Source organism: Halomonas salipaludis, assembly GCF_002286975.1.
Taxonomy (GTDB): Bacteria; Pseudomonadota; Gammaproteobacteria; order Pseudomonadales; family Halomonadaceae; genus Franzmannia; species Franzmannia salipaludis.
In genome coordinates, this window is sequence record NZ_NSKB01000004.1 from 456,525 (window position 1) to 571,867 (window position 115,343).

Sequence of the window (115,343 nt, forward strand, 5' to 3'; positions counted from 1 at the left end):
GTTACGGGGGCGACCAGCGGCATCGGTCTCGAGATCGCACGGTCTCTCGCCGAGCTCGGTGCCGAGCTGGTGCTATTCGGTCGCAACCGGGACAAGCTCGCCGAACTCGAGCAAGAGCTGGAGGCGCGCACCCAGGCCGTCGACATCACCGATGAGGCCGCGGTTGTCGCGGCCTTCGTCGAGATGCCCGTCCTCGATGGCCTGGTCAATTGTGCCGGCATCTCGATCCTCGACGATGTCTTGGACATCCAGGCGAATGACCTCGAGAACATCATGGCCACCAACGTCACCGCCAGTGCCGTAGTGGCACGAGAAGCGGCCCGACACATGATCGCGCACGGCCGCCAGGGCAGCATCGTCAACGTCTCCAGCCAAGCAGCCATGGCCGCTCTACCCGGCCACCTCGGTTATTGCGCGTCCAAGGCGGCCATGGATGCCATGACTCGCGTGCTATGCCTCGAGCTGGGCCCCAAGGGCATCCGCGTCAATAGCGTCAACCCGACGGTGACCCTGACTCCCATGGCTGAACGCGCCTGGGCGGATCCCGCCAAACGCGACCCGATGCTGGCTGCCATTCCCCTGGGACGCTTCGCCACCCCCCGGGAAGTCGCCCTGCCGGTGGCCTTCCTGCTGAGCCCAGCCGCGTCGATGATCAGCGGCGCCTGCCTGCCGATCGATGGTGGCTTCACGTCTCACTAACCGCTGTCTTCCAAAGGAACCTGACATGTACCTTGCCGACCACTCATGCGAGGGAGATACGCCATGACCCAACGACTCGACGCCCTTCGGCAGCACTCCCTGGTGGTCGCCGATACTGGCGACCTTGAGGCCATCCAACGCTATCAACCCCATGATGCCACCACCAACCCCTCGCTAATCCTCAAGGCTTTCGAGCTGCCGGGCTACCAGGCACTGATCGACCAGGAACTCGCCGCGGTCAAGTCCAAGAGCGGCGAGCGGCGGGAAGAGCATGCCGTGGAGCGTCTCGCCGTGGCCATGGGCAGCGAGATCGCCAAGCTAGTGCCCGGCCGTGTGTCCACTGAGGTATCCGCCAAGCTGTCCTTTGACACCCAGGCCAGTATTCGCAAGGCTTACGAACTGATCGAGCTCTACGAGCAACGCGGCGTGGCCAAGGAACGAGTACTGATCAAGCTGGCGTCGACCTGGGAAGGCATCTGCGCCGCCGAGGTTCTGGAGAAAGGAGGCATCAACTGCAACTTGACTCTACTGTTCAGCGATGCCCAGGCTCAGGCTTGTTTCGATGCCGGCGCTTTCCTCGTCTCGCCGTTCGTCGGCCGTGTCACCGACTGGTACAAGAAGGAGACTGGCCAGGATTTTACCCCCGAGAACGACCCCGGCGTACAGTTCGTGCGCGGCGTCTGCGAACGGGTCAGCCAGGGTGGCTACGACACCGTGGTGATGGGGGCGAGCTTCCGCACCGCGAACCAGGTGCTGGCACTCGCCGGCTGCCCCCGACTGACCATCTCGCCAGCGCTGCTGGAGGAACTGGCCACCACACCGGGCGCGGTGGAACCCAAGGTGCTGATGACACGCAACGGCGGCCCGCGCCCTGCCCCACTCTCCGAGTCCGCCTTCCGCTGGGGCCACAACCAGGATGCCATGGCCAACGACAAGCTGGCCGAGGGCATTCGTCGATTCGCCGATGATCAGGACCGCCTGGAAGAACTGATCGCCGACCGATTGGCGACGCTCTGATCTCGTAGACGGGAACCGCCAACGAGCCTCCGGCCACCCCAAGCCGGTAGTTACCCTGCGGATCGAGATCACAGTCGGCTCCAAGGCTCGATATGTGGTCACCGAGTTCGAGGTATCGATGCATGCTCCATGCTGGTGTCTATCAGTCGCCGCTAGAGGATATCAGCGTGGCGGAGATCACGACCTCACGGCCAGTGGCCGTGGGGTCCTCGATCTGTTCAAAGAGCATGCGGAACGCCTCGTGCCCTAAGCGGTAGGTGTCATGGGCAGCACAAGGCACTGATACCTCGAAGATATCGGCATAAGGCAAACGGTCAACGCCCACTACCATCACCTCATCCCGGGACACACGGGCATCATGCAGGGCGCGCATGGCGCCCAAGGTAATCAACTGATTGAAGCCAAAAACGGCGTCGGGGAGCTTGCCCTGGCGTAGATAATCAGCCATGTCACGATAGGCTGGCTGCAGGGTGTAGTCCCCGGGGCGCTGTTCCACAGTCAGAGAGACTCCCGCCGCGTCAAAGGCTGTCTTTAGGCCGCTCAGCCGGTCTTGGGTGATACGCGATCCACGCGGGCCCGTCAAAGCCAGCACCCGGCGAATATCCTTCTTCACCAGCAACTCACCAAGCAGACTCCCGGCAAGGCGGTTGTCCAGCACCGCACGGCTGAAATCCGGCACGTTCAAGGTGCGATCCAGCATTACCACTGGCAAGCGGGTAGCACGCAGGCGGTCGAGATACGCTGGGCGATAGTCGGCAGCGTCGGAGACGGGCGAGAGGATGATTCCAGCTACCTGATAGCTGAGCAGGGTTTCGATCGCCACTTCCTCCCGCTCCGGCGAGCCATCGGTATCGATCAGCATGATGGTATAGTCACGCTCCTCGGCCGCACGGGAAACCGCCTTGATCACCTCACTGTAGAAGGGATTATCCACGCTAGCCGTGACCAGGCCGATCAGTTGGTTCTTGCGACTCCGGAGATGGCTGGCAAAGGCATTCGGTACGTAGCCCAGTTCCCTTGCAGCAGCCAGTATCTTCTCACGTGTCTCTGGCTTGACCTTATCGGGTTTGTTCAAAGCACGCGACACCGTCATGTTGGTCAGGCCTACGTGCCTGGCAATATCGGTAATCGTTGCCTGGCTGCGTTTAGTCATATACTACCTGTATGTCAAGACGCTAGATTGATATGGTAACTGAAAAGCTTTATTCGCGTGCTCAGTTCCGTCAGTCATCTGGTAGGTAGTGAACCTCATGGCAGTGCCGAGCAAACAACGAGGGAGACACGTAAAAGTCATAGAGCTCTTGCTCGCTCTGGCCTTATCCCAGGTGAATGAAATCAGGCGAACCAGGTATCGACGATATGCCGTGCCGCCAGCTGATCGGTGACCAGCCCCCTGAGCCAGCCACCGCGCAGCGCGGCGAGAATCGCCGGCGCCTTTTCGCGACCACCGGCCAGCGCGACGATCGGCTGGCTGCGGAACATCTCCAACGGCAGGCTGGTGACGCGGCGGGTGATCGAACACTCGACCACCTCGCCGTCGGCGGTCATCGGCCAGCCCAGCAACTCGCCTACCGCCTGCATGCCAAGCAGTTCGTCGAGCTCGGCCTCGGAGATGAAGTGATCCTGGAACAGCGTGGCCTGTCGGTCGATCCGCCCTACCCCGATAAACGCCGCCTCGGCCTCCAGAGCGACCTGGGTGATGGCCTGGAACAGTGGCTGCTGCTGCAGCGAGGCCTTCTCCTCGACGCTGCTGGCCACCACCGGCGAGGGTAGCAGGAAACGCTGGCCGCCAGTCTTGTCGGCCAGCACCATCACCCCGTCGTAGCGGTTGGACGAGCCGTCGCGAGCGACGTTGCCAACCAGCGATACGAAGCGGTGCTGGGGGCGCTCGATGCGGCTCAGCGCTTCCACGGTGGCGCGTACCGAGCGGCCGGTGCCCAGCGACAGGGTCAGCGGCTCGCTACGCTCGACCAGCCGTGCCACCCGCTCGGCGCCGGCCACCGCCAGGTAGTAGGCAGCACCTTCCGGAGCACTGGCCTCGGCCGGCACCACGTCGCAGTAGTCGAGCCCAAAACGCTCGCGAATGGCACTGGCCAGTGTCATGCAGGCAGCGATAGGGTGGTCGATATGTACCTTGATCAGCCCCTCCTGGCGCGCCAGCGCCAGCAGCCGCTGCACTCCTGGGCGCGACACCCCCAGCTGGCTGGCGATCTCGTCCTGGGTGATGCCGCCTACATACGACATCCAGGCGGCGCGCGCCGCCTGATCCAGTTTCACCTCGAACTTGTCCACGGATCGATTACCCTCTAGGCCGGTGGCTGCTTTGTCGTCATGATACAAAGATGCCCGATATCCACAACGCGCCAATGGTGCCAAGCACCGGCGCTCAGTAAACCAGGAGACCTGTATGCCTATCGCCCTGATCACCGGCGCCACCTCCGGTTTCGGCCGCGCTACCGCCTATCGCTTCGCCGAGGCCGGCTGGTCGCTGATTCTCACTGGCCGGCGCAGCGAGCGCCTCGCAACGCTCGAGGCCGAGCTCGGCGCCAAGGTCGATGTCCTTACCCTAACCCTCGACGTGCGCGATGCAGAAGCGGTAAAAGCCGCCATCGACGGCCTCGATGCCCAGTGGCGCGAGATCACCTGCCTGGTCAACAACGCCGGCCTGGCCCTGGCGCTGGAGCCGGCCCAGCGCGTCGATCTCAATGACTGGCACACCATGATCGACACCAATATCACCGGCCTGGTCAACGTCACCCACGCCGTGCTGCCGCTGCTGATCGCCACCGGCAAGGGCGCCAGCATCGTCAATATCGGCTCGGTGGCAGCCAGCAATCCCTATCCCGGCAGCCACGTATATGGCGCCACCAAGGCCTTCGTCCAGCAGTTCAGCTACAACCTGCGCTGCGACCTCAAGGGCAGCGGCGTACGCGTTACCGACGTTGCCCCGGGCATGGCCGAAACCGAATTCATGCTGGTGCGCTCAAAGGGCGACGAACAGGCATCGAAGCGGCTCTACGACGGTGCCAACCCGCTACAGCCCGAAGATATCGCCGCCCAGGTTTTCTACGTCGCCACCCTGCCCGAGCATATCAATATCAACCGCCTCGAGATCATGCCCACCAGCCAGAGCTGGTCGCCGTTCAGCATCGAGCGGGAGTGACTCAGGCCTCGGCAGAAGCCTCATCGGCCAGGTGCGAGTGCTGCCACAGCCGCGCGACCAGCTCCTGGATGAAGTTGCGCACGATCAGCGAGGGCCGCCGCCCAGTGCGGGTCACCACGCAGAACGGCGAGGCGATCTCGACCTCACCGGGCAAAAGCGCCTTGAGCTCGCCGCGTGCCACCCAGTGCGCGGCATAGTAGTGGGGCAGGTTGCCGATGAAGTGGCCGCTCAGTATCAACAGCGCCTGAGCCTCCATATTGGAGGCGTGGGCGCCCACCCGGGCCTCGGGAAAGCTGCGCAACTCCTGGAGATTGGCGTAGGGACGTACCACGAAAGGGTGTGTGACGATCTCCGCCACCGTCAACTGCTCGGCCTGACGTGTGAATAGCGGGTGGCTGCGCGCGCAGTAAACGCCATGCATCTCGGTGTAGACCTGGCGATGCTGGAGCCCTTCCATCTGCGCGGTCTCCGGCAGGATACCCAGCTGCACCTCGCCGTTGGCGATCTCACCGATCAAGCGGTCGGGGCTGCCCACGGTGATGTTCAATCTGGCACGGGGATTCTTGCGCAGAAATTCGCCGATCACTCCTTGCAGGTCGAGATCCTCGTCCATGATGGTGTTGTCCACCACCCCCAGGCGTAGCGTGCCGTAGACCGAGCTGCGCAGCTCGCTCATCTCGCTGTCGAAGTCGTCCACCGAAGCCAATAATGCCTTGGCTCTTTCGAGCACGATGGCGCCACGCTCGGTGAGTTCGAAGCCCTGACGTCCGCGCCGGCAGACCGTGAAACCGACCCGCTCTTCCAGCGCGCGGATATGGAAACTCACCGCCGACTGGCTCATGTGCAGCGCTGTCTGAGCCCCGGCGAAGCCGCGATGCTCGGCTACCGCCAGAAACACCGAGAGGCTCTTGAGATCCGCTGCTGACAGCTTCATCGACATGACCTTCTTTAGTGCGCAATACATCAAAAATATGGGTTCATACATTGAAAGATAGCAATTTTACTGCTGTGAATCCTCTGCTTAACTCAAGTCGTACTCCCCGACTCGCTGCCCCGGCAGCGCTGACGACCATCAACACCAAGAGGGTCACTCCATGAGCCGCATATTCTCCCTGACCGCCGGCCTGCTGCTCGGCGCCGGCCTGGCAGCCACCAGCGCCCACGCCGATCTGCTCGAGAGCATTCGCGCCGACGGCACCTTCACGGTGGGTACCGAGGCCCGCTTCGCTCCCTTCGAGTACATCGAGGACGGCGAAATCGTCGGCTACTCCGCCGATATCATGGAGTACATCATGGCCGAGCTCGACGGCGTCGAGCTGATCCGCATGGATCTGCCTTGGCAAGGCATCCTGCCGGGCCTCGAGCGCGAGCGCTTCGACTACGTGATCACCTCGGTCACCGCCACCCCCGAGCGCATACAGCGCTACCACCTCAGCGCGCCCATTGCCGATGCCACCATGGCGATCCTCAAGCGCGCCGGCGAAGACGAGATCGGCTCACCGGAGGACATCGGTGGCAAGGTCGCCGGCGCCCAGGCCGGTTCGGCCCAGCTCGAGGCACTGGAGGCCTTGGCCGCCGAGCTCGAGGAGGCCGGTATGCCGCTCTCCGACATTCGCACCTATACCGGCGTCGACGAGGCCTACGCCGACCTCGGCACCGGCCGCGTCGACGTGGTGATCAACAGCCTGCCCAACCTACTCGAGGCCGAGCGCACCCGCCCCGACGTGTTCGAGGTCGTCGGCACCTTCGGCGATCCGGTCTACTTCAGCTGGGCCGGTCGCCGCGACGACCAGAGCGCCGCGCTCAACGCCTTCATGGATGAGCAGATCCAGCGTCTCAACGAGGACGGCACCCTCGCCGAGCTGCAGGAAAAATGGTTCGGCGCGCCCATGGACCTGCCCCTGGAACTGCCCGCTGCGGAGTAACCAAGTAACCAAGATCCGAGGAGCGGCCGCATGCCGCTCTTCGCGACCTCCCCGCGAACAGGTGCCCCATGTTCGAGATCCTGCTCAACCACTACCCGGTGCTGATCAAGGGCCTGACCACCACCCTGGTGGTCTCGCTCTCGGCCATCGCCCTGGGGTTGGTATTCGGTGTGCTGCTGGCCTTCGGCCTGACCAGCCGCCACCGCTGGGTACGCTGGCCGTGCGGGCTCTACCGCAGCTTCTGGCGCGGCACGCCGATCCTGCTGCAGCTGCTGCTGGTCTTCTACCTGCTGCCGGAAGTGGGTATCGAAGTGGCGCCGATCACCGCCGCCATCCTGACCCTGACGCTGAACACCACCGCCTTCCAGTCGGAGATATTTCGCAGCGGTATTGCGCATATCCCCGCCGGCCAGATCGAGGCCGCGCGCATGGCCGGCATCTCGGCCTGGCAGACGCGGCGGCGCATCGTCATGCCACAGGTGTTGCGCCTCACCCTGCCGCCGCTGACCAACGAGATCATCACCATTCTCAAGAACTCGTCGCTGATCTCGGTGATCGCCGTGACTGAGCTGATGCGCGTCAGCGAGCAGATCGCCTCGCGCACCTTTCAGCCCCTCGAGACCTATCTCGCCGCGGCGCTGCTCTATCTGGCGGTCAACCTGCTGTTGGCCCGCATCAGCGCCCATCTGGAACGCCGCATGGCCGGCGGCCTGGCCACCGAATAGGCACACCCCGAGGAGCTATCGTCATGTTCGATCTTGCCCTGCTCTGGGAGACCCGTGAGCTGATCCTGCAAGGGCTGTGGAACACCGTCTGGATCTGTTTCCTGGGCTGCCTGGTGGCACTCTCGCTGGGCCTGGTGCTGGCCGCACTGCGGCTCTCGAGCCCACGCCTGTTCGGCTACCCGGTGGCCTGCTACGTCGAGCTATGCCGCGGCACGCCGCTGCTGGTGCTGCTGTTTTTGCTCTACTACGGCGGCCCCGGCATCGGCCTGCGCCTCGACGCCGAGATCGCCGGCGTCACCGGCATCGGCCTATATGGTGCCGGCTACTTCGCCGAAATCTACCGCGGCGGCTTCAAGTCGATCCCCAAAGGCCAGCTCGAGGCGGCACGCATGCTCGGCATCTCGCCCTGGCACGCGCTGATCCGCATCCAGATCCCGCAGATGCTGCGCCTGATCGTGCCACCGGGCACCAACCAGCTGATCATCCTGGTCAAGGAGTCGGCGCTGATCTCGATCATCTCGGTGGACGACCTGACCAAGAACGCCACCACCATCGTCAACCAGACCTTCAACGTGATCGAGCCCTACCTGGCCGTCGCCCTGCTCTACTGGATGATCATCGAATTGATCGCCCGCGGCGGCTATGCCCTGGAGAAACGCCTGGCCAATCGCCAGCCGCGCCACGTCGCCCAACCAGGAGACACCGCCCATGCCCACGGCTGACACCACCACCACGCCCACCGCTGCCACGCGCCGGACCCGCGGCGAGGCGATCGTCGAGGCGCGCGGTATCGGCAAGTCCTTCGGCGAGCTCGAAGTGCTGAGCGATATCGACTTCCGCCTCGCGCCGTCGGAGGTGGTCTGCGTGATCGGCCCCTCCGGCTCAGGCAAGTCGACCCTGCTGCGCTGCCTGGCGTTCCTCGAGCCCTACGACCACGGCAGCGTGCATATCGACGGCCAGCTGCTCGGCTACGAGGAGCGCGGCGGCATGCGCGTGCGCGCCCGGGAGTCGCGCATCGACGCGGTGCGCGCGCCGGTGGGCATGGTCTTCCAGCACTTCCACCTGTGGCCTCACCGCACGGCGCTGGAGAACGTCAGCGAGGCGTTGCGACTGGTCAACGGCCTGTCGCGCCGCGACGCCGAGGCCGAGGGCATGGCGATGCTCGAGCGGGTCGGCCTGGCCGAGCGCGCCGGCCACTTCCCCGAAAGCCTCTCCGGCGGCCAGAAGCAGCGCGTGGCCATCGCCCGGGCGCTGGCCATGCAGCCGCGGGTGATGTTCTTCGACGAGCCCACCTCGGCCCTCGACCCCGAACTGGTCGGCGAGGTGCTCGACGTCATGAAGCAGCTCGCCCACGACGGCATGACCATGGCCATCGTCACCCACGAAATGGGCTTCGCCGCCAAGGTCGCCGACCGCGTGGTGTTCATGGACCAGGGCCGGATCGTCGAGAGCGGGCCTCCCGAGACGCTTTTCCGCACGCCCCGCAGCGAGCGGCTGCAGCAGTTCCTCAATACCTGGCGCGAGCGCCATATCGATTGATGCCTCAGCTCAGCAGCTGACCGATCACCACAAGGAGAACACCATGAGCAGCAAGCCAACCTTCGACCACGCCCGCATCGAGCAGCTGCCGCGCAGCAACAGCGAACCCTGCGGCCACAACCACACCCTCGAGACGCCGATCTCCGCCGACGGCACCCCGGTGCTCGGCGAACGCTACGAGGTCGCCGCGCGCGGCGGCCGTGCGGTGCGCCTCAAGCAGGGCCAGACCATCCGCATCATCAACACCCACGGCACTCAGGTCTGTGACACCTGGGCCTTCAGCAGCGACAACCTCAACGAATTCATGTCCTGGGAGCACGGCCGCGCCTGGCTCAGCGGGCTGATCCCCCAGGTCGGCGACCCGCTGATGAGCAACCGCCGCCGTCCGATCATGACCCTCACCGCCGACACCTCACCGGGCATCCACGACACCCTGATGGCGGCCTGCGACCTGTTTCGCTACATGACCCTCGGCGTCGAGGGCTATCATGACAACTGCGCCGACAACCTGCGCCTGGCGCTCAAGGCGATCGGCATCGATGCCCCGGAGGTGCCGCAGCCGCTCAACCTGTGGATGAACATCCCGGTCAACACGCAGATGAAGGTCGACTGGTGTCCGCCGGTCTCCAAGCCCGGCGACTACGTCGAGCTGCGCGCAGAGATGGACTGCATCGTCGCCATGTCGTCCTGCCCCCAGGACATCATTCCGATCAACGGCGAGGACTGTGTCCCCGTCGAGGTGCACTTCGACGTCCACGCGTGAGGAGACGCTGATGGCCGCCAGCCTGGCCCGCCTCTGCGCCCGCCTCGGCCCGCGCGAGATCCGCAACCAGTCGAGTCTGATGCGCAGCATCCACCACGTGACCCGCCAGGATCCCTTCGCTCAGGCGCGTATCGCCGATATCGGTGACGTGCGCTTCTCGTCACTCTACGACCTCGAACGGGTCTCCGACGACATTGCCGCCCACTATCGCGCCATCCACCAGGCCGGGCTGCTCCCGCTCAGCGCCGGCGGCGACCACTCGGTGACCTACCCGATCCTGCGCGGCCTGGCCGCCGAGGCCCCGGTGGGGCTGATCCAGATCGACGCCCACACCGACACCTGGGACGAGTTCCAGGGCTCGAAATTCCACCACGGCGGACCCTTCCGGCTGGCCTGCGAGGCCGGCCTCATCGATCCCACCCGCACCGTGCAGATCGGTATCCGTGGCGCCCAGAACACCGCCCAGGGTTGGGACTACTCGGATGCCACGGGAATGCGGGTGATGTTCATGGAGGAGGTCGAAGCGCTGGGTATCGAGTCGGTGGTCGCCGAGGCCCGGCGAGTGGTGGGTGATGGCCCGGTGTATCTGTCGTTCGATATCGACAGCGTCGACCCAGCCTTCGCGCCAGGCACCGGCACGCCGGAAGTCGGCGGGCTGACCAGCCTTCAGGCGCTGCAGTTGGTGCGCGGCTTTCGCGGCCAGCCGCTGATCGGTGCCGACGTGGTGGAGGTAGCACCGCCGTTCGATCCCACCGGCAATACCGCCCTGCTCGGCGCCACCCTGATGTATGAGCTGTTGTGTCTGCTCGCCGAACAGCGGGCAACGGCCTGAGCGCGTCGGCCTGTCAGGCCGAGCCGAAGTAGCGCTCGCGGTCCTCGGCGGTGACGTCGCTGATATGCAGCGGGTAGAGGCCGTCGCGGCGGTCGCGGTAGAAGTGGCGCAGGGTGCGTTCGATGGTCGGGAAGGCCAGCTCGTCCCAGGGGATCTCGTGCTCCTCGAACAGCGCCACTTCGAGGCTCTCGGGGCCGGCGTCGAAGCCGCCCTCGAGGTCGGCGCGGAACATCATGTAGACCTGGTTGATATGCGGCAGGTTGATCAGCGTATAGAGGCCATGGATGATCACCTCGGCGCAGGCCTCCTCGCGGGTCTCGCGGGCGGCCGCCTCGACAGTGGTCTCGGCGTTCTCCATGTAGCCCGCCGGCAGTGTCCAGAACCCCTTGCGCGGCGAGATCGCGCGGCGGCACAGCAGCACCCGGCTACCACTCACCGGCAGGGTGCCGGCGACGATGCGTGGATTCTGATAATGGATGGTGCCGCAGGCGTCACACATGAAGCGCGGGCGGTCGTCGCCCTCGGGAATCGCAAAACGGACGGTCTGGCCACAGTGGCTGCAGAAGTTCATGGCTCTCCTTCGTGGCGCGGGGTCAGGCCAGCCGCGGTGTGGCGCAAAAAGGCAAGCCGTCGCCTGGGACGCAGCGCCTTGACGCCTGTGCGGGAGCTGGGTACAACACATGAAACCCAGCGGATGCCCCATGTTAGAGAAACTGCGCGAGCGCCTGCAAGCACACCGTCCTCAACGCCTAACACTCGCCATGCCCGAGGCGGCGGTGCTGATCCCGATCGTGAACCGGCGAGAGCCGACGCTGCTGTTCACCCGCCGCGCTGACCACCTCAATACCCATCGCGGCCAGGTAGCCTTCCCCGGCGGCAAGCGCGAGCCCCACGACCGCGACCTGCTCGACACCGCACTGCGCGAGTCCGAGGAGGAGATCGCACTGCCACGGGGGCAGGTCGAGCTGCTTGGCCAGCTCAGCGAAGTGGTCTCGTTGCACGGCCTCAAGGTCACCCCCTACGTGGGGCTGATCCCGCCAGACCTGCCGCTGACCCCGGATCCCAACGAGCTGGACGCGATCTTCGAGGTGCCGCTGGCGCTGTTTCTCGACGACTGCCGCAGCCACACCGACGTGATCACCGTCGATGGCCGCCCCTACTACGTGCCCAGCTATCAGGCCCAGGGGCAGGTGATCTGGGGGCTCTCGGCGATGATGCTGGTGGAGCTGCTCAGCGAGGGCTTCGGCTGCCCGGTGAGCCTCGACCGCGCCCCCGAGGGCGGCCCGCTGCGCCACCGCGCGCCGCGACGCGGGCCGCGTCACACACCACCTTCCACCCACCATCGACAAGATTGAGCCGTATGACCCAAGCCGTCCTGATCAGCCTCGCCGTTGCCGCCCTGCTGGTGTGGTTCTTCATGCGTACCAAGGCCAAGGGCTTTCAGCTGATGCGCTGCGCCCTCTATCTACACAACCTTGAGGAGATCATCGACGACCACCCCGGCGACGACGACCTGGTGATCACCCAGGAGCAGGCCGAACAGGCCTACCAGGCCGCCCGCGAGGAGTTCGCCGGCATGGCTACCCGCCAGGGGCAGGCCTACTGCGTGCATGTCACCCAGGCCCAGCTGCGCGCCTATGGCAACAAGAAGAACGTGATGCTGGCTCGCGCCCGCGCCCACGGTTTCCCGGAGTGAAGGCGCCATGAACCGCCTCGCCTTCGACCCGCAGCGCCTCGCGCCGCTGGTCGATGCCCTGGTCGCCCAGGGCTGGTTCGTGGGCGAGGCGTTCATCGACGCCGAGCTGTGCCAGGCGCTGTTCGCCGAGGTCAGCCAGCTTGCCGAGCTCGACGCCCTGGCTGCCGCCGGTATCGGCCGCGGCAGCGAGCACCACCTGCGCCGCGACATCCGCGGCGACGCCATCCACTGGCTCGACCGCGATAGCCTGGCCCAGCGCCGCTACCTGGCGGCCATGTCCGAGCTGCAGCAGAGCCTGAACCAGGCGCTCTATCTGGGGCTGTTCGAGTTCGAGGCGCACTTCGCCCACTACCCGCCGGGCAGCTTCTACAAGACCCACGTCGACAGCTTTCAGGGGCGTGCCAACCGGGTGGTCTCCACGGTGCTCTACCTCAACCCCGGGTGGCCCGCCGACGGCGGCGGCGAGATGGCGATCTACGCCAGCCAGGACTCCCAGCGAGAGGTCGCCCGGGTACGCCCGGAGGCCGGCACCTTCGCCTGCTTTCTCTCCGAGACGGTGCCCCACGAGGTACTGCCGACCCGCCTGCCACGGGCCAGCATCGCCGGCTGGTTCCGACGCAACGCCTCGCTGGGCGGGCGGATCGACCCGGCAAGGTAGGTCTTGGCCTCAGGCCTTGAGCACGTAGCGCAGGATCTCGACCACTTGGTCGGTGCTGGTGGCCCAGGCCATCGCCTGGGCGTCGACCTCCTTGAGCGGGTGCACGATGTCTTCGCCGTGCAGGGTCACGTAGGGCTTGCCCAGCGCCGCGCAGTAGCCGGCATCGAAGGCCGCGTTCCACTGCTTGTACTTGTCGCCGAAGCGCACCACTACCAGGTCGCTCTGTTCGATCAGGGTCTTGGTACGGATCAGATTGACCTTGGAGGACTTGTGGTCGCGCCAGAACGGCTGGCTCTCCTCACCCAGGTGGTCGCCGGCGGCATCGCTGGCGGCGTGGTCGGTCACCGCCGAGGTGAATACCACGTCGAGGCCCAGCGCCTCGGCGCCGCGCTGGATCTCATCGCGCCAATCGGTGTGGATCTCGCCGGACAGGTAGACGTAAAAGCTCATCGGGGCTCCATGGCATGACAAAAAGGTCGGCCATCATAGCCCAGCGAGGCAGGCGATCAAAAATCCCGCGACAGGGTCACGGCACCGAACACGTCGTGGCTGGTCTGGCCCTCGAACTCGTGGCTACGCCGCACCGCGGTGTAGCTCAGCTGCCAGGCCTCCCAGGCAAGCGCCGCGCCCCCTACCAAATCGCCGACCCATTCGCGCCGCTCCACCGAGTGGCTGCTCTTTACGGTGTTGCCGTCGAGGGTCAGGTTGTGAGCCATGTAGTAGCCCTCGATGCTAGCGAACAGGTACCAGCGCAACCCCGAGCGCTGGGTGAACGCCTGGCGACCGCCCGGATTGGGCGTGACCGTGGGAATGCCCGCAGCATCATCGCCGAAGCGCACCCCGTACCCGCCGCTGGCGTAGGTATAGAGGTTGCCCAGCGCCAGCCCCGCGCTGGGGCCATGGGCCAGGGTCTTACCGGCCAGCGGCGACTCGTACCACCACTGGCGGCGCAGCGTGGCGTTGACGATCGGCTCATCGGCGAGCTGGTTGTCCCAGCCGCGCGGGCGATTGGTGCGCGAGAAGCGGTGCGCCTCGCGCTGGATGCGCTCAGCCTGGGAGGAGCGCCCCACCATGCCCACGTCGAGATGCAGATCCGTGGCCTGGCGCCAGTCACCGCGCGCCACGTCCTCGTAGAACGACACCCCGCCCAACATCAGCCCGGCATAGGGTCGGTCGTCCTCGATCAGTCCACGCTGATCGATGTCGTCAGGCGTATAGATCTGGTGGATCAGCCGGTAGGCCACCCTGTCGGCCTGGCCGATCAGCGTATCGGGCAAGCGCGCGGCTACCCGCTGGCTCCAGTGCTCGGCCTCGGGGGCAAAGGTCCAGTTGAGTTCGACGCCGCTGGTAAAGTGGCCGTCGTCACTGCTGGCCAGGAAGTCGTTCTCGACCTTGAGGGTGAAGGTGCCGTCGGCGGCGGCCGTCACGGGCTGCGCCGCCAGGGCTGCCGCTGCCAGCCAGCAGCAGAGTCTGCGATAGGTCATGTCTCGATCCTTGAGCATGCGAGTTAGAAACGGTAGCTGAGGAAGGTCCCGGCTACCGGCTGCAGCGCATCGCCGAGGTCGTCGACGATAGGGCTACCGGTGGCCAAGACGCCGAACATCGAGCGCATCCAACTCACGCTGGAGCCAAGGGTAACGAAGGTGCGCACGTCACCATGTGGTTTTCTTGCCGTTATCGTCACAACTCAGCAAACATTTCTGATTGTATGTAATTGTACAATGACAGCGCAAGTGTGGCAGCGGTTATTTCTCTTCAGAGCGGGCGTAAGAAGCTATGCTGCTGCCATAATCGCCAGGGAAATGGAGTCCTGATCGCCATGTCGCGCACGACGCGCCTGTTCGACCTAATGCAATTACTGCGCCACCATCGATGCCCGGTGAGCGGCCAAGTGCTAGCAGAGACGCTGGGCGTGTCGCTACGCACCCTGTACCGCGACATAGCCGATCTCAAGGCGATCGGTGCCCAGATCGACGGTGAGCCCGGTTTAGGCTATGTGCTCCAGCCGGATTTCATGCTGCCCCCCCTGATGTTTTCCAGCGAAGAGGTGGAGGCCCTGGCGCTAGGGCTGATGTGGGTAGAGCGTAGAGCAGACCGTGAGTTGGCCGCTGCCGCCACTGAGGTGCTGGCAAAAGTCTCGGCGGTGCTGCCACGCCAGCTGCATCCCCGCCTGGAAGATCAAGCCCTGCTGGTTGGTCCTGGCTGGGATAAACCCCAGGCGGTCCCATTGCGGGACCTCCGTCAGGCCATTCGCGAGGAGCGTAAGCTGCAGATCAGCTACCACGACGAAGCCGGCAGAGCGTCGACACGGGTCATTTGGCCGGTGAGCCTGACCTTTTTCGAGTCGAGCCGCATCCTCGCGGCCTGGTGTGAGCTGCGCCATGACTATCGACATTTCCGCGCCGACCGAATCGCAGCGGCCACGCCCTTGCCGGAGCACTACCCACGCCGGCGCTATCTGCTCCGACGCGAATGGCTGGCGACGCTCCCCTCTCCCGCACACTCCTGACAAAATCTGTCAGCAGCCTCGATTATGCTGGTAGCTCACCTCAACGGCACTCAGGAGTGCAGCATGCAATCGGCTATTACCTTCTACACCAACCCTTACTCACGCGGCGGTATCGTGCACTGGATGCTCGAAGAGCTCGGGGTGCCCTACCGAGTGGAATATCTTGAATACGGCACGTCGATGAAAGCACCGGACTATCTGGCCATCAACCCAATGGGCAAAGTCCCGGCGATTCGACATGGCGACGTGGTGGTAACCGAGGCAGCGGCGATCTGCGCCTATCTCGCCGACGCCTTTCCCGAGGCCGGCCTGGCTCCGCCTCCCGCGGAGCGAGGCGACTACTACCGCTGGCTATTCTTCGCCTCCGGGCCACTCGAGGCCGCCATCGGCCTCAAGAGCTGCAACCTGGAGATGACCTCCGACCAGGAGATGCAGCTAGGCTGCGGGCGACTCGAAACGGTCGTGGACGTGCTGGCCGACGCGGTTCGGGGACGGCGCTATATCGCCGCCGACCGCTTCTCGGCAGCGGACGTCTACGTTGGCAGCCATATCGGCTGGGGCATGCAGTTCGGCACCATCGACCGGCGCCCGGAATTCGAGAAGTACTGGCAAGTACTGGAACAGCGTCCTGCGCATCGCAACAGCATGGAGCAAATCGAGGCGGCGATGGCCAAATATCCACTACCGGACGCCGGGACCTGATCACCTGATCAATAGCAGCAAATAAACCAAAGCCGAGTCGCAGAGTTGCATAACGCTCTGCGCTCGGCCATTTCTGCTTATCCGCAGCCCTCTTCTACGGCTTTCAACCCGTCTGGATCGCCACCTTGAGCACGCCGTCGCGCTGGTGGGAGAACAGCTCGTAGGCGTCGACGATATTCTCCAGGGCGTAGCGGTGGGTGACCATGGGACCGAGATCGAGGCGGCCGGCGGCGATGATGCTCATCAGCCGGCGCATGCGCTCCTTGCCGCCGGGGCACAGCGAGGTGACGATCTTGTGGTCGCCGAGGCCGGCGCAGAAGGCCCCCAGCGGGATGGTCAGATCCTCGGAGTAAACGCCGAGGCTCGACAGGGTGCCACCGGGCTTGAGCACGCGCAGCGCTGACGCGAAGGTCTGCTGCAGGCCGAGCGCCTCGATGGCGGCATCCACGCCGCGCCCGCCGGTGAGCCTGAGGATCTCCTCGACCACGTCGACCTTGCGGAAATCCAGGATCACGTCGGCGCCCATCTGCTTGGCCATGGCCAGGCGTTCATCGACGCCGTCCACGGCGATGATCAGGCCCGCACCGCGCAGCCGCGCACCGGCAGTGGCACACAGGCCGATCGGGCCCTGGGCAAACACCGCCACCGTGTCACCGATCTTGATAGCGGCGGACTCGGCGCCGGCGAAGCCGGTGGACATGATGTCCGGGCACATCAGCACCTGCTCGTCGCTCAGGCCGTCGGGCACCGGCGAGAGGTTGGCCTCGGCGTCGGGTACCAGCAGATACTCGGCCTGGCAACCGTCGATGGTATTGCCGAAGCGCCAGCCGCCCATCGGCTTGTAGCCGTGGCCGTGGTGGCCTCCGTCCTGGGCGCTGCAGCCGTCCTGGCAGGCGTAGGAGGTAAAGCTAGGACAGATCGCGCCGGCGATCACCCGCTGCCCTTCACGGTAGCCCTTGACGTTGGCGCCGAGCTTCTCGATCACCCCCACCGGCTCGTGGCCGATGGTCAGGCCGCGCTCCACCGGATACTCGCCCTTGAGGATATGCACGTCGGTGCCGCAGATGGTAGTGGTCGTCACGCGCATCAGGGCATCGTTGGGCCCGATCTCGGGGATCGGCTTGTCGTCGATCTCGATGCGGCCGGGCTCGACGAAAATGGCGGCTTTCATCATGGCGGGCATGGGGCAACTCCTCGGTGAGGTAAACACCATCATCAAGCCATACATCGACGCCACACGTATTGCCCTGGATCAAACCCAGGGTTGGATATCGGGGATGGACGAGCCTGCGATAGACAGCTGCTGTGCGTAGTCAGCTTTTTGACGATGCTGCTATATTGGCCACTCCTCCCACCGACGAGACCCGGCCATGACCACACCACCACATACCCCCCCGGGCCAGCACTGGAATGCCGCCGATTACGCCCGCCACGCCGACTTCGTACCCACCCTGGGGAGTGAGGTGGTCAAGCTGCTGGCGCCCCAGGCCGGCGAACGCATCCTCGACCTGGGCTGCGGCGACGGCGCCCTCACCGAGCGCCTGGCCAAGCTCGGCGTCGACGTTCTCGGCGTCGACGCCTCCGAGGCGATGGTCGAGGCGGCCCGTGAGCGGCGTATCACCGCCCAGGTGATCGATGCTCACCAGCTGCCATTCGACCACGAGTTCGATGCCGTCTTCAGCAACGCTGCGCTGCACTGGATGCTCGAGCCCCAAGCGGTGATCGCCGGGGTCAAGCGCGCGCTCAAGCCCGGCGGACGCTTCGTCGCCGAGTTCGGTGGCCACGGCAACGTCGCCGCCATCTGCACCGCGCTGCTGGCCTCGTTGCAGTTCCGCGGCATCAGCGCCCGCGGCCGCCACCCCTGGTACTTCCCCACCGCCGAGGAGTACCGCCTGCTGCTGGAGAACGCCGGCTTCCGGGTCGAGGAGATCGCACTGGTCCCGCGCCCCACGCCGCTGACCACCGGCATGGCCGGCTGGCTCGAAACCTTCGCCAACCCCTTCCTGCACGGTCTCGACGAGGACGTGCGCGAGGCGGTTCTGGAAAACACCATGACGCTGCTCGCCCATAGCCTGCGCGATGATACCGGCCACTGGAGTGCCGACTACGTGCGCCTGAGAGTACGCGCCCGGGTGTGACAAGACGCCGCGAAATCCGCACAATACCGGCTCGAGTTATCGATTCGTTCTCAGCGAGGCATCACACGGCATGGCATTCAAGGTCTACGTAGACGGGCAGGAGGGCACCACCGGCCTGCGGCTGTTCGAGTATCTCAACGCACGCACCGACATCGAGCTGCTGCGCATCGACAGCGACAAGCGCAAGGACCCTACAGAACGCGCGCGCCTGCTGAATGCCGCCGACGTGGCCTTCCTGTGCCTGCCGGACGACGCCTCCCGCGAGGCCGCGGCGATGGTCGACAACCCTAACACCTGCCTGATCGATGCCAGCACGGCCTTCCGTACCGACCCCACCTGGGTCTACGGCCTGCCCGAGCTGGCCCCTGGCCAGCGCGAGGCGATCCGCGCCAGCAAGCGCATCGCCAACATCGGCTGCCACGCCAGCGCCTTCATCCTGCTGGTGCGCCCGCTGGTCGATGCCGGCCTGCTGCCGCCCGACTACCCGCTCTCGGCCTTCTCGCTGACCGGCTACAGCGGCGGCGGTAAACAGCTGATCGCCACCTACGAGGCCGACCACGACGGCCGGCTGCAAGCACCACGCCCCTATGCCATGGGCCTGGCCCACAAGCACCTGCCGGAGATGCAGCAGCACGGCCGGCTGGCCCAACCGCCGGTGTTCTCACCGGTGGTCGGCCCCTTCCTCAAGGGGCTGGCGGTGACGGTGCCGCTGCAGTGCTCGCACCTGAAAGACGGAACCAGTGCCGAGCAGCTGCTCGATACCTACCGCGAGCGCTATGCCGGCGAGCCCTTCGTCCGCGTGCACGGCGTCGACGACATGGCCAACCTCGACGGCGGCTTCTTCGACGTCCAGGGCAGCAACGACACCAACCGCGTCGAGCTATTCGTGTTCGGCAGCGCCGAGCGGCTGTGCCTGGTCTCGCGCCTCGACAACCTGGGCAAGGGCGCGGCCGGCTCCGCGGTACAGAACATGAATGTCCACCTCGGCCTCGACGAGCATATCGGGCTCACGACGTAGGTAGGCATCGCTTACCCTCTACTCGTCCAGCTTAGGACCATGCCGCTGTCTCCCGCCCCGTGGGCCAAACAGCGGCGTAGTCAACCGCCCGGCGAGTCCCTCATCAATCGAACGCGGTCTCGGCGTAATCGCCATGCCGGCGGGGGTATTCGTCGAGTGCCTCCGCATAGCAGTGGATCATCGCCCCCCAACCATGTCGTGCCATCGGCTGGCTGGTGGCCGGCGACGTTTCACCTTCGACAGACTCGCCTTCCGGCATGCGGATGCCATAGGTATCACGCGTCCGCTGTTCCACGTCGCGCACCAGGTCTTCACCCAATGCCAGTGCGGCCAGCAGCTGCTCTTCTGTCCGCGCGGTGAGATATTCCCGAGCCGCGGCTTCGTCGCCTGATTCGAATAGCTCCAGTGCCTGCGTTTCAGCCCCGGCACGGTCATCGATCAACTGACGTTCGAAGCGTTCGATCTCACCGGTCACCGGATGCAGAAAGTCTTCAGGATGCTCGCACGTGTGGTAGAGCAGACGCTTGAAGGTGCGCGTAGCGTAGCGTGTCGCCTCCAGCGGGCCATAGTCGGGGTCGAGGAAATGCGAGTCGGCATTCTTGGTCATGTAACGATGCTGCTTGAACTCAGGCGGCACCTCCTCGGCACCGATAGGTATCCCCACAAAAGGCGTAGTAATCGCACTGGTCACTGCTACCCACAGGGTTTGTAATTCAGGGTGAGTCTGCGGGCGTAGTTCGGCGACCTGGCCATAACCACTGAAGTCGGTAGACCAGCGCGGATCGCGCACGTAAGCCAGCATGTCGTCGAGCGTCAGCGGTGCCATCTCCTCTAGCTCGACTTCACGTGCTGGCGGGTTACGCGCGTCAGTATAGAAAGCGGGATAAAAATCGCCCGGGTCATCAGCCGGGAAGGGTTGGCCGTAGACCTCTTGGACATTGAAAGTGTCGCCCTCGCCATCCCACCAACCTTTCTCGATGGCAAAATCCACGAAATTGTCCGAGGCCATAAAGCCGTCATGCTGGCTTGGATCGGCGGGGAAGTCATGAATATAGCCCGGGTACAGCACACGGACTTGATCAGCTCCCAGACGCTCGGCCGCCCATAGCCCCTGACCACCGGCAAAGTTGATGAATACCCAGCCTTCCTCGGCATCCGCGATCAGGTGGGAGTTGCCGCCGTAGGTCGAGAAACCATGCTCGTCGATCAGGCCACCGATGATCTCTACCGCCTCGCGTGCGCTGGAAGCGCGCTCCATGGCCGCTTTGGCGAGATCACTGTACTGCGGTCCTGTCTGTGGCGTCTGTGTCGCGGCATCCTCCGACATGCTTACCAACTCAGGCCGTGACGGTGACCAGATATCGCGAGCGGCCACGCCCTTCTCATTCAGGCCACCATTGGTCAACGGCGGTGGGAAACCGGCAAACTCTGAGTAGTTCGAGGTAATATATTTATAGGTCGTCGGTACTTGCGGGATATCAATCAGTTCGCCGGGGATTCGCGCCTGGTCCGTTACACCCACCTGCCAAGTCGCCCCCTCGGGATGCTGCTGCCGTGGAATGATCTCGAGCCAGTGGCTTGAAGGTTCATGGCCGAAACCTGCCAGGAAGGTAGTACCATCTTCGGTCAGCTCGCTGCCTACGTACATGCCAATACTTTTTTGATTGGGGTGCCCCATCTCACTCGGCAACTGAACATCCGCCTGAGCGTAAATAGGTATCATGGCACTCAGCACTGTTGTTCGCACGATCAGCCTGCGTCGACTTACGCTCATTGCTTTGACTCCTTTTACCGATGTCATTGAGCAAAGAAACAGTCTTTTACCGTCGGCAATCAAACTCAGCTTGTCAAATGCCCCCTTGCCCCCCCGAGGCAGTCACTCGTTAGCGCGCTTTCTTTCTTACCGCACCGGTCGTAAGCTGAGTCGTCTCCGGTTCACAAGGACACTACATGTCTCCCGCCGATACCCTGCGCCTGCTGCTGCTCTCTTCGTTGTGGGGTCTGTCGTTTATCTTCATGCGCGTGGCGGTGCCCGAGTTCGGCCCGGTACCGCTGGTACTGGTGCGCATGGGCATCGGCGCCCTGCTGCTGATACCACTGCTGCTCGGGGCGCGCTACCTGGGCCTGGTGTGGCAGCATAGGCGCCAGCTATTTCTGCTCGGCTTCGTCAACCACGTGTTGCCGTTCTGCCTGCTGGCACTGGCCACCACCCGGCTGGAGGCCGGCTTCACCTCGCTGATCAACGCCACCACACCGATCTTCACCGCACTGATCGGCGCGCTGTTCTTCACCACACCGGTGCGCCGCCAGCAGTACCTGGGGCTGGCGCTGGCCTTCGTCGGGGTCTATGTACTGTCGGCCAATCGGCTCGATTTCGCGCTGGGCGGCGATGGCTGGTTCATTCTCGCGGTGCTGGGTGCCACTTTCTGCTACGGCATCGCCGGCAACTACTCCAAGACCCACCTCTCGCACCTGCCGGTGCGGGTGCTGGCCGCCGGCAGCTCGGCGATGTCGGCGCTGATCCTGCTGATACCCGGCCTGTGGCTGTGGCCCAGCGAGCCAATCAGCGGTCTGGCCTGGGCCAACGGCCTGGCGCTGGCGGTGCTCAGCACCACCGTGGCCTTCCTGCTCTACTTCGGGCTGCTCTCCAGCGCCGGCGCCACCGCTGCCTCCACGGTGACCTTCCTGGTCCCGGTCAGCGCCCTGCTGTGGGGCTATCTGCTGCTCGGCGAAGTGCTCAGCGTGCAGATCCTGATCGGCATGGCGATCACCCTTACCGGCACCGCCGTGGCCACTCGAATGGTGCGCTTCAGACGGCGCGCAGTGCCGACGCCGCCGCCCTGAAGAGTCCACCAGCTTAGAGGGTGTTTACAAAAGTCACGAGCGAAGGCCAGACAAGGCGAAATCGACTGAAAACGCGGAGTTTACGAGCTGTTAAATGAGCATTTTGAAGTCGATTTCAACGCAGTATGGCCAAGCGTAGTAATTTGTAGACATCCTCTTAGAAAGTGCCGGGATAATTACCTCCATCGATAAGCAGGTTCTGCCCAGTGATATAGCTCGCCTGGGCACTACACAGGAAAGCGCAGTAGCTGCCGAACTCCTCGGCAGTGCCGAAGCGCTGAGCGGGAATCGCCTGGGCTCGCTGGGCGCGCACCGCTTCGCGACTCTCGCCGGAGGCGGCAGCGATCTTGTCGAGGGTGCCGGCCAGGCGCTGGGTATCGAAGGCGCCGGGCAGCAGGTTATTGATGGTGACATTGCTGCCGGCCAGTTGGGGTTGGCGGGCCAGACCGGCGACGAAGCCCGTGAGGCCGCAGCGGGCGCCGTTGGAGAGCCCGAGGATATCGATGGGCGCCTTGACCGTCGAGGAGGTGATGTTGACCACCCGCCCGAAGCCGCGCTCAGCCATGCCATCCACCGTGGCCTTGATCAGCTCGATGGGCGTGATCATGTTGGCGTCCACCGCACCGACCCAGTCGTCACGCTGCCAGTCGCGGAAATCTCCCGGCGGTGGGCCGCCATTGTTGTTGACCAGGATGTCCACCTGCGGGCAGGCATCGAGCAGCGCCGCACGCACCTCAGAGGTGCCGATATCGCCAGCGACGCTGTGCACCTCGATGCCGGCGTTGAGCTGCCGCAGCTGCTCGGCTGCCGCCTCGAGCTTGTGCGAATCGCGCGAATTGATGGCCAGATTGACGCCCTCCCTCGCCAGCGCCGCGGCACAGCCAAACCCGAGCCCCTGACTGGCGGCACAGACAATCGCCCAGCGGCCGTTGATACCTAGCTCCATGATGCTCTCCTGTCGTCGTAATGTGTGTCGCACCGAGCCTGCACCTCAACACCGTCTAGCGACAATCATCCTTTGCACTAACCGCCTGCTCGATCAGCTCGGCCAGCGCCCAGGCCGGCTCGCTGATCTGGCCGGTGGCGCGCTGCACCAGGCCGATGTCGCGATGGAAGGTATCGCTGCCCAGGTCGATGGCGCGGACCCCGGCGGGCCAGTGGCGTAGCGCCGCGGTCTCCGGCACCAGTGCCACGCCAACACGGTTGGCGACCAGCTCAACGATGGCCTCGAGCTCGTCGACTTCGCATACCTCACGCACGCCGAGGCGCCGTTCGCGCAGGAAGCGCTCGACCTGGCGGCCGCCGAAGGAGGCGCGGTCGTAGCGCACGAAGGGCCGCTCGCTCAAGCACTCGCGCCAGTCGCCGCCGGCCTGGCCGGCGGGCACCAGCAGGCGGAAGGGTTCCCGCGCCAGCGTCGTCCAGCGCAGGTCGCTCTGCAGCGAGAACGGTGGCCGGATGCTGACCGCCATATCGAGCTCGCCGGCATCGACCAGATCCACCAGCTGCATCGAGAGCCCCGGCATCACCCGTGTGCGGCAGCCGGGGTAGTGGCGATGAAAGCGTGCCAGCACGCTGGGCAGCAGGCCGCGCTGCACCGAGGCAATCGCGCCGATGGAGACCAGCGCCGCGGTGGCCGGGCCAGCGTCGTCGGCGCCCAGGCTGGCATAGAGCTTGACCAGCTCCTGGGCCTGCAGCAGGGTGTGGCGCCCGCGGGCAGTGAGCCGCGCGCTGCGTCCGTGGCGCTCGAACAGGGCAACGCCCAGCGCCGCTTCCAGGCGCTTCATCTGGGCGCTCACCGCGGCCTGGGTCAGGCCGATGCGCTCGCCGGCAGCGGCAAAGGTGCCGGCCTCGGCCACGGCGATAAAGGTCTGCAGCTCACGAAGCATTCATCAATACTCTTTGTGTTTCTAACAAATATATATTGATTTTATTATGACTTCGCCTCTCCTAGGCTGTGAGCTGATCCATGTCACCCAACAGGAGCCGACCATGAGCCTCTCGCCCTTCCATCTGGCCATCCCCGTTCACGACCTGCCCGCCGCCCGCGCCTTCTACGGTGAGGTCTTCGGCCTGGCCGAGGGCCGCTCCAGCGAGCAGTGGGTCGACTTCGATTTCTACGGCCACCAGCTGGTGATCCACGAGCACCCCAAGACCTCCACCCAGGAGAGCGCCCACACCAATCCCGTCGACGGCCACGACGTACCGGTGCCGCACTTCGGCATCATCCTCGAGTGGGAGCAGTGGGAGGCACTCGCCGAGCGCCTGCGCGGCCGCGGCACCCCGTTCGTGATCGAACCCTATGTGCGCTTCAAGGGCGAGGTCGGCGAGCAGGCCACCATGTTCCTGCTCGACCCCTGCGGCAACGCCCTGGAGTTCAAGGCATTCAAGGACATGAACCAGCTGTTCGCCAAATAAGCCGCGCCGTCACGACACCTGCAGCGCACGCTCCTCGCGGCGGTGCTGCAGCGGCGAGGCGCCGAAGTAGCGTTTGTAGTCGCGGCTGAACTGCGACACGCTGCGATAGCCCACCGCTGCCGCGGCCCGATTGACGTTGCAGGCCTCCTGCATCAGCAGCTGCTGCGCCTTGATCAGGCGCAGCCGTTTGACGTACTGCAGCGGCGATGAGTGGACGATCTGCTTGAAGTGCTGGTGAAACGTCGACAGGCTCATGTTGGCCTGTCGGGCCATCTCCTCCACCGAGATGTCCTCGGCGTAGTGCACCTGCAGCCGCGTCAGCACCTGCACGATCCGCGCATAGTGGCCCTGATGCAGCACCAGGGCGCGCAGCGCCGGCCCCTGCTCGCCCTTGAGCGCCTCGAACACCACTTCGCGCACCCGCGCCTCACCCATCGCCGCCGCCGCCCCCGGGTCGTGCAAGCTCTCCAGCAGACGCACCACGGCGCCGTGCATGCCCGCCGCCATCGGCACCGAGGCCATCGGCACCGGATCCGCCGCGGTAGCATCGACCAGTGACTCGCCCATCGCCGTTACCAGCTCGCCAAGCAGCCCAGGCTCCAGACGCACCGACACCCCCAGCAGCGGCGCCTCGGCGCTGGCCAGCGTCAGGCACTCGAAGGGCAGCGGCAGGGTCTGGACCAGATAGTGGCCGGGGCCGTAGTGGATCTCCCGCGCGCCGAGATAGCCGACCTTGTGGCCCTGGGCGACGATGATCAGGCTCGGGTCGTAGATCAATGGCGCCGGCCCGTGGGCGCGATGCATGGCCATCAGCGACACGCCGGGCAGCGGCGTCGCGGTGTAGCCGTCGCTCTCGATCAGTGGCGCCAGCAGGTCGACCAGTGGGTCGGGCAGCGTCGATGATGGCGGCATGACAAGCTCCTCGTAGCAGCAGTACCAGCGAATTATGCCGATTTTTGACGCCTGGTGGGCCCCCAAAGCCAGGCTTCTGGAGAAACAAGCAAAAATCCCGGAGAAACGGCGGTCGTAACAGCGCCCTCGTCGACCAATAATGCCTGCATGGCCTCGCCACGAGGCTAACCGAACGAGAGGAGATGTCTCATGACTCAGACCCACGCCTATGCCGCTTACGCCGGCGACCAGCCGCTCGCCCCCTTCACCTTCGAGCGCCGCGCCCCGCGTCCCGACGACGTGGCCATCGAGATCCTCTACTGCGGCGTCTGTCACAGCGACCTGCACTTCGCCCGCAACGACTGGGGCATGACCACCTTCCCCCTCGTGCCCGGCCACGAGATCGTCGGCCGCGTCACCGCGGTGGGCAACGCGGTGACGCAATTCAAGGCCGGCGACCTGGTCGGAGTGGGCTGCATGGTCGACTCCTGCCACCACTGCCAGGCCTGCGAGGACGGTGTCGAACAGTTCTGCCTCAACGGCTTCACCATGACCTACGGCAGCGAAGACCGCCAGGACGGCACCCTCACCCAGGGCGGCTACTCCGACAGCATCGTGGTCAGCGAGCACTTCGTGCTGCGCATGCCCGAGGGGCTCGACCCAGCCGCCGCGGCCCCCATCCTGTGCGCCGGCATCACCACCTATTCGCCGCTGCGCAAGCACGGCGTCGGCGCCGGCCACAAGATCGGCGTGATCGGCATGGGTGGCCTCGGCCATATGGGCGTCAAGCTGGCCAAGGCGCTGGGCGCCGAGGTCACGGTATTCACCCGCTCCGAGGCCAAGGTCGCGGAAGCCAAGCGCAACGGCGCCGACCACGTGGTGGTCTCCGGCGACCCGGCGCAGATGGAGGCCGTGGCCGAAACCTTCGACTTCATGCTCGACACCGTACCGGTGCAGCACGACCTCAACCCTTACCTGGCGGCGCTCAAGTACGACGGCACGCACATCCTGGTGGGGCTGCTCGATCCCATCGAGCCCGCCATCGAGGGCTTCAACCTGGTGTTCAAGCGCCGCGTGCTGGCCGGCTCGCTGATCGGCGGCATCGCCGAAACCCAGGAGCTGCTCGACTTCTGCGCCGAGCACGACATCACCTGCGATATCGAGATGCTCGATATCCACAATATCAATGCGGCCTACGAGCGCATGGAGAAGGGTGACGTGCGCTACCGCTTCGTCATCGACATGGCTACCCTGAAGGCTGACCAAGCCGCCTGAACGGGCCAAGCGATGCCCGGCAATGAGCGCGGGCATCGACTACCCTTGCCAGGACATGCGCATTAGCGCAGACCCACACAATAACGACGCTGTAAGGAGATAGCGCATGATCACCCTGACGATCAACGGTCAGCAGCACGAGCTCGACGTGCCCGACCAGATGCCCCTGCTGTGGGCGCTGCGCGATGTGGCGCGGCTCACCGGCACCAAGTTCGGTTGCGGTATCGCCCAGTGCGGCGCCTGCACCGTGCATCTCGATGGCGAAGCGGTGCGCTCCTGCGTCACGCCGGTATCCCAGGCCCAGGATCGCGACGTCACCACCATCGAAGGCATCGCCGATGACGCCGTCGGCAGTCGCGTACAGCAGGCCTGGCTCGAGCTCGGCGTCGCCCAGTGCGGCTACTGCCAGAGCGGTCAGATCATGGGTGCCTCGGCTCTGCTCAAGCAGACGCCGTCACCCAGCGACGCACAGATCGTCGAGGCCATGGACGGCAATCTGTGCCGCTGCGGCACCTACTCACGCATCCGCCAGGCGATTCATCGCGCCGCCGAGCACGGGGAGGAGTCAGCATGACCACTCATCGTGACACCCTGCTACTGGCCAACGTCAGCCGTCGCCACTTCCTCAAGGGCCTGGCCGCCGGCGGTGCCCTGGTCATCGCCGCCCGCTGGGCGCCGCTAAGCGCCGACGAGCAGACAAGCTACGGCGCCGAGGCCATGCCCCACGGCTGGGTCGACGACCCCAACGTCTTTATCCGTATCGACGAGGATGGCACGGTGACCGTGGTCAATCACCGCGCCGAGATGGGACAAGGCATCCGCACCAGCCTGGTGATGGTCGCCGCCGATGAGCTGGGCGCCGACTGGCAGCGCGTGCGGGTCGAACAGGCGCCGGGCGACGAGCAGACCTACGGCAACCAGAACACCGACGGTTCGCGCAGCATGCGCCACTGGTTCGACCCCATGCGCCGCGCCGCTGCCGCAGCCCGCAGCATGCTCGAACAGGCCGCCGCCGAGCAGTGGCAGGTGCCTATCGAGGAGTGCCAGGCTGGCGTGCATGTGGTCGCTCATGTACCCAGCGGCCGCGAGCTCGGCTTCGGCGAGTTGGCCGCCGCGGCCAGCCAGCTGCCGGTGCCCGAGCGCGACACCCTGCCCCTCAAGTCGCGGGACGCGTGGCGCTATATCGGCCGCGACAACGTCCGCGACGACGCGCCGCTGGCCATCGACGGCGAGGATATCGTCACCGGCCGCGCCCACTACGGCGCCGACGTTCACCTCGACGGCATGCGCTATGCGGTAATCGCCCGGCCGCCGGTGTACGGCGCACGGCTTGCCGGCGTCGACGACTCGGCGGCACTGGACGTTCCAGGTGTGGTGCGCGTGATCGAGGTGCCGGGAACCGGGCAACCGGGCGGCTTCGCCCCGCTGGGCGGGGTGGCGGTGATCGCCGAGAACACCTGGGCGGCGATCCAGGGGCGCGATGCGCTCGAGATCGAGTGGGACCTGGACGCCGCCGGCGACAACGCCGACTACAGCAGCCCTGCCTACCGCGAGGCGTTGGAGCAGGCCGCCACCTCTGCCGGCCGCGTGATTCGCGAACGCGGCGATGTCGACGCCGCCCTGGACGACGCCGAGCAGCGCCTCGAGGCGACCTACTATATGCCGCACATGGCTCATGCCCCCATCGAGCCGCCAGTGGCGCTGGCCCGGCTGGTCGACGGCAAGGCCGAGGTGTGGGCGCCGGTGCAGCATCCCCAGGCCGCCCGGGAGGGCGTCGCCGAGCAGCTCGGCATCCCACTCGAGGACGTCACCATCAACGTGACCCTGCTGGGCGGCGGCTTCGGTCGCAAGTCCAAGCCCGACTTCGTGCTCGAGGCCAGCTACCTGAGCCAGGCACTGGACGGCCGCCCAGTCCGCGTGCAGTGGACCCGCGAAGACGACCTTCACCACGCCTATTTCCACGCCGTCTCGGTGGATCGCCTCGAGGCCGGCCTCGACGGCGGGGGCAAGGCGCTGGGCTGGCGCCACCGCACCCTCTCGCCGAGCATCGCCTCGCTGTTCGCCCCCGACCCGGAGCACAAGCAGGACTTCGAGCTCGGCATGGGTTTCACCACCGTGCCCTTCGATATTCCCGCCATGCGCCTCGAGAACCCCGACGCCTCGGCGCATGTGCGCATCGGCTGGTTCCGCGCCGTCTACAACCTCCCCCACGCCTTCGCCATCCAGAGCTTCGCCGCCGAGATGGCCGATGCCGCGGGTCGCGATCATCGTGACTATCTGCTCGAGCTGCTGGGGCCGGCGCGCCAGATCGACCCGCGCGACGTCAACGACACCTGGAACTACGGCGAAGACCCGCAGCGCTACCCCATCGATATCGGCCGCCTGCGCGGGGTGATCGAGCGCGCCACCGAGGCGGCCGAGTGGCAGCGCGAGCGCCCCGCGGGTCGTGGCCTGGGGCTGGCGGTGCACCATAGCTTCGCCTCCTATGCCGCAGTAGTATTCGACGTGGAGGTCAACGATGACGGTGACGTGACGATTCACAGCGCCGATATCGCCTTCGACTGCGGTCCGCAGATCAATCCGGACCGCATTCGCGCACAGATGGAAGGCTCCTGTGTGATGGGCATCGGCATCGCTCTGCACAGCGAGATCAGCGCCGACCAGGGGCGCATCAAACAGGACAACTTCCACCAGTTCCAGATTCCGCGCCTCTCGCACACTCCCCAGGAGATTCGCGTGCACCTGATCAACGACGACCCCGAGATACCGCTGGGCGGCGTAGGTGAACCGGGCCTGCCACCGGTGGCACCGGCGCTGTGCAATGCGATCTTCGCCGCCACCGGCAAGCGCATCCGCCGTCTGCCGGTCGGCGATCAGCTGGCGGGGTGAGCATGCAGCACCTCGACCTGCAGGTGATCGAATGGGCCCTGAGTTGGGCCCGCGACGGCGAAAGCGTCTGGCTGTGCACGGTGCTGGCCACCTATGGCTCGTCGCCCCGCGCGCCGGGGGCGCTGTTGGCGGTGTGCGGCGACGGCCGCCATATCGGCTCGCTGTCCGGGGGTTGCGTCGAGGAGGACTTCCTCGAACGCCTGCAGCGCGGCGAGTTCGACGCCCCGGTGACCACCCTGCGCTACGGCGGGGGCAGCGGCAGCGTCGATGCCCCCGGCGTCAGCCTGCCGTGCGGCGGCACCCTCGACGTGCTGGTCGAGCGCCTAGCTGCGGACGCTGAGACCCTGGTCCATCTGGAGGTATTCCACGCCACGCTGCTCGGCCAGCGCGGGCTACTGCGCTGCATTGATCTCGACACCGGGCGCAGGCACTTCCTCAGCGATGACGGCACCGGGCCGCGGGTGGTACGCGACCCGCAGCGGCGCACGGTCCAACTGCGCATCGGCCCAGCGGCACGCCTGATCATCGCCGGCCTGTCGCCGGTCTCCGAGGCCTGTGCGCGCTTCGCCCAGAGCCTCGGCTTCGAGGTCATACTGTGCGATCCCCGCGACGAGCAGCATCGCGATATCGAGCTCGACGGCATCGAACTGCAGCGGGTGCTGCCGTCGCAGTTCATCGCCTCCGGCGCCTGCCATGCGGCCACCGCCGTCGTCGCCCTGACCCATGACCCGCGCATCGACGACCTGGCGATGATCGAAGCAGTGCGCACGCCAGCGTTCTATATTGGCGTGATGGGTTCGCGGCGCACGTCCGAAGCGCGCGCCGAGCGTCTGCGCCGTTCCGGCGGCCTGAGCGACGCCGATATTGCCCGCCTGCATATGCCCATCGGCCTCGACCTGGGCAGCAAAGCACCCGCCGAGATCGCCCTGGCGGTGATGGCCGATATCCTGCGCGTGCAGCGCGGCAAGGCCCGCGATGAGCTATGAGATGAACTGTGAGCCGCCCCGCGCCAACGCCTGCGTGGCGATCATCATGGCCGCCGGCTATTCGCGGCGCTTCGGCGCCCAGGACAAGCGCAGCGCGCCGTTGACCGGTGAGCAAACCCTGCTGGCCGCGACGCTAGCGCGTGCCCAACAGGCCTTTGCCCTGCTGCGGGTGGTGCTGCGCGAGGACGACGACCCGCACGCCCTGGGGCTAGCCGCGACCACGCCGATCATCCGCGCCCCCCGCGCCGGGTGCGGCCTGGGCGCGAGTCTCGGCGATGCCGTGGCGGCGCTGAACGGTGATCGCGAGCTAGATGGCGTTGTTGCCGCTGCGGTTCTGCTCGGCGATATGCCGGCGATCTCCCCCGCCACGCTGAGGCAGCTACAAGGCCAAGCCGACGCCTCAACCATCCTGCGCCCCAGCCATGCAGGCCGGCCCGGTCATCCGGTGCTGTTCGGGCGGGAGGTGTGGCCCGAGCTGGAGGCACTGTACGGCGACCAGGGCGCCCGCGAGATCATCCACCGGCACCCCGGGCGCTATCGAAAGATAGCGGTCAGCGATGCCGGCGTTGGCCGCGATATCGATACCCCCACCGAACTGCAGGGCTGGATAGAAGAGGACCGCCGCTAAGCGATGTACTCCGATTAGAAGTTAGGCTTGCGCTTGTCGACGAAGGCGCTCATGCCCTCGCGCTGCTCGTCGCCGGCGAAGGCCAGCGCGAACAGGCCCGCTTCCAGCGCCAGGGCGCTGTCGAGGTCCTGATCGAGGCCATCGTGGACCGCCTGCTTGGCGCTGCGCACCGCCTGGGGGCCGTTGCCGGCGAGCTGCTTGGCGAGCCGCTCGGCGTAGGCGTCGAGCTCCGCCAGCGGCATCACCTGGTTGACCAGGCCGATGCGTAGCGCCTCCTGGGCGTCGATCTTGCGCCCGGTGGTGACCAGGTCCAGCGCCATGGCCGGGCCGACCCGGCGCGGCAGGCGCTGGGTACCGCCGAAGCCGGGGATCACCCCCAGCGCCACCTCAGGCTGGCCGAAGATGGCGTTGTCGCTGGCCACCGCCCAGTCGCAGGCCAGTGCCAGCTCGCAGCCACCGCCCAGGCAGAAGCCGTTGACCAGCGCCACCACCGGGACCGGCAGTGCTTCCAGCCGCTTCAACGTGGCCAGGCCGCGCTGGGCGAAATCCCGCGCCTGGGCGGCGCTCAGCTCGCGCATCTCGGTAATATCGGCGCCGGCCACGAAGGCCTTGTCGCCGGCGCCGGTGATCACTACCCCGCGCAGGCCGGGCTCGGCCTCGAGGGCATCCAGTTCGGCGGCCAGGGCGTCGAGCAGCGCGCTATTGAGCGCGTTCAGCGCCTTGGGTCGATTGACGGTCAGGCAGACGAGACCGTGGCGCTCGCTGCGTTCGATCAGGTTATCGCTCATCACTCGCTCCGCTCAGTCGTAGACGTGGAAACCGCGGCCGCTCTTGCGTCCCAGGTAGCCGGCGGCGACCATGCGCCGGAGCAGCGGGCAGGGGCGGTACTTGGGATCGCCGAAGCCCTGCTGCAGCACCTCCATGATCGCCAGGCAGACGTCGAGGCCGATCAGGTCGGCAAGCTGCAGCGGTCCCATGGGATGGGCGGCGCCGAGTTTCATGCTGGCATCGATATCGTCGGCGCTGGCCACACCCTCCTGGAGCAGGAAGGCGGCCTCGTTGATCATCGGCACCAGCAGGCGATTGACGGCAAACCCGGGGGCGTCGGCGATCAGTACCGCGGTTTTGCCGAGGCGCTCGGCGAGGTCCTGCACCGCCTCGACGGTGGCATCCGAGGTCTGTTCGGCGCGGATTACCTCGACCAGCTCGAGGACCGGCACCGGATTGAAGAAGTGCATGCCGACCACCCGCTCGGGGCGTTCGCAAACTGCCGCCAGCCGGGTCAGCGACAGCGACGAGGTGTTGGAGGCGAGGATGGCATGCGGCGCCAGGGCGTCGAGGTCACGGAACAGGCGCTCCTTGAGCTCAGGGTCCTCCGGCGCCGCCTCGATGATCACCTGGCAGCCAGCCAGGCCATCCAGTTGGGTGGTGCTGGTCAGTCGCGCCAGGGCCGCCTGGCGCCCGGGGTCATCGAGCTTCTCCTTGTCGACCAGCTTGGCCAGACGTTTGTCGATGGCCGCCTGGCCGCGTTCGAGGGACGCCTCGGCAACATCACACAGCACCACCTGGAAACCGCTGGTAATGGCCACCTGGGCAATGCCTTGGCCCATGGTGCCGGCGCCGACCACGCCGATCGTCAATTCGCTCATCGCTCGCTCCTGTTGCGCTGCACACAAGGCCCTAACATAAGCCCTTTACAACGTCTTGCCCAGGCAGCGAGCAGAGAGTCCCCGGCGTTCTTCGCTCAGAGGCAACTGGTTGGCGACTAGCGCGCTTCAACCGCGCGAGCCTGGTTCCCCCTGGTCGTCATCGCCATGCGGGCCAGCCTCGGCATCGACGTCGAAGTACTCGATGTGCGCAGCGTCTTCACGCGGCGGACCGACCAACGGTTCGGCCACCTCGACATCGGGCACCACCGCCGAAAGATCCTCGGCGTACTCGTGCTCGATGGCACCCTGCATCAGTTCCTCGGTCACCCCCAGCTCGGCACCCACCGAGGTCATCGGCGTGCTCGGTGCGAACGGCGCCACCGGCAGCGGCGCCGGGCGCACGCTGCGCCGCCAGATGAAGAACGCCACCAGCATCAGCCCCAGTGCGCCCAGCGACCAGAACAGGCCACCGTCGCCCACAGCGCTCATCACCGGCGTGATCAGCGGCGGGCTTAGCGTCGAGCCGATGGCGTTGATCAGCAGCAGGCCCTGGCTCATGCGCACCAGGGCGCCGGCCGGGGCGCGGTCGGCGGCATGGCTCACTGCCACTGGGTAGAGCGCGAACACCCCACCGCCGAGCAGGAACAGCAGACCGGCCAGCAGCCAGGTATTGAGCGGCAGCCACAGCATGCCGGCCGAAATCACCACGCAGAAGGCACCGATCAGGATCAGCACCTGCTGGCGATCGTGACGATCCGACCAGCGGCCGATGGGGTACTGCAGCAGCATCGCACCCACTACCACCACTGCCATCATCTGGCCTATCTGGTTGACCGACAGGCCCACCCGCTGCAGATAGAGCGGCAGCAGGCTGTAGATCGCCGCCACCAGCAGGCCCGAGCCGAAGCTGCCCACGACACCGGTAGGAGTAACGGTGATCAGCCGCCACGGCGACAACGGCTCGGCGTGCTCGATCAGCGGCGAGACCCGCGGGATCATCGCCATCGGCAGCACCGAGAGTGCCGCCAGCATGCCGATCACCATGAACGGCTGGGTGACCCCGGCGGCGTCGGTGACCCCGAGCAGCAGCTGGCCAATGGCGCCGGCGGCATAAAGCGAGATCATGTACATCGCCAGCAGCCGGCCGCGCACTTTCTGGTCGCCGGAGGTCAGCAGCCAGCTCTCGATGACCAGATAGACCCCCACCGTGGCCCAGCCACCGATCAGGCGCAGCACGAACCAGGCGTAGGCATCCAGCCACAGCCCCTGCAGCAGCACGGTGACGGCAACGATGGAAGCGAAGCAGCCGTAGGCGCGGATATGCCCGATACGCAGCAGCAGGCGGTCGTTGAACACCGCGCCCAGCGCCAGGCCGATGAAGTAGGCCGAGGAGACCCAGCCGATGACCACCGGAGAGTAGCCGGCATCGTCCAGGCGCAGGGTGATCAGGGTGGCGAGGAAGCCGTTACCGATACCGAGAATGAACAACCCCAGCAGCGGCGCCAGCGCCATAGAGAGTAGTTGCCGCGACATGAAATCAGCCTCACAGGCATGTGAATCGACAGGAAAAAGCGTGGCAGAAATTGCCAATGAATGCCTGCCGGGTCAGCCGTATGCAGGGAGACGCGGGGAATATACACCCGGCCATAGAGAAGTCAATGGCTGTTTAGAAGCCGCTCATCGAGCGGCCCCCTGGGCGTGGCTTACCGCTCAATGGTGAAGATGGCGCTCATCCGGCGACACCGGCGTCGCCTGGATCCCCGCATCATCGAGATCCACCCACGGCTCGCGTGGCGCTTCGGTGCGCGCGCCGGTACGTGCGGCAAAACGCTCGCCGTGCAGCGCCTTTAGCAGCCCCACCACCATCAGGATCACCACCACCGAGAACGGCAAAGCTGCCATGATCACAGCGGACTGCAGCGTTTCCAGCCCGCCAGCGAGCAGCAGCACCGCGGTCAGCAGTCCCAGTACAGCGCCCCAGATGATGCGATGCCCGGTAGGCGGCTCGGGATCACCGCCGGCAAGAATGGTGTTGATCACCAGGGTCCCGGCATTGGCGGAGGTGATCAAGTAAGTGGCAATCAGCACCACCAGTACCGCCGATACGCCGACGCCAACAATGCCCAGGTCCATGGCGGCCACTGTGGCGAATAGCGCGGTGGCCACATCGTCGTCAACGGCCTGGATGATCCCACCTGCGCCAAAAAGCTCGTGATAGAGCGCGGTGCCACCGAACAGGCCAATCCAGATAATGGTGATCACCGTGGGCACCAGCAATACGCCCATCACGAACTCGCGGAAGGTGCGCCCCCGCGAGACCCGCGCAATGAACATGCCGACGAAAGGCGACCAAGCCAGCCACCACCCCCAGAAGAACACCGTCCACTCGGACTGCCAATCATCGGCAATGGTGGCATTGGTATGAAAGGTCATGCCCAGCAGGTTTTGCAGATAGTCGCCGGCGGACTCGATGGTCAGGGCAATCAGGTACTGGGTCGGGCCGAACAGCAGCATGAAGACCACCACCGCAATACTCAGCCAGAAGTTGGCCTCCGAGAGCAGACGCACGCCGCGCTTGACGCCGGAGACCACCGACAGCGTTGCCACGCTCATGATCACGGCGGTGATCACCAGTTGCAGGGTGATCGACGACGACAGTCCGAATACAGCATCCAGGCCGGCATTCATCTGCTGAACGCCGAGCCCCAGCGTGGTAGCTATTCCAAACACCGTACCGAACACTGCTAGCAGATCGACCAGATCACCCAGCATGCCGTGGGTGCGCTTACCCAGGATCGGCTCCAGCCCGGAGCGCACCGTCAGCGGCAGATTGCGGCGATAGGCGAAGTAGGCCAGCACCAGCGCCACAAACGAAAAAATCGCCCACCCATTGAGCCCCCAGTGGAAGTAGGTCAAGCGCATTGCCAGCCGCGCCGCCTCGGGGCTCATTCCATCGGCGACAAAGGGGTTTTCCTGAAACTGCATGATCGGCTGGGCCACCGCCCAGAACAGAATCCCCACCCCCGTACCGGCGGCAAACAGCATCGAAATCCAGGAGAAGAAGGTGAACTCTGGCTGCTCGTTATCCCCTCCCAAGCGGACGTTCTTGAAGCGCCCGACGCCCAGCCAGATCATGAACAGCAATAAAAAAGCCACCAGCAGGACGTAGTACCACTCGAGAAAGGGGTTCACCAAGCCACGCACACGCTCGAGGACCTCTGCCAGGTGCTCGGTAAAGAAGGCCCCGTACACCAGGGCTGCCCCAACCATGATGATGGCGATCAGCGTGACGCGGGCATTCATTCCCTTGAATGGCCCTGAGGTGGCTTGGCGATACATCACGTCTCCTTGATTATCAATCGACGGTCCACTCGACCAGCTCACCGGCGAGCCTTTCGGTGGCACGCCACAGCGCCATCACCGCCTGCTCGACGGAGGCATCCTCGAGGGCTTCGCGCACCTCAAAGCGCTGGCTACCGACCAGGTGATTAGCGGCGAGATCGATCAGGTGAGCATCGAACACGATCAGTGCCATGGGTTCGTTCTGCTCATACTGAATCCGATAGGCACGCAGCTGCCCGCCTAGCTGCAGGTCCGCCGCAATGCCCTGCTGGTCGGAGACCACCCGCGCCAGGCGGCCGTCACGCAGGAAAGCCTCCATCAGATGATCGCGCAGCATCACCGGCACAGGGGCGCTCCAGCGCGCCTGGCCGTAGCTCTGGAGGGTGATCGGGTCGGGCGCCACTACGATGTCCATGCCGCCCTGCACCTCATCGACGGCAGGCCTGGCGACTCTCAATACCCGCTCGCTTCCAGGCGCTTGACTGGCCGCGAGTTGCGATGCGGGAAGCTGATAGACCTGGCGCGGCTCGCGCTCGGGAAATACCGTACACCCCACGAGCAGCAGCGTCGCCAGGGCACCGAGTTTGACGGTGACATGTCTCATGGATTGAACTCCGGTAAGCGCTCGCGTCCCAGCATGTAGCCGGCCGGGTCGCTATCGAACTGGCGGGTGGTGCGTTCGATGGTGTTGACCGCATCGCGGAAATCGCGAATCGCCGGCTCGAGAGCATTGACCCCCTGCAGCCCCTGCTCGAGGGAGCCGCGATTGTCGTTGATGATCTCATCCACCGAGGCGATCACGGTATCGAGGCGCTGCATGACATCGGCCACGCTGCGTATCGCCTCTTCGCCATGCACCTCCAGCATTCGGTTGGTGTCCAGTATCAAGCCGTCGAGGTTCTCGAATACCCGGCTTGCCGACGCAGTGGTGTGTGCCAGGTTGTCCAGGGCCAGCCCGGCCTGTTCCTGATGCTCGACGGCAAAGCGGCTGACCTCTTCGAGATTACGCAGCATCGAGGAAACACTGCTGGCGTTCTCTTCGGAGAACATCTGATTGATATTGTCGATCAGCGTATTGACGCCCCCCATGGACTCCTCCCAGTTGGCGCGCAAGCGGGCGAACGGCGACGGCTCGGCGATGATAACCGGCACCTCGCCTTCCCGCTCGGCCACCAGCGGCGGCCCACTCAAGGAGTCGGTGCTGAGTTGGATATGCGCCGAGCCGGTGATATTGGTCATGGCGATACGCGCCTGGGTGTCGGTGGTCACCGGCGTATCCGCCGCCACCGTAATGCGCGCAATGACCTGGGTCGGGTCGACCTCATCGAGACGCAAGCCGCTGACCGACCCGACGCGCAGGCCGTTGTACTCGACGCGACTGCCGTCGGAGAGCCCGCTTACCGCCTCCTGGAAGACCACATCGATCGGCCGCGTTTCGCGCTCATCGCCGAACCTGACCAGCCATAGGCCAAACAGCGCCGTGGCAGCGATGAGCAGCAGGGTAATGCCACCGATCATGATGTGATTGGCACGTGGCTCCATCGCTCAAGCCTCCCTTGCCGAGTGTTTGGCCAGCTGGGCACTGCGCCCACGAGGACCATGGAAATAATCACGTATCCACTTGTCATCGGTCTGTTCGACGACGCTCAGAGTATCGGCAACCAGCACCCTCTTGCCGGAGAGCACGGCGATCCTGTCGCACGTGGTATACAGCGTGTCGAGATCGTGGGTCACCAGGAAGACCGTCAGCCCGAAGGCGTTTCTCAGCGTCAACAGCAGTTGATCGAACGCCGCGGCACCGATGGGATCGAGCCCGGCGGTGGGCTCGTCGAGGAACAGGATGTCGGGATCCAGGGCCAGCGCCCGCGCTAGGGCGGCACGCTTGATCATGCCCCCGGAGAGCTCAGATGGCGATAGCCCACCGGCATGCGCCGGCAGCCCCACCAGCGCCAGCTTGACCGCAGCAAGATGCTCGGCATCTGCAGGTGACAACTTCAGATGCTCACGCAGCGGCAGCGCCACGTTCTGGGTGACGGTTAGCGAAGAGAATAGTGCGCCCTGCTGGAAGAGCACGCCGCAGCGCCTCTCCAGCAGCACGCGCCGACGCTCGGAGAGCTGGTCGAGACGCTCGCCCAGCATCACTACCTCGCCGCCGCTTGGCCGCACCAAGCCGACGATGCTCCTCAGCAGTACCGACTTGCCGCTGCCGGAGCCACCCACCACGCCGAGGATTTCCCCCTGCATGACGTCGAGATCGAGATGCTCGTGCACCACATGCTCAGCGAAGCGATTCTGCAGTCCACGCACCTGGATGATCGCCTCTCCGGGCTCAGGCAAGCATTCCCGTTTATCACTCATCACCAGCCCATCTCCATGAAGAACAGCGCCGCCAGCGCATCGACCAAGATCACCACGAAGATGCTCTGCACCACGCTCGAGGTGGTGTGCTGGCCAACCGACTCGGCGCTACCGCTGACCCTGAAGCCCTCCCGGCAGCCGATCACGGCGATCAGGAAGGCAAACACCGGCGCCTTGCCCATCCCCACCAGGAAGTGCTGCAGCGGCACGTCGCGGTAGATGGCCATGATCCGCCCCAGCGGGATCTCGAGGGACAGCAGCGCCACCAGCCCACCTCCCACTAGTCCCGACAGCAGACCGACAAAGGCCAGCAGCGGCAGCGTGATCAGCAGCGCGAGCACCCGCGGCAGCACCAGCCACTCCGCCGGATCGAAGCCCTGGACACGCAGCGCATCGATCTCCTCGTTGACCTTCATCGAGCCGATCTGCGCGGTAAAGGCGCTGGCGGTTCTGCCGGCCACCAGAATCGCCGCCAGCAGCACGCCAAATTCACGCATGAAGGAGTAGGCGACCAGGTCGACGGTATAGACGCTGGCACCGAAGGCGTCGAGCACCGTGGCACCAAGAAATGCCACTACCGCGCCGATCATGAAGGTCAGCAGGGCCACGATCGGTAGCGCATTCAGGCCGGTATTCTGGATCTGGCTCATCAGCGCATTGACCCGCCAACGGCCCGGTCTCAGCGCTACCCGCGCGGCGACGGTGAGCGTCAGCCCGATGAAACCGAGCAAACCGACGAGGTTTTGCAGGTTCAACTGCACAGCCTGGCCGATGCCTGCCAGACCGTCGCCAAGCAGCGTCGTCTGTTGCCGTACAGGCTGCTGCTCGGCCTTGTCGAGGGCATCGCAGACCATGCGCAGCAGCGCACGCCGCTCATCGCTGAGCGAGGTGTCGCTAGCGGCCAGGGCGCGCAGTTGCGCGACGCCAAGCAGGCGTGCAAGCAGCACGACACCAGCGGTGTCCAGCCTCTGCACCTGGGCAAGCTCGAGCGTTTCAGCTCCCCGCCAGCGCTCGACCTCTCGGCACAGTGTGGCGTAATGGGCCAGCGTCCAATCGCCCGCTGCTGCCAGACGCTCCTCTCCATCGACACGCTGCAAGATTCCTGGGGTGCTTTCAGATGGCCCTGCTATTGCCTTAGGCATTATCGACATCCTGCTGCGTGTGATGTGACGGTATTAACCGACAGTCAGCCACTGAAAGCGAAGTGGCCATAGTGCTCCCTGTGAGTTATAGAACGAGTGTCTGACGTGCGGCTGTAACACCATGAGGAAACCGCAGAAAAGGTATCACGACGCAAGCTCAGTCTCCTAGAACTGCCGAGGACCTGTAGAACATCAGTAAGGCTTGCAAGGTGATGGGCCACCCCCGACAGCAATCCTATGAAATTAGATCTAACTATCAAACCTTCGCTCCGGGGGGATGATCGACAAGTTCTATGGGTGTCGAAGGCATCCGTGGATACCATGACTTGCTGACACGCTATGAGACCTCCCGCGCTTAGAACGGGCCACAGGCGGGTAGAAGACAGAACTGGCCGATGACCAGGTGCGTCACCTCGAGCAGTTCAGTCCCGAGTAGCGATACCCCATATCGAGGTCCATCACACAAGTGAGCTTATGATAGTCGACACTTACTTCGTCAGCACGCGCAAAGGCGTAGGCAGGGTCTACGTGCCGCGTTTCCAGGGAAATATTCGATTAATCATGAGTAAGCTGCACATGTGTCAACCCCATGTCATTCTCGGTAGGTCAGACCGGCGCCAGTAACGCTGACTCGAGTTCCGCCCTGGCCTCTTACAATCGACTCAATATCAGTCAATGTGCCGATTACGGCTTCGTTGCCAGTGTTTCTAGCAAAATCACAGGCGGCTTCTATTTTGGGCCCCATGGAACCGGCCGCAAATTGCATGTTATCCAGTATATCTGGATGAGCACTAGCGATTGCCTTGTGGTTTGGTCCATTCCAATCGATATAGGCTGCATCGACGTCTGTGGCAATCACCAGTAAGTCGGCATTCAACTGCTCGGCCAGAAGGGCCGAGCAAAGATCTTTATCAATGACCGCCTCGATCCCACGCAGCTGGCGATTACCATCATAGATGGTGGGAATACCTCCACCCCCGGCGCAGATGACAATAGTACCCTTTTCCAACAGCCATCGAATCGGTTGAGCTTCGAATATCCTTTTTGGCTTTGGGCTTGGCACCACGCGTCGAAAATTCTCTCCGTCAGGTGCAATGTTCCACCCTTTTTCCTCTGCTAGACGCTCAGCCTCCTCCGCGGAATAAACCGGGCCGATAGGCTTACTAGGATGCTGGAAAGCCGGATCATCTTCTGACACCTCAACCTGAGTCAGCAAAGTGGCAAAAGGCACGTCGAAAGGGAGCAAGTTTCCGAGCTCCTGCTCGATCAGGTAACCAATCATGCCTTCCGTTTGAGCGCCAAGCACATCTAGCGGGTAAGGACTGACATCCGTGCAGGCAGCCCCTTGTAGCGCCAACAAACCAATCTGTGGCCCATTACCATGGGCGATAATGAGCTCATTTCCCGAGGCTACCCTAGCAATTTGTTCGCAAGCAATTCGCACATTGGCGCGCTGTGCATCTGCCGTCATTGGCTCGCCACGTCGCAAAAGCGCGTTACCGCCCAGAGCAATTACGATACGCATACGTTGATCCTTGATGCTGAACTATAGCCCACCAAGCGTGGCCACCAGTACACCCTTGATGGTATGCATTCGATTTTCCGCCTGTTCGAATGCTATACAGGCTGGTGACTCGAATACCTCTTCTGTAACTTCAATACCTTGAGCAAGATAAGGGTACTGATCGGCAATCTGCCTGCCTATCTTGGTCTCGGAATTGTGGAAAGCAGGCAAGCAATGCATAAATTTTACCCGAGGATTACCGCTGGCCTCCATTAATTCTTTATTTACCTGATAGGGCAGCAGTAATTGTATTCTTTCGCGCCAGGTTTCGACAGGCTCGCCCATAGAAACCCATACATCGGTATGGATAAAATCTACACCCTCTACAGCCTCTACAGGGTCTTCGGTTAGTAGAATCTTGGCCCCACTCTCATCGGCAAAACGTTGACAATCTTCCAAATGTAGCTTGTTCGGCCAAAGCGACTTGGGAGCGGCTATCCGTACGTCCATGCCCAGTTTGGCACCGATAAGCAGCAGAGAATTTCCCATGTTGTTATGGGCGTCCCCCACATAGGCATAACGAATCTCATGTAGCGCCTTATCGCTATGCTCCTGCATGGTCATGACATCGGCCTACATCTGAGTCGGGTGATACTCCTCAGTCAGCCCGTTGTACACAGGCACACCCGCGTATTGTGCGAGTTCTTCAACTACCTCCTGCTTGAAGCCCCGGTATTCGATCGCATCATACATACGGCCCAGGACACGAGCAGTGTCTTTCATGCTCTCCTTATGACCGATTTGCGACGAACTCGGATCTATAAAGGTAACGTTTGCTCCTTGATCATATGCTGCCACTTCGAAGGCGCAACGTGTACGAGTCGAGGTCTTCTCGAAGATGAGGGCGATATTCTTCCCCTTGAGACGCTGCTGCTCACTACCTGCATATTTCGCTCTTTTAAGGTCTCTAGAGAGATCCAGAAGAAATCGCAGCTCTCGTTCACTGTGATGCATCAAGCTGAGCAAGCTGTGTTGATGAAGGTTGAGTGACATGTAGAGCCCCTTCTTCAGTAATCGACTGGGTCGCGCAGGATGGGGCACGTCATACAGTGTCCACCGCCACGCCCCCGCCCCAGTTCGCTGGCATCGATAGTGATCACCTCCACGCCGGCCTTGCGCAACAGGGTATTGGTATAGGTATTGCGGTCATAGCCAATCACCACACCAGGTTCAAGCGCGACGACGTTATTGCCATCGTCCCACTGTTCCCGCTCCGACTCGAACCAGTCCCCCCCGGTCTCTACCACTCGCAGTTTCTTCAAGCCGAGAGCCTCAGCAACCACGTCCAGAAACGGCTGGGGCTCCCGGCGTAGATCCATGCCACCAGGTTTGCTCTGATCCGGGCGCAAGCTGAACGCTACAATCCCCTTCACCACTTCGGGAAAAATTGTTACCAGATCACGATCACAGAAACTGAATACGGTATCGAGGTGCATAGCTGCACGGGATCTCGGCAGCCCGGCGACGATGATACGATCAGCGGCTTCAGCCTCGAATAGTGCTTGTGCCAGTTGACCGATAGCCTGCCGCGATGTGCGCTCGCCCATTCCGATCAAGACGACCCCCTTGCCAAGCGGCATGACGTCGCCGCCTTCCAGGGTAGCCATGCCATGATAGCGTTCCGGATCACCATACCAGACTCGATACTCTTCATTGGCAAAGTCAGAGTGAAAACGGTAGATGGCAGTCGTCAACAGCGTTTCCTGGCGCCGAGCTTCCCAGTACATCGGATTCAGTGTGACGCCACCATGGATCCAGCATGTCGTGTCACGGGTAAAGATAGTGTTCGGTAATGGCGGCAACAGGAAACTCGAATGTCCCAGGTAGTCGCGAAACATTTTGAGCACTTCCGCACCTTCTGTCCCTGGTAGGTCGCCACCTGAGACACCGCCGATCAGATACTCGGCAAGCTGTCGTGACTCCATTTCATCGAGCCAACTCCGCATCTCGTTCATCAGTCCGACTCCGACGAGGTTAGCGGTGATCTTGCGGTCCAGGATCCACTGCCTGGCCTCGGGAAGCTTCAGTGTTTCGGTCAGCAGGTTATGCATTTCCAGCACTTCCACACCGCGCTCACGCATCTTGGTCACGAAGTCGAAATGATCTCGTTTGGCCTGACTCACCCACAGAACATCATCAAACAAAAGATCATCGCAATTACTTGGTGTCAGGCGCTGGTGAGCCAAGCCCGGTGAACACACCATTACCTTATGAAGCTTCCCAACTTCGGAATGCACCCCTAATTGGATAGACATTTGCGTCTCCTTCCGCATATTGCAAATTTTGGCCTAGTGCGGCTTCTTGCCGTAAAAACAGCCAGAATATGGCCAGGCACCTTGGTTTACCCAGCCAGGGATGATGGGCTAGCTCAACCAAGCATGGCCGCCAAGCTGAGACACGCTAAAACAATGGCAGTGAGAATCAGCAGCAGCGGCCACATGAAGCGCAGCCAGCGCTCGTAAGGAACGCGTGCTATTGCAAGCGCCCCCATGACCACAGCGAAGGTCGGATTGATCAGGTTCACCAGCCCATTTGCCGACTGATAAGCGGTTACTACCAGGCTTCGCCCCACCCCGGCGAAATCCGCCATGGGTGCCATAACCGGCATACTCATCACGGCCAAGCCGGATGAGGAGGGTACGAAGAACGACATCATCACCTGCAGCCAGTACATGACATTGATGAAGGCGACATTAGAGAGGCCACCCACCCGCTCCTCTGACCAGTGTAGAAGGGTATCGGTGATGAGACCGGCATCCATGATAACCACGATGCCCCTTGCCAGGCCGATGATCAAAGCCACACCCAGCAGCTCCTTGGCGCCACCGACAAACGACTCCACGAAGCGCGATTCACCCAGCCTCGCCACGACCCCGACGACCAGGCTGGACGCCAGGAATAGCGCCGTCATCTCGCCCATCCACCATCCCGCCATCAGCACCCCCCAGACCATGATCAAGAAGGTGACAGCAAACAGCACTAGTACCAGCTTGCGGATACGTGTAAACGGTAGGCTCTCCTGACTTCTCTGGCTCAGAAAATACTCGCGATCCGCTTCAGTCTGGTCACTGACAATCGAGAGTTCGGGATGTCTTTTCACCCTGGCCGCATATCGCATCACGTAGAGCACAGTGGCCACGAAACACAGCAGGAGAATCAGCAGTCTCAGTGCTAGGCCATCGGTGAAGGGTATGCCCGCGGCATCGGAGGCGATAACAGTAGCGAAGGCGTTGACGGTTGATCCCAACACTCCGACACCGGCCCCCAACAGGATGATGGCAACAGCCGTCACCGAGTCATAGCCCGCAGCAATGATGATTGGAATCAGCAGCATATAGAAGGCCAGCGTCTCTTCGGCCATTCCATAGGTGGTGCCCCCGAGAGCGAACAGGCCCATCAAAAGCGGAATCATCCATTTTTCATGCCCAGCCATACGCTTCATGGCACGAGTGATGCCTGCATCGATAGCACCGGTAGCCGTTACCACGCCGATAAAGCCCCCGATGATCAGAACGAAGAGGGCAACATCGATCGCGTTGGCTTCATAGCTTCCTGGATCGTAGAGCCCTGCGATGGGTGCCATCAGCACATCCCAGACATTCTGTGGGTTGGCTTCCACCTGCTGATAGCTGCCCACGACCGTGACATCTCGATCCAGCGTCTCGTCGTATTCCCGAGCATACTGGCCTGCCGGCACAATCCAGGTCAGCACTGCAGCCAGGATCGTCAGACCGAAGAGAATCGAGAAGGCTGTAGGAAACCGAAACTTCTTATCGTCTTTTCTGATTTCCACTTCCGCGTTATCCATGCCCCCTCCTTAATTATCGTGCGATATCGCCATGAAGAGTCGCAATCGGACCGCTGTCACGGCGCAAAGCATCAACAACCCTAGAGTTGTTATCTGAACTCTAGGCCAAGAGTGCTAAAAGGAAATTGATACACATCAAAGAAACCAACGAACGTATGACTAAGCTCAGAGTCGCCTCGCATGACGCTAGCCGTCATCAATGGCCCCGCGCCTGGTGCCGCAGGGTTGACTCGCAGTCAGGTGTGGGGACGATTCTGCAACAGCGCCACATCGGCGGCAGGAAACACAACGCTCATGCCCAGATGCTCGGCCAGCCATTCGAAGGTAGCTTCACTGTAGAAGCATACATGGGTGGGGTCGAGGATATAGTGCCAGCCGGCGAAGGCCGCGTGGCTGATCGGACGCTTGGTCATCAGCCCAAGCCAGCCGCCGGGGCGCAGTAGCGCCACCAGCCGCTCGAGTTCGCGGCCGGGGGCCGCCAGGTGCTCGACCACCTCGGTGGCGGTGATGAAGTCGTACTCCCCCGCCAGCACCGCGCTGTCCGGCGCATAGTAGGGATCATAGATGGCCATCGGGTGGCCGGCCTCCTCGAACATCACCGACAACGTCGGCCCCGGGCCGCTGCCGAAGTCGAGGCCGCAGGCCCCGGGGGCGAGCTCGGCGGCCAGCGGCGTGAACAGCCGCGACAGGAAACGCCGGTAACCGGCGTCATCCGGCGAGTTCTGGTGCTGGTCGTAGACCGCGCGCTCCTCTGACGGTGCCAGGTGGAAGGCAGGCGGCACGAAGATCAGCGCGCAACGCGGGCACTGCAAGTAGTCGCGCCGCTTGTCGCGGTGATAGTGGCTGCAGTGGGCGGCACCGCACAGCGGGCAGGTGGGGCTCTCGGTCATAGCGGCGGCTCGGTGCTGTCATCGACGGTTGTGGCAGGTATCATGAAGGCCCCCATGGTAACGCCTCAAGGATGACCCGATGAATGATACCGTCACGCCAGAGCCCAACCCGGTCGAACCGTCGAACGGGCCGGATACCACCATCCCCATCGTGGTTTATGTGCTGCACCTGGCGGGAATCGCCACCGGCGGGCTGACCTCGCTGATCGGCGTGGTAATCGCATACGTCTACCGCGGCAAGGGCCCTGACTGGCTCGACGAACACTACCGCTTTCAGATCCGCACCTTCTGGATCTCGCTGGTCTACTTCCTGCTGGCCGGCATTCTGACCCTGATCGCCATCGGCTTCGTGCTATGGCTGGCGGTGGTAGTGTGGCTGGTGATTCGCTGCGTCAAGGGCATCAAGGCCCTACAGGCCCAGCGCGCCCCGGACAACGTCGACACCTGGCTGTTCTGACCCATGAGTCGCAAGCCACGCTCCAGTGCTTCGCCGCTGCAGGCCAAACTGATTGCCGGGATCTGGCGCAGCCTGGCCGGCTGCCGCCTGGGCCTACTGTGGCGGCTGGCGCGCATCGCCGGACCGCTGGTACACCGTTTCAGCCGTCGCGAGCGCGAGGTCACCGAGATCAACCTGGCCGAAGTCTACCCCGAGCAGAGCGACGCCGAGCGCCGTCGGCTAGCCCGCAGTAGCCTCGCCCACTCCACCGCCACCATGCTCGAGCTGGGCTTCGCCTGGATGGCCGAGCCAGGCCGCGTGGAGCGCTCGATCATCGACGTCCACGGTCGCGAGCTGCTCGATGACGCCCGCGCCGAGGGCCGCGGGGTGATCGTGCTGGCGCCCCACTTCGGCAACTGGGAGGTGCTCAACTTCTGGCTGTCGAGCCACTTCCCGTTCACCGCCATGTACGAGCCCCCCAAGATCGAGCGCCTCGACCCGGTGATCCGCCACGGCCGCGAACGCATGGGCGCCAGCCTGGTGCCCACCAACCCGCGCGGCGTGGCGGCGCTGCTCAAGGCGCTCAAGCGCAGCGAAGCGGTGGGCATCTTGCCCGACCAGGAGCCGGACTGGGGCAGCGGCGTGTTCGCCCCCTTCTACGGCCGCCTGGCCTATACCGCCACCCTGCTGCCCAAGCTGGTCGCCCGCACCCAGGCGCGGGTGGTCACCGGGGTCGCGCAGCGGGTACCGGGCAAGGGCTTCGTGATCCACTTCCTGGCCGCCGACGCACGAGTCTACGAGACCGACGAGACCGCTTCGGCGGCCGGCGTCAACGCCTGCGTGGAGGCCGCCATTGCCCTGGAACCGGCCCAGTACCAGTGGGAATACAAGCGCTACCGCAAGGTGATCCAGGAGCAGCAGGGGCACCCCGACCACCCCTCATTCCGGCTTTATTGAGCCGTCACTCCTGCCGTATAGATCTTCAAACCGCACGATATCGTCCTCTCCCAGGTAGCTGCCCGACTGCACCTCGATCAGCTCTAGCGGGATCTTGCCGGGATTCTCCAGACGGTGGGTGGCGCCGATGGGGATATAGGTCGACTGGTTCTCGCTGAGCATGAATTCGCGGTCATCGAGGGTCACCCTGGCGGTGCCGCTGACCACTACCCAGTGTTCGGCGCGGTGATGGTGCAGCTGCCGCGAGAGGCGCGCCCCCGGCGCCACCGTGATGTGCTTGACCTGATAGCGCTGGCCGCGCTCGATGGCCTGGTAACTGCCCCAGGGGCGATGTACCCGCGGATGCTCGATCGGCTCGTCGCGCCCCGCCGCCAGCAGCCCCTCGACCAGTGTCTTGACCTCCTGGCTGCGCCGACGATCCGCCACCAGCACCGCATCCTGGGTCACGACGATCACCAGGTCCTCGACCCCCAGCGCACTGACCAGGCGCTGCTCGGCGTGCACCAGCAGCCCGCGGCAGTCGTGCAGCTGCACATCGCCGCTGAGCGCATTGCCGCGCTCATCCTTGATGCTGGCCTCCCACAGCGCCTGGAACCCGCCGATATCCGACCAGCCGGCGTCCAGCGGTACCACTGCCGCGCGGCTGGCATGCTCCATCACCGCATAATCGATGGAGTCGGCAGGGCTTGCCCGGAACGCCTCGGCATCGAGGCGCAGGAAGTCGAGGTCCTCGCGGGCAGCGTCCAGTGCGGCGCGGCAAGCGGCGAGCATGGCCGGCTGACGCGCTGCCAGCTCGTCGAGGTAGCGTGAGGCGCGGAACACGAACATGCCGCTGTTCCACAGGTAGTCGCCGCTGGCCAGATACGCCTCGGCGGTGGCGCGCTCGGGTTTCTCGACGAAGCGCGACAAGCGGTACCCCGCCGCCCCCAGCGGCTCGCCGCGCTGCACATAGCCGTAGCCGGTCTCGGCGTATTCGGGCACCACGCCGAAAGTTACCAGCTCACCGCTTTCCGCCAGGCTCGCCGCCGCCGCCACGCTCGAGCGGAACGCCTGGGCGTCACGGATCAGGTGGTCGGCGGGCAGCACCAGCAGCAGCGGATCGCCGCCGTCGCGACACGCATGAAGCGCCGCGCAGGCGATCGCCGGGGCGGTATTGCGCCCCTCCGGCTCGAGCAGCAGGGTGGCATCGTCGATACCGGCCTCGCGCAGCTGCTCGGCGAGCAGGAAGCGATGCGGCTCGCTGCCCACCACCAGCGCCGGCGCCAAGCGCAAGCCAGCCAGGCGCGTCAGGGTCTGCTGCAGCAGGCTGCGGGGGGCAGCGTCGTCGTCCTGCCCACCCGGCAACCCACCCAGCGCCAGGAACTGCTTGGGGTAGTGCTGGCGCGACAGCGGCCACAGCCGGCTGCCGCTGCCGCCGGCGAGAATCACCGGGGTCAAGGACTCGCTCATAGCGTGGCTCCTGGGCGTCGTTGATCGTTATCCAGCGGGGCGAGCTCGGCGCCCGGTTCTCCGAAGTCTTCGTGCAGCCAGCCGCGCAGGCGGTCCATGCCTGCCGCGCCCTCCGACGGCGGCGGCACGCTGCCCGGCACGAAGCCGCGCGCGAGGAACGGCGCCAGCAGCGCGGCGTCGCCGCTGATGATATGCACCGGCACGCCGAGGCTGGCGCCCTCGCCGGTGATCAGCGGCGCGGCCTGATGGTCGCCGAGCATGATCAGCAGGGTATTGTCGTCCACCGCCCTTTCGGCCCAGCGCGCGGTAGCCTTGACCGAGTAGTTGACCGACCAGGCGTAGTGATCACGGATGCGCTCGATATCCTGCCACAGCACCTCGGGCGGGTCGCCAGCGTGCTCCCAGGGGGCGAACAGGCTGCCGTCAGCGATCAGTTCCCAGTCCTCGAGCACCGGCAGGATCGGCGTCCAGGGCGCATGACTTGAGATCAGCGCCATCTGGGTAAACAGCGGCGCATCTTGCGGCCCGCGAATGCGCCGCTGGTAGTAGTCGAGCACGAATTGGTCGGGCATGGTCACCCAGTGTAGCGGCGGGCCAGCGTAGTCGATGTCGGCGGTGGCGTAGATGTCGTCGAAACCGTAGGCCTCGCCCTCCGGCCACAGCATGGTGATGGCCGGCATCAGCGCCTGGGTACGCTGGCCGGTGGCGCGGAAGTCATCGACCAGGGTGGCCTGTTCACTGTCGAGCAACAGCCGGTACCACAGCTGATTGTCGATCCACAGCCCGCTCAGCGCAGTGGCATGCGCCAGCCACGACTGGCCGCCGCGAATCGGCGCGTCGAGCACCCCGGACACCACCGAAAGTCCGGCCGCGGCCAGTCTCTCCTCCATCTCGGCCAGGGTCGGCAGCAAAACATGCGAGTAGCGCGCATCCTCCACGGCGGCAACACCGTAGGACTCGACGAAGGCCAGGATCACGTCGCGCTCCTCGAGCCCCGGCAGCGGCCGGGCCGGGCTCGGCGATTCGGTGAGTCGCTCACTAAAGGCCTGGCGGGCGCGGTGGGTCGCCACCACCTGATCGGCCTGGTAGCGCCAGGTATCGATCAGCGGCGTGCGCGCCGCCGGCACCAGCCGGATGCCGGCGATCTCCAGCCCGGCGAGCAGCGTGATCAACGCCAGCGCCACGGCCGTGATCCAGCGCCGCGCTCCACCAGGCCGCGCTGCCAGAGCATTCACCAGCAGCCGCGCCACGCCCCAGGTCACCAGCGCGATCAGCAGCGCGCCGCCAGCCATGGCCAGCACGGCGGCGACCTGGCCGAGATTGCCCTGCAGCAGATGGTAGACGGCGCGCAGCAGCGGCAGGTCCAAATAGACGTTGAGCGAGCGTCCCAGCGCCATTTGCGCAGCGGCCTCGCCGAGGCCGGCCAGCACCCCGGCCATCACCAGGGCCACCGCCAGCCCACGCAGCGCAAGGCTCCAGGCAGCCAGCGGCAGCAGCGTGAACAGCGCCGCCAGCCACCACGCCTCCCAGGCGATCAGTCGCGGCGTGACCTCGGTATACCGCCACCACAGCGGAATCAGCACTAGGATGTTGAGTAACAGGCCGCTGATCAGCCAGCGCATGGGCACGAAATCCTTTTTTTGTAGGTGGCAGCTGAATAAAACATGTACTGTAATTAAAATATGTACAAGTTATGTCTCGCTTTAATTTCCCTCACCCTGCCAAGGAGACGCCGTTGAAGCGCATGACACGCACCGCCCTGGGCTGCGCCTGCTGGTGGTTGGCGATGCCCTTGGCCAGCGCCGAGGAGAGCACCCAGCGCCACTTCGAGGCGGTCATCGAGCGCGCCGAGGCACTTGCCGACGAACCGCACGATAGCACCCACGCAACGCTGCCAGCGGCCCTGCGCAATCTCGATTATGACACCTATCGCCAGATCCGCTTCCGCGGCGACCAGGCGATCTGGCGCGACGACGGGCTGTTCTCGGTGCAGCTGTTTCACAGCGGCTTCCTGTTCGATACGCCGGTGACCCTCAACCTGGTCGAAGACGGCGAGGCTAGACGACTGGATTTCTCCCAAGCGTATTACGCCTATGACGGCGACGCCGAACGCCTGCTCGACGCCGATCTCGAGGGCGCCGGGCACGCCGGCTTCCGGATTCACTACCCCCTCAACCGCGGCGACTACGCCGATGAGTTCGCGGTATTCCTCGGCGCCAGCTACTTCCGTCTGGTCGGCCGCGATCAGGGCTACGGTCTGTCGGCGCGCGGCCTGGCCATCGACACCGCGGCTCCGCACGGCGAGGAGTTCCCCTCCTTCCGCGAGTTCTGGCTGGTCAAGCCGGCCGAGGACGCCGCTCAGATGAGCGTGCTGGCGCTGCTCGACAGCCCGTCGCTTGCCGGCGCCTACCGCTTCGACATTCGCCCCGGGCGCGACGTGGAAGTCGAGGTCGACGCCCGGCTGTTCGCCCGCCGCGACGTCGCCAAGCTCGGTGTAGCGCCACTGACCAGCATGTTCGCCCATGGCGACACCAGCCCCTACGGCGCCGACGACTTCCGCCCGCGGGTCCACGACTCCGACGGCCTGGCGATGCGCACCGCCGCCGGCGAGTGGATCTGGCGGCCGCTCTCCAACCCGCGCCGGCTGCGCATCTCGGCGCTGCAGGACGAATCCCCCGGCGGCTTCGGGCTGGTCCAGCGCGAGCGCGACTTCGACGCCTACCTGGACATGGAAGCACGCTACGAGCGCCGCCCCAGCCAGTGGGTCGAGGCGCTGGGTGGCGACTGGGGGCGCGGCAGCGTCGAACTGGTGGAGATTCCTACCGACACTGAAACCAACGACAACATCGTCGCCTACTGGGTACCGGACCAGCCGCTCAACGCCGGCGAGTCGCGGCGCTTTCACTACCGCACCCAGACCTTCGGCACGCGCCTCGACGAACAGCGCCAGGCCAGCGTGATACGCACCCGCAGCGGCTGGGCGGCGGTCCCCGGGCAGAGCGACCCGCCGCCGCGCAGCCGGCGCCAGTTCATCGTCGACTTCCACGGCGGCGAGCTGGACGGCCTGGATGCCAGCCAGCCGGTAGAGGCCGAGCTCTCCACCAGTCGTGGTGAGATCCACCAGGCCCAGGTGCAACGCCTGCCCGACGGCGATACCTGGCGCGCCAGCTTCCGCGTCCAGCCCCAGGGCCGCCAGCCGGCGGATATGCGTCTTTTCCTGAGCCTGCGCGGCTCGCCGATCAGCGAAACCTGGAGCTATGTCTGGTACCCCGATGAGCTACGCTGACCCGGCGCCGCGCCAGCCCTTGCAGTGGCTGCGCAGGCTGGCCCTGGCCGTATTGGTACTGGCCAGCACCGCGCTGGGCGTGGCGACCATGTTCCGTATCCTCTACGACGGCGGCCTAGGCATATTGCAAGCCGCGGTGCTGGGGCTGTTCGCGATCACCTTCGGCTGGATCGCACTGGCCTTCTGGACCGCCTTGATCGGTTTCGTGATCAGCCTCGCGCGTCGCGATCCGCTGACCCTGGCACGCCAGGCCCCGCCGGCAATAGCAGCGCTGGCCTCGCGCACTGCGCTGGTCATGCCGATCTACAATGAGGATCCGGCACGCGCCCTGGGCGGCCTGGAGGCGACCTGCCATGACCTGCTGGCCAGTACCGACCAGGACCTCCACGACCGCGTCGAAGCCTTCGTGCTCAGCGACACCCGCGACGACGCCATCGCCGCCGATGAACGCCGCCATGTCGCCGCGCTGCGCCAGCGCCTGGCCGGTCGGCTTGCGCTCCACTACCGGCGCCGCGCCGACAACGCTGGCCGCAAGGCCGGCAACCTGGCCGAATTCTGCCGCCGCTGGGGGCGCCGCTATGACTACCTGGTGGTGCTCGACGCCGACAGCGTGATGGGCGGCCGTAGCCTGCTGCAGATGATCACTACCATGCAGCGCGAGCCCCAGCTCGGCCTGCTGCAGACGGTGCCGATTCCGATCCGCCAGCACACCCTGTTCGGGCGCTTCACCCAGTTCGCCGCGGCGCTCTACAGCCCTATGCTGGCCGCCGGCCAGGCCTTCTGGCAGGGCGACTGCGCCAACTACTGGGGCCACAATGCGATCCTGCGCACTCGCGCCTTCATGGCCCACTGCGGCCTGCCGCGGCTGTCCGGACGACCGCCGCTGGGCGGCGAGATCCTCAGCCACGACTTCGTCGAGGCCGCGCTGCTGCGCCGTGACGGCTGGCGGGTGCGCCTCGACGTGGGCATCCAGGCGAGCTTCGAGGAGCTGCCCGGCAACCTGCTCGACTATGCGCGGCGCGACCGCCGCTGGACCCAAGGCAACCTGCAGCACCTGCGCCTGCTGGCCGCCAGCGGCCTGCACCCGATCAGCCGCCTGCATTTCGCCATGGGCGCACTGGCCTACCTCTCCTCGCTGCTGTGGGTACTGATGCTGGGGCTGAGCAGCGCAGATGCCATGCTCAACGCCTTGAGCCGCGAGCGCTTCTTCAGCGACACCTACCAGCTGTTCCCCGACTGGCCGCTGGACACCAGCGCCATGGTCATGCCGCTGCTGGCGCTGACCGCTGCCATGTTGCTGCTGCCCAAGCTGTTCGGCCTGCTGCTGGCACTCTGGCAAACCCCGGCGGCGTTCGGCGGCCGCTGGCGACTGATCGCCAGTGCGCTGCTGGAAATGCTCCACGCGATCCTCATCGCACCGTTGATGATGGCCTTCCACAGCGCCTTCGTGATCGGCATCCTGGTCGGTAGCAGCGTCGGCTGGGACCCGCAGACCCGCGAGGGCCGACCGGTGGCATGGCGCCAGGCACTCGCCCATACCCGTGCCGCGGCCCTGCTCGGCGGCGCCTGGGCGCTGGCCATGTACCAGTTCACGCCGAGCTTCTTCTGGTGGCTGACGCCGGTGTGGGCGGGCCTGATCAGCGCCCCTTTGCTGGTGCGCCTGTCCGGCAGCCGCCGCCTCGGCGACGGACTGGCACGGCTCGGGCTGCTGACGGTACCCAGCGAGGTGCAGCCCGCCGCGGTGCTGACGCGGCTCGACGCGTCCCATTCGCTCCCCGCCCCCGCTGATGCCGCCGGCGTGCCGCCCGAGCAGCCGGGCGATATGCCCCTCCAGCACCTGGGCTGGCGCCGCCAGCGACCGGCACGTCACCGACCACCGCTCAAGGAACCGCACTGATGCCCCACACCATCGCCCCTCCTCCACCGCTGCTGGAGCGCGCCAAGGCCGCCATGGGCCTGGCTCGCTCACTGGTGGTGTACTGGCGCCCGGGGCGCCAGCGCGGCCTGCGGCGACTCTATGGCGAGTTCCTGGCCCCCGGCGACCTGGCGTTCGATATCGGCGCCCATCTCGGTGACCGCACCGCCGCCTTCCAGGCGCTGGGCGCCGGGGTGGTGGCGCTGGAACCGCAGCCGGGGATGTTTCGCTGGCTGGTACGCCTGATGGGCAAGCGCCGCAGGCTGGTGCTGATGCCGCTGGCCGCCGGCCCCGAGGAGGGCGAGGCCGAGATCGCCATCAGCGTCGCCAATCCCAGCGTCTCGACCCTGGCGCGCCACTGGCGCCAGCGCATCGGCCGCGACAACCCCGGCTTTCGCCAGGTACGCTGGGAGCATCACATCAGCGTGACGGTGACCACCCTCGACGCCCTGATCGCGCGCTTCGGCGTGCCGCGCTTCATCAAGGTCGATGTCGAGGGCTTCGAGGCCGACGTGCTGGCCGGCCTCAGCCAGCCGATAGAGGCGCTGTCGGTGGAGTTCGTGGCCGGCGCGCTGGACGTTGCCGAGGCCTGCGTGGCACGCCTCGAGGCGCTCGGCGACTACCGTTTCAACGCCATCCAGGGCGAGCGCCGGGCGTTCATCTGGGGCGAGTGGCGCAGCCCCGCGCAGATACGCGCCTGGCTCGCAGATGGCGCCGACGGCCTGGCCTCCGGCGATCTGTATGCCCGTCGCCAGCCCAGCCCGATATCCGGAGAGACATCATGACCACCCTCTGCCACTGGGCCGACCTGACCAGCAAGGGCCTCAGTGCACTGGCCGCCGAGGATCCGGTGGCGCTCCTGGTGCTCGGTGCCATCGAGCAGCACGGCCACCACCTGCCGCTCTCCACCGACCTCGATATCGGCCTGGGCCTGCAGCAGGCCACCCTCGACGCCCTCGCACGACGCCCCGCCGCGACAGGCGCTGGGGGACACGTGGTATGCCTGCCGCCGCTGGCGGTGGGCGCCAGCGACGAGCACGCCAGCTACCCCGGCACCCTGAGCCTGCCGCCTAGCCTGGCCATCGCCACCCTGGAGGCCTACGGCGCTAGTATTGCCCGAGCCGGCATTCGCCGCCTGCTGCTGCTCAACAGCCACGGCGGCAACAAGGCGGTAATGGACCTCGCCGCACTGGCCCTGCGCCGCCGCCACGCCATGCTGGTGGTCAAGGCCACCTATACCCGGCTGGCGCCGCCGCCCGGCGACTGGCTGCCCACCGAGGAGCTACGCCACGGCCTCCATGGCGGGGCGCTGGAAACCGCCATGATGCTGCATCTGGCGCCGCACAAGGTGACACAGGCGGCAGCCGGCCACCCGCCGGCGAGCAGCGAAACCCTGGCCGCTGCAGGCAAGCTCGTGGGCCCCGAGGGCGAGGCGGCCTTCGCCTGGCTGGCCGAGGACCTGCATGCCGACGGCGTCGCCGGCAACGCCACCCTCGCCGACGCCGCGCTGGGCGAGCGGCTGGTGGCGCACTACGCCGAACGGCTGGCCGAGGTGGTGATCGAGACCCAGACGCTATCGCTACCCGGCTGGGCGCAGCAGCGCTGAGTCAGCGCCTCCTCGCAGGCCTTTCGCCGAGTCGCCCCCCCAACCCTATAGCCTATAGCCAACTGCAACAGGACTGGGGAGCCAGCCGGGCTACTTGCAGGCCGAGGAGCGTGACGCATCGCCGTTTAGCACCTCATCCAGCAGATGCCCGGAGCGTTCGGCCTTGGCACTGAGATAGCGGCGATTGTGATCGTTGAGCCGGCCATACAGCGCCTGGCGCTCCACCACCTCGATGCCGCCGGCCTCCAGCGATGCGATCTTCAACGGATTATTGGTCAACAGCTGGACGCGCTGGATATGTAGCGCAGCGAGCATATCCACCGCCGCGCGGTAGTGCCGCTCGTCGTCGCCGAATCCCAGCACCCGGTCGGCGTCCACGGTGTCCAGGCCACCATCCTGCAGGGTGTAGGCACGCAGCTTGTTGGCCAGGCCGATACCACGCCCCTCCTGGGCCAGGTAGAGCAATACCCCGCCGCCCATCGATTCGATGTCGGCCACCGCGTTGCGCAGCTGCTCGCCGCAGTCGCAGCGCAGGCTGCCGAACAGATCCCCGGTCAGGCACGCCGAGTGCAGGCGCAGCGGCACTGCCGGCTGCCAGTCGCCGGGCTCACCGATCACCACCGCCACATGCTCACGCAGCCCATCCGGCTCACGAAACAGGATGAAACGGCTCTCGGTGGCCTCGGCCAGCGGAATCCGCGCCTCGCTGACACGCTTGAGCAGGCCCGCCGCGTTGTCGAAGCAACCCAGCGCCGCTTCGGACTCGACGCTCAGCCACTCGCCGGCATCGATACGCGCCTGGGCGGCACGCCGCGCCGCGCCGGTCAGCTTGAGGGTGAGCGCCGCGGGAATCAGCAGCGCACGGCGCATCAGCGCCAGGGCACCGCGCTCGCCGGTATCGGCCGGCTCGGCCAGTGCCGCCACCCGCGGCTCGGCCTGGGCGCCGAACGCCAGGCGCTCCAGGCGCGCCAGGTCCAACGGACCGCAGCCGCTCAGCGGCAGTCGCAGCGCCTCGGCCCGGTGGGCGTCAGGCGCGGCACCGAGTGCCATCAGGCGATGCCGACTGACCACCAGCGCCGCCTCCGCCTGCAGCTCCTCCAGGCGGCTCGCCTGCAGCCCCTCCAGCGGCTGAATCAGGGTCGCCGTGTCGGCGTCCTGCAGTACCACCGGTACGCCGCGGCGAAGATCGAAGATAGCGCGCTCGACGTGATGTCCTGTACGTGGCATTGAGCCTCCTTGTTGCCTCAACCGGGTAGGCGTATGGCACTGAGGGTAGTGAATCGAAGTACGGGCGCCACGGCGCCACGGATGCATGGGACTTGTGCCGCCCGTGGGGGCTGCCCATGATGAGGAACGTTTCTGATCGAGAGAGGCCGTGCATGAGCCAGCCCACCGCGCCCCCGTCGCCGCGCCGCGCCGACAGCGAGCTGAGCCTCGCCTGGCAGGCGCTGCAGACGGCGCGTGACCACCCCTGGGAGCGCGAGCCCGAGCTTGCCCTCCACCGCGACAGCGCGCGTGTGACGCTGGTCCGCGGCGGCCAGTGGCATGCCGTACCGGCTTTGGGCAGCGCCGCCGGGGCCCTGCTCGACAGCCTGCTGCCGCTGGTCTGCGATGCCGGGCCGCGGGTGGTCGCCCAGCTCGGCCAGAGCCTCGATGGGCGCATTGCCACCCACAGCGGCCACTCCCACTACATCAATGGCGTCGAGAGCCGGGTTCACCTGCACCGGCTGCGCGCCCTGGTCGATGCCGTGCTGGTCGGCGCCGGCACCGCCGACGAAGACGACCCGCAGCTCAGCGTGCGCCACATCGCGGGGCGCCAGCCGCTGCGCGTGGTGCTCGACCCGCGCGGCCGGGTGCCCGCCGCACGGCGGGTGTTCCAGGACCCGACACTGGCCACCCTGCACCTGCTCGGCGAGGGCGCGGCGGCACCCGACGGGGTCGGCGACCATGTTAGCCACCGCTGGCTGGCGCGGGACGCCGAGGGCCGCGTGGCCCCCCAGGCGATTATCGCGGCGCTGCAGCAGGCCGGCTGCCGCCGCGTGCTGATCGAGGGCGGCGGCCAGACCGTATCGCAGTTCATCGCCGCCGGCTGCGTCGACCGCCTGCATCTGCTGGTGGCACCGCTGCTGATCGGCTCCGGCCGCCCCGGACTGTCGCTGCCGGTCATCGACACCCTCGACCAGGCGCTGCGCCCGTCCGCGCGGCGCTTCGACTGCGGCGACGACACCCTCTTCGATATCGCCCTGCGACCCATCGCTGGCTGAACCCGGCGCCGCGCTGCGCTTACGCTGCCACCAGCACAGTGCCCCGGGCAGGCTGGCCAGCAGCACCAGCAGCCCATAGCTCACCGACACCGCCACGCCCTGGGCCGGCGGCAGCCCGACGCTGAGCCAGACCAGCGCCGCGGCGCCCTCGCGGAAGCCCCAGCCAGCCACCGACAGCGGGATCAGCATTGCCAGCAGCACCGGCGGCAGCAGCGCCAGCAGCGTGGTGGTCGGCAGTTCGACGCCAATCGCCCGCGCCGCGCAGACGAAGATCGCACCATAGCTCGCCAGCACCAGTAGCGAGCCGCCCAACTGCGCCGGCCAGGCACGCCGACTGAACAGCGCGCGGTGCAGGTCGCCCCCCAGGCCCTTGGCCCAGGCCGGCGCAGTGAAATTAGCTCGGCACAGCCCCCACCACAACGCCGCGCCTAGCGCAGTCAGGCTAATTGCGACTGCGATTCCCATGCCCACTCCTGGGCGGGTCAGCAGGGCCGCATGCCACAGCGGCGACAGTGCCAGGATCAACAGCGTGACCAGCGCCAGCACCAGCTGGCCGGAGGCGCGCTCGATGACCACGCCACGCCAGGCCGCGGCGCGCTGACCGCTGGCCCGGGCATGGCGCCAGGCGCGGGCGGCGTCACCGATCACCGCGCCAGGCAGTACCTGATTGAGAAAGCTGGCCAGGTAGTAGTCGTTGATCGCGTGGCGCCAGCCCAGCCCCACCCCGAGGCGCGCCGCGGTAAAGCGCCAGCGCCACGCCGAGACCACCACCTGGGGCAGGCTGAACAGCAGTGCCAGCAGCACCCAGCCCGGGGCCAGGCGCTGCACTTCGGCGGCCACCTCGGCGGCCTCCAGCCACACCGCCACGCCGATCAGCAGCGCCAGGCTGACCGTCACACGCAGCAGGCCCTGCCGCCGCTGGCCGCGCATCAGGCGTCGCTCCCGGGCGGCGTCAGCAGCAGGTCGACATGGCCCACCCATACCCCACAGCGGCCGTTGGCCAGGTCGCGCTGGCGGGTCAGCTGCCAGGCCTCGGTGCGTGCCGCCTGGTCTGGGTACTGCTCGACCGCCGCCGCGGCCCAACCGGCCACCAGCGCCTGGCCCAGGGTCAGCGCTGCCTCGCTGCCCGGCGCCAGCTGCCACGGACTCGCAGCACGCTCGACCCGATAGCCGTGCGCCTCGAAGGCGCTTGCCAGCGCCGCCGGCGCCTCTCCACCCAACGCCGCCCCCAGCCCCTTGTCGCGACGTTGATGCTCGCTGAACAGCCCGCGTACCCAATCGTCTTCGGCGTCCTGGCGCGGCCCGCTAGCATCGCTGAACTGCCAGTCACCGTCGACGCTGAGGGTGAACAGCGCCGGCAATCCACGAGTCGCACAGGCCGCTGCCAGCGACTCGATCCAGGGCGTTGAGCAGAGATCAAACAGCGCCGAGGCGCAGACCAGCTCGACGCCGTCGAACACGTCTGCCAGCGCACCGGCGTCGGCCAGATCGATACAGCGGCACTCGATATCGGGCCTATCCTCGCCACCGGCCAGCCGCTGGCGGGCCACCTCGAGCAACTCGGGGTCGTGGTCGACCAGCCGCCAGCGCTGGGGGCCGGGTAGCCGCGGCGACAGATAGCCAGGATTGCTGGCCCGCCCACAGCCCAGGTCGACCAGGGTTAGCGGTGCCGAGGCCCGGGCACCGGCCAGCCAGTCGCTGGCGCGCTCGGTAAGCGCGGCGCTGCGGGCGGCGTGATCGGCCGCCTCGCGCAGCGCCAGCCAGTCGCTGGCAAAACGGCTGCCCGACGCATTCATTGCGACGGGCCTCCCAGGGCGGCGGCAAAGGCGTCACCCGCGGCCTGCCAGTCGGCCTGCTGGGCGCGTGCCGTGATGGCGCCACGCCGTAGCCGACGGCGCAGTCCGGCATCCTCGAGCCAGCGCCGCAGCGCTTCGCGTAGCGCCTCGACGTCGCCGGGTGGCACCGCCAGCCCGGCGTCCTCGGGCAGGGTATGGCGCAGCGCGCCGCCGGTGGTGGTGATCACCGGCAGGCCGCGGGCCAGCGCTTCGGTGACCACCATGCCGTAGCCTTCGTAGTGGGAGGGCAGCACGAACAGGTCGGCGTCGCGGTAGGCCGCGTCCAGGTCCTGGGGCTCGCGCTCGCCGAGCAGCCGCAACTGCTCTGTCAGGCCATGCTCGGCGATGCTGGCGGCAACCCGCTCGGCGTGGGCCGGGTCGCGGTCGAGGCTGCCGATGCAGTCGCAGGTCCAGCCCGAGGCATCCAGCCCGGCCAGCGCCTCGACCAGCAGGTCGTGGCCCTTGCGCGGCGTCAGCGTTGCCACGCACAGCAGTCGCTGGGGGTGTCGGTCGTCTTCCAGATCGAGGGCACTGGAGGCGAGCGACGCCGGCTCGACGCCGGGCTCCACCACCTTAGCGGCAACAATCCCGAAGTCACGCAGCCGTCGGGCGGTGAAGCCACTGGTACTGATCACCCGCGCCACCGTGGCCAGGGCTCGAGCCTCGCTATCCAACAGCCGCACACGAGTGGCCTCGTCGAGGCCGGTCTCGTCGGCCAGCGGATGATGCACCAGCGCGGTGAGGTCGAGGCGGGCGGCATGCGCCTCGACCACCTCGGGCAGGCCGCCCATGGCCAGGCCGTCGATGACCACCCGGCGATCGTTGGGCTGGGCGGCGAGTGCCGCCTCCAGGGCGTCCCGGGCATGCACGTCGGGGTCGGGGAAGCGCCCCGCCAGGCCCATCACCTCGACCCGCCAGCCGCGCGCCTCGAGGGCGGCGACGATGCGGGCATCATAGACATAGCCGCCGGTCAGCTGCCGCGGGTCGCCGGCGACGATCAGGCATAGATCGGGCACTTGCGGCATCACAGCTCTCCTTCGTAGCTGGCCCAGGCGATATGCGACTCGTGGAGGGTCACCGTCAGCGCCTCCAGGCCACGCCCGCCTTCGCCGAGACGCCCGTCGGCGATCGCCGCCGCGAGGCGCTCGAAGATCACCCGCGCCATGAATTCGGTGGTGGTATTGCGCCCCTGGAACTCCTCCAGCTCGTCGAGGTTATGAAAATTGAACTCGGCCAGCAGCGTCGACAGCGTCTCGCTGGCCAGGCCAATATCGACGATCAGGTCGTCGTCATCCAGCTCACGGCGCTGGAACGTGACGTCGACCACGTAGGTGGCCCCGTGGGTGCGTTGCGCGGGGCCAAAGATATCGCCGCTAAAGCTATGGGCGATCATGAAGTGGTCACGAACGGTCAAACGATACATGCATGGCTCCTCAGGGGAATCGGATCAGGTCGGTGCATAGCGAATACGGTGGCAGAGCACCCTGCCACCGCCCTGCACCAGGCGCGGCATCTCGTCGGGAAGCGTATCGAACGGCGTCTCGCCGCTGATCAGGGCGTCGAGCCGCGGATCGGCCAGCAAGCGCAGCGCCAGCTGCATGCGACGGCGAAAGTCCCAGCGCGGCTGGCGCTGCGGTGCAATGCCGCCCACCTGGCTGGAGCGAAGCGTCAAGCGCTGCGCGTGGAAGGCGCCGCCCAGCGGCAGCGTCACCGTCTGCTCGCCATACCAGCTCATCTCGACCAGAGTGGTCTCGCGGGCGGCCACACGCAGGGCAGTTTCCAGCCCTGACGGGTGGCCGCTGGCATGGATCACCAGGTCGTTATCGAGGGGCGCCTCCTCGGGCAGGGCAAAGGGCACGCCCAGCGCCCGGGCCAGGCCGGCGCGCTCAGGCTCGATATCCACCAGGCATACCTGGGTGCCGGGAATGCCCTGGCATAGCCAGGCCACCAGCGCCCCCACCACCCCGGCACCGATCACGCAGATCCGGTCACCGAGCCCGGGGGCGGCGTCCCACACGCCGTTGATCGCTGTCTCGAGGTTGGCCGCCAGCACGGCGCGCTCGGCGGGCACCTCCTCGGGCAGTGGATGCACGGCGCTGGCCGGCACCACATAGCGCTGCTGATGAGGGTAGAGGCAGAACACCACGCACTCGCGCAGTTCTGCGGGCCCCTCGACCACGCGCCCCACGCTGGCGTAGCCGTACTTCAGCGGGCCTGGGAACTCCCCCTCCTGGAACGGCGCGCGCATGCGCTGATATTCACTCGACGGCACCCGGCCGGTGAACACCAGCGATTCGGTGCCCCGGCTGACGCCGCTATACAGCGCCTCTACCAGCACCTCATCGCGGCCTGGCGCCGCCAGGGGCTGACGTCGCAGCACTCCGTGGCCGGGGGCCTGCGTCCAAAAGGCCATGCTGGTCGTATAAGGCATATCGCGGTCCTGCTGATGAGTGGGTCTACTCAAGACGCTTTTTCGACACTTAGGTTTCAATATCTATACAATATATGTACCAAGATAGACATCTGCATCATTTTTCGCCATCGGCATCACGCTGGTCTAGGCTAATAGACAAAGGCCCCTAGATCAGCGCGATGCCAAGCCTCCTCCTCCAGCTATAGCGCATAAGAGCCAAGCATGAGCCGGATACTCTCCTCCTCCCCCAGCGTTCAGCGTCCCTTCGCCGACCTAGCCATCGGCCTAGGCGTGGTGATGATGTTGGCGCAGCTCACCCAGCATGCGTTGACCGCCTCGGGATGGTTGGCGCTGACCAGCGGCTTGAGCTATCTCATCATCGCCGGACTGGTGGCAGCGGCCTGGACCGGAGAGCTGCGCCGCTTCGGCTGGGCCAACCGCGTGACGCTGCTGCGCGGCACACTGATCGCGCTGCTCGCCGGTAGCCTATGGTGGCCGACCCTATGGCAGCAACACACCGTCGTCCTGGCCGGGATCGCTGGTGCCGCGTTGCTGCTCGACGGCATCGACGGCTGGGTGGCCAGGCGCACCGGATCCATCAGCGCCTTCGGTGCGCGCTTCGATATGGAGCTGGATGCGGGATTCATCCTGCTGCTGTGCCTGGCACTACTGGTGGTGGGCAAGGTCGGCGCCTGGGTGCTACTGATCGGGGGGATGCGCTACGCCTTCGTGGTCAGCGGCCGCCTGTGGCCCTGGCTGCGGTCACCACTACAGGAGAGCCTGCGCCGCAAGGCGGTCTGCGTGGTCCAGGTGGTCGCCCTGATGGTGGCCCTGCTGCCTAGTGTGTCAGCCATGCTGGCAAGCCTGATGACGGCACTGGCGCTACTGCTGCTGAGCCTCTCCTTCGCCGTGGACGTCGCCTGGCTTTACCGCCGCCAGTGATTCAACGCTGAGCGATAGGCGCTGGCGAGAGGCCGGAGAGGGGGTTCTATGCCATGGATGGCATAGGTAGCGCCCAGGGAGGGGTTCACAGCGCCCCCTCGTAGGCCTCTCGCCGGAATCGCCTCGTGCTGCATCAGTAGGCTAGCAACTTTCCACTGGCCTGCTAGACTGGCACCACGCTTGACGGGGTGTCGGTGAATTCCGGCTGAGATGGCGCAGGGGTATGTCGATCTCTCGACAGCACCCAAGCACTGGTCCCGTTGAACCTGATCCGGCTCGTACCGGCGTAGGAATCAAGCGGCGGCCAGGCACACCAGCATTACGCCCTTCGTGCGGCCCCTTCCCCTTCGCCCGTGCACCGGATTGCCATACCGCTTCCGGAGGCAAGATGGGCTACCGCTTTACCGACCTCACTGCAGCCTGCCAGGACGACTGGCGCGCCTATATCGAGCACGACTTCGTTCGCCAGCTGGGCCAGGGCCACCTCGCCGACGACGCCTTTCGCCACTACCTCAAGCAGGACTATCTGTTCCTGATCCATTTCGCCCGGGCCTATGCCCTGGCCGCCTACAAGAGCCCGACGCTGGCCGACCTGCGCCAGGCCCACGAGGGCTTGAAAGCGATCGTCGACGTCGAACTCGAGCTGCACGTCGGCTACTGCCGGGAGTGGGGCATCAGCGAGCAGCAGCTGGCCGAACTGCCGGAAGCCCGTGCCACCCTCGCCTATACCCGCTACGTGCTCGACACCGGCAATCGCGGCGACCTGCTCGACCTGCATGTGGCCCTGGCGCCCTGTCTGGTCGGCTATGGCGAGATCGCCAACTGGCTGAATGCTCAGCCGGATACCCTGCGTGGCGACGCCAACCCCTATGACGCCTGGATCGCCATGTACGAAGGCGAGGAGTTCCAGGCCGCCATGCATGCCGAGCTGGCGTGGATCGATGCGCGCCTGGCCGACGTCACGCCGGCCCGCTTCGACGCGCTGACGCGGATCTTCCGCGACGCCACGCGACTTGAGATCGACTTCTGGCAGATGGGCTTAGATGGCAGCGATTGACACCGCTGCCATCAAGTCGAAGTAGAACTGTTGCTACTGCCGCAGGGTGAGGGGCGCCGGGGGCAGGTCGAAGAGGAGGTCCGATTCCAGGGAAGGAATCGGTAGCGTACAGGGAAGTATTTATAGCGCCTCCTCGTAGGCCTACCGCCGGATCAGCCCCGGGCCAGAGGCAGACACCTAGCAACAGCAACCCTGCCCGCCCTACGACGGTGGGCACCACACGCTTGACGGGGTGCCGTTGAAAACGGCTGAGATCATGCAGCGCAACGCGCCGAAGCATGGATCCCGTTGAACCTGAACTGGCTAGGACCAGCGTAGGGATCAAGCGACACGCAGCGAGGGCATTCCGCCTGGCTGCCCCTGTCCTCCCAGCTGTCCTCCCTGACAACGCACAACAGCCGCAATACCCTAGGGAGAACACTCCATGAGCAAAACCCAGCACTTCCTCGCCGATACCGCCATGGTCGACGAGGCCGCCATCCAGCCGCTGCCCGGCTCGCGCAAGGTCCATATCGAAGGCTCGCGGCCCGATATTCGCGTGCCCTTCCGCGAGATCTCGCTGTCGCCGACCAAGACCTCCGGCGAGGACGAAGAGAACCCGCCGCTGCTGGTCTACGATACTTCTGGCCCCTACACCGACCCCGAGATCAGCGTCGACCTGCGCCGCGGCCTACCGGAGCTGCGCCGCGCCTGGATCGAGGAGCGTGGCGACACCGAATTCCTCGACGGCCCCACCTCCGACTACGGCAAGCGTCGCGCCAACGACCCCATGCTGGCCAAGCTGCGCTTCGACCTCAAGCGCACGCCACGCCGCGCACTCCCTACAAAAGATGGCCGGGGAGGGAACGTCACTCAGCTGCACTACGCCCGCCAGGGGATCATCACCCCGGAGATGGAATTTATCGCCATCCGGGAAAACCAGAGGCGCCAAGCGCTGGGCACAGAGGAGGTCGAGCGCATCCTCGGTCACCAGCACCCAGGCGAGGGCTTCGGCGCACGCCTGCCGGAGGAGATCACCCCGGAATTCGTGCGTCGTGAGGTGGCCGAGGGCCGGGCGATCATCCCCTGCAATATCAACCACCCGGAGTCCGAACCGATGATTATCGGGCGCAACTTCCTGGTGAAGATCAACGGCAACCTGGGCAACTCGGCGGTCACCTCCTCCATCGAAGAGGAGGTCGACAAGATGACCTGGGGCATCCGCTGGGGCTCGGATACCATCATGGACCTCTCCACCGGCCAGAACATCCACGAGACCCGCGAGTGGATCATCCGCAACGCCCCGGTGCCGATCGGCACGGTGCCGATCTACCAGGCCCTGGAGAAGGTCAATGGCGTGGCCGAGGACCTGACCTGGGAGGTGTTCCGCGACACCCTGATCGAGCAGGCCGAGCAGGGCGTGGACTACTTCACCATCCACGCCGGCGTCTTGCTGCGCTACGTGCCGCTGACCGCCAAGCGTGTCACCGGCATCGTCTCCCGCGGCGGCTCCATCATGGCCAAGTGGTGCCTGTTCCACCACCGCGAGAGCTTCCTCTACACCCACTTCGAGGAGATCTGCGAGATCTGCAAGCAGTACGACGTGGCATTCTCCCTGGGTGACGGCCTGCGTCCCGGCTCGGTGGCCGACGCCAACGACGAGGCGCAGATGGCCGAGCTCAAGACCCTGGGCGAGCTGACCCATATCGCCTGGAAGCACGACGTCCAGGTAATGATCGAGGGCCCCGGCCACGTGCCCATGCATCTCGTGAAGGAGAACATGGAGAAGCAGCTCGAGTACTGCGACGAGGCGCCCTTCTATACCCTCGGCCCGCTGGTGACCGATATCGCCCCCGGCTACGACCACATTACCTCCGGCATTGGTGCGGCAATGATCGGCTGGTTTGGCTGCGCCATGCTCTGCTACGTCACGCCAAAGGAGCATCTGGGTCTGCCCAATAAAGACGACGTCAAAACCGGCATCATCACCTACAAGATCGCCGCGCACGCTGCGGATCTCGCGAAGGGTCATCCGGCCGCCCAGCGCCGCGACAACGCGCTGTCCAAGGCGCGCTTCGAGTTCCGCTGGGAGGACCAGTTCAATCTCGGCCTGGACCCGGATACCGCCCGCGAGTACCACGACGAGACCCTGCCCAAGGACTCCGCCAAGGTGGCCCACTTCTGCTCCATGTGCGGGCCCAAGTTCTGCTCGATGAAGATCAGCCAGGAGGTCCGCGACTATGCTCGCGACAACGGCCTCGATGGCGATCAGGAAGCGGTGATGCGCGGGATGGAAGAGCAGGCGGAAAAATTCAGGCAGGAGGGTGCCGAGCTCTACAAGGAGGTGTGACGAGCGCCAGTCACGACGCTGCAGCGACACGCCGGCCCGAGGGTCGGCGTGATGTCTTTCGAAGACGTTGCTTCGAAGACTAGGAGTGTCTACTGCACCGGGGTAAGTCCAAACTGCGTTGACAGCTAGGGACCCGACACCGACTAAACACCAGCGTGCTGGAAGGTATGAACAACCGGGTCAAGGTCATCAAAGCACGGGTACCGCGACACGGCGTACTTTTTCTTGAAAACCCGCGCCGCGTTTCCCGGCAAAGTGCGATGAATCAAAAATTTTAACAAAATGGAAGGTGAGCTGATGTCGTTTGAATATGCCTTTGCATCATATTTTCCACGAAGTATGGGTCACCGCCTTTCATTGCCTCTAAAATCTCCATATGCTCGCGGTGTACATCTTTACCAATAGGGTTCTCAGAATTTATAAACCACACCCTTAAGTAAGGCTCCAGCGCGGTATGCAGGCTACGAATCTGTCTCATTAGGCGCTCCCTCTTACATAAGCTGCAGAGATATTCATGGAAATGTCGGTGATGTGTCAACCACTCAATATCGCCAGCCTGCTGAGCGTAATCCATGCGCTCTAACAATCTCTCAAGCTCGGAACTTACGTGTAGGTTAAAATTTGGAATTGCCAATCGTAAAGCCAAACCTTCTAGCACCGCCCTGATTTCGAAAATCTCTTCAATATCACTCTTATTCAGCACGCAGACAGAAGCGCCACGATTTGGGCGCATTACCAGTAGCCCTTCCGCAGATAATCGACGAAATGCTTCACGTATTGGCATACGGCTCATATCGATAGATTTTGCGATATCCTCGGCTTTCAAACGATCTCCTGGCTGATAATCGCCGTGCCTAATTCTTTTCAGAATATAGCAATAGGCTTCCTCTTCAGCTGTTGAGGAGGCTGGCTCTTCATAAGAGTAGTAAAATTCTTTTTTCATTTAAACAAGCCTCCCATAACCCCCTTGAAACCCAGGAGAATAAAAACTTAAAGAGAACATTGCAAGTACGAAAAAAATATCCAAGCCCACCTTTTTATTTATATTAAAAATATCAATATCCGTCATAGGAATACCATGTCTTCACTGTTGTATAGAATTCGCGTGCATAGGTTCCTTGTTCACGCGCCCCATAACTAGATGCCTTAACCCCACCAAACGGCGCATGATAATCGAGACCAGCAGTAGGGAGATTGCACATTACCATACCTACTTCAGATCTGCGACGAAAATCATTCATGATTTTAGCGTTCTCAGTGAAGATAGAGGACGCAAGTCCATATGGTGTATCGTTAGCAACATGAAGCGCCTCCTCATAATTTGACACCCTAATAACAGAGGCGATAGGACCAAATACTTCCTCCTGGTTTATTTTCATCTCATTACTCGTTTCTACGAAAAGAGCAGGCTCAATATAGAAGTCGGGTGTGGCACGTTCGAGACATTTTCCTCCCCAGGCTAACTTTGCCTCCGAAAGCCCCACTTCGATATAACTTAGGTCCTGCTGATACTGCCGACTGTCAACGGCCGGCCCAATATCTGTATCATGCAGGAGAGCGGAATCAATTCTAAGATCATCTAATTTACTTTTAACTACACCAATGAATTTATCATGAATCCCGTCTGTTACGATCATGCGAGACGAAGCAGTGCATCGCTGCCCAGTTTGAAAAAAAGCGCCTATTATTGCTGCTTCAGCGGCTCGCTCAATATTAGCATCATCGAGCACGACAATTGGATTTTTTCCTCCCATTTCTAGTTGAAATCGGGCACCATGTGCGACGCAAGAGCTACTAACAGATTTGCCAACATCTGTTGACCCCGTAAAACTAACACCCGAAATTTCGCGAGCACTAGTAATGGTTTCTCCAACGGTAGAACCATTACCCATAACAAGATTAAACTCCCCGTTATTCAGCCCACATTTAGAAAATATCTCGGTTAAAGCATGGGCACAGGCCGGCACCAAGTTCGCAGGTTTGAATACAACAGTGCACCCATAAGCTAGCGAAGGAGCAATTTTCCATGCCGGTATCGCAATCGGAAAATTCCAAGGGGTAATTATTCCAACAGGTCCGATTGGCACCCTGTCTGCGCCAACGCTTATTCCGGTGCGTAGTGAGGACATGACTTCTCCTCCTAAACGAATAGCTTCGCCGGCGAAAAACTTAAATATATGGCCTGCCCTCTCGGCTTCACCAATCGCTTCGCGGATCGGTTTTCCCTCTTCACGTGCAAGAAGCGTCCCTAATTCTTCTTTTTTTTCTAAAATTCTTTGCCCGATTTCGTCAAGTATATTTGCACGGTACTGAGCTGTTTGTCTAGACCAGACAGAAAACTCTGCTTCTGCAGACTTACATGCATCATGCACTTGATCACGACTTGCCTGTGAATATACGCCTATCACATCATTTGTATTGGATGGATTTATATTTTCAATATAATTACAACCTTCAACCCACTCTCCGCCTATAAAGTTATTATAAGCACCGTTAGAAAAACTCTCCATTCCGGTGCTTCCTGAATTAGCGTGCTCGGAACACATTAGCAGAGCTCCTTCTCAGTATCTACTAGCGCGAGTGAAAGGCGACAAATAAAATCATCAATCTCATCTTTATTAATTATTAGAGGTGGCGCAAGAGCTAGAACATCACCAAGCGCACGAGTAATTAAACCATGTCTTTCAGTATTAATTTCAAAAATCTTTCCAGCACCTTGTGACGGCTCAAAAAACTCTTTCGTTTCGGAATTTTTTACAACTTGAATGCCTGCAATTAAACCACGCCCACGAATATCACCAACAATGGGGCTTTTGCGCAAATCCTCAAGTTTTGTTTGAAAATAATCACCAAGTTCCTGCACACGTTTTGTAATATCTAGCTCCTCATAGATATTCAATGCTTCTAGCGCAACGGCCGCAGCAACGGGATGCGCAGAATAAGTGAAGCCATGTCCAAACACACCATTCTTATCAGTACCGTCTGCGACAGCTTCGTAAACCTTACTATTCATCATAAGTGCAGATATAGGCACGTAACCGCAACTAAATCCTTTTGCAATTGTTATCATATCTGGCTTGAGATCGTAAGCTGTCGTTCCAAACATTTCTCCTAGGCGGCCAAACCCACAGATAACCTCATCCACAATAAAAAGTATTTCATGTTCGTCAAGTATTTTTTGTACTTTTTGAAAATATCCCGCAGGTGGCGGGACGACACCACCTACCCCCATTAAAGGCTCAGCAATGAAAGCACCAATCCGCTCTGGTCCAGCCTGGATAATAGCGTTCTCTAGCTCTTCCGCTAGCCGCCCACTATACTCTTCTTCTGTTTCTCCTATCTTTCCAAATTTATAGAAATCTGGCTGACTAACATGTAATACGCGAGAGCTAGGAAGGTCAAACCCCATGTGATTGCGAGGAACACCTGTCATACTAGCAGCTGCATGTGTAACACCGTGATAGCCCATCTTTCGGCCAATGATAAGCTTTTTATCAGGTTTTCCGATTGCATTATAATAGTATTCGACAATTTTCAGAGCTGTGTCATTAGCCTCAGATCCAGAGCTAGCGTAGAAAACACTAGACATTGGCACTGGAGCCATACCAAGCAAGCGCTCCGTCAGCTCTAATACAACATCAGTGATGCGATTTGAGAATGCATGATAGCAGGGTAAGCGGTTTAACTGCCTTGTTGCCGCATCTGCTAGTCTCTTTTCACTAAAACCAAGATTAGCATACCAAAGAGAAGACACACCTTCGATATACCTCCTCCCTTCACTATCAATTACATATATTCCATCGCCTTCTGTTATGATGAGTCGCTTTTCTTTTTCTAAAGCGCGGGCATTAGAATATGGATGTAGTACACCATCATTTTTCATGAACAACCATCCTCTATAAAAACAGAATTTATTTATAAAATCCGACTACTGCACCCTGGAATTCTTAAATTTTCGGTTTTAATTTTTCAAGCGTTTACGAACTTCGTGCATGCATCCGAAGCGTTCTCCCCAAAAATGTGTGAAGGTGGGCCTTGATCTTCTATGACCCCATTGCGGAAGAATAAAACCCGGTTAGATACTTCTCTTGCAAATGCCATTTCATGTGTCACAACGATCATTGTCCTTCCCTCATCTGCGAGGGCTTTCATGACAAGCAATACTTCACCTACAAGCTCTGGGTCTAAAGAAGATGTAGGCTCATCAAAAAGAATTATTTCGGGCTCCATGCATAGCGCACGTGCAATTGCTGCGCGCTGTTGCTGGCCACCTGACATTTGCCCTGGATATGCGTCTTTTTTTTCGTAAAGTCCTGTTTTATTCAAGTAGTGATCTGCGCTTGCGTAAGCCACTTCCTTTTTTACGCCTTTAACTTTAATGGGGGCTAGGACTAAATTTTCATAAATTGTCTTATGAGGCCACAAGTTAAAATCCTGAAACACCATTCCCACTTTAGACCTGATTTGCTGCAGCTTATTTTTGTTAGTAATTACAGCGCCTCTTTTATGATCGTACGAAATTGGGAGTTTTTCACCTGACATAAAAATCTCCCCTGCCTCAGGTGTTTCAATTAAATTAAGACACCTCAAAAAAGTGCTCTTTCCTGACCCACTTGAACCAATTACCGATATTACATCGCCAGCACATGCGCTTACATTTACTCCATGTAAAACCGGTGTATCCCCATAGGATTTATATAGCCCCGAGACTCTGAGCTGCTCTTGTCTATCGGCATTTGACTTTCTTTCGTCATTAATAATAGAAGACATGACCATTCCCATATTAGGTTGTTGTATCTTTAAGGTGACGGTGAAGTTTCTTTTCCACCAGTCGTGAAAACGCTATGAAACCGTATACAAGTAAAAGATACAGTGCGGCAGCAAACAGGAAGGCTTCGTAGTATACAAAGTCCCGGGAAGCAATGCTTCTCGCCACACCAGTAATATCCATAACTGAAATAACAGACACTAGAGATGTAGCTTGTATCTGATATACTACTTCATTAGTATATGCAGGCCACCCAATACCTAGAGCCCTTGGAAACATGATATGGCGAAGCAACTGAAAATCCGACAACCCACAAGCTCTGGCCGCTTCAATTTCTGCTTTAGGTATTGCCTGCAGCCCTCCTCTCCAAATCTCAGAAGTGTATGCTGTTGTATTAAGAGTAAGTGTAAATATCGCACAGAACCACGGCTCACGGAAAAAATCCCATAAGCCAATTACATCAAGCTCATGATGAAACTGACCTGCCCCATAATAGACAAGGAACAGTTGAGCTAAAAGAGGCGTGCCTCGAAAAAACGTTACGTAGCCAGTTGAAAACCAGTAAAAAAATCGGTTCCGTGATGAGCGCATCAAAGCGACAGGGATAGCCATAAAAAAGCCGATAAGAAGGCTTCCCCCCGCATAAGTCACTGTTATTATTACCCCATCGATAAACCTAGGCAAACCTTCTATTATGGCATTAATATTCATACGGCACCCCTTACAATTCCTTTGCTTGCCCACTGCTCTAGATATTTCTGCCCCCACATAGATATTAATGTAACAAGAAGGTAGGCTAGACAGGCCACTAAGAAGAAGGTAAATGGCTGTCTGGTTGCGCGAGCAGCCATATCAGTCATACGCATGAGCTCTGGAAGTTGTATAATCGATATCAGTGCTGTCGCTTTAAGCAGTACCAGCCACACATTACCTAGTGCAGGCAGCGCATATCGCAAAAGTTGGGGAGCAATTATCCATACGAAACCACGAAGCCTACTAAAGCCAAATGCTATAATAGTTTCATGTTGTCCTTTTGGGATTGCAAGATATGCAGAACGCAAAGCCTCGCAGGCGAATGCACCATAAATAAAAGACAGTGTTGCGATACCTGCAATAAAAGGATTTAGATTCAAACGAACCTGATAGCCCATGTTTCCGGCAATATCTTGTATTAATGTCGGAAGTCCGTAATACACAAGCAGAAGAAGAACCAGCTCTGGCACTCCTCTTATTACAGTAGTATACAATCCTACTATAAGACGAACTATTTTAATTCTGGAAAACTTTATCGAGGCAGCAATAAGTCCTATCAGTATGGCACCAATCATGGAACTTATGGCCACCCCCAAGGTTAAGCCAAACCCACTAATGAGCATCCAGCCATATCCTGACAAGGGATCCATAATAACTATCTCCCGGCATATTATTATTGTTTAACTACTGCTCTCCATACACATCAAACCCAAACCATTCATTGGAAATTCTTTCATATGTTCCGTTTTCCCTTATAGTTCTAATTGCTTCACTGAAAGCATCGGCAATATATTTATCATCTTTGTGAACACCGACCCCAGCTCCGTAACCAAACCACTCAGGATCAGAAAACTCTGGACCACGCATTTCATAACCCCCTCCATGTTCTTGACTAAGAAGGTTTTCATTAATACTAACAACATCATCAATCACAGCATCCACACGACCAGATTGAAGATCCTGATAGGCTTCATCAATTGAACCGTATACTCTGAGATCAGCATCAGGATGTTCATCCCTCATCATTCTCTCAAAGCTGGTTCCCCTTTGCGTCCCAATTGTAATTCTAGATATACCTTCGTCTGAAATTTCAACATCACTATCAGACATAACAACGAAACGTGTCGGTGTCTGATAGTATTTTTCCGAGAAAGCAATGCGCTCTTTGCGCTCATCGGTTATATAAAGTGATCCGACAACCGCATCATAATGCCTTGCAAGCAAACCTGGAATAATACCATCCCAATCTTGGGTGACAAACTGGCAGTTGGCTTTCAGCTCTTCACACATTGCTCTTGCCAAATCGACTTCAAACCCTAAAACGTTACCGCTAGCATCAACGTAATTGAATGGCGGATAAGCGCCTTCTGTTGCGATAACCAAGGGATCAGGAAGATCCTGTGAATATGAATTAGCAGAAAACCCGATTGCTAGAATGGCAACGCTGTATTTAAATTTATTCTTCATCATAGCGGTTTCCTATTTCTATAGATTATATGATTTTTTGCTTATGCGATCGAACCCATCACAAATTGGATCCACGTATCCAATTTATAGCTGCTGATTTCTGAGGACGCAAGCGGCCAAAGGGAAATTTGTTTTCTCGCAAGGTACTATTGGGTATTGGGGAAGGCGCATGAGCATCGGCTACGTACAGGACCGAAATTCCTCAACGGCACTGACCACCCAGCTGGTCACACGGCGTGATGCCCCCCCGGGAACCTATTGGTCACCATCAAACGAGCGGTCAGCGAATAGAGCGAGGTAGCCGGTGACGCCGTAGTTGCCACGGCTGCGAGGACATTGCTTACCTTTGCCTTGTCGCAGACAGGCGATCAGCTCCTTCTTGAGCGAGCCGCGAGGCATGATTGGCAGCTCGCTCTTCAGCAGTGAGGTGGCGATAGCAATGGGTCATGGCAATACCATAGCGAATGGGTCAGGTGTTGCACTTGGTCAATGAGACCGCCGACCTAGATCTCATTAGCATTATCCCGCTCCACGGCCTCGAAGAGCCGTTTTGGCAGGCCGGATGGGGGCCGGCCGCTCAGCGCCGCGACAACGGCCTCGATGGCGATCAGGAGGCGGTGATGAAGGGCATGGAAGAGCAGGCGGAGAAGTTCAGGAAGGAAGGCGCCGAGCTGTACAAGGAGGTGTGACGAGCGCCAGTCACGAGGCTGCGCGTCTGCCTGGGCCAACGGTACAGGCGTGCAGCGCCACTCACAACTAGGCGCTGTATGGCACTGGGCGTCGATAACCTGGGCGATTCTATGGCGTTATGGTCAGGACGAGACGCCGAACCCTCTGATGCTGGCGACGAAATCGCTGAAGCGCTCACCCTGAATCAGCACATGCTCGCGAAGCGTTTGCTCGGCGGCCTGGGCATTGCCCTGCTGGATCGCCGCGACGATCTCGCGATGCTCCCCCAGGGAGTTGCTCATGCGCTGGCGAACCTGCAACTGCAGGCGCCGGTAGGGCTTCAGGCGTTGCTTGAGACGGCGTGCCTCATCGGCGAGAAAGGCATTGTGGCTGGCGGCATAGATGCACTCGTGGAAGGCCTCGTTCTCGTAATAGTACTCGTCGGTATCGCCCGCCTCTGCCGCCGCCTCGCAGCGCGCCAGGGTCGCGGCGAGCGAGGCGAGCTCGGTGGTCGTGATACGCCGCGCGGCCAGACGCCCGCACATGCCCTCCAGCTCGGCCATGACTTCGAACATCTCGATCAACTGATCGAGCCCCACCTTGGCCACGAAGGTCCCCCGCTTGGGCGACACCGTCAGCAGCCCACTGGCCACCAACTGCTGGATCGCCTCGCGAACTGGCGTGCGCGAGACCTCGAAGCGGCGCTCGAGAACTTCGGGGTCGACCCGCTCACCGGGCGCCAGACGCCCATTGATGATGTCGTCTTCCAGCGAATCACGTAGCCGCTGGGCATTCGAGCGTTTGCTGCTCACCATCCGTCTCCTCAAAGGCTTGCCCCATTCTACTGGGAAGCGTCATTGGCCATTCAACGCGATGCATTGACGTAAATATACATAGCAGCTATTGATGTATATATCAGCTTCGCTGATAAACACTACAAAACAAGAAATTCAGGAGCACAGCATGACACGCCAACTCAAGACTGCTGCTACGGCAGCTCTGGGGCTCGTCGTCGCCTTCAGCAGCGTCGCAGCCGCCGATACCGTCCTGCGCGCATCGCACCAGTTCCCCGGCGGTCAAGGGGACGTCCGCGACGAAATGGTCCAGTTGATGGCAAGGCATGTCGCCGATGCCGACGTCGGGCTGCAGATCCAGGTACATCCCGGGCAGTCGCTGTTCGGTGCCAACGAGCAGTGGGGAGCACTGGTCCGCGGGCGCCTCGACATGACGCTACTGCCGCTAGACTACGCCAGTGGCCGCCATCCCGAATTCTCCGCCACCCTGATGCCTGGCCTGGTGCGCAACCATGAACACGCGGCGCGCCTCAACGACTCCGAGTACATGGACATGATCAAGGAGGTGATCCTCGAGGGCGGCGCCCGAGTGCTGGCCGATTCGTGGCTTTCGGGCGGCTTTGCCTCCAGCGAACGCTGCATCACCTCCCCGGATACCGTGAGCGGTCAGAATTTTCGTGCAGCCGGCCCGGCCTTCGAACAGATGCTCGAAGCGGCTGGCGCATCGATCGCCTCGATGCCCTCCTCCGAGGTTTATACCGCCATGCAAACCGGTGTGCTGGATGCCGCCAACACCTCATCGATGTCGTTCATCTCGTTCCGACTATACGAGCAGGTCGACTGCTTGACCGAGCCCGGCGATTACGCGCTGTGGTTCATGTATGAACCGGTACTGATCTCCGAGCAGGTCTGGCAGGGGCTCAACGAGGCACAGCAGGCTGCCCTGCTGGAGGCCGGTGAAGCCGCCGAGGCATTCTTTTCCGCCGAGGCAGCCGCACTCGATCAGCGCATGGTCGAGGTGTACGAGGAGAACGGTGTGGAAGTGGTTCGCATGTCGGAAGAGGACTACAACGCCTGGCTGGAGATCGCCCAGGAAACCTCCTACAAGAACTTCGCCGACAACGTTCCCAACGGACAGGCGATCATCGACGCCGCGCTGGCCGTCGACTGACCCTAGCCCACGTTCCAGTTGACCGGCCGCCCCTCAGGGGTGGCCGCTTTGCATCGCTTCCCGGGGGAACCATGGCATCTTCCATTGCGCACTCATCGCCTGCCGTGCGCGGCTATATCCGCTTGATGGACACACTCTCCAGGCTCCTGGCTTACCTGGCCTGCGCGCTGTTCATAGCCGGCGTGCTGGTGATCTGCCAGATGGTCTTCCTGCGTTACCTGCTGGGCATGAGCACCAGCTGGCAGACCGAGTTCACGGTATTCTCCGTGACTGGCGCCATGTTACTGGGCAGCCCCTACGTACTGATGACCGGCGGCCATGTCGCCATCACTATTCTTCCCGACGCGCTCAGCGGTGCCGCACGCCGAGCAATGCGGCTGATCGCCTCGCTGGTCGGCCTGGCCTTCTGCGCCGCCCTGGCCTACGGCGCCTGGATCTACGTGTGGGAGGCATGGGAAGGCAGCTGGACCACGGGTACGGTCTGGAACCCGCCGCTATGGCCGGCACTCATGCCGATGGCCATTGGCGCCACGCTGCTTACGCTGCAGTACGTTGCTGAAATCCTGCGTGGAGAGGCCTGAGCATGGATCCGATTACCCTGGGTATCATCGTTGCCATCGGTCTGGTCGTGCTGATGGCGATTGGCACCCCCATTGCCTTTGCACTGGGGGCCGTGTCGTTGGTGGCGCTCCTCTACGATCGGGGAATGCCCGAGCTCACTTACTTCGGTGAGACCTTCTTCGACCGGATTGCCGAATTCGGCTTCGTGGCGATTCCCATGTTCATCCTGATGGGTGCCGCCGTGGCGTCGTCGCCTACCGGACGCGACCTCTATCGCTCGCTGGACCTGTGGATGGGGCGTCTCCCTGGCGGCCTGGCCGTCTCCAATATCGGCGCCTGTACGATCTTCTCGGCACTCTCGGGCTCCTCACCCGCCACCTGTGCAGCGATTGGCAAGATGGGCATCCCCGAGATGCGTACCCGCGGCTATCCGGACGGCGTGGCAGCCGGCTGCATCGCCGCCGGCGGCACCCTGGGCATCCTCATCCCCCCCTCGGTGACCATGATCATCTACGGGATTTCCACCGAAACCTCGATTGGACGGCTGTTCATGGCCGGCGTGGTACCCGGCCTCATGCTGGCCGGCCTGTTCATGATCTGGACGATGATCGCCTGCCGCCTGGCTGGGGGGTACAACAACCCCATGGCGCAATCCGCCGCGCGGGTGAAGCAGACCATCAAGGAGAACGTCGACGCCAACCTCAAGGCACTGATCCGTGTACTGCCGTTCCTGGCCGTGGTCGCAGGTATCCTGTTCGCCCTCTACGGCGGGGTCGCCACACCCTCGGAAGCTGCCGGCGTGGGTGCCTTTCTATGCGTGGCACTGGCGGTGATCATCTACCGCATGTGGCAGGTGGGGCCGATCAAGCTGATCATGCGCGACTCCCTGCGCGAGAGCGTGATGATCATGCTGGTCATTGCCTGTGCCGAGGTGTTCGCCTACGCCCTGTCGTCGATGTTCATCACCCAGACCGTTGCCGCTGCCATCGCCGACCTGGAGGTCAACCGCTGGGTGCTGATGGGCATCATCAATCTATTCCTGCTGGTCGCCGGCTTCTTCCTGCCACCGGTGGCGGTGATCGTGATGACCGCCCCGATCCTGCTGCCGATCATCCTGGCCGCCGATTTCGACCCCTACTGGTTCGCGGTGATTCTGACCATCAACCTGGAGATCGGGCTGATCACGCCCCCCGTGGGGCTCAACCTGTTCATCATCAAGGGCATTGCACCGGACATCTCGCTACGCAACATCCTGATGGGCAGCCTGCCCTATGCACTGTGCATGGTGCTGGGCATCTTGCTGCTGTGTTTCTTTCCCGGCATCGCCTTGTGGCTGCCGAACCTGATCATGGGCTAACGGGAGCATGCAATGAACATGTCTTTCCTGCAGGAGCTGTTCAACAACATCACCCAGCGTGATGCCCTGCTGTGGCGGCGCCAGGGAGGCGCCGTGATCCATGACCACAGCGTGCTGGTCGAGGCGTGTCGCGAGCTGCTCGAGAGCGACGGCGAGGCCTCGAGCATCACCCAGGCGAGCCGCGCACTGGCCATCTATCAGCGACTCGACGACAGTCAGAAGAGCGCCTTCTTCGACAAGCTAGCCGAGGCCTTCGCCGCCGAGCCGGCACAGATCGATGCCGCCTATTCGGCTTATCGCGAGGCCCGCGACAACAGTAGCCTGCAGGCGCTGTTCAACGCCTGCGAACCTCGCCGCCAGGAGCTGTTTCGACGCCTCAACCTGGCCAGCGGCGGCACCTACCAGCTGGTAAAAATGCGCGAGGACCTGCTGCAGCGGCTCAAGGAAGCACCCTCGTTGCGTGCCATCGATGCCGACTTCGCGCACTTGTTCGGCTCGTGGTTCAATCGTGGTTTCCTGGTCCTCAAGCGCATCGACTGGCATACCCCTGCCTCGATCCTCGAGAAGATCATCCGCTATGAGGCGGTACACGAGATCCAGGACTGGAACGACCTGCGTCGCCGCCTCGATGCTCGCGATCGGCGCTGCTTTGCCTTCTTTCACCCGGCGATCGGCGACGAGCCGCTGATCTTCGTCGAAGTCGCCCTGCACAAGGGACTCCCGACCCAGATACAGGCCATCCTCGAAGGCGAGCAGCGTGAGGTCGATGATCCGGAGTCCGCCGACGCCGCGGCATTTTTCGGTATCAGCAACTGCCAGGCCGGCCTGCGCGGTATCTCGTTCGGCAACTTCCTGATCAAGCAGGTGGTGCAGGAACTCAAGCAGGAACTGCCGCAGCTGAAGCACTTCGTCACGCTATCGCCGGTACCCGGCTTTGCCCAGTGGCTGGACGAGCAGCGCCAGGGCGACAGCCTGACCGAGACGACACGCTCAGCCCTCGAAGCGCTGGATAGCCCCGGCTGGCACCGCGACCCGGAACTCGCCGAGCGGCTGGGCGCCCTGATCAAGCCGCTGGCGGCACGCTACCTGGTGGAGGCCAAGAACCCACGTGGACTGCCGCTCAATCCAGTGGCTCGCTTCCATCTCGGCAATGGCGCCCAGCTGCATCGCATCAACTGGCTGGGCGACACCTCCTCGAAGGGGCTTAGCCAGGCCGTCGGATTGATGGTCAACTACCTCTATGTGCTCGATGACATCGAACGCAATCATGAAAACTACATCGCCAACGCCAGCGTGGCTCGCTCCAGCGAGGTCAAGGATCTCACCAAGCGCGCCAGGAAGCTGACCATCGGAGAGAGCCCGACATGAACCACAACCTCTTCGCGACCTTTGCCGAACGCATGCAGGCGCGCGGCAACGCCGACTTCATCACCACCCGCGAAGGGCGGGGTTACTCCTACGCCGATGCCCTCGCCGAGAGCGCCCGCCTGGCCGGCGCCTTGGGAGAGCTGGGCGTAACGCAAGGCGACCGGGTCGCGGTGCAGGTCGACAAGAGCCCCGAGGCGATCCTGCTCTACCTCGCCTGCCTGCGCAGCGGAGCGATCTACCTGCCGCTCAATACCGGCTACACCGGTGAGGAGATTCGCTACTTCCTGAACGACGCCGAGCCGGCACTGTTCGTCTGCCGCCCCGCCGCCTTGGACGAGGCGCGCCAACTCGCCAGCGAGACCGGCTGCCCCGCCGTGGAAACGCTGGGCAGCGCCGCCGACGGCAGCCTGATGGACAAGGCCGCGGCGGCCACGCCCCGCGAAGAGATCGCCGAACTCGGCGAGCGCGACCTGGCCGCGATCCTCTACACCTCGGGCACCACCGGGCGCTCCAAGGGCGCCATGCTCACCCATCGCAACCTCGGCTCCAACGCCGCGACCCTGGCCGACGCCTGGCACTTCACTGCCCAAGACCGGCTGATTCACGCCCTGCCCATCTTCCATACCCACGGCCTGTTCGTGGCCTGCAACGTCACCCTAATGGCAGGCGCCAGCATGCTGTTCCTGCCGAAGTTCGATGCCGACGTAATCATCGAGGAGCTGCCCCAAGGCACGGTGATGATGGGTGTGCCGACCTTCTATACCCGCCTGGTACAGGACCCGCGCCTGACGCCTGAGCTGACCGCCAACATGCGCCTGTTCGTTTCCGGCTCGGCGCCACTCACCGCCGAGACCCACCAGGCCTTCGAGGCCATGACCGGTCACGCCATCCTCGAGCGCTACGGCATGACCGAGACCAACATGAACATTTCCAACCCCTATCACGGAGAGCGTCGTGCCGGCACGGTGGGCATGCCGCTGCCCGGCGTGGAGATGCGCATCACCGACCGCAAGAACGGTGCCGAGGTGCCCCAGGGCGAGATCGGCATGCTGCAGATCCGCGGGCCCAACGTCTTCATCGGCTACTGGCGAATGCCCGAGAAGACCCGCGAGGAGCTGCTGGAGGATGGCTTCTTCATCACCGGCGACCTGGCCATGCGCGACGAGCGGGGCTATGTGCATATCGTCGGCCGCGACAAGGACCTGGTGATCTCCGGCGGCTACAACGTCTACCCCAAGGAGGTCGAGCAGTTGATCGACGAACTCGATGGGGTGCAGGAGTCGGCGGTGATCGGCCTGCCCCATCCCGACTTCGGCGAAGGCGTCACCGCGGTGGTGGTGCGCCAGGCCGGTGCCACCCTCGACGAGGGCGAGGTGCTCGCCCACCTGGGCGGCCGGCTGGCCAAGTACAAGCAGCCCAAGCGCGTATTCTTCGTCGACAGCCTGCCGCGCAACACCATGGGCAAGGTGCAGAAGAACCAGCTACGCCGCGAGTACGACGCCACCTACCGCTGAGCGACGCGCGATTCCTCGCCACCAACGACCGCGCCCCCGACCAATGACCGGGGGCGCTGATCCAAGGGGCTACGTGGGGTTAGAAACGGTAGCGCAGACCGACGCTGGCGGCGTCGAAGGTGTAGTCCGACTTGTCGAGATAGCGCATGTAGTCGGCGCCCACCGAGAGGTTCTGGGCCACGTCGAATTCCGCCCCGGCGCCATAGGAGAAGCCGCTCTCGCGGTCGATGTCGAAATCGACCTCGGTAAAACCGGCCAGGCCGTAGAGGCGGATCTCGTCGGCCACCGGCAGGATACCCTTGGCATAGGCACCCACCAGGTAGTCGAGCTCCACCGGGCCATCGGAGCCACCGCCGCCGAGATGCCCCTCGACCGCGAAGTAGTCGTTGATCTGGGCGCCGCCACGCAGGCGCAGGCCGACGTCGTCGCGACTGCTGCCCTGGTCGGGGTTGAGGTCCCAGAACATGGCGTCACCGCCGATATAGCCCTGCGGGTAGAAGGTCTGTGCCTGCTGGGCGTGAGCCGCGCTGGCACCCACGGCGGCGATCATAGCGATAGCGCTTGCCGAAAGTAGTCTCTTCATCACACACCTCCTGTTTGAAAACAGCGTTTCCTAACTGCTGTCAGTGTGGATCACTGTTCGACGAAAGACAAATGAGAGAACTTCATTTTCACCGTTCTTGCACTAAGGAAGCGCTGAACAAATCGCCGAGCGAGATGAAGCGCAAGGCGCACGGAGCACAGTACCGAGCGAAGCGACAAACAGCCGTAGGCTGGCCCCGAAGGGGCGAGAAGCCGAAGGCTGCGAGTCAACCGGAACCTATGGGGTATAGGTGAGGATCCGCCGGTCCGACGCTTCGGCACCGCGCAACGCAGCGATTCGCTCGCGTAGGCATTTGTGCAGTGTTTCCCTAAGGGGGCTCAGGCCCGGCGCGATAGCCCCAGCACCACGATCCCCCCCAGCACGATCGCCCCGCCCAGCAGTTGGGTCGGGCCGAGCATCTGCCCCAGCACCAGGTAACCCAGCACCAGCGAGGCCACCGGCTCGATATTCATCACCGGGGCGTTGCGCGCCATGTTCAGCCGCGGTAACGACACGAACAGGATCGAGAAGCCGATGCCGTAGAGCAGTGCCAGCGCTGTCAGGCCGCTCCAGCCGCTGGCCGTGGCGGGCAGCGCCAGGCCGCCCGGCACCAGCCCGGCCGCGCCGGCAACCAGCATGCTGAGCAGCACCACGCCCATGGTCAGAAAGGTCCGTAGGGTATTGCTGACCCGCGCCAGGCGCCGGTCGGTGATCCACAGCGCGCAGGAGAACACCGCCGCCGCGCCGATGCCGAAGGCCACCCCGGATACCCAGTCGTCGCCCATCTGCGCCGGGTCGGCGAGCCAGGTTGGCACGTCGAGCACCACCACCAGGCCGACCAGGATGACCGCCATGATCAGGGTCGCGCGCAGCGTCGGGCGGGCACCGCCCAGGGCCCAGGTCAGCAGTGCCAGCAGGATCGGAAAGGTATTCATCAGCAGCAGCGCCACCGCCACCGGCAGCCGCGCCACCGCCGAGTAGAGAAACAGGCTCTGCAGGGTGATCAACAGCCCCACGCCGAGCTGCCAGGGCCAGCTGCCGGCGGGCAGGCGCAGCGGCCTGCGCTTGACCGCCAGCAGCGTGCCGAGCACCAACAGTGCCAGGCCCGAGCGCGCCATAATCGCCAGCAGCAGTCCGGTGCCGTCGTCGAAGGCCAGCCTTGCGGCCACATGGTTGGCAGCGAATAGGCATGCCACACTCAGCAGCAGGACGATGGCCAGGTGGCGGGGTAGCAGCGCGGGAGTCAGGGCAGGCGGTGTCATCCAGGAATCCAATCGATAGCAGGCTAATCCAAGCGGCCATCAGAGCATAGTTTGTCCGGCAAACCCAGTGCTGCGGCTCGCCACCTAGCGCATCGCTTAAGCCAATGACGGAAAATGTTATACTAAGGTCTTATTACTTGGCTCTTTACGACACAGGTTCACAGCGCACCCATGCAAGCCTCCGTTCTGGTCATCAACTGCGGTTCCTCTTCCATCAAGTACGCGCTGATCCCTGCCGACGACGCGCCGCGCCTGGAGGGCATCGCCGAGCGGCTGGGCAGCCAGGAGGCTCGTCTCAAGGCCAAGGACGCCCAGGGCGAGGCGCACGAGGGGGCGCTAGCGGGCGCCGACCACGCCGCCGCCCTGGCGGCTATCTTCGAGCGCCTCGACGGCCATACCCCGGTAGCCGTTGGCCATCGTATCGTCCACGGCGGCGAGCACTTTACCCGCGCCTCACTGCTCGACGACGAGGTCCTCGCCGCCGTCGAGCAGACCTCGGCGCTGGCCCCGCTGCACAACCCGGCCAACCTGGCCGGTATTGCGGCGGCCCGGGAACTCTACCCCGAGCTGCCCCAGGTCGGCGTGTTCGACACCGCCTTTCACCAGAGCCTGCCGGCCCACGCCTACCGCTACGCGCTGCCGGCGTCGCTATATCGCGACCACGGCATCCGCCGCTACGGCTTTCACGGCACCAGCCACGCCTTCGTCAGCCAGCGCGCCGACGCCCTGGCTGGCGGCAACGACCACGGCTGGCTGACCGCCCACCTCGGCAACGGCTGTTCCACCTGCGCGGTATGGCAGGGCCAGAGCCGCGACACCAGCATGGGCCTGACGCCGCTGGAGGGCCTGGTGATGGGTACCCGCAGTGGCGATGTCGACCCCGGGCTGCACGCCCATCTGCATCGCCAGTTGGGCTGGTCGCTGGACGAGATCGACGCCATGCTCAACCAGCGCAGCGGCCTCAAGGGGCTATCGGAGCTGACCAACGACATGCGCGAGCTGGAGGCCGCCGCTGAGCGCGGCCACCCCGGCGCCAGCCTGGCGCTGGAGGTGTTCTGCTACCGTATCGCCAAGTCGCTGGCGGCACTCTCCTGCGCGCTGCCGACACTGAGCGGGCTGATCTTCACCGGCGGCATCGGCGAGAATTCGCCCCGCGTGCGCGCCAAGGTGATCGCCGCCCTGCCCCATTTCGGCCTGGACCTGGAGGACGCCGCCAACCAGGCCACCCTGCGCGGCCGCGAGGGCCGTATCGACACAGGCCTCGGCCCCCAGCTGTGGGTGATCCCCACCGACGAGGAGGGCCAAATCGCCCACGAGACCCGCCAACTGCTGGAGCGCCAGGCATGACGCCACTTCCCGACAACCGTCAGGTCCAGACCCTGCTGATGGTGCCCACCTCGGTGGGCGCCGGCCTCACCTCGGCCTGTCTGGGGCTGATCCAGGCGCTGGACTTCATCGGCATGAAGGCCGGTTTCCTCAAGCCGTTCATGCAGCGCGAGCTCAACGGCAGCGGCCCCGACCGCTCCAGTGCCCTGGTGGCCCGCGCCCTGGGGCGCACGCCTCCGGAGCCGATCACCCAGGAGCGCCTCGAACGCCTGCTGCGCGAGGACCAGCTCGACGAGCTGCTGGAGTCGGTGATCGAACTGCACCAGCAGGCCGCCGGCGCAACCGATGCCACCCAGGACATCGTGGTAGTCGAAGGCCTGGTGCCCACCGAACACAGCACCTACGCCAACCAGCTCAACGCCCAGCTGGCTCACGCTCTCAACGCGCGCATCATCTTCGTCGGCAGCGGCGACCTGGCCGCGCCCCGCGAGCTGGCCGAGCAGCTCGACATGCACTCGCGCAGTTTCGGCGGGCTCAGCTCGACGCGTACCATGGGCTGCATCCTGATGCGCATGAAGGGCCTGCCCGCGCCGCCGGCCAGCGAGCAGCCGATCGCCCCAGGCACCGCCAACGTGACCCTCGACGCCGGGCTGCTCGAGGAGCTACGCCGCCACTCGCCGGCGCTGGCCACCGACCGCTTCCACCTGATCGGCGTAGTGCCCTTCAGCGATACCCTCAGCGTGCCGCGCATCAAGGATGTCGCCGAAGCCCTCGGCGCGCGCTGGCTCAACGAGGGAGATGCCGCCAGCCGCCGGGTGCTGAGTACCAGCCTGTGCGGACGCAGCGCCGCCCATGCACTCAAGGTGTTCAAGCCCGGCAGCCTGATCGTCACCTCCGGCGACCGCGACGACATCGTGCTTGCCGCGGCGCTGATGACCATGAACGGTACGCCACTGGCCGGGGTGATGCTGACCAACGGCTACCTGCCCAACGACGACATGATCGACGCCTGCCGTCCGGCACTTAAGACCGGACTGCCGGTACTGGCAGTGGACACCGACAGCTTCACTACCGTCCAGCACCTGACCCAGATGAGCAACGAGATCCCCGCCGACGACCTGGAGCGCGCCGAGCAGGTGGCCCACTTCGTCGCCGCGCATATCGACCTGCAGTGGCTCAAGGATCACCTCAGCCGCGGCTATGTCCGGCGCCTGTCGCCATCGGCGTTTCGCCATCAGCTGGTCAAGAAGGCGCAGCAGGCGCACAAGCGCATCGTGCTGCCGGAGGGCAGCGAGCCGCGCACCGTGGAGGCCGCGGCGCTGTGCCAACGCCGCGGCATCGCCGACTGCGTGCTACTGGCCAAGCGCGAGGAGGTCGAGAGCGTGGCGCGCAGCCGCGGCATCGTGCTTCCCGAGGGGCTCGAGATCATCGACCCGGACAGCATCTATCACGACTACATTGCCGACATGGTCGAACGCCGCCGCGGCAAGATCAACGAGCCGATGGCCGAGGCCCAGCTGCAGGACACGGTGGTGCTCGGCACCATGATGCTGCATCGCGGCGAGGTCGACGGCCTGGTGTCGGGCGCAGTGCACACCACCGCCAACACCGTGCGTCCGGCCTTCCAGCTGATCAAGACCGCCCCGGACTACCGCCTGGTGTCGTCGATCTTCTTCATGCTGCTGCCCGAGCAGGTGGTGGTCTACGGCGACTGCGCGGTCAACCCCGACCCCGACGCCGAGGCGCTGGCCGAGATCGCCATCCAGAGCGCACGCTCGGCAAAGGCCTTCGGTATCGAACCCAAGGTAGCGATGATCAGCTACTCCACCGGCGAGTCGGGCACGGGCTCCGACGTCGACAAGGTCCGCGAGGCGACCCGCATCGCCCGCCAGCGCGCCCCCGAACTGCTGATCGACGGCCCGCTGCAGTACGACGCCGCAGCGATCGAGAGCGTCGGCAAGCAGAAGGCACCCGACTCGCCGGTCGCCGGCCAGGCCACGGTATTCGTGTTCCCCGACCTCAACACCGGCAACACCACCTACAAGGCGGTGCAGCGCAGTGCCAAGGTGGTCAGCGTGGGGCCGATGCTGCAGGGCCTCAACAAGCCGGTCAACGACCTCTCGCGGGGCGCCCTGGTCGACGACATCGTCTACACCATCGCGCTGACCGCGATCCAGGCAGCGCAGTAGATTTTGCTGCCGATGCGGCTCATCACGACAGTATCCGCCTGGCCCAAGCGGCGCGATGCTCTTACCCTTATCTGACCCACGCCACGCTGACACCAAGAGGCTGACCATGCCCGGACTACTGCCCGACGTCGACCCCGACGGCCTGCTCGAATACTCGGTGGTCTACACCGACCGCTCGCTCAATCACATGTCCCAGGCCTTCCAGGGCGTGATGAACGACATCTCCGCGACCCTCAAGCGCGTCTATGGCGCCGCAGGGGTGGCCATCGTGCCAGGTAGCGGCACCTTCGGCATGGAGGCCGTGGCGCGCCAGTTCGCGGCCGGCAACAAGACCCTGACGATCCGCAACGGCTGGTTCAGCTACCGCTGGACGCAGATCCTCGAGATGGGCGACCTGCCGGCCAGCGCCACAGTGCTCAAGGCGCGCCGCCAGGGCGAGGGTGCCCAAGCGCCGTTCGCGCCGGTGCCCATCGACGAGGCCGTCGCCACCATCGAGGCCGAGCGCCCCGACGTGGTGTTCGCACCCCACGTCGAGACCTCCGCCGGCATGCTGCTACCCGACGCCTATATCCGCCGCCTGGCCGATGCCGTCCACGCCGTGGGCGGCATGCTGGTGCTCGACTGCATCGCCTCGGGCACGCTGTGGGTGGACATGCAGGAGAGTGGCGTCGACGTGCTGATCAGCGCGCCGCAGAAGGGCTGGAGCGGCTCGCCGGGCTGCGCCATGGTGATGATGTCGCCGCTCGCCCTGGAACGCCTGGCGACCATCACCAGCTCGAGCTTCGCCGCCGACCTGCGCAAGTGGTACGAGATCATGCAGGCCTACGAGAACGGCGGCCACGCCTACCACGCCACCATGCCCACCGACAGCCTGCGCCGGCTGCGCGAGATCATGGCCGAGACCGAGGCCTACGGCTTCGACAAGGTGCGCGCCGAGCAGCTCGAGCTGGGCGAGCGGGTACGCGCCCTACTCGGTGAGCATGGCTTCAAAAGCGTTGCTGCAGCGGGCTTCCAGGCCCCCGGCGTGGTGGTCAGCTACAGCGACGATGCCGGCATCGCCGCCAAGTTCGCCGCCGCCGGCCTGCAGGTCGCTGGCGGCGTGCCGCTGATGTGCGATGAGGGCGACGATTTCCGCACCTTCCGCATCGGCCTGTTCGGCCTCGACAAGCTGCACCACGTCGAGCGCAGCGTGGCCGCCCTCGAATCGGCGCTGTCCCGCCTTAACTGACGCGGCGCCATCAAGGCGCCGCACCTCAGGTACCGCTGAGCCCGCCGCGCGGCATGAAACCGAGGTGATTCTCGACCCGGGTCACGCCGCTGACGTTCTCGGCGGCCACCTGCACCGCCAGCTTCTCCTGCTTGCTCTCCACCAGCCCCCACAGCTGCACCTCGCCACCGCTGACCATCACGTTGAGATGATCGGCCATCACATCGGTGTTGTCCTTGAGCTCCTTGATGATCGCAGCGCGGATCTCGCGGTCATCGCTGCTCGGTGCCTGGGCCTTGCTGACCCCGGCCATGGCTAGGCCGTGGAGCAGGTTGGCACGGCTGACGATCCCCACCAGCCGCCCATCCCGCACCACCGGCACGCGCTTGATGTGGTGCTTCTCCAGCAACTGGGCCACCTCATCGAGTGGGGTGTCCTCGCTGATGGTGACCGGGTCGGGGGTCATGATCTCACCGGCCTTGCGGCCGTGGGACTTGACGTACTCGCCGGCGCTCTGGGCGCCGGAGAACAGATTGGCCAGCCACCACGAGCTACGCCGCTCGGTGCCGGTCTCGACCCGATGCATCAGGTCGCCCTCACTGACGATGCCCAGCACCTGATCCTCGGCACCGACCACCGGCACCGCACTGATATGATGCTCGAGCAGCAGACCGGCGATTTCACGCACCTCGGTATCCACCGATACGCTGATCACATCGTGGGTCATGACATCGAAGGCTTGCATGGTGACACCCTCCTGAATGCGGCAACGAACGATCGTCGCCTGGCCCCTTGAGCTTAGCAGCGAGCGCCTGCCAACGACCTTGACCCACGACAAGTCAACGTGAGCGAGCCAGCATGATCAGCCGATCATCATGTTGAGATGCAGGTGATGCATGATCCACAGCGAACCGCCCACCACCAGACCGAGGATGGTCACCGTGAAGACCAGAGACATGAGGTTCCAGCCCTCCTCCTGCTTGGTGTCCATGTGCATGAACATGATCAGCTGCACCAGCACCTGCAGCACCGCAGCCGCGACGATCACCAGCAGCGTCGCAGAGGTGGCCAGCAGGCCACCCATGACCACGGCGAAGGGAATCGCCGTCAGTACCAACGAGAGTATCAGGCCGATCACATAGGATCTGACACTGCCATGCGCTATCGGTGAATCTTTCATCTCACAGTACCCCCATCAAATAGACGAACGAAAACACGCAGATCCACACCACATCCAGGAAGTGCCAGAACAGGCTAAGGCACAGGATGCGTGGTCGCGTCATGTCATTCAGCCCCTTGGTCTGCAGCTGTACCAGCACCACCACCAGCCACAGCAGCCCGAACAGCACATGCAGGCCATGGGTGCCGACCAGGGTGAAGAAGGCCGATAGGAAGGCGCTGCGATCGGGGCCGAAGCCGGCATGGATCAAGTGCCGGAACTCATAGAACTCAATGGCGATGAACCCTGCCCCGAGCAGCAAGGTCACCACCAGCCAGGCCTTGAGCTGCGCCAGCCGCTCGGCGGTCATCGACAGCACCGCCATGCCATAGGTGAAACTGCTGACCAGCAGCAGCAGGGTCCCCGCCAGAATCAGTCGCAGGTCGAAGATTTCTGCACCGCTGGGGCCACCCGCCGTGCCCCTCATGAGCACGGCATAGGTGGCGAACAGGGTGCCGAAGATCACCAGGTCGCTCATCAGGTAGACCCAGAAGCCGAATACCTTGATGCTGCCGGTATCCGAATGCCCGTGGGTCACCGGATGTGCGTGGTCGTCGTTATGCTTGATGGTATCGGTCGTCATGGATCACCCCCGCAGGTCGGCCGGGGCGAAACCGCCCAGCGCCGACCCGTTCGTCTGCCATTCGTCACGTGCCACCCGCCGGCGTTGATGCACACGCTCGCTGCGCGCCACCTCCTCGGCTGGCACCCAGTAGTCGATGTCGTCGTTGAACACCCGGGCCAGGAAGCTGATCAAGCCACCGACGGCAGCGACGATCGCCAGCCACCAGATGTGCCACACCAGGGCGAAGCCCAGCACCACGGCGAACAGGCTGATGACCGGCCCGGCCACGGTATTGCGCGGCATATGGATGTCCTGATAAGGCGCCTCGCCTACGGCCTCGGCACCACGTTGCTTGTGGGTCCAGAAGCTGTCGATCCCACCAACCTCGGGGGCGTGGGCGAAGTTGTAATGTGGCGGCGGCGAGGCGATCGACCACTCCAGGGTGCGACCATTCCAGGGGTCGCCGGTAACATCGGCATTCAAGCGCCGATCACGGATGCTCACCCACAACTGGATCACGGTGCAGACGATCCCCAGCATGATCACCACCGCGCCGACCCAGGCCAGGATCATCCACGGCTGCCACTCGGGATTGGCATAGGACTGCATGCGCCGCACGGCGCCGAAGAAACTCAATACGTAGAGCGGCATGAACGCCAGATAGAAGCCGATCAACCAGCACCAGAAGGCGCGCTTGCCCCAGGTCTCGTCGAGGGTGAAGCCGAATGCCTTGGGGAACCAGTAGGTCATGCCGGCCATCATGCCGAACAGGACACCGCCAATGATCACGTTATGGAAGTGAGCGATGACGAACAGGCTGTTGTGCAGCACGAAGTTGGCGCCGGGTACCGCCAGCATCACCCCGGTCATGCCACCCAGCGTGAAGGTGATGATGAAGCCCAGGGTCCAGAGTACCGGCGAGGTGAATTCGAGGCGCCCACGAAACATGGTGAACAGCCAGTTGAACACCTTCACCCCAGTGGGGATGGCGATGATCATCGTCATGATGCCGAAGAAGGCGTTGACGTTGGCCCCCGCGCCCATGGTGAAGAAGTGGTGCAACCAGACGATGAACGACAGCAGCGTGATCGCCACCGTCGCCCACACCATGGTGGTGTAGCCGAACAGCCGCTTGCGCGAGAAGGTCGCGATCACCTCCGAGAAGACCCCGAACGCCGGCAGGATGAGGATGTAAACCTCCGGATGCCCCCAGGCCCAGATGAGGTTGACGTACATCATCATGTTGCCGCCGAAGTCATTGGTGAAGAAGTGCATCCCCAGGTAACGGTCCAGGGTCAGCAGCGCGATGGTGGCGGTGAGGATCGGGAAGGAGGCGATGATCAGCACGTTGGCGCACAGCGATGTCCAGGTGAAGATCGGCATGCGGAACAGCGTCATCCCCGGGGTACGCATCTTGAGGATGGTGACGAAGAAGTTGATGCCGGTCAGCGTCGTGCCTACCCCCGAGATCTGCAGCGCCCAGATCCAGTAGTCGACCCCGACCCCGGGGCTGTACTCGATCCCCGATAGCGGGGCATAGGCCAACCAGCCGGTGGTGGCGAACTCGCCGACGACCAGCGATATATTGACCAGGACCGCCCCGGCGGCGAACAGCCAGAAGCTGAGGTTGTTGAGGAACGGGTAGGCGACGTCGCGGGCGCCAATCTGCAGCGGCACCACCAGGTTCATCAAGCCGATGACCATCGGCATGGCGACGAAGAAGATCATGATCACGCCATGGGCGGTGAAGATCTGATCGTAATGCTCAGGAGGCAGATAGCCCATCGATCCGCCGGCCGCCATGGCCAACTGGGTACGCATCATGATGGCGTCGGCGAAGCCGCGAACCAGCATGACCAGCGCGACCAGGAAATACATGATGCCGAGCTTCTTGTGGTCGACGCTGGTGAACCACTCGGACCACAACCAGCCCCATTTGCGGTAGTAGGTGAGAGCAGCGATCAGGGCAAAGGCGCCGATCGCCATGAAGGCGGCCACGACCATGATGATCGGCTCGTGGTAAGGAATCGCATCTAGACTCAGTTTTCCCAACATGGCTTAACCCCCTGCCTCTGTGCGCGTGGGTCGACGGCGCAAGGCGTACTGTTGATCGGCATGGTGATGACCGACGCGATGGTCGGCGGTGTCGGTGCGAGTGGCGGTGGCACTCTCCACGTCATGGGAATCCGCGTGGGAGTCAGCGTGCTCGGCGCCGTCATGGAAGCTGAGCAGCAGCTGCTCATAGAGATGTGGCGTCACGCTCGAGAAATACTCGACCGGGTGGTACTGGCTGGGCGCCGCCAATTCGGCATAGCCATTCGGGTAGTCGAGACGCTGCTCGGCACCACGCACGGTCTCGACCCAGTCCTCGAACGCCTGCTCGGAAGTGGCCAGTGCCTCGAAGGTCATGCCGGAGAAGCCCGCGCCACTGTAGTTGGTGGAACGCCCCTCATAACGACCGGGGTGATTGGCGACCAGATGAACATCGTTGTCCATGCCCGCCATGGCGTAGATCTGGCTCCCCAGCTGGGGAATGAAGAAGGCGTTCATCACCGAATCGGAACTGACCCGAAAGCGCACCGGAACATCCACCGGGAAGGCGACCTCGTTGACCGTGGCGATGCCCTGCTGGGGGTAGATGAACAGCCACTTCCAGTCCATCGATATGGCCTGGATCTCGAGGGTGTCTTCGCTGGAGGCGAGCGGCTTGTGCGGGTCTAGCGTATGCGAGGTATGCCAGGTCAGGGCGGCCAGGACGGCAATGATCAGGCAGGGAACCACCCATACCACGGCCTCGATCCAATTGTTGTGCGCCCAGTCCGGCCGGTAGGCGGATCGCCCGCGGTGTCGATAGCGCCAGGCGAACACCAGGGTCATGACGATCACGGGTATCACGACGATCAACATCAGACCAAAGGAGGTCAGAATCAGACTGCGCTGCTCCACCCCGATCTCTCCCTTGGGGTCCAGCAGCGCCGAACTGCAGCCGGCCAGCAATAGCGATAGCGACCATAGCGCCAGGGTGCCGAGGAAACGGCGAAGTTTGCTCATGGGACTCTCTCGTACGCAAGGCGCGCAGAAATTAGCATGGCCAATATGAGCATGCTAACAATATGCGCGAGGCATTACCGATGCCGCCCCAAGGGGCGGCGCCCGGATGCGGTCACAGCAACCACATCCCTACCATTGCATAAGAAAATCGGCATGCATGAAAGCGACCAAACGCCGCAGCCAGCAGTTGGGTTCGCCTTTCACAGCGCCGCACAGTAGCCTAGAGTGGGAAGATCGCTTACTTGCCAAGGGACGGATGCATGAACGTCGAGGAACGCAAAACCGCCGCCACACCGAGTTCTCAGCGCCAGCAGCTGTCGCTATTCGCACGCAATTTCTTCAAGCATCCCAAGATGCTGGGATCGATCATTCCCAGCTCGCCGTTCCTGATCCGCCGCCTGCTCGAGCCCGTGGACTGGGAGCGTGCCCGGGTAATCGTCGAGTACGGCCCCGGCGTGGGTACCATCAGCCGCGAGATCCTGCGCCGCATGCATCCCGAAGCGATACTGGTGGCCATCGAGACCAACGAGGAGTTCGTCGACTACCTGCACAGCGCCCTGCCCGACCCGCGCCTGCAGCTGGTGGCCGGCTCGGCCGAAGACGTGGCGGCGATCCTCGCCGAGCGCGAGCTCTCCGCCGCCGACTACGTGGTGGCAGGCATCCCGTTCAGCACCATGCCGGACGGCCTGCGCAATGGCGTGCTAAACGCCACCCGCGATGCCCTCTCCCCCCAGGGCGAGCTGCTGATCTACCAGTTCTCGCCCAAGGTGCTGCCCGACCTGGAGCGCACCTACCAGCGTGTGCGGCGCGGCTTCGAGCCGCTCAACATCCCCCCCGCCCAGGTCTATTTCTGCCAGCCGTGAGTCGCGCGATCAGGCCACCATCACCCGCGGCGGCTGGTTAACGCCGCCGACCCGGGCATTCAGCGCCGGGGCCGCCTTGGCATCGGTGACCACCACGTCGAACGCGTCGAGCTGGGCAAACAGCGCGGGGCGCACGATGCCCAGCTTGCTGGCATCGACCACCAGGATACGGTAGCGGGCACTCTCCAACGCGGCCTGCTTGGGCGCCACCTCATGGAAGTGGAAGCAACTCACGCCGCGCTCCAGGTCGACGCCGGCCGCCGAGATGAACGCCTTGTTGATCCCCAGTCGCCGCACCGCATCGTACATCTCGCCGCTGCCGAACGACTGCGAGCTGTGATGATAGAGCCCGCCCAGCAGCACCAGGCGCACATTGGGTAGCGTGCCCACCGCGTTGGCCACGTTGAGCGCGTAGGTCACCACGGTCAACTCCTCGAACTCGCCGAGCATGCTCAGCAGCGGCATCAGGGTAGTGCCGCAGTCGATGAACAGCGTATCGCCCTCGTCAATGAACGACGCCGCGCCCTGGCATAGCCGCTGCTTGGCCAGATAGTGGCTGCCGCGCTGCTCGTCGAGGTCGTAGACCGGTGCGAACTGCGGGTTGTCGGCCATCATCAGGTGGCCGCCGAGAAAGGTCATGGTACCGTCGCTGGCCGCCACGTCGCGGCGGATGGTCATTTCCGAGACGCCGCACAGCTTGGCCGCCTCACTGAGATGGATGGTACCGCCACCGGCCAGGGCTTCCTGTAGCCGGGCCAGGCGCATGGCGCTTCGGCCGTTCATCTAACCGCCACCTCCGATTGATCCGTCGTGTCACCCCATGCTGAGCCAGGTGCCGATGAATTTCCACTGCGGCCCGCCCCCAGGCCACCCGTAGCGTCTAATTGCCGTTGGATTCCAGCGTATCCCAAAAAAATGTTAGAAAAATAACAGATCATGTTATAGGTTTAACATCGGTAGCACATTTACCCCCGGCCCCCGCCGGGACGCCAATAACGACAATCGTCTCGAGGCTTCCGATGACACTCCTACGTAACGCTTCCCTCGCCGCCTTCGGTGCCGGCGCACTGCTTGCCGTTGCCAACGTTCAGGCCGATGCCACCCAGCCACTGTGGTCCTTCGGCAACGTCTCGCTCAACTACCTCGACTGGTCGTCCGGCACCGAGCGGCGCACCGCCGACAACGCCGCCAAGAGCGACTTCTACTACATCGAACTGGAGGGCGGCGCCGGCTTCGAGTGGGGTGAGTTCTACGGTTTCGCCGATCTTGAAAACCCTACCCACGACAGCTTCGACGAGGGTAGCGATGGACGCGACAACCGCCGTACCGCCGCCAAGGTGACCTCGCATATCTATTTGGGCGACTCGCCGTTTTCGGTCTATGCCCACGTCTACGACTTCCGCGACTACGGTTTCAACGCCCGCGAGCAGGACCAGATCCTCGGTGCCGGTTACCGCCACACCTTCGGCAATGGCCTGTGGGTCAAGCCGTTTCTCGGCGCGGCACGCGTGCAGAGCGACGGCTACACTGGCATGAACGGCTATATGGCCGGCTGGGTCGCGGGGTACGATTTCACCGCCTTCGACCAGGCCTTCAGCGTCACCAACTGGCACGAACAGACCTTCGATCGCGACGACGACTACCTCGAGCAGAACTATGTCGGCGACAAGGCCGGCAGTGTCGGCACCAATGGTGCGCTGAGCCTGTGGTGGCACCCCAGCGATCTGATCACCACCGGCGTGCAGTACCGCTACGCCAACAACAAGCTGGGGACGCCCAACGACTACCAGAACGCCATGATCTATACCCTCAAGCTCAACTTCCTGTAAGTTGTTGCGCCTCCGCTAGCCCGACTCGAAGGATCTCCTAATGACACTCCTTATGAGCCTGGTCGGGATGATTACCCTCATCCTGATCGCCCTTGCCTTCTCCTACAACCGCCGCGCCATTCGCCTGCGTACCGTGGTCGGTGCCTTCGCCATCCAGGCCGGCATCGGCGCCTTCGTGCTCTATGTGCCGTTCGGCCAGACAGTGCTGTACACGATTTCCGAAGCAGTCAGTCAGGTGGTCGCCTATGCCAACGATGGCATCGACTTCCTGTTCGGCGGACTCGCCGATGCCGACAACGTCGGCTTCGTGTTCGCCATCAAGGTACTGCCGGTAATCATCTTCTTCTCGTCGCTGATCGCCGTGCTCTACTACATCGGCATCATGCAGTGGGTGATCCGTATCCTCGGCGGCGCGCTGCAGAGGGCGCTGGGCACCTCGCGCACCGAGTCGCTGTCGGCCACCGCCAACATCTTCGTCGGCCAGACCGAAGCACCGCTGGTAGTGCGCCCCTTCATTGCACGCATGACGCCGTCGCAGTTGTTCGCGGTGATGTGCGGCGGCCTGGCCTCGGTGGCCGGTTCGGTGCTGGCCGGCTATGCCGCGTTGGGGATTCCCATGGAGTACCTGGTGGCCGCCTCGTTCATGGCCGCACCCGGCGGGCTGCTGTTCGCCAAGCTGATCATGCCCGAGACCCAGGAGCCCGAGGACAGCGTCTCCGAGGCCGAGGAGCGACTCAAGGAGGAGGAAGACCGCCCCGCCAACGTGCTCGATGCCGCCGCCGCCGGCGCCACCTCCGGCCTCAAGCTAGCCGCCAACGTCGGTGCCATGCTGCTCGCCTTCATCGGCCTGATCGCGCTGATCAACGGCATGCTGGGCGGCATCGGCGGCTGGTTCGGCATGGCCGAGCTGAGCCTTGAGATGATCCTCGGCTGGCTGTTCGCGCCGCTGGCCTTCCTGCTCGGCATCCCCTGGGCAGAAGCGACCCTGGCCGGCTCTTTCATCGGCCAGAAGCTGGTGGTCAACGAGTTCGTCGCCTATATCAACCTGGCGCCCTACCTCGATGGCGAACAGATGGTCGCCGCCACCGGCCAGGCGATGAGTGCCCACACCATGGCGATCCTGTCGTTCGCATTGTGCGGCTTCGCCAACCTGTCGTCGATCGCCATTCTGCTCGGCGGCCTCGGCAGCATCGCCCCGAGCCGCCGCCACGACATCGCCCGCTTCGGCCTCAAGGCGGTGCTCGCCGGCACCCTCTCCAACCTGATGTCGGCGTCCATCGCCGGGTTCTTCCTGGCGCTGGGTGCGCTAGGCTAGGACCACCCATCGAGCGCTGCGGCCACGCCGCCGCAGCGCCGCAGCACGCCACCTCATGACGCTATGGACACTGCCATGACCGATACACCTCTTCAGGCCGACGCCCGCCGGGCACTGGCCCTCATGGACCTGACCAGCCTCAACGACGACGACAGCGAGGCGAGCATCTCCGCGCTATGCGCCCAGGCCGACACCCCGGTGGGCACCCCCGCCGCGCTGTGCGTCTATCCGGCTTTCATTGCCGCCGCCCATCGCGGCCTCAGCGAGCGTGGCCTGCGCCAGCGGGTCAGGATCGCCACCGTCACCAACTTCCCCGAAGGCAGCGACGACATCGCCCGCGCCGCGCGCGAGACCCGCGATACCATCGCCGCTGGCGCCGACGAGGTCGACGTGGTGTTCCCCTATCGCGCGCTGATGGCAGGCCAGCAGACCGTCGGTCGCGACCTGGTCGCTGCCTGCAAGGCCGCCTGCGGCGAGGCGACCCTCAAGGTGATCCTCGAGACCGGCGAGCTGGCCTCGCCGTCGTTGATCCGCCAGGCCTGCGAGCTGGCCATCGCCGGCGGTGCCGACTTCCTCAAGACCTCCACCGGCAAGGTGCCGGTCAATGCCACCCTCGAGTCCGCCGAGCTGCTGCTCGAGGCGATCAAGCGCAGCGGCGCCGATGTCGGCTTCAAGGCCGCCGGCGGGGTGCGCAGCACGCAAGACGCCGCCGCCTACCTGGCGCTGACCGAACGCATCATGGGCGCCGACTGGGTGAGCCCGGCGCACTTCCGCTTCGGGGCCTCGAGCCTGCTCGGCAATCTGCTCGAGACCCTGGGTGTCGAAAAAGCCGCCGAGGCGCCAGGGTCGGATACCCCGGGAGGCTACTGATGCTGCCCCAGGAGCTGATACGTGCCAAGCGTGACGGCCAGGCACTGCCGGCCGAGGCGCTGCGTGAGTTCATCCAGGCCATCGCCAGCGGCCAGATCGGCGATGCCCAGATCGGCGCCTTCGCCATGGCCGCCTACCTCAACGGCATGGACGACGTCGAGACGGTGGCGCTGACCGAGGCGACCCGCGACTCCGGCCAGGTGCTCGCCTGGGACGACCTCGACCTGCCCGGCCCGGTGCTCGACAAACACTCCACCGGCGGTGTCGGTGACCTGGTGTCGTTGGTGCTGGGCCCGTGGGTCGCCGCCTGCGGTGGCCATGTGCCGATGATCTCCGGGCGCGGCCTGGGCCACACCGGCGGCACCCTCGACAAGCTCGAGGCGATCCCCGGCTACGACGTCGGCCCCGACCAAGCGCGCTTCCGGCGCCTGGTCAAGGAGGTCGGGGTGGCGATCATCGGCCAGACCGCCGACCTGGCCCCCGCCGACAAGCGCCTCTATGCAGTGCGCGACGTCACCGCCACGGTAGAGTCGATGCCGCTGATCGTCGCCTCGATCCTGGGCAAGAAGCTGGCCTGCGGCCTCGATGCCCTGGTGATGGACGTCAAGAGCGGCAGCGGTGCCTTCATGCCCACCCACGAGGCGTCGCTTGAGCTGGCCACGCGTATCGCCGAGGTCGCCAGCCAGGCCGGCACGCCGACCACCGCGCTGGTCACCGACATGAGCCAGCCGCTGGCGCCCTGCGCCGGCAACGCCGTGGAGATTCGCGAGGCACTGCGCCTGTTGCGCGGCGATGCCGGCGATAGCCGGCTGCTCGACGTGACCCGCGCCCTGGCCGTGGAGATGCTGCTGCAGGGCCGGCTGGCCACAGATCGCCGCGACGCCGAGCACCAACTCGAGCGGGCGCTGACCTCGGGCGCCGCCGCCGAGCGCTTCGCGCGCATGGTCGCCGGCCTCGGCGGCCCCGCCGACCTGCTCGAACGTCCCGACCGCTATCTGGCCGCGGCCCCGCTACAACGTGCCGTGCACGCCGAGGCGCCGGGCATCGTCCAGCGCCTCGACACCCGCGCGTTGGGCATGGCAGTGGTCGAACTCGGCGGCGGCCGCCTGCAGGCGGGTGCCACCATCGACCACCGCGTTGGCCTCAGCGAGATCGCCGCCATCGGCGAGCGCGTCGACGCCGAACGCCCGCTGGCGGTGATTCACGCCCGCGACGCGGCCAGCGCCGAGCGCGCCGCCAACCAGTTGCGCGCCGCCATCATCGTCGGCGACACCGCCGCGACGCCGCCCACCCTGATTCACGACGCCATTCGTCGGGAGGCTTCATGACCCGTGCCATCGTCCTGGTGCTCGACTCCTTCGGCATCGGCGCCGCCCCGGACGCCGCCGACTTTGGCGACGCCGGCGCCGACACCCTGGGCCATATCGCCGCCGCCTGCGCCCGTGGTTCTCTACAAGGCCCCGAAACCGGCCCACGACAGGGCCCCGACGCCGGCCCATCGAAGCGGACTGGACCACTTAGGTTACCTAACCTGGCGCGCCTGGGGCTGTTCCACGCCCACCGCGACAGCAGCGGCAGCCTGGCAGCGGGCGTGACGCTGCCCGAGAGCGTAGAGGGTGCCTACGGCCACGCCCGGGAGATCTCCTCGGGCAAGGACACCCCCTCCGGACACTGGGAGATCGCCGGCGTGCCGGTGCGTTTCGAGTGGGGCTACTTCAAGAACCAACAGCAGAGCTTTCCCCGCGAGCTGCTCGAAGCGTTGATCGATGAGGCCGAGCTGCCCGGCGTACTCGGCGACTGCCACGCCTCGGGCACCGAGATCATCGCCCGGCTCGGCGAGGAGCACGTCGCCAGCGGCAAACCCATCGTCTACACCTCGGCGGACTCGGTATTCCAGATCGCCGCCCATGAGCAGTACTTCGGCCTCGAGCGGCTCTACCGGCTGTGCGAGATCGCCCGCGAGCTGCTCGAGCCCTACAATATCGGCCGGGTGATCGCACGGCCCTTCGCCGGCGACGACGCGGCGAGCTTCCAGCGTACCGCCAACCGCCGCGACTACAGCGTCGAGCCGCCCTCGCCCACCGTGCTGCAACGACTGCATGACGCCGGCGGCGAGGTGGTCTCGGTGGGCAAGATCGCCGATATCTACGCCCACTGCGGCATCGGCCGGGCGGTCAAGGCCAGCGGTCACGACGCGCTGATGGACGCCACCCTGGCCGAGGTGGCGCGCAGTGCCACCCGCGCGCCGGGCGAGCGGGTGCTGATCATGACCAACTTCGTCGACTTCGACATGGTCTACGGCCACCGCCGCGATGTGGCCGGCTACGCGGCAGCGCTGGAGCACTTCGACGCCCGCCTGCCCGAGCTGCTGGCACGCCTCGACGCTGACGACCTGCTGATCCTCACCGCCGACCACGGTTGCGACCCCACCTGGCGCGGCACCGACCACACCCGCGAGTACGTGCCGGTACTGGCCCGCGGCGCCGGCCTGACGCCGGGCCCACTCGGCGAGCGCCACAGCTTCGCCGATATCGGCCAGAGCCTGGCCAGCCACTTCGGCCTGGCGCCCATGGCCGACGGCGAAAGCTTTCTCTCTGCCCCCCTCAAAGGAGCCTCGTGATGGCCACTCCGCATATCGACGCCGAACGCGGCGACTTCGCCGACACCGTGCTGATGCCCGGCGACCCGCTGCGCGCCCAGTACATCGCCGACACCTTCCTCGACGACGTGCGCCAGGTGAACCGCGTGCGCAACATGTACGGCTACACCGGCCGCTACAAGGGCCGCGAGATCTCGGTGATGGGTCACGGCATGGGCATCCCCTCGGTCTCGATCTACGCCAAGGAGCTGATCACCGACTACGACGTCAAGACGCTGATTCGGGTCGGCTCCTGCGGCGCGGTGCGCGACGACGTCAAGGTACGCGACGTAGTGATCGGCATCGGCGCCTGCACCGACTCCAAGGTCAACCGGATGCGCTTCAACGACCACGACTTCGCCGCCATCGCCGACTTCGAGCTGACCCGGCACGCGGTCGACGCCGCCGCTGCCAAGGGCGTGCCGGTCAAGGTCGGCAATATCTTCTCCGCCGACCTGTTCTACAACCCGCAGACCGAGATGGTCGAGCTGATGCGCCGCTACGGCATCGTCGGCGTCGAGATGGAAGCCGCCGGCCTCTACGGCGTGGCCGCCGAGTTCGGTGCCAGGGCAGCAACGGTGTGTACGGTGTCGGACCACATCGTCAACGGCGACTCGCTGTCCAGCACCGAGCGCCAGAACACCTTCGACGAGATGATGGAGATCGCCCTCGAGGCGGTGCTGCGCGACGACGCCGCACGCCACTCAGCGGGGGGAACGCCATGAGCGGGGTATCGCGGGATATCGTCGAGCGCCTGCGGGAGATCCAGGGGCACGCCTATGTGCCCTACTCCCAGCACCCCGTCGCCGCACTGGTGGAGAGCGCCGACGGCAGCCAGTATCTCGGCTGCAACGTCGAGATCGCCAACTACAAGGGGCTGTGTGCCGAGGCCTCGGCCATCGCCGCCATGGTCGGCAGCGGCCGCCAGCAGATTCGCCAGGTCTACGTAATGGGCCCCGGCGAACACCTGTGCACGCCCTGCGGCGACTGCCGCCAGCGCATCCGCGAATTCGCCGGCCCCGACACCCGCATCGACGTCCTCGACGCCAACGGCCGGCACCTCAAGTCCTACAGCATGGACGAACTTCTGCCCGACTCCTTCGGACCGGAGAATATCGGCAAGCCTTCGCCGTTGTCGTCTGGGTGAGGGTGGAAGTGAGTCATCAACAAGCAGCGGCTACTGGATCAATAACACTGACCCTATTGATCCAACTCCTCTCGCCAGGAGTAGCGAGGTGCGAAACCAACCAGACGCCGCGCTTTCTGGTTGCTGTAGAGGGTCTCAAACTCGCCCATTTTGCGCTTGATCGGTACTCCTGAGTAGAAGCGTTCGATCACCTGAGCGTTAGTCAGGCCCACCGACAAGTCGTCGTTGGCGACGTTGAACACCTGGTAGCCCAAGCCCTCTGTCTTCAGACAGCAGTCGACCATCTGACCCAGGTCGCGGGCGTCGATATAGGCAAAGATGTTACGGCGGCGCAGGGCGGGGTCATCAATATAGGCGGGAAAATTCTGGCGGTACTCGTGAGGTTCGATCACATTGTTGATGCGCAGGCCGTAGATATCCATCCCCGAACGCGCCTGGAATGAGCGTGCGGTCACCTCATTCACCACCTTGCTCATGGCATAGCTATCCTGAGGTACGGTGGGATGCTCTTCATCGACAGGCAGGTAGTCCGGTTGTTTCTCACCATCAGCGAAGCAAACGCCGTAGGTGGTCTCGCTGGAGGCAAAAATAACTTTGGGAATGCCCAGCTTGGTGGCGGCATCCAGCACGTTGTAGGTACTCAGCGTATTGATACGGTAGGTCTCGTTATCCGGCCGATGCAGAATGGCCGGAATAGCCGCAAAGTGAACAATGGCATCGTAACGCGGCACGCCGGTGCCCGACTCCAGCTCGTCGAACCCAGCGTAAGCCTGGCAGGCATTAAACACCTGGCCCGCATCGGTCAGGTCGGTTTTCAGGGTAGTAATACCGGGCACGTCGGACGCTACCCAATCCAGATTGGTGACTCGATGACCTTGGTCGCGAAGATATGCCGTAGCATGACGGCCAGCTTTCCCGCTACCGCCGGTGAACAAGATACGCATAGAAGACTCCGTCCGTTATAGTGAACTACGTTACCATAGCGAAGGTGTCGCTGAAGGTAGCACCGAGGCCGCCGCGGTTATTTACAAGGCTGACTGCGCCGGTCCCGGCCAGTGAGCCGGCGACGGCGCTGACTATGCCGGCAGCCACACCACCTTCGGCCAGCCCTAGCAAGCCGCTCGCAGCGGGGCCAGCCCAAGCGGCCGCGACAATGCTCACGGCGAGGGCCGCCCCCGGCCCGAGGCCGGACTGGGAGTAGCTCCAGCTGTCGTGAATGGCTTCGACGTGGCGCCAGTCGATATCGCCGCGCTGCTCCATCTCCTGCAGCCAGGCGAGGTCGGGGTTGGCCGCGGCCATGGCGTCGACGGTCTGGCGCACCGATTGGGCGTTGATACCCTCCACCTCGATGCTGATGCCCTGGGCGGCCTGGATGGCCAGTTCGCCCTGGTAGCGCAACTCGTTCTGGCGCAGTGTCTCCCTGGTCGTGCCTTCGCCGCTGGCCGATTGGCGCACGAAGTTGCTCTTGCTGCGCTCGTGGGATTCGGTGCGCAGGTCGCTGGCCATATCGAAGGCGATATTGCCGCCGCTGAGCAGGGCCAGGTCCTGGCCGGCGTCCAGCCGTGCGCCGCGGTAGGACTGGTCGCCGCCGCTGACGAGGGCGATATCGTCGCCTGCACTGATCTGGGTGCCGACTTCCCGGATATCGCGGACTTCATCGCGCTGGTGGCGGCCACTACGAAGCAGTCCGCCACTGCGGCGGTACTCGTAGAGGGAGTAGTCCTCCTCCTGGGCGGTGAGAAGATCGATCCGATTGCCGGCCAGCAGGGCGGCGCTGCCACCCGCCTGCAACTGGCTGGCGGTGAGGCGTAGATCGTTGCCGGCTTGCAGGCTGATACCGCGGCCGGCGGAGAGAGCCAGGTCGTCGCCGACATTTAACTGGGCGGCGCGTAGACCAGGGTCACCAGCACGGTAACGGTGTCGGGTACTTGAGCAGTTAATGCACCGAGACTGCCCCCTCACTCCTTTCTCCTGCGTGCCGGAGGATAGCGATCAGGGTGCTTTCGATAGTATAAAGTATTGAATGTATCGACAGCGCACCCTAAAACAAAAAACAAGAAGAATCCGACTGCCCATATACGGTGCCATCTTTGGGTTCCTTCCCCATATCCTCTTAACTCAGCATCGAACAACTCATATGCCCATTCCAACACAGTCACACTGTTCCAAAAAAACAGCCCCCCTATCAAACAGGTCATTAAGAACTTGGCCTGCCTTTTAAAATATGAAGACCACTCCCACTTATTCATTTTCACTGTCACCACTCTCTCTAAATCCTGTAATGCTAAACAAAGATGGAGCATGGCCAACGCCTATTTGAACACTCCTTCCTATAGCCTCTGAGGTTGGAATAGGAGCTTGGAAAGATGGCACTGGTTGCGTATACGGAACAGTTGAAGAATGCGGAGTTAGGAAGTGCGGGATATCGATGCTTCTCGGTATATCTTGCAAAAAACGCTGAGCTTGTGTGCCAGCTGCCGAGCCAGCACCGCCTCCAATAGAACCAACGATCCCACTAGATATTATCGAATGGTTTTCATCGTAAATACTATTCGTCGTCGCTGTATGAGACATGCTTCCCAAAGACCCCGCTGCCGCATGGCTTCCAACTCCACCAGCACGTCCAGGGATCGCTCCAAAGATTGCCGAGTTAACGCCTGCGGAAATCGTTTGCCCCATTCGGAAATCGCCTCCTCCAAGTGCCTGTCCGATGAGATCGAAGGCGACTCCCGCACCTCCGTCGATAGCAGCATCGCGCATCGTGAAGTTGCCAATCGTTTGCAGGCCAAGACGTGCGCCGCTACCGACCCCACCGGCACCCAAGAGCAGTTGAATATCACCGGTAAATGGCGTGGCGCCACCACCCGCTACTCCCCATTGCACCTGTTCATGTAACGCATCCAGCGAGGGCAAGTCGTGACCAAAAGAGAAAATCTCCTCTTGGTGCTGTACGGCTTGGCCGTAGCCGTATGGCGTGGCGCCGCCGAAGATGCCGAGTCCTCGAGCCCCCGGCGAGACTATATTGAACAAGCCGGCATCCTGGAATTGCTCGGGCGTGGCGTGGAAGGGGTAGGTGGCGTCACCGAAGGCGGTGATGGGGCTACCGTCCTGCCATGTCAGCGGTTGATCCTGATGTACCGCCGCCAGGCCAAGAACTGCTGTATAGGCGGTTTGTAGATCGGCGAGGAAACGCTGCTCAAAGGGACTGCTCCCGTTATTCAACTGGGTCAACAATTCGTTGAAGCGCTGGGTGGTTTCCTGGTCCAACAACGAGCCGGATGCCAAGATCAGGAGTTCTTCCCACGAGACATCACCGAGCTGAGGCGCACCGAGTTCGGCCTCCATTAGCGCGGCCTGCTCAGCAAGCAGATCACGTTCACGCGGGTGTAACTGCCGATTGTAGGACTCCACCTGCCCGGCGATAAAGGCACCGTCGTTCACATCACCGCCCGCCAGCTCCGCTGCGACGATACCGACGATCTGGGCGGCGGCACTGCTGAATTCGGCTCGGCTGGCATCACTCATGAGCTCATTAACGAGGGCTTCACTGGCCCCCGCCGCCAGCGCGCCGGTAGCGAAGTCGCCGCCCATGGCTTCGCTGACGCTGCCGCCGATCAGGGCGTGCAGGGCGATCTTCTGCGGGGCGCCTTCTTGCCACAGTTGTTCGTTGGCAAGGTCGCCCACGGCATTGAACAGCACGCCGCTGACCACATGCGACACGGCGTTCTCGAGGCTGTCGCCGAGATGATCGCCGAGGCTGCCGCCTGCGATGGCGGTGCGGATGCCGGCATCGATGGCGGCCTGGGTGGCGCGCTGCCCGGCGAAGCGGACGATGTCGCTACCGTTGCCGAAGCTGAGGTTAAGGTTGGTGGTGGCGCCAGTAGTAGAATTGGTCTGCGTTCCCCAGACGCGGTCGGTCATGCCTCGGGTGGCACCGGCCGTCAGGGCGGCGGTGGCGGCACCGCGAAGGCTGTCGCTGGAGAAGGTGTCGCCAAGGGCCGCGCCGAGGTCGCCGCCGTTATTGATCAGGCTCACCGCGCCAGTGCCGGCCAGTGAGCCGGCGCCCGCCCCCACCATGGCGGACGCCACGGCGTTATTGATCAAGCCGCTCGCAGCGGGGCCGGCCCAGGCGGCCGCGACGATGGAGATCGCAAGTGCCGCGCCCGGCCCGAGGCCGGACTGGGAGTAGCTCCAGCTGTCGTGAATGGCCTTGACCTGTTGCCAGTCGATATCGCCGCGCTGCTCCATCTCCTGCAGCCAGGCGAGGTCGGGGTTGGCCTCAGCCATGGCGTCGATGGTCTGGCGCACCGATCCGGCGTTGATACCCTCCGCCTCGATGCTGATGCCCTGGGCGGCCTGGATGACCAGTTCGCCCTGGTAGCGCAACTCGTTCTGGCGCAGCGTCTCCTTGGTCGTGCCTTCACCACTGGCCGATTGGCGCACGAAGTTGCTACTGCTGCGCTCGTGGGATTCCTGGCGCAGGTCGCTGGCCATATCGAAGGCGATATTGCCGCCGCTAAGCAGGGCCAGGTCCTGGCCGGCGTCCAGCCGTGCGCCGCGGTAGGACTGGTCGCCGCCGCTGACGAGGGCGATATCGTCGCCTGCATTGATCTGGGTGCCGACTTCGCGGATATCGCGGACTTCGTCGCGCTGGTGGCGGCTGCTGAATAGGCCGCTGCTGCGCGACTCGTAGAGGGAGTAGTCCTCCTCCTGGGCGGTGAGCAGGTCGATCCGGTTGCCGGCCAGCAGGGCGGCGCTGCCACCGGCCTGCAACTGGCTGGCGGTGAGTCGCAGATCGTTGCCGGCTTGCAGGTTCAGGTCGCCACCGGCATCGAGGGTGGTAGATTGCACCCGGGTCTGGCTGTCGATGGTGTGGGTGCGCCCCCGACGCGTCTCTTCGTACTCCTGGGAGCGCCCGGCGTCGAGGCTGATATCGCGCCCGGCGGAGAGGGTCAGATCGTCGCCGGCATCGAGCTGGGCGGCACGCGCGGTGATGTCCTGCCCGGCGAGGAGCGCGAGGCTGCCGTCGATCTCCAGTTGGGTGCCGATCTCTTCACTCTCCCGGCGCGTGTTGCGCCGTGATCTTAGGCTCTCTTGCGTCGTCAATGTCTCGAGGCTCAGGTCGCGTCCGGCACTGAGCAGGCCGCTGCCCTGGGCACTGACGTCGACCGCCGTGAGGGTGAGATCACGTCCCGCATCGAGCATCAGGTCGCTACCTGCCGACAGGGTCGCTGCACGATCAATCTCGGTGCTGCTGAGACGATAACCGCGGTTGACCTGCTCGCTGACCAAGGTGCTGGTGATATCCAGATCGCGACCGGCACCGAGCCGGAGATCACCGGCGCTGTCGAGGTCGGCACCGACGACGCTCAGGTCGCGGCCAGCGGTGGCGCTCAAGCGGCCACCAGCCTCGGTGACGTAGAGCCCGGCCAGGCGCTCCGAGGTGCTGGCCAGCGTCAAATCGCGCCCAGCCTGCAGCGCCAGTGAGTCGCCAGCGGTTATCTGGCCACCGATATTGTCGAGATCGTTGCGTGCATCGAGGTCGACCCGGTTCCCCCCGATACGGCCGCCCAGGTTGGCAATGTTCTCCGCCGTCAGCGAGACGAGCTCACGGCCGGCCAGGGTACCGGTATTGGCGATGTCGTTCTTCACATCCAGCGCCAGGGAGTTCCCGGCAATCAAGGTGCCATCGCCCTGCAGGTCGCCCTCGCGAACCCGGACATAGACCTGGGGTACCAGGACAGTGACGGTGGAGCCATCCTCTAGGGTCACGGTTTGCTCGACCAGCCAGACAATATCGCTGGTGAGCTGGGCCATCTGCTCGGCAGTCAAAGCCACGCCGGGACGCAAGCCATGCTGCTCGGCGAAGGTAATGCCAGCATTCATCAGTGCTCGGTACTGATCGCCATCATTTCCATGACCTGCCAGATAACGCTGGCCGGTCAGTTGCATGATCTGCTCGTTGACCACGCGCTGCTCGTAGAAGCCATCGCCCAGGCGCTTATGGGTCGTGCTCGGATCACTCTGCAGGGCATTGAGCATATAGTCCGACCCTAACCACTCACGCTGGTTGGTGAAGCGAGGATCGGTCTCGACCAGATAGTGAGCCGTAGGTGCGGAATTGACCTGGAAGAGGCTGTTGGCCGGCAGGTTGATAGTGGGCATCACGCTGCGGATCACGCCGAGTGGTGCAGCATCCGCAGGACTCGCCGAGGATCGCCCCACCATGTCGTTGAGAAGTGCCGTCAACCGCTCGACATCCCCCTCGTCGAGAGAGTGATGGCTCGCCACCAGCCTCTGAATATCTACCGGCATGGCGGCCAACCCTTCGAGGCCCTCCCTCACACTCGCTATCCAGTCACCGAGCGCCAGGCTGCTCTCGGCGTTAGCTACGGGCGGACGCAAGGCGGGCACTTCGATCACGCTAGCACCAGACCTGTTGGTCTGGAGACTTACCTGGGCGCCATTTGCGCCCTGAGCAGAGGCGTTGAGGGACGCGGCACTATGAGCGGCTGGCTGGGCTCCACTGCCATCAATGGCACGGCTGCCGCCAACTACTGCGATAGGCAGAGCAAAGGTTCCAACCTCTCCAGAGTATGAGTAGGCTTGCCAATCACTCCATAAGCGAGTGTACACGCGGCCACCGCAGCCGTTTTCGCCCTGGCAGGCTCCAGTGGGTGAAGGCCTACTACTGCGACTGGCGCCGCTCTCCTCGACATAGCGTACCCCCTGCGCCTCGCGGTTCTCCAGCCGCTCGAGATCGCCTCTAAGTGCACCGCCGGCCAGGATCTGGCTCTTGTCATTGACCAGTTCGCCGCCGCTAAGCTGCATATCGCCACCGGCAAGAATCTTCCCGGGCCGAGAATGCACTACTTGGGTTTCATATTCCGTACGGTTGAGGCTGTACTCCGTCCAACGAGTGATGGCTGGCGCCAAAAAGTGTGTATCCGGTGCCCGATAACCTCCTTGCACCTGGTCCATGCCGTAACCCACCATCGGACTCCATGTAAACGCGCTTTCCGGAAGCTTCTCGTCCCATCCCAGCGGCTGTATATAAAGCTGCTCCGGCAAATCCGCCACCCGCACCAACTCGGTTTCGAAGTGCTCATTGGTGTTGTCTAGCCGTGCAGTAGACAGGCTTAGATTACCCAGCGCCTCGATGGTCGCGCTGGCGTTGTGCACCCGCCCGGCCTGCCCCCTGGCCTGGCCGCTGGCATTCAGGGAACCGCCAATGGCCATATCGCCGGCGCTGAAGATAAGCGCGTCATCGCGATTCATCAGGTTGCCCACGCCGAGGTCGAGTCGCTCGCGGGCGGCGATCACGGCGGCCTGGCCATCTTCATTATCGTTGTTAAGAGTACCTGCCTCGATTCCCAGCCGGTCGCCGTAGATACGCCCGCTACCGAGATTGTCGAGTACTTCGGCCGCGATAAGGGTCTCTACCCCGTCGATCAGGCCGCGATTGGTCAGGTGCCCGGCATCGATATGGGTAGTGGTGCCGGAGAGTTCGCCTGAGGCGGCATTGATCAGTCGTGCGGCATCGATGTCGAGGGTTTCGCCAGCCCTCAGCTTACCCCGGTTGTCGATCGTGCCCGAGGTGGCAAGGTGTAGATCGCCCGCCGCCATCATTTCGCCGCCCTCGGCGAGGGTGAAATCGCTGGCCAGCCGCAGTGCCAGGTCGCCCAGCGACAGGACGCGGCCATCGCCGGTCAGCTTTGCCGTCGTCAAATCGAGGGATCGGTCTGCGATCAGGGTGCCATCGCGGTTATCGATGTCATTGGCGCGTATGGCCAGCGTATCGAGCGAGGAGATCAGGCCATCGCGGTTGTTAACGCCTTCATCCACCTGAATGTCGGCCAGTCGGTCGGCGCGGATGGTGCCTTGGCGGTTGTCGAGCTCACCGGCCTCCAGCTGAATCCTGTTTGCCTCGATGCCCTGATCGTCGCCCTGGGTCTGGCGATTGCTTACCTGGCTCGCGCTCACCTCCAGCGTCTTGCCGGTACGAATCAAGCCGCCCTGATTACTCAGGGTGCCGCCGATGTCGAGGCTCGCGTCACCCAGGGCCTGGAGTTGGCCACCACGGTTGTCGAGGCTAGCAGCCGCGAGTTGCATATCGGCTTCGCTCAGTAATGCGCCACCGTTGCGATTGATCACGGAGCTGGCCTGGAGGTCGAGCCTCGTGCCGGCACCGATCAGGCCCGCCGTGTTGTCGAGACCTCCCACCGTCAGCGACACGTCGCCTTCGCCCAGGATCGTGCCAGCCTGCGTATTGAGCAGCGCCTTGTCGTGGGTGTCGAGAGAGAGATCGCCACCCGCTTGCAGCGTACCGCCAGCGTTGTCGAACTCGCCGCTGGCCAGATCGAGCGACTCACGGGAGGCGATCAGGCCGTCCCGGTTGTCCAGGCGCTGCTCTAGGGTATCGATATCGCCTCGGGTGGCGACGATCTCGCCGTCGCGATTGTCGAGACCAAGACTGAGTGAGGCTAGCTCACCACCTGCTTCGAGGTGGCCACGACGGTTGTTGATGGCCCCAACGATATCCAGGACGAGGTCGCCCTCCAGGGTGGCGAGCAGGCCATCGACGTTGACGAGAGAGGCAACCGCAAGCGTGGCGTCGCGAGAAGCCAGGACGCGGCCTCCGCTATTGTCGAGCCGTCCGTCGGCGTCCAGGGCCAAGCTCCCGCCAGCGCGGATCTCGCCTTGCCGGTTGTCCAGTTCACCGCTGTCCAGGCTCACATCTCCCACCGCCTGTAGCATGCCCGAACGATTGACGAGATCACCGGCATCGACCGAGAGATCGGAGTGGCTAACGATCCATCCTTCACGATTATCCAGCTCTTCGCGAATCGCCAACAGCAGCTCGCCATCATCGCCATACTGCGACATCTCACCCCGGCGGTGACTGAGTCGCTCGGCCTGAACGGCAATTTGCTTGGCACTGGTAACAGCGCCATCGAGGTCGATGCTATCGGCCGTCAGCGTCAATTCGCCCTGGCTGACCATCAAGCCATCGCTACCGTCTATACGCGTGGCGTCGATCTGCGCCACGCCGTCCCCGGCATGCACGATCTCGCCGTCTGCATTGGTCAGTGTCCCAGCGATATCCAGAGACAGGTCACCGGCGGTTTCCACCCGGCCCTGGGTATTGTCGAGCGCCCCTGCCTCAACCGTCAGTTGGCCTTGCAGTGCACCGAGCATTCCCGAACGATTGTCCAGCGATGCCGCGCGCAGCGCGATACCTTGCTCGCCGATCAGGTCACCGCCGCGGTTGTCGATGCTGCCGGAAGCGGCAACGCTGAGTTGGCCGCCGGTGACGAGTTCGCCGCGACGATTGTTGATGCCGCCGGTATCCAGCCGCAGCCCCTCAATGGCTTGCAGTGTGCCGTCCCGATTGTCGATGTCGCCAGCGGTGATATCCAGCCCGGCGTTGCCGGCAATCAACCCGCCGCGGTTGTCCAGCGATTGGCCGATGTTAAGCGTCAGGTCATCGGCAACGCCGAACTGCTGCATCTCGCCCTGGCGGTGGCTAAGGTTCTCGGCGTGCAGGGCGATGGACTCGGCGCTGGTCGTCGCACCGTCGAGAACGATATCTCTGGCATCCAGCGTTAGATCGCCCTGGCTGACAATCAAGCCATCGTTGCCGGCGATATGGGTGGCGTCGATCTGGGCCTCGCCCTGGCCGGCATGGATAATCTCACCCGCTTCGTTAGTCAGAGTACCGGCGATATCGAGGGTCAGATCGTCCGATGCCTCCAGGCGGCCCTGAGTGTTATCGAGCTCCGCCACCTGGGCATTAAGCGCGCCGCCATTGGCGCTGATCAGGCCAGCGGTGTTGTCCAGCCCACTGGCGGCAACGTCGATACGCTCGGCCCGCCACTGCCCCTGGGTATTGTCGATATCGCCGCTGGCTTCAACGGCCAGGGCACCGCCGGCGACGATATCGCCATCGCGGTTGTTGAGGCGGCCGGCGTTGATGCGAATATCGTCCACCGCCTGCAAGGTGCCGGCGGTGTTGCTCAGTGCCTGGGCCGTGATCTCCAACCCGGCGTTACCGGCAATCAGCCCGCCGCTGTTGTCCAGCGATTGGCCAATGTTAAGCGTCAGGTCATCGGCATCGCCGAACTGCTGCATCTCGCCCTGGCGGTGGCTAAGGTTCTCGGCGTGCAGGGCGATGGACTCGGCACTAGTGGTGGCGCCATCGAGAACGATATCTCTGGCATCCAGCGTTAGATCGCCCTGGCTGGCGATCAGGCCATCGCTTCCCTCTACCCGCGAGGCATCAATGTTGGCCTCGCCCTGGCCGGCATGGATAATCTCGCCCGCTTCGTTAGTCAGAGTACCGGCGATATCGAGGGTCAGATCGTCCGATGCCTCCAGGCGGCCCTCCGTGTTATCGAGCTCCGCCAGCTGAGCGTTAAGCGCGCCGCCATTGGCGCTGACCAAGCCAGCGGTGTTGTCCAGCCCACTGGCGGCAACGTCGATACGTTCGGCCCGCCACTGACCCTGGGTATTGTCGAGATCACCGCTGGCCTCAACGGCCAGGGCATCGCCGGCGACGATATCGCCGTCGCGGTTGTTGAGGCTGCCGGCGTTGATGGTGATAGCGTCTACCGCCTGCAGGGTGCCATCGGTGTTGCTCAGTTCCTGGGCAGTGATATCCAGCCCGGCGTTGCCGGCGATCAGCCCGCCGCTGTTGTCCAGCGATTGGCCGATGGTAAGCGTCAGGTCATCGGCATCGCCGAACTGCTGCATCTCGCCCTGGCGGTGGCTAAGGTTCTCGGCGTGCAGGGCGATGGACTCGGCGCTGGTCGTCGCACCATCCAGAACAATATCTCTGGCATCCAGCGTTAGATCGCCCTGGCTGGCCATCAGGCCATCGTTTCCCTCTACCCGCGAGGCGTCGATCTGGGCCTCGCCCTGGCCGGCATGGATAATCTCGCCTGCTTCGTTAATCAGGGTACCAGCGATATCGAGGGTCAGATCACCAGCGCTTTCCAGGCGGCCCTCGGTGTTATCGAGCTCGTTCAGCTGCGCATACAAGTCGCCGCCATGGGCACTGATCAGGCCGGCAGTGTTGTCCAGCCCGCTGGCGGCAACGTCGATACGTTCGGCCCGCCATTGCCCCTGGGTATTGTCGATGGCGCCGCTGGCCTCAACGGCGAGGGCATCGCCGGCGACGATATCGCCGTCGCGGTTGTTGAGGCTGCCGGCGTTGATGGTGAGATCGTCCACCGCCTGCAGGGTGCCATCGGTGTTGCTCAGTTCCTGGGCAGTGATCTCCAGCCCGGCGTTACCGGCAATCAGCCCGCCGCTGTTGTCGACGAGGGGCGATACGAGAGATAGCCGCTGCTCTCCCGCATGCACCAGTTCTCCCCCTCGATTGATAAGTGAATCGGCCTCTATCTCCAGCGTATCGCTATTGCTGGCCACTCGCCCCGAGGTGTTATCGAAAGCCTCCAGCCGTAACGCCAGCGATGGCTCGCCAAGCTGTGCGATATCGCCGCCGACATTGGATAGGCTGCCAACATCGAGATTTAGCGTCTCGGCGACGACACTGGCGCCGTCGGTACGCAACATGCCGGAGGTTCTCGTGCTGAGCGCTTCTTGTGCAGAGAGGGTCGCGCCGCGGGCATCGATCCCCGCTTGGCCCGCCACGATATCGATCTCGCGGGCCTGGGTATGAGTGTCACGCAGTGCCACGGTCTCCGCCTCGGCATAGACCCCACCGGCAGCGATATGCCGCCCGCTGCCGTCGATGGCCTGGCTCGCCGACATCGTGAGGTCGCCAGTGGCACCCAAGGTTCCATCATTGCGCACGCCGGCGGCGAGCAGAGAGCCGCTGTCGCTGCTCAGGGTAGCCGCCGATAGCTGGATATCGTCTCGGGCGATGATCGTGCCACCATCGCGATTGGCGATCTCGCCGTCACTGGTCACGACGAGTGCGTCACCGGCACGCAGTGAGCCGTGGTTGGCGATAGCGTCGCGGCTGGCTAGATGCATATCGCCCTGAGAGGCGATCTGCCCACGATTGGTAATACGTCCATCCGCGGCGACCACGATCTCATTGGCGACCAGGTCACCGGCATGATGGACACCGACTCCCCGCTCGGTGGCCATGAGATGGATCTTGCCGGCGTACATGCCGCCGAGGTGGGCCACATCGATGGCGACCTCCGGTGCCGCCCCCTGGCCATCGATGGTATCGATCGCCTGACGGTCGGCGCTAATGCGATTGGGGCCGGCGACGATCTCGAGTTCCTCTGCCCATACCCCGGCCTGAACCTCGGCGGCACGGGCAAGAATGGCAGCATAGTCGGCATCGCCTGCGTCGAAGCCATTGCCGTGAATCCTGACTGAGCCGCCCTCGACGCGGTAACCCTCCAGCGCGCCGTTGCGATATTGCGGCTGGCCGGTGGTCAGGGTGATGCCCTGGGCGTTGATGAAGCCGGCCCCGTTGACATCGATACCGGCTGGGTTGGCAATGACCACCTCGGCGCGCCTGCCGGCGACCTCTACGGCACCATGCAGCCGGCTCGGGTTCGAGGAGTTGACTTCGTTGACGATGACCCGGGCCTCGCCGTTGGCGAGATTGGGGTTGCCCTGGACCCAGCCACCGATCTGGGTCGGCGCTGCGTTGCGGGCGTTGTTGAGGATCGCACCCTTGCCATCTACGTCGAACTGGCGATAGGCGTTGCGTGACACGCCCTTGGCATTGGGGGAGGTGATATTGACCTGGGGGGTGCCATTGGCACTATTCACGACATGGGGACGTTGGCTACCTGGGGCGCTGCGATCGGGAGCGATCTGGGCATGTACCGGCACTGCCACCAGACCGAGCGCCAGCATGACGCTCCAGGTCAGTGGCCTGAACGACACCAACAGTGGGCAGCGCACGACCGGCGCTGGCGGAATGTGGCAACGAGGCGTTGCGACACGCTCCTGGCCTTCCGAGCTGGCGGCCTCGGACGCGACCACCCAGCGCCCCTTGAGCTTGTTGAAGATTAGGCGATAGCAGTGTCGGTTCATTCCCTTTCCCTCACATGCAAACGATCCCTATTTGCATATCGACCGTTCAATATTAAACTTTAGCGCCGCGCTCAAAACGCGATATGCACACTGAAGCCAAGGTCATGGCTGTCGCTGCGAAACCCATCCGGCTGGATGACCGGCGCGGCAACGAAGACGTCGTAGTTGACGAAGTGCAACAGGTTGCCGCGCAGGCCGAGCGCCACTCCGCCTAGCTCCTTGCCGAGCAGCCATTCACTGCTCGGGCCACCGACTCGGCCATAGTCGAGTCCGGCGTATAGTGCTTGGCCGCTACCGCCCAGCGGCATCTCGAGTTCATTGCGGACCAACCAGCCGCGATCGGCAGACAGTCCGGTGTCGTTAAAGCCGCGCACGGTATAGCGACCGCCGATGGAGAAGCGCTCCAACGGCGCCAGGGGGGTGAGATTGCGTTGCCACCGCCATTGGCCAAGGTAGCGCAGTGGCTGCTCGCCCACCGTGAACGGCACCTTGAGCTCGGCATCGGCGGTGACGATCTGAAAGCGTGACGTACCTTCACCGAACGCTTCTCCCGGTGCCGGCAACGAGCCGAAGGCACCGGTTCCTCGCTGGTAGAAAAGCGTCGAATCTAGCGTGGCAGGCCCCAGGAACTCTCGATGCTCGATTCCGGCTTCCCAGCCGCCTACCTGGCGGCGCTGCACCAGCACCTCCTGGCCATCGATGTGGGTACGCGAGCGATTCTGGAAGCCACCGAGCGAGGCAGTGGTCTTGCGCGAGGCATCGCGATGGATGACACGGGAGAGATTGACCTTGGTATTGCGACTCGAGCCTTCATAGACGATATCCTCGAAGGCACCGGCAACGGTCTGGTGGTAGTCGTAGTCACTGTATGTCGCGCCCAGGCTCCAGTACCCCCAGGGTACGGAGTAGTGCACGGTGCGGCTGCGATTGCCATTCGAGCCAGCATCGCCACCGCCCAGGTCCTTGCCCAGGTGAACATAGAACAGGTCATTGATGCCCAGCAGATTGTCGTAGGCCACCGTCACACCGCTCTGGTAGCGCCCCGTGGCGTCGCTACCACTGTCGTCGACCGACCAGGCGGGACGTAACGGCCGCCCCTGGTGGTAATCGACAACCAGATCGCTGTGATTGGGCGTCTCACCCGGCGCGATCTGAATATCGACATCCGCAGAAGGGACACGCTGGAAGTTCTCCAGCGCCTGCTCGATATCGCGCAGGTTGAGGATGTCGCCAGGACCGGCCGGCACGGCATTGCGCAGCGAAGCGTGCGAACGCTC

Annotated in this window: 102 protein-coding genes, 1 pseudogene and 2 riboswitches (2 of these 105 cut by a window edge); of the genes and pseudogenes, 50 read left to right on the forward strand and 53 right to left on the reverse strand. The window is 63.8% G+C overall.

Annotated elements, in window-relative coordinates:
• Together CK498_RS12545 and tal are read left to right on the forward strand one after the other, a co-directional pair.
• Window positions 1–699 carry the 3' portion of an SDR family oxidoreductase gene (locus tag CK498_RS12545; RefSeq protein ID WP_095621186.1) on the forward strand. Its footprint begins 33 nt before the window's first position, so 699 of the gene's 732 nt are visible here — the last part of the coding sequence; the start codon falls outside the window, past its left edge; the stop codon is at window positions 697–699.
• Window positions 700–762: 63 nt separating this feature from the next.
• Window positions 763–1,716 carry a transaldolase gene (tal, locus tag CK498_RS12550; RefSeq protein ID WP_095621187.1) on the forward strand — a complete coding sequence of 318 codons (954 nt, stop codon included), beginning with the start codon at window positions 763–765 and terminating at the stop codon, window positions 1,714–1,716.
• A gap of 142 nt (window positions 1,717–1,858) precedes the next feature.
• On the opposite strand, the gene CK498_RS12555 is transcribed toward tal, so the two are convergent.
• Window positions 1,859–2,869: a LacI family DNA-binding transcriptional regulator gene (locus tag CK498_RS12555; protein WP_095621188.1), complete on the reverse strand. Its 1,011-nt coding sequence runs from the start codon at window positions 2,867–2,869 to the stop codon at window positions 1,859–1,861.
• A gap of 182 nt (window positions 2,870–3,051) precedes the next feature.
• Window positions 3,052–4,008, reverse strand: a complete 957-nt coding sequence (locus CK498_RS12560) for a sugar-binding transcriptional regulator (RefSeq protein ID WP_095621189.1) — start codon at window positions 4,006–4,008, stop codon at window positions 3,052–3,054.
• A 115-nt stretch (window positions 4,009–4,123) separates the two neighbouring features.
• Between CK498_RS12560 and CK498_RS12565 the strand changes: the two genes are divergently transcribed.
• Window positions 4,124–4,879, forward strand: coding sequence for an SDR family NAD(P)-dependent oxidoreductase (locus CK498_RS12565; RefSeq protein ID WP_095621190.1), 756 nt, complete (start codon window positions 4,124–4,126; stop codon window positions 4,877–4,879).
• Window position 4,880: 1 nt separating this feature from the next.
• Here CK498_RS12565 and CK498_RS12570 read toward each other — a convergent pair whose 3' ends face one another.
• The gene (locus tag CK498_RS12570) at window positions 4,881–5,813 is read right to left on the reverse strand and encodes a LysR family transcriptional regulator (protein ID WP_095621191.1); all 933 of its coding nucleotides are present in this window, start codon (window positions 5,811–5,813) and stop codon (window positions 4,881–4,883) included.
• Window positions 5,814–5,973: 160 nt separating this feature from the next.
• Between CK498_RS12570 and CK498_RS12575 the strand changes: the two genes are divergently transcribed.
• The 6 genes from CK498_RS12575 to CK498_RS12600 all read left to right on the forward strand — a co-directional run bounded on the left by CK498_RS12575 (window position 5,974) and on the right by CK498_RS12600 (window position 10,663).
• Entirely contained in the window at window positions 5,974–6,804 is an 831-nt protein-coding gene (locus CK498_RS12575) for a transporter substrate-binding domain-containing protein (protein ID WP_095621192.1), read from the forward strand.
• Window positions 6,805–6,872: 68 nt separating this feature from the next.
• Complete coding sequence (locus CK498_RS12580) at window positions 6,873–7,529, forward strand: amino acid ABC transporter permease (RefSeq protein WP_095621193.1); 657 nt, start codon at window positions 6,873–6,875, stop codon at window positions 7,527–7,529.
• Window positions 7,530–7,552: 23 nt separating this feature from the next.
• The gene (locus CK498_RS12585; protein ID WP_095621194.1) at window positions 7,553–8,251 is read left to right on the forward strand and encodes an amino acid ABC transporter permease; all 699 of its coding nucleotides are present in this window, start codon (window positions 7,553–7,555) and stop codon (window positions 8,249–8,251) included.
• Complete coding sequence (locus CK498_RS12590) at window positions 8,238–9,068, forward strand: amino acid ABC transporter ATP-binding protein (protein WP_095621195.1); 831 nt, start codon at window positions 8,238–8,240, stop codon at window positions 9,066–9,068. Before CK498_RS12585 ends, CK498_RS12590 begins: the two co-directional genes overlap by 14 nt.
• Window positions 9,069–9,111: 43 nt before the next feature.
• A complete protein-coding gene (locus CK498_RS12595; protein WP_095621196.1) occupies window positions 9,112–9,831 on the forward strand; it encodes a DUF1989 domain-containing protein in 720 nt (239 codons plus the stop codon).
• A gap of 10 nt (window positions 9,832–9,841) precedes the next feature.
• A complete protein-coding gene (locus tag CK498_RS12600) occupies window positions 9,842–10,663 on the forward strand; it encodes an agmatinase (RefSeq protein ID WP_095621197.1) in 822 nt (273 codons plus the stop codon).
• Window positions 10,664–10,676: 13 nt separating this feature from the next.
• On the opposite strand, the gene CK498_RS12605 is transcribed toward CK498_RS12600, so the two are convergent.
• Window positions 10,677–11,234 (reverse strand): NUDIX hydrolase, encoded by a 558-nt coding sequence (locus tag CK498_RS12605; protein ID WP_095621198.1) that lies wholly within the window; start codon window positions 11,232–11,234, stop codon window positions 10,677–10,679.
• Between the two features lie 130 nt (window positions 11,235–11,364).
• Between CK498_RS12605 and CK498_RS12610 the strand changes: the two genes are divergently transcribed.
• The 3 genes from CK498_RS12610 to CK498_RS12620 are packed head-to-tail and all read left to right on the forward strand — an operon-like array spanning window position 11,365 to window position 13,017.
• Window positions 11,365–12,018: a CoA pyrophosphatase gene (locus tag CK498_RS12610; protein ID WP_095621199.1), complete on the forward strand. Its 654-nt coding sequence runs from the start codon at window positions 11,365–11,367 to the stop codon at window positions 12,016–12,018.
• A 5-nt stretch (window positions 12,019–12,023) separates the two neighbouring features.
• Window positions 12,024–12,359, forward strand: coding sequence for a hypothetical protein (locus CK498_RS12615; protein ID WP_095621200.1), 336 nt, complete (start codon window positions 12,024–12,026; stop codon window positions 12,357–12,359).
• A gap of 7 nt (window positions 12,360–12,366) precedes the next feature.
• Window positions 12,367–13,017 (forward strand): 2OG-Fe(II) oxygenase, encoded by a 651-nt coding sequence (locus tag CK498_RS12620; protein ID WP_095621201.1) that lies wholly within the window; start codon window positions 12,367–12,369, stop codon window positions 13,015–13,017.
• Between the two features lie 9 nt (window positions 13,018–13,026).
• Here the strand turns inward: CK498_RS12620 and CK498_RS12625 are convergent, their stop codons facing one another.
• The gene (locus CK498_RS12625) at window positions 13,027–13,467 is read right to left on the reverse strand and encodes a YtoQ family protein (protein WP_095621202.1); all 441 of its coding nucleotides are present in this window, start codon (window positions 13,465–13,467) and stop codon (window positions 13,027–13,029) included.
• 56 nt (window positions 13,468–13,523) lie between these two features.
• The gene (locus tag CK498_RS12630; RefSeq protein ID WP_095621203.1) at window positions 13,524–14,501 is read right to left on the reverse strand and encodes a lipid A deacylase LpxR family protein; all 978 of its coding nucleotides are present in this window, start codon (window positions 14,499–14,501) and stop codon (window positions 13,524–13,526) included.
• Between the two features lie 335 nt (window positions 14,502–14,836).
• On the opposite strand from CK498_RS12630, the gene CK498_RS12635 reads away from it, so the two are divergent.
• Window positions 14,837–15,526 carry a helix-turn-helix transcriptional regulator gene (locus tag CK498_RS12635; protein WP_095621204.1) on the forward strand — a complete coding sequence of 230 codons (690 nt, stop codon included), beginning with the start codon at window positions 14,837–14,839 and terminating at the stop codon, window positions 15,524–15,526.
• Between the two features lie 63 nt (window positions 15,527–15,589).
• A complete protein-coding gene (locus tag CK498_RS12640) occupies window positions 15,590–16,228 on the forward strand; it encodes a glutathione S-transferase family protein (RefSeq protein ID WP_095621205.1) in 639 nt (212 codons plus the stop codon).
• A gap of 103 nt (window positions 16,229–16,331) precedes the next feature.
• On the opposite strand, the gene CK498_RS12645 is transcribed toward CK498_RS12640, so the two are convergent.
• The gene (locus CK498_RS12645) at window positions 16,332–17,411 is read right to left on the reverse strand and encodes an NAD(P)-dependent alcohol dehydrogenase (RefSeq protein WP_095621206.1); all 1,080 of its coding nucleotides are present in this window, start codon (window positions 17,409–17,411) and stop codon (window positions 16,332–16,334) included.
• Window positions 17,412–17,598: 187 nt separating this feature from the next.
• Here CK498_RS12645 and CK498_RS12650 point away from each other — a divergent pair, with 187 nt between their 5' ends.
• Together CK498_RS12650 and argC are read left to right on the forward strand one after the other, a co-directional pair.
• Window positions 17,599–18,366 (forward strand): class I SAM-dependent methyltransferase, encoded by a 768-nt coding sequence (locus tag CK498_RS12650; RefSeq protein WP_095621207.1) that lies wholly within the window; start codon window positions 17,599–17,601, stop codon window positions 18,364–18,366.
• Window positions 18,367–18,436: 70 nt separating this feature from the next.
• Complete coding sequence (argC, locus tag CK498_RS12655; protein WP_095621208.1) at window positions 18,437–19,384, forward strand: N-acetyl-gamma-glutamyl-phosphate reductase; 948 nt, start codon at window positions 18,437–18,439, stop codon at window positions 19,382–19,384.
• Window positions 19,385–19,487: 103 nt separating this feature from the next.
• On the opposite strand, the gene CK498_RS12660 is transcribed toward argC, so the two are convergent.
• Window positions 19,488–21,158 (reverse strand): C69 family dipeptidase, encoded by a 1,671-nt coding sequence (locus CK498_RS12660; protein WP_217987768.1) that lies wholly within the window; start codon window positions 21,156–21,158, stop codon window positions 19,488–19,490.
• Window positions 21,159–21,334: 176 nt separating this feature from the next.
• On the opposite strand from CK498_RS12660, the gene CK498_RS12665 reads away from it, so the two are divergent.
• On the forward strand, window positions 21,335–22,228 hold the full coding sequence (locus CK498_RS12665; RefSeq protein ID WP_095621209.1) for a DMT family transporter: 894 nt from the start codon (window positions 21,335–21,337) through the stop codon (window positions 22,226–22,228).
• Between the two features lie 157 nt (window positions 22,229–22,385).
• Here the strand turns inward: CK498_RS12665 and CK498_RS12670 are convergent, their stop codons facing one another.
• Window positions 22,386–23,174, reverse strand: coding sequence for an SDR family oxidoreductase (locus tag CK498_RS12670; protein WP_095621210.1), 789 nt, complete (start codon window positions 23,172–23,174; stop codon window positions 22,386–22,388).
• A gap of 55 nt (window positions 23,175–23,229) precedes the next feature.
• Window positions 23,230–24,114 (reverse strand): LysR family transcriptional regulator, encoded by an 885-nt coding sequence (locus tag CK498_RS12675; protein WP_095621211.1) that lies wholly within the window; start codon window positions 24,112–24,114, stop codon window positions 23,230–23,232.
• Between the two features lie 103 nt (window positions 24,115–24,217).
• Here CK498_RS12675 and CK498_RS12680 point away from each other — a divergent pair, with 103 nt between their 5' ends.
• Entirely contained in the window at window positions 24,218–24,643 is a 426-nt protein-coding gene (locus CK498_RS12680) for a VOC family protein (protein WP_095621212.1), read from the forward strand.
• Between the two features lie 9 nt (window positions 24,644–24,652).
• On the opposite strand, the gene CK498_RS12685 is transcribed toward CK498_RS12680, so the two are convergent.
• The gene (locus CK498_RS12685) at window positions 24,653–25,555 is read right to left on the reverse strand and encodes an AraC family transcriptional regulator (protein ID WP_095621213.1); all 903 of its coding nucleotides are present in this window, start codon (window positions 25,553–25,555) and stop codon (window positions 24,653–24,655) included.
• 189 nt (window positions 25,556–25,744) lie between these two features.
• On the opposite strand from CK498_RS12685, the gene CK498_RS12690 reads away from it, so the two are divergent.
• The 5 genes from CK498_RS12690 to CK498_RS12710 all read left to right on the forward strand — a co-directional run bounded on the left by CK498_RS12690 (window position 25,745) and on the right by CK498_RS12710 (window position 31,312).
• Window positions 25,745–26,809 (forward strand): NAD(P)-dependent alcohol dehydrogenase, encoded by a 1,065-nt coding sequence (locus CK498_RS12690; protein ID WP_095621214.1) that lies wholly within the window; start codon window positions 25,745–25,747, stop codon window positions 26,807–26,809.
• Window positions 26,810–26,915: 106 nt separating this feature from the next.
• A complete protein-coding gene (locus CK498_RS12695; protein WP_095621215.1) occupies window positions 26,916–27,383 on the forward strand; it encodes a (2Fe-2S)-binding protein in 468 nt (155 codons plus the stop codon).
• Entirely contained in the window at window positions 27,380–29,698 is a 2,319-nt protein-coding gene (locus CK498_RS12700) for a molybdopterin cofactor-binding domain-containing protein (protein WP_095621216.1), read from the forward strand. The genes CK498_RS12695 and CK498_RS12700 overlap by 4 nt, the downstream gene beginning before the upstream one ends.
• Before the next feature lie 2 nt (window positions 29,699–29,700).
• Window positions 29,701–30,684 carry an XdhC family protein gene (locus CK498_RS12705; protein WP_095621217.1) on the forward strand — a complete coding sequence of 328 codons (984 nt, stop codon included), beginning with the start codon at window positions 29,701–29,703 and terminating at the stop codon, window positions 30,682–30,684.
• Between the two features lies 1 nt (window position 30,685).
• Window positions 30,686–31,312, forward strand: coding sequence for a nucleotidyltransferase family protein (locus CK498_RS12710; protein ID WP_095621218.1), 627 nt, complete (start codon window positions 30,686–30,688; stop codon window positions 31,310–31,312).
• Window positions 31,313–31,326: 14 nt separating this feature from the next.
• Here the strand turns inward: CK498_RS12710 and CK498_RS12715 are convergent, their stop codons facing one another.
• The 14 genes from CK498_RS12715 to CK498_RS12775 all read right to left on the reverse strand — a co-directional run bounded on the left by CK498_RS12715 (window position 31,327) and on the right by CK498_RS12775 (window position 46,065).
• A complete protein-coding gene (locus CK498_RS12715) occupies window positions 31,327–32,100 on the reverse strand; it encodes an enoyl-CoA hydratase-related protein (protein WP_095621219.1) in 774 nt (257 codons plus the stop codon).
• 12 nt (window positions 32,101–32,112) lie between these two features.
• Window positions 32,113–32,961: a 3-hydroxybutyryl-CoA dehydrogenase gene (locus tag CK498_RS12720; protein ID WP_095621220.1), complete on the reverse strand. Its 849-nt coding sequence runs from the start codon at window positions 32,959–32,961 to the stop codon at window positions 32,113–32,115.
• 126 nt (window positions 32,962–33,087) lie between these two features.
• Window positions 33,088–34,494, reverse strand: coding sequence for an MFS transporter (locus tag CK498_RS12725; RefSeq protein WP_095621221.1), 1,407 nt, complete (start codon window positions 34,492–34,494; stop codon window positions 33,088–33,090).
• Window positions 34,495–34,671: 177 nt separating this feature from the next.
• Entirely contained in the window at window positions 34,672–36,300 is a 1,629-nt protein-coding gene (locus CK498_RS12730; protein ID WP_095621222.1) for a BCCT family transporter, read from the reverse strand.
• Window positions 36,301–36,316: 16 nt separating this feature from the next.
• Entirely contained in the window at window positions 36,317–36,907 is a 591-nt protein-coding gene (locus tag CK498_RS12735; protein ID WP_095621223.1) for an ABC-type transport auxiliary lipoprotein family protein, read from the reverse strand.
• A complete protein-coding gene (locus CK498_RS12740) occupies window positions 36,904–37,845 on the reverse strand; it encodes an MlaD family protein (RefSeq protein ID WP_095621224.1) in 942 nt (313 codons plus the stop codon). The genes CK498_RS12735 and CK498_RS12740 overlap by 4 nt, the downstream gene beginning before the upstream one ends.
• Window positions 37,846–37,848: 3 nt before the next feature.
• Window positions 37,849–38,661: an ABC transporter ATP-binding protein gene (locus tag CK498_RS12745; protein WP_095621225.1), complete on the reverse strand. Its 813-nt coding sequence runs from the start codon at window positions 38,659–38,661 to the stop codon at window positions 37,849–37,851.
• On the reverse strand, window positions 38,661–39,758 hold the full coding sequence (locus CK498_RS12750; protein WP_229359059.1) for an ABC transporter permease: 1,098 nt from the start codon (window positions 39,756–39,758) through the stop codon (window positions 38,661–38,663). Before CK498_RS12750 ends, CK498_RS12745 begins: the two co-directional genes overlap by 1 nt.
• 637 nt (window positions 39,759–40,395) lie before the next feature.
• On the reverse strand, window positions 40,396–41,328 hold the full coding sequence (arcC, locus tag CK498_RS12755) for a carbamate kinase (protein ID WP_095621227.1): 933 nt from the start codon (window positions 41,326–41,328) through the stop codon (window positions 40,396–40,398).
• Window positions 41,329–41,349: 21 nt separating this feature from the next.
• Complete coding sequence (locus CK498_RS26970; protein WP_456064528.1) at window positions 41,350–41,931, reverse strand: hypothetical protein; 582 nt, start codon at window positions 41,929–41,931, stop codon at window positions 41,350–41,352.
• A gap of 9 nt (window positions 41,932–41,940) precedes the next feature.
• A complete protein-coding gene (locus tag CK498_RS26975; protein WP_456064529.1) occupies window positions 41,941–42,360 on the reverse strand; it encodes a hypothetical protein in 420 nt (139 codons plus the stop codon).
• A 14-nt stretch (window positions 42,361–42,374) separates the two neighbouring features.
• Window positions 42,375–43,622 (reverse strand): arginine deiminase, encoded by a 1,248-nt coding sequence (gene arcA, locus CK498_RS12765; protein WP_095621228.1) that lies wholly within the window; start codon window positions 43,620–43,622, stop codon window positions 42,375–42,377.
• Between the two features lie 113 nt (window positions 43,623–43,735).
• Window positions 43,736–45,175, reverse strand: a complete 1,440-nt coding sequence (locus tag CK498_RS12770) for a YfcC family protein (protein ID WP_095621229.1) — start codon at window positions 45,173–45,175, stop codon at window positions 43,736–43,738.
• A 236-nt stretch (window positions 45,176–45,411) separates the two neighbouring features.
• Window positions 45,412–46,065 (reverse strand): class I SAM-dependent methyltransferase, encoded by a 654-nt coding sequence (locus CK498_RS12775; RefSeq protein WP_095621230.1) that lies wholly within the window; start codon window positions 46,063–46,065, stop codon window positions 45,412–45,414.
• Window positions 46,066–46,144: 79 nt separating this feature from the next.
• Here CK498_RS12775 and CK498_RS12780 point away from each other — a divergent pair, with 79 nt between their 5' ends.
• Window positions 46,145–46,522 (forward strand): DUF4870 family protein, encoded by a 378-nt coding sequence (locus tag CK498_RS12780; RefSeq protein ID WP_095621231.1) that lies wholly within the window; start codon window positions 46,145–46,147, stop codon window positions 46,520–46,522.
• A gap of 3 nt (window positions 46,523–46,525) precedes the next feature.
• A complete protein-coding gene (locus CK498_RS12785; protein WP_095621232.1) occupies window positions 46,526–47,458 on the forward strand; it encodes a lysophospholipid acyltransferase family protein in 933 nt (310 codons plus the stop codon).
• On the opposite strand, the gene CK498_RS12790 is transcribed toward CK498_RS12785, so the two are convergent.
• Window positions 47,441–48,907 (reverse strand): mannose-1-phosphate guanylyltransferase/mannose-6-phosphate isomerase, encoded by a 1,467-nt coding sequence (locus CK498_RS12790; protein ID WP_095621233.1) that lies wholly within the window; start codon window positions 48,905–48,907, stop codon window positions 47,441–47,443. The genes CK498_RS12785 and CK498_RS12790 overlap by 18 nt on opposite strands.
• Window positions 48,904–50,529, reverse strand: a complete 1,626-nt coding sequence (locus tag CK498_RS12795) for a sulfatase-like hydrolase/transferase (RefSeq protein WP_095621234.1) — start codon at window positions 50,527–50,529, stop codon at window positions 48,904–48,906. Before CK498_RS12795 ends, CK498_RS12790 begins: the two co-directional genes overlap by 4 nt.
• Before the next feature lie 122 nt (window positions 50,530–50,651).
• Here CK498_RS12795 and CK498_RS12800 point away from each other — a divergent pair, with 122 nt between their 5' ends.
• Genes CK498_RS12800 through CK498_RS12815 form a run of 4 tightly spaced genes read left to right on the forward strand, consistent with a single transcriptional unit; the run spans window position 50,652 to window position 55,714 of the window.
• The gene (locus tag CK498_RS12800) at window positions 50,652–52,193 is read left to right on the forward strand and encodes a glucan biosynthesis protein (RefSeq protein ID WP_095621336.1); all 1,542 of its coding nucleotides are present in this window, start codon (window positions 50,652–50,654) and stop codon (window positions 52,191–52,193) included.
• A complete protein-coding gene (mdoH, locus tag CK498_RS12805) occupies window positions 52,180–54,090 on the forward strand; it encodes a glucans biosynthesis glucosyltransferase MdoH (RefSeq protein WP_229359060.1) in 1,911 nt (636 codons plus the stop codon). The genes CK498_RS12800 and mdoH overlap by 14 nt, the downstream gene beginning before the upstream one ends.
• Window positions 54,090–54,893 carry an FkbM family methyltransferase gene (locus CK498_RS12810; protein ID WP_095621236.1) on the forward strand — a complete coding sequence of 268 codons (804 nt, stop codon included), beginning with the start codon at window positions 54,090–54,092 and terminating at the stop codon, window positions 54,891–54,893. The genes mdoH and CK498_RS12810 overlap by 1 nt, the downstream gene beginning before the upstream one ends.
• On the forward strand, window positions 54,890–55,714 hold the full coding sequence (locus CK498_RS12815) for a creatininase family protein (RefSeq protein WP_095621237.1): 825 nt from the start codon (window positions 54,890–54,892) through the stop codon (window positions 55,712–55,714). Before CK498_RS12810 ends, CK498_RS12815 begins: the two co-directional genes overlap by 4 nt.
• Window positions 55,715–55,804: 90 nt before the next feature.
• On the opposite strand, the gene CK498_RS12820 is transcribed toward CK498_RS12815, so the two are convergent.
• Complete coding sequence (locus CK498_RS12820; protein WP_095621238.1) at window positions 55,805–56,941, reverse strand: GTP cyclohydrolase II; 1,137 nt, start codon at window positions 56,939–56,941, stop codon at window positions 55,805–55,807.
• 152 nt (window positions 56,942–57,093) lie between these two features.
• Between CK498_RS12820 and CK498_RS12825 the strand changes: the two genes are divergently transcribed.
• Window positions 57,094–57,978: a RibD family protein gene (locus CK498_RS12825; RefSeq protein ID WP_095621337.1), complete on the forward strand. Its 885-nt coding sequence runs from the start codon at window positions 57,094–57,096 to the stop codon at window positions 57,976–57,978.
• Between the two features lie 60 nt (window positions 57,979–58,038).
• On the opposite strand, the pseudogene CK498_RS26565 reads toward CK498_RS12825, so the two are convergent.
• From CK498_RS26565 to CK498_RS12850, 5 genes and pseudogenes are all read right to left on the reverse strand, one after another.
• Window positions 58,039–58,959: pseudogene (locus CK498_RS26565) on the reverse strand (lysylphosphatidylglycerol synthase transmembrane domain-containing protein); the annotation flags it as partial.
• Window positions 58,908–59,774 (reverse strand): class I SAM-dependent methyltransferase, encoded by an 867-nt coding sequence (locus tag CK498_RS26570; protein ID WP_095621239.1) that lies wholly within the window; start codon window positions 59,772–59,774, stop codon window positions 58,908–58,910. The pseudogene CK498_RS26565 and the gene CK498_RS26570, both read right to left, overlap by 52 nt.
• A complete protein-coding gene (locus tag CK498_RS26575; RefSeq protein ID WP_095621240.1) occupies window positions 59,771–60,838 on the reverse strand; it encodes a glycosyltransferase family 4 protein in 1,068 nt (355 codons plus the stop codon). The genes CK498_RS26570 and CK498_RS26575 overlap by 4 nt, the downstream gene beginning before the upstream one ends.
• The gene (locus CK498_RS12845) at window positions 60,838–61,236 is read right to left on the reverse strand and encodes a 6-pyruvoyl trahydropterin synthase family protein (RefSeq protein WP_095621241.1); all 399 of its coding nucleotides are present in this window, start codon (window positions 61,234–61,236) and stop codon (window positions 60,838–60,840) included. Before CK498_RS12845 ends, CK498_RS26575 begins: the two co-directional genes overlap by 1 nt.
• Before the next feature lie 24 nt (window positions 61,237–61,260).
• Complete coding sequence (locus CK498_RS12850; RefSeq protein ID WP_095621242.1) at window positions 61,261–62,244, reverse strand: zinc-dependent alcohol dehydrogenase; 984 nt, start codon at window positions 62,242–62,244, stop codon at window positions 61,261–61,263.
• Between the two features lie 204 nt (window positions 62,245–62,448).
• Here CK498_RS12850 and CK498_RS12855 point away from each other — a divergent pair, with 204 nt between their 5' ends.
• The 3 genes from CK498_RS12855 (at window position 62,449) to thiC (ending at window position 66,554) form a co-directional block, all read left to right on the forward strand.
• Window positions 62,449–63,168 carry a CDP-alcohol phosphatidyltransferase family protein gene (locus CK498_RS12855; RefSeq protein ID WP_095621243.1) on the forward strand — a complete coding sequence of 240 codons (720 nt, stop codon included), beginning with the start codon at window positions 62,449–62,451 and terminating at the stop codon, window positions 63,166–63,168.
• A gap of 174 nt (window positions 63,169–63,342) precedes the next feature.
• Window positions 63,343–63,478, forward strand: a riboswitch (TPP riboswitch).
• A 78-nt stretch (window positions 63,479–63,556) separates the two neighbouring features.
• Complete coding sequence (tenA, locus tag CK498_RS12860; RefSeq protein ID WP_095621244.1) at window positions 63,557–64,225, forward strand: thiaminase II; 669 nt, start codon at window positions 63,557–63,559, stop codon at window positions 64,223–64,225.
• A gap of 218 nt (window positions 64,226–64,443) precedes the next feature.
• Window positions 64,444–64,563: riboswitch (TPP riboswitch) on the forward strand.
• 86 nt (window positions 64,564–64,649) lie between these two features.
• The gene (gene thiC, locus CK498_RS12865) at window positions 64,650–66,554 is read left to right on the forward strand and encodes a phosphomethylpyrimidine synthase ThiC (protein WP_095621245.1); all 1,905 of its coding nucleotides are present in this window, start codon (window positions 64,650–64,652) and stop codon (window positions 66,552–66,554) included.
• 274 nt (window positions 66,555–66,828) lie between these two features.
• Here the strand turns inward: thiC and CK498_RS12875 are convergent, their stop codons facing one another.
• From CK498_RS12875 to CK498_RS12905, 7 genes are all read right to left on the reverse strand, one after another.
• Window positions 66,829–67,497, reverse strand: a complete 669-nt coding sequence (locus CK498_RS12875) for a GntR family transcriptional regulator (protein ID WP_095621246.1) — start codon at window positions 67,495–67,497, stop codon at window positions 66,829–66,831.
• A 112-nt stretch (window positions 67,498–67,609) separates the two neighbouring features.
• Window positions 67,610–69,064, reverse strand: a complete 1,455-nt coding sequence (locus CK498_RS12880; RefSeq protein WP_217987769.1) for an aldehyde dehydrogenase family protein — start codon at window positions 69,062–69,064, stop codon at window positions 67,610–67,612.
• 35 nt (window positions 69,065–69,099) lie between these two features.
• A complete protein-coding gene (locus CK498_RS12885) occupies window positions 69,100–70,437 on the reverse strand; it encodes an aminotransferase (protein WP_095621248.1) in 1,338 nt (445 codons plus the stop codon).
• Between the two features lie 86 nt (window positions 70,438–70,523).
• The gene (locus tag CK498_RS12890) at window positions 70,524–71,324 is read right to left on the reverse strand and encodes an ATP-binding cassette domain-containing protein (RefSeq protein WP_095621338.1); all 801 of its coding nucleotides are present in this window, start codon (window positions 71,322–71,324) and stop codon (window positions 70,524–70,526) included.
• Between the two features lie 13 nt (window positions 71,325–71,337).
• Entirely contained in the window at window positions 71,338–72,033 is a 696-nt protein-coding gene (locus CK498_RS12895; protein ID WP_095621249.1) for an ABC transporter permease, read from the reverse strand.
• Entirely contained in the window at window positions 72,030–72,725 is a 696-nt protein-coding gene (locus tag CK498_RS12900; protein WP_095621250.1) for an ABC transporter permease, read from the reverse strand. Before CK498_RS12900 ends, CK498_RS12895 begins: the two co-directional genes overlap by 4 nt.
• A gap of 34 nt (window positions 72,726–72,759) precedes the next feature.
• On the reverse strand, window positions 72,760–73,545 hold the full coding sequence (locus CK498_RS12905; protein ID WP_095621251.1) for a transporter substrate-binding domain-containing protein: 786 nt from the start codon (window positions 73,543–73,545) through the stop codon (window positions 72,760–72,762).
• 479 nt (window positions 73,546–74,024) lie between these two features.
• Between CK498_RS12905 and CK498_RS12910 the strand changes: the two genes are divergently transcribed.
• Window positions 74,025–74,231 (forward strand): hypothetical protein, encoded by a 207-nt coding sequence (locus tag CK498_RS12910; protein ID WP_141246950.1) that lies wholly within the window; start codon window positions 74,025–74,027, stop codon window positions 74,229–74,231.
• Between the two features lie 123 nt (window positions 74,232–74,354).
• Here CK498_RS12910 and CK498_RS12915 read toward each other — a convergent pair whose 3' ends face one another.
• A complete protein-coding gene (locus tag CK498_RS12915; protein WP_095621253.1) occupies window positions 74,355–75,026 on the reverse strand; it encodes a GntR family transcriptional regulator in 672 nt (223 codons plus the stop codon).
• A gap of 148 nt (window positions 75,027–75,174) precedes the next feature.
• On the opposite strand from CK498_RS12915, the gene dctP reads away from it, so the two are divergent.
• The 5 genes from dctP (at window position 75,175) to CK498_RS12940 (ending at window position 80,976) form a co-directional block, all read left to right on the forward strand.
• Window positions 75,175–76,176, forward strand: a complete 1,002-nt coding sequence (dctP, locus tag CK498_RS12920; protein ID WP_095621254.1) for a TRAP transporter substrate-binding protein DctP — start codon at window positions 75,175–75,177, stop codon at window positions 76,174–76,176.
• A 71-nt stretch (window positions 76,177–76,247) separates the two neighbouring features.
• A complete protein-coding gene (locus CK498_RS12925) occupies window positions 76,248–76,757 on the forward strand; it encodes a TRAP transporter small permease subunit (RefSeq protein WP_095621255.1) in 510 nt (169 codons plus the stop codon).
• A 2-nt stretch (window positions 76,758–76,759) separates the two neighbouring features.
• A complete protein-coding gene (locus tag CK498_RS12930) occupies window positions 76,760–78,094 on the forward strand; it encodes a TRAP transporter large permease (RefSeq protein WP_095621256.1) in 1,335 nt (444 codons plus the stop codon).
• 12 nt (window positions 78,095–78,106) lie between these two features.
• Entirely contained in the window at window positions 78,107–79,462 is a 1,356-nt protein-coding gene (locus tag CK498_RS12935) for a malonyl-CoA decarboxylase (protein ID WP_095621257.1), read from the forward strand.
• Window positions 79,459–80,976, forward strand: coding sequence for a malonate--CoA ligase (locus CK498_RS12940; RefSeq protein WP_095621258.1), 1,518 nt, complete (start codon window positions 79,459–79,461; stop codon window positions 80,974–80,976). Before CK498_RS12935 ends, CK498_RS12940 begins: the two co-directional genes overlap by 4 nt.
• A 79-nt stretch (window positions 80,977–81,055) precedes the next feature.
• On the opposite strand, the gene CK498_RS12945 is transcribed toward CK498_RS12940, so the two are convergent.
• Both CK498_RS12945 and CK498_RS12950 read right to left on the reverse strand, forming a co-directional pair.
• Entirely contained in the window at window positions 81,056–81,559 is a 504-nt protein-coding gene (locus CK498_RS12945) for a porin family protein (RefSeq protein WP_407645851.1), read from the reverse strand.
• 338 nt (window positions 81,560–81,897) lie between these two features.
• Window positions 81,898–82,821 carry an EamA family transporter gene (locus tag CK498_RS12950; RefSeq protein ID WP_095621260.1) on the reverse strand — a complete coding sequence of 308 codons (924 nt, stop codon included), beginning with the start codon at window positions 82,819–82,821 and terminating at the stop codon, window positions 81,898–81,900.
• Between the two features lie 171 nt (window positions 82,822–82,992).
• On the opposite strand from CK498_RS12950, the gene CK498_RS12955 reads away from it, so the two are divergent.
• From CK498_RS12955 to CK498_RS12965, 3 genes are all read left to right on the forward strand, one after another.
• Window positions 82,993–84,168, forward strand: a complete 1,176-nt coding sequence (locus CK498_RS12955; RefSeq protein ID WP_095621261.1) for an acetate/propionate family kinase — start codon at window positions 82,993–82,995, stop codon at window positions 84,166–84,168.
• Entirely contained in the window at window positions 84,165–86,336 is a 2,172-nt protein-coding gene (gene pta, locus CK498_RS12960; protein ID WP_095621262.1) for a phosphate acetyltransferase, read from the forward strand. Before CK498_RS12955 ends, pta begins: the two co-directional genes overlap by 4 nt.
• Window positions 86,337–86,442: 106 nt before the next feature.
• A complete protein-coding gene (locus CK498_RS12965) occupies window positions 86,443–87,564 on the forward strand; it encodes an aminotransferase class V-fold PLP-dependent enzyme (protein WP_095621263.1) in 1,122 nt (373 codons plus the stop codon).
• A gap of 25 nt (window positions 87,565–87,589) precedes the next feature.
• On the opposite strand, the gene CK498_RS12970 is transcribed toward CK498_RS12965, so the two are convergent.
• From CK498_RS12970 to cyoA, 5 genes are all read right to left on the reverse strand, one after another.
• On the reverse strand, window positions 87,590–88,288 hold the full coding sequence (locus CK498_RS12970; RefSeq protein ID WP_095621264.1) for a CBS domain-containing protein: 699 nt from the start codon (window positions 88,286–88,288) through the stop codon (window positions 87,590–87,592).
• A 117-nt stretch (window positions 88,289–88,405) separates the two neighbouring features.
• Window positions 88,406–88,723, reverse strand: a complete 318-nt coding sequence (gene cyoD, locus CK498_RS12975; RefSeq protein WP_095621265.1) for a cytochrome o ubiquinol oxidase subunit IV — start codon at window positions 88,721–88,723, stop codon at window positions 88,406–88,408.
• Between the two features lies 1 nt (window position 88,724).
• Window positions 88,725–89,345 carry a cytochrome o ubiquinol oxidase subunit III gene (cyoC, locus tag CK498_RS12980; RefSeq protein ID WP_095621266.1) on the reverse strand — a complete coding sequence of 207 codons (621 nt, stop codon included), beginning with the start codon at window positions 89,343–89,345 and terminating at the stop codon, window positions 88,725–88,727.
• A 3-nt stretch (window positions 89,346–89,348) separates the two neighbouring features.
• The gene (cyoB, locus tag CK498_RS12985) at window positions 89,349–91,382 is read right to left on the reverse strand and encodes a cytochrome o ubiquinol oxidase subunit I (RefSeq protein ID WP_095621267.1); all 2,034 of its coding nucleotides are present in this window, start codon (window positions 91,380–91,382) and stop codon (window positions 89,349–89,351) included.
• A gap of 3 nt (window positions 91,383–91,385) precedes the next feature.
• Window positions 91,386–92,378 carry a ubiquinol oxidase subunit II gene (gene cyoA / locus CK498_RS12990; protein ID WP_095621268.1) on the reverse strand — a complete coding sequence of 331 codons (993 nt, stop codon included), beginning with the start codon at window positions 92,376–92,378 and terminating at the stop codon, window positions 91,386–91,388.
• 260 nt (window positions 92,379–92,638) lie between these two features.
• On the opposite strand from cyoA, the gene CK498_RS12995 reads away from it, so the two are divergent.
• Window positions 92,639–93,241: a class I SAM-dependent methyltransferase gene (locus tag CK498_RS12995; RefSeq protein ID WP_095621269.1), complete on the forward strand. Its 603-nt coding sequence runs from the start codon at window positions 92,639–92,641 to the stop codon at window positions 93,239–93,241.
• A 9-nt stretch (window positions 93,242–93,250) separates the two neighbouring features.
• Here CK498_RS12995 and CK498_RS13000 read toward each other — a convergent pair whose 3' ends face one another.
• Window positions 93,251–94,024 carry a DeoR/GlpR family DNA-binding transcription regulator gene (locus tag CK498_RS13000; RefSeq protein ID WP_095621270.1) on the reverse strand — a complete coding sequence of 258 codons (774 nt, stop codon included), beginning with the start codon at window positions 94,022–94,024 and terminating at the stop codon, window positions 93,251–93,253.
• Window positions 94,025–94,260: 236 nt separating this feature from the next.
• On the opposite strand from CK498_RS13000, the gene CK498_RS13005 reads away from it, so the two are divergent.
• The 7 genes from CK498_RS13005 (at window position 94,261) to cdd (ending at window position 101,040) form a co-directional block, all read left to right on the forward strand.
• Complete coding sequence (locus tag CK498_RS13005) at window positions 94,261–95,070, forward strand: outer membrane protein OmpK (protein ID WP_095621271.1); 810 nt, start codon at window positions 94,261–94,263, stop codon at window positions 95,068–95,070.
• Between the two features lie 40 nt (window positions 95,071–95,110).
• Entirely contained in the window at window positions 95,111–96,385 is a 1,275-nt protein-coding gene (locus CK498_RS13010) for a NupC/NupG family nucleoside CNT transporter (RefSeq protein WP_095621272.1), read from the forward strand.
• A 75-nt stretch (window positions 96,386–96,460) separates the two neighbouring features.
• On the forward strand, window positions 96,461–97,255 hold the full coding sequence (gene deoC / locus CK498_RS13015) for a deoxyribose-phosphate aldolase (RefSeq protein ID WP_095621273.1): 795 nt from the start codon (window positions 96,461–96,463) through the stop codon (window positions 97,253–97,255).
• Entirely contained in the window at window positions 97,255–98,583 is a 1,329-nt protein-coding gene (gene deoA / locus CK498_RS13020) for a thymidine phosphorylase (protein WP_095621274.1), read from the forward strand. The genes deoC and deoA overlap by 1 nt, the downstream gene beginning before the upstream one ends.
• Window positions 98,580–99,875: a phosphopentomutase gene (locus CK498_RS13025; protein WP_095621275.1), complete on the forward strand. Its 1,296-nt coding sequence runs from the start codon at window positions 98,580–98,582 to the stop codon at window positions 99,873–99,875. Before deoA ends, CK498_RS13025 begins: the two co-directional genes overlap by 4 nt.
• The gene (deoD, locus tag CK498_RS13030; protein ID WP_095621276.1) at window positions 99,875–100,618 is read left to right on the forward strand and encodes a purine-nucleoside phosphorylase; all 744 of its coding nucleotides are present in this window, start codon (window positions 99,875–99,877) and stop codon (window positions 100,616–100,618) included. The genes CK498_RS13025 and deoD overlap by 1 nt, the downstream gene beginning before the upstream one ends.
• Complete coding sequence (cdd, locus tag CK498_RS13035; RefSeq protein WP_095621277.1) at window positions 100,615–101,040, forward strand: cytidine deaminase; 426 nt, start codon at window positions 100,615–100,617, stop codon at window positions 101,038–101,040. Before deoD ends, cdd begins: the two co-directional genes overlap by 4 nt.
• A 53-nt stretch (window positions 101,041–101,093) precedes the next feature.
• Here cdd and CK498_RS13040 read toward each other — a convergent pair whose 3' ends face one another.
• From CK498_RS13040 to CK498_RS13055, 4 genes are all read right to left on the reverse strand, one after another.
• Entirely contained in the window at window positions 101,094–101,984 is an 891-nt protein-coding gene (locus tag CK498_RS13040; protein WP_095621278.1) for an NAD-dependent epimerase/dehydratase family protein, read from the reverse strand.
• Window positions 101,985–102,009: 25 nt separating this feature from the next.
• Window positions 102,010–103,002: a hemagglutinin repeat-containing protein gene (locus CK498_RS13045; protein WP_095621279.1), complete on the reverse strand. Its 993-nt coding sequence runs from the start codon at window positions 103,000–103,002 to the stop codon at window positions 102,010–102,012.
• Between the two features lie 279 nt (window positions 103,003–103,281).
• Window positions 103,282–114,066: a two-partner secretion domain-containing protein gene (locus tag CK498_RS13050; protein WP_095621280.1), complete on the reverse strand. Its 10,785-nt coding sequence runs from the start codon at window positions 114,064–114,066 to the stop codon at window positions 103,282–103,284.
• Between the two features lie 71 nt (window positions 114,067–114,137).
• Window positions 114,138–115,343, reverse strand: partial view of a ShlB/FhaC/HecB family hemolysin secretion/activation protein gene (locus CK498_RS13055; protein ID WP_217987770.1) — the 3' portion only. The gene runs 507 nt beyond the window's last position; the window shows 1,206 of its 1,713 coding nt (coding positions 508–1,713); the start codon falls outside the window, past its right edge — the gene reads right to left on this strand; its stop codon occupies window positions 114,138–114,140.

Coding starts and splice junctions, on each gene's coding strand:
- CK498_RS12575 (WP_095621192.1), top strand. CDS start 5,974: ATGAGCCGCATATTCTCCCTGACCGCCGGCCTGCTGCTCGGCGCCGGC.
- CK498_RS12720 (WP_095621220.1), bottom strand. CDS start 32,961: ATGAGCGAATTGACGATCGGCGTGGTCGGCGCCGGCACCATGGGCCAA.
- CK498_RS12785 (WP_095621232.1), top strand. CDS start 46,526: ATGAGTCGCAAGCCACGCTCCAGTGCTTCGCCGCTGCAGGCCAAACTG.
- CK498_RS12740 (WP_095621224.1), bottom strand. CDS start 37,845: ATGGAGCCACGTGCCAATCACATCATGATCGGTGGCATTACCCTGCTG.
- CK498_RS12690 (WP_095621214.1), top strand. CDS start 25,745: ATGACTCAGACCCACGCCTATGCCGCTTACGCCGGCGACCAGCCGCTC.
- CK498_RS12705 (WP_095621217.1), top strand. CDS start 29,701: ATGCAGCACCTCGACCTGCAGGTGATCGAATGGGCCCTGAGTTGGGCC.
- CK498_RS12585 (WP_095621194.1), top strand. CDS start 7,553: ATGTTCGATCTTGCCCTGCTCTGGGAGACCCGTGAGCTGATCCTGCAA.
- CK498_RS12620 (WP_095621201.1), top strand. CDS start 12,367: ATGAACCGCCTCGCCTTCGACCCGCAGCGCCTCGCGCCGCTGGTCGAT.
- deoC (WP_095621273.1), top strand. CDS start 96,461: ATGACCGATACACCTCTTCAGGCCGACGCCCGCCGGGCACTGGCCCTC.
- CK498_RS12695 (WP_095621215.1), top strand. CDS start 26,916: ATGATCACCCTGACGATCAACGGTCAGCAGCACGAGCTCGACGTGCCC.
- CK498_RS26975 (WP_456064529.1), bottom strand. CDS start 42,360: ATGTCACTCAACCTTCATCAACACAGCTTGCTCAGCTTGATGCATCAC.
- CK498_RS12630 (WP_095621203.1), bottom strand. CDS start 14,501: ATGACCTATCGCAGACTCTGCTGCTGGCTGGCAGCGGCAGCCCTGGCG.
- CK498_RS12930 (WP_095621256.1), top strand. CDS start 76,760: ATGGATCCGATTACCCTGGGTATCATCGTTGCCATCGGTCTGGTCGTG.
- arcA (WP_095621228.1), bottom strand. CDS start 43,622: ATGTCTATCCAATTAGGGGTGCATTCCGAAGTTGGGAAGCTTCATAAG.
- CK498_RS12850 (WP_095621242.1), bottom strand. CDS start 62,244: ATGCCTTATACGACCAGCATGGCCTTTTGGACGCAGGCCCCCGGCCAC.
- CK498_RS12820 (WP_095621238.1), bottom strand. CDS start 56,941: ATGCCACGTACAGGACATCACGTCGAGCGCGCTATCTTCGATCTTCGC.
- CK498_RS12660 (WP_217987768.1), bottom strand. CDS start 21,158: ATGAGCGTAAGTCGACGCAGGCTGATCGTGCGAACAACAGTGCTGAGT.
- CK498_RS12905 (WP_095621251.1), bottom strand. CDS start 73,545: ATGATGAAGAATAAATTTAAATACAGCGTTGCCATTCTAGCAATCGGG.
- CK498_RS12955 (WP_095621261.1), top strand. CDS start 82,993: ATGCAAGCCTCCGTTCTGGTCATCAACTGCGGTTCCTCTTCCATCAAG.
- CK498_RS12595 (WP_095621196.1), top strand. CDS start 9,112: ATGAGCAGCAAGCCAACCTTCGACCACGCCCGCATCGAGCAGCTGCCG.
- CK498_RS12815 (WP_095621237.1), top strand. CDS start 54,890: ATGACCACCCTCTGCCACTGGGCCGACCTGACCAGCAAGGGCCTCAGT.
- CK498_RS12700 (WP_095621216.1), top strand. CDS start 27,380: ATGACCACTCATCGTGACACCCTGCTACTGGCCAACGTCAGCCGTCGC.
- CK498_RS12970 (WP_095621264.1), bottom strand. CDS start 88,288: ATGCAAGCCTTCGATGTCATGACCCACGATGTGATCAGCGTATCGGTG.
- CK498_RS12605 (WP_095621198.1), bottom strand. CDS start 11,234: ATGAACTTCTGCAGCCACTGTGGCCAGACCGTCCGTTTTGCGATTCCC.
- CK498_RS12635 (WP_095621204.1), top strand. CDS start 14,837: ATGTCGCGCACGACGCGCCTGTTCGACCTAATGCAATTACTGCGCCAC.
- CK498_RS12900 (WP_095621250.1), bottom strand. CDS start 72,725: ATGGATCCCTTGTCAGGATATGGCTGGATGCTCATTAGTGGGTTTGGC.
- CK498_RS12895 (WP_095621249.1), bottom strand. CDS start 72,033: ATGAATATTAATGCCATAATAGAAGGTTTGCCTAGGTTTATCGATGGG.
- CK498_RS12565 (WP_095621190.1), top strand. CDS start 4,124: ATGCCTATCGCCCTGATCACCGGCGCCACCTCCGGTTTCGGCCGCGCT.
- CK498_RS12640 (WP_095621205.1), top strand. CDS start 15,590: ATGCAATCGGCTATTACCTTCTACACCAACCCTTACTCACGCGGCGGT.
- deoD (WP_095621276.1), top strand. CDS start 99,875: ATGGCCACTCCGCATATCGACGCCGAACGCGGCGACTTCGCCGACACC.
- CK498_RS12645 (WP_095621206.1), bottom strand. CDS start 17,411: ATGCCCGCCATGATGAAAGCCGCCATTTTCGTCGAGCCCGGCCGCATC.
- pta (WP_095621262.1), top strand. CDS start 84,165: ATGACGCCACTTCCCGACAACCGTCAGGTCCAGACCCTGCTGATGGTG.
- CK498_RS13005 (WP_095621271.1), top strand. CDS start 94,261: ATGACACTCCTACGTAACGCTTCCCTCGCCGCCTTCGGTGCCGGCGCA.
- CK498_RS12675 (WP_095621211.1), bottom strand. CDS start 24,114: ATGCTTCGTGAGCTGCAGACCTTTATCGCCGTGGCCGAGGCCGGCACC.
- cyoC (WP_095621266.1), bottom strand. CDS start 89,345: ATGACGACCGATACCATCAAGCATAACGACGACCACGCACATCCGGTG.
- CK498_RS12555 (WP_095621188.1), bottom strand. CDS start 2,869: ATGACTAAACGCAGCCAGGCAACGATTACCGATATTGCCAGGCACGTA.
- CK498_RS12590 (WP_095621195.1), top strand. CDS start 8,238: ATGCCCACGGCTGACACCACCACCACGCCCACCGCTGCCACGCGCCGG.
- cyoA (WP_095621268.1), bottom strand. CDS start 92,378: ATGAGCAAACTTCGCCGTTTCCTCGGCACCCTGGCGCTATGGTCGCTA.
- CK498_RS12680 (WP_095621212.1), top strand. CDS start 24,218: ATGAGCCTCTCGCCCTTCCATCTGGCCATCCCCGTTCACGACCTGCCC.
- CK498_RS12770 (WP_095621229.1), bottom strand. CDS start 45,175: ATGGATAACGCGGAAGTGGAAATCAGAAAAGACGATAAGAAGTTTCGG.
- CK498_RS26570 (WP_095621239.1), bottom strand. CDS start 59,774: ATGAATGCGTCGGGCAGCCGTTTTGCCAGCGACTGGCTGGCGCTGCGC.
- CK498_RS12915 (WP_095621253.1), bottom strand. CDS start 75,026: ATGGTGAGCAGCAAACGCTCGAATGCCCAGCGGCTACGTGATTCGCTG.
- tal (WP_095621187.1), top strand. CDS start 763: ATGACCCAACGACTCGACGCCCTTCGGCAGCACTCCCTGGTGGTCGCC.
- CK498_RS12800 (WP_095621336.1), top strand. CDS start 50,652: ATGACACGCACCGCCCTGGGCTGCGCCTGCTGGTGGTTGGCGATGCCC.
- CK498_RS12745 (WP_095621225.1), bottom strand. CDS start 38,661: ATGAGTGATAAACGGGAATGCTTGCCTGAGCCCGGAGAGGCGATCATC.
- CK498_RS12610 (WP_095621199.1), top strand. CDS start 11,365: ATGTTAGAGAAACTGCGCGAGCGCCTGCAAGCACACCGTCCTCAACGC.
- CK498_RS12615 (WP_095621200.1), top strand. CDS start 12,024: ATGACCCAAGCCGTCCTGATCAGCCTCGCCGTTGCCGCCCTGCTGGTG.
- CK498_RS12890 (WP_095621338.1), bottom strand. CDS start 71,324: ATGTCTTCTATTATTAATGACGAAAGAAAGTCAAATGCCGATAGACAA.
- CK498_RS13040 (WP_095621278.1), bottom strand. CDS start 101,984: ATGCGTATCTTGTTCACCGGCGGTAGCGGGAAAGCTGGCCGTCATGCT.
- argC (WP_095621208.1), top strand. CDS start 18,437: ATGGCATTCAAGGTCTACGTAGACGGGCAGGAGGGCACCACCGGCCTG.
- CK498_RS12855 (WP_095621243.1), top strand. CDS start 62,449: ATGAGCCGGATACTCTCCTCCTCCCCCAGCGTTCAGCGTCCCTTCGCC.
- deoA (WP_095621274.1), top strand. CDS start 97,255: ATGCTGCCCCAGGAGCTGATACGTGCCAAGCGTGACGGCCAGGCACTG.
- CK498_RS12825 (WP_095621337.1), top strand. CDS start 57,094: ATGAGCCAGCCCACCGCGCCCCCGTCGCCGCGCCGCGCCGACAGCGAG.
- dctP (WP_095621254.1), top strand. CDS start 75,175: ATGACACGCCAACTCAAGACTGCTGCTACGGCAGCTCTGGGGCTCGTC.
- CK498_RS12845 (WP_095621241.1), bottom strand. CDS start 61,236: ATGTATCGTTTGACCGTTCGTGACCACTTCATGATCGCCCATAGCTTT.
- CK498_RS12710 (WP_095621218.1), top strand. CDS start 30,686: ATGAACTGTGAGCCGCCCCGCGCCAACGCCTGCGTGGCGATCATCATG.
- arcC (WP_095621227.1), bottom strand. CDS start 41,328: ATGCGTATCGTAATTGCTCTGGGCGGTAACGCGCTTTTGCGACGTGGC.
- CK498_RS12795 (WP_095621234.1), bottom strand. CDS start 50,529: ATGCGCTGGCTGATCAGCGGCCTGTTACTCAACATCCTAGTGCTGATT.
- thiC (WP_095621245.1), top strand. CDS start 64,650: ATGAGCAAAACCCAGCACTTCCTCGCCGATACCGCCATGGTCGACGAG.
- CK498_RS12925 (WP_095621255.1), top strand. CDS start 76,248: ATGGCATCTTCCATTGCGCACTCATCGCCTGCCGTGCGCGGCTATATC.
- CK498_RS12715 (WP_095621219.1), bottom strand. CDS start 32,100: ATGAGCGATAACCTGATCGAACGCAGCGAGCGCCACGGTCTCGTCTGC.
- CK498_RS12735 (WP_095621223.1), bottom strand. CDS start 36,907: ATGAGACATGTCACCGTCAAACTCGGTGCCCTGGCGACGCTGCTGCTC.
- CK498_RS12665 (WP_095621209.1), top strand. CDS start 21,335: ATGTCTCCCGCCGATACCCTGCGCCTGCTGCTGCTCTCTTCGTTGTGG.
- tenA (WP_095621244.1), top strand. CDS start 63,557: ATGGGCTACCGCTTTACCGACCTCACTGCAGCCTGCCAGGACGACTGG.
- CK498_RS12935 (WP_095621257.1), top strand. CDS start 78,107: ATGAACATGTCTTTCCTGCAGGAGCTGTTCAACAACATCACCCAGCGT.
- CK498_RS26970 (WP_456064528.1), bottom strand. CDS start 41,931: ATGACCATGCAGGAGCATAGCGATAAGGCGCTACATGAGATTCGTTAT.
- CK498_RS12945 (WP_407645851.1), bottom strand. CDS start 81,559: ATGAAGAGACTACTTTCGGCAAGCGCTATCGCTATGATCGCCGCCGTG.
- CK498_RS12670 (WP_095621210.1), bottom strand. CDS start 23,174: ATGGAGCTAGGTATCAACGGCCGCTGGGCGATTGTCTGTGCCGCCAGT.
- CK498_RS12885 (WP_095621248.1), bottom strand. CDS start 70,437: ATGAAAAATGATGGTGTACTACATCCATATTCTAATGCCCGCGCTTTA.
- CK498_RS13025 (WP_095621275.1), top strand. CDS start 98,580: ATGACCCGTGCCATCGTCCTGGTGCTCGACTCCTTCGGCATCGGCGCC.
- CK498_RS12940 (WP_095621258.1), top strand. CDS start 79,459: ATGAACCACAACCTCTTCGCGACCTTTGCCGAACGCATGCAGGCGCGC.
- CK498_RS12880 (WP_217987769.1), bottom strand. CDS start 69,064: ATGGAGAGTTTTTCTAACGGTGCTTATAATAACTTTATAGGCGGAGAG.
- cdd (WP_095621277.1), top strand. CDS start 100,615: ATGAGCGGGGTATCGCGGGATATCGTCGAGCGCCTGCGGGAGATCCAG.
- CK498_RS12730 (WP_095621222.1), bottom strand. CDS start 36,300: ATGTATCGCCAAGCCACCTCAGGGCCATTCAAGGGAATGAATGCCCGC.
- cyoD (WP_095621265.1), bottom strand. CDS start 88,723: ATGAAAGATTCACCGATAGCGCATGGCAGTGTCAGATCCTATGTGATC.
- CK498_RS12570 (WP_095621191.1), bottom strand. CDS start 5,813: ATGAAGCTGTCAGCAGCGGATCTCAAGAGCCTCTCGGTGTTTCTGGCG.
- CK498_RS12875 (WP_095621246.1), bottom strand. CDS start 67,497: ATGAAAAAAGAATTTTACTACTCTTATGAAGAGCCAGCCTCCTCAACA.
- CK498_RS12580 (WP_095621193.1), top strand. CDS start 6,873: ATGTTCGAGATCCTGCTCAACCACTACCCGGTGCTGATCAAGGGCCTG.
- CK498_RS12995 (WP_095621269.1), top strand. CDS start 92,639: ATGAACGTCGAGGAACGCAAAACCGCCGCCACACCGAGTTCTCAGCGC.
- CK498_RS12780 (WP_095621231.1), top strand. CDS start 46,145: ATGAATGATACCGTCACGCCAGAGCCCAACCCGGTCGAACCGTCGAAC.
- CK498_RS12725 (WP_095621221.1), bottom strand. CDS start 34,494: ATGTCGCGGCAACTACTCTCTATGGCGCTGGCGCCGCTGCTGGGGTTG.
- CK498_RS12775 (WP_095621230.1), bottom strand. CDS start 46,065: ATGACCGAGAGCCCCACCTGCCCGCTGTGCGGTGCCGCCCACTGCAGC.
- CK498_RS12965 (WP_095621263.1), top strand. CDS start 86,443: ATGCCCGGACTACTGCCCGACGTCGACCCCGACGGCCTGCTCGAATAC.
- CK498_RS12810 (WP_095621236.1), top strand. CDS start 54,090: ATGCCCCACACCATCGCCCCTCCTCCACCGCTGCTGGAGCGCGCCAAG.
- cyoB (WP_095621267.1), bottom strand. CDS start 91,382: ATGTTGGGAAAACTGAGTCTAGATGCGATTCCTTACCACGAGCCGATC.
- CK498_RS13000 (WP_095621270.1), bottom strand. CDS start 94,024: ATGAACGGCCGAAGCGCCATGCGCCTGGCCCGGCTACAGGAAGCCCTG.
- CK498_RS12650 (WP_095621207.1), top strand. CDS start 17,599: ATGACCACACCACCACATACCCCCCCGGGCCAGCACTGGAATGCCGCC.
- CK498_RS13010 (WP_095621272.1), top strand. CDS start 95,111: ATGACACTCCTTATGAGCCTGGTCGGGATGATTACCCTCATCCTGATC.
- mdoH (WP_229359060.1), top strand. CDS start 52,180: ATGAGCTACGCTGACCCGGCGCCGCGCCAGCCCTTGCAGTGGCTGCGC.
- CK498_RS12685 (WP_095621213.1), bottom strand. CDS start 25,555: ATGCCGCCATCATCGACGCTGCCCGACCCACTGGTCGACCTGCTGGCG.
- CK498_RS13050 (WP_095621280.1), bottom strand. CDS start 114,066: ATGAACCGACACTGCTATCGCCTAATCTTCAACAAGCTCAAGGGGCGC.
- CK498_RS12790 (WP_095621233.1), bottom strand. CDS start 48,907: ATGAGCGAGTCCTTGACCCCGGTGATTCTCGCCGGCGGCAGCGGCAGC.
- CK498_RS12950 (WP_095621260.1), bottom strand. CDS start 82,821: ATGACACCGCCTGCCCTGACTCCCGCGCTGCTACCCCGCCACCTGGCC.
- CK498_RS12625 (WP_095621202.1), bottom strand. CDS start 13,467: ATGAGCTTTTACGTCTACCTGTCCGGCGAGATCCACACCGATTGGCGC.
- CK498_RS12600 (WP_095621197.1), top strand. CDS start 9,842: ATGGCCGCCAGCCTGGCCCGCCTCTGCGCCCGCCTCGGCCCGCGCGAG.
- CK498_RS26575 (WP_095621240.1), bottom strand. CDS start 60,838: ATGCCGCAAGTGCCCGATCTATGCCTGATCGTCGCCGGCGACCCGCGG.